The following is a 112860-nucleotide window of genomic DNA, read 5'->3' as shown; positions in this document are numbered from 1 at the left end:
GCTCGCGCGGCGTCGATGTCCTTGCCGGTCAGAACGAGCTCACGGAGATGCCCTTCTGAGAGGATCAGCGGAAGCCGGGCCAGGCTGCCGACGTCGGCGACGATCGCCAGCTTGGTCTCGCGTACCGAGAACTTCGCGTCGGCGCTGGCGTAGCGGATGTCCGCGGCGCTGATCAGGTCGACACCGCCGCCGATGCACCAACCGTGGATCGAGGCGACGGTGGGGGTCCGGGCATCCGCGACAGCGGTGATGGCCGCCTGCATCCGCTGCAGCTTCGTGTGGAATTCGGCGCGGGCCTTGGCGCCGGCATCCAGTCCGGGCAGGGTGGCGCCCATGGCCGGCAGATCAAGCCCGTAGCTGAAGTTCTTCCCGGACCCGGTCAGCACGATCGCGCGCACCTCGGGGTCGGCGTCCAATGTGCCGAACACCTCGGGCAACTCGTCCCAGAACGCCGGGCCCATGGCGTTGCCCTTGCCCGGCCCGATCAGCGTGACCCGCGCGACGTGGTCGGCGATATCGACGGTCACCGATTCGTAAGCAGTACCCATGTCGATGAGGCTAACCCGCTACGGGACCGGCCCTCCCATCAGCACCTCGTTGACGGTGCTGTCGGTCAGGAACTGACACATCGCGTCGGTCAGCGACTTGGCCATGTCGATGTTGTCGGGGCTTATCGTCGACTGGTCCTGCTGCAGGATCGCGTTGATCACGGCCTTCTGCGTGGCGGCGTCCAGGTCGTTGTAATCGCCGCAGGTCATCGTGAGCGCGTCCGGCGGCGCCGGCACCTCGGGCACGGTCGACCCGCGCGGCGTGCGGGTGCGCGTGGTGGACGGGGCCGAGGTGCTCGGTCTGGACTTGGTGGTCAGCGCCGGGCCCGGTTCGGTGGTCATCGCCACCGAACCGTCGGTGGTGCGTGCGCAACCGGCCAGCAGCACCAGCGCTGCCAGACCGGTTGCCGCCAGCGCCCGTTTCACGGTCAGACGCGTTCCAGATAGAAATACAGATATTTCGGGCCGTCCGCGGTGTGGTCGACGGCGCCCTTGCCGTTCATGATGCCCAGTACCGCCCGCTCGTCGATCACCTTGAAGTGATCGTGCACCGGCCGACCGTCGTAGACCATCGAGGCCGTCGCCTCACCGCGGAACTCCTCCAGCCACAGGCTGGCCTCGCCGTTCATGGCCTCGGTGTTGGAGAACTTGTTGCCGTCGGCGTCCAGGCAGACCAGCGGTTTGGCATCGTCGGCGGAGTGGAAGGTCTTGCCGAACCAGTTGAGTCGCTTCATGAATCCGTTGGCCCGGTGCCCGGTCTGGAACTCGCCGCCCTGCCATTCGCCGATCATGAACTCGATGCTGGCCGGCGGCAGGGTCGCCCAGAACTCGTCGAGTTCGGCCTCGTCGATCTGACCCTCGCGCTTCTTGAGCGTGTCGAAGACGTTGCGGTGGGTCACTTCTGTTCTCCTCGGGACGAGATCCACTCGCGGGCGAATGCCAGGAAGGCGTCGTTCTCATGCGGAGCGGCGACGGTGACCCGCACCCCGTCCTGCCCGTACGGGCGCACCACGATGCGGCTTTCGGCTGCGGCGTTGACGAATTCGTCGGTCTGACCGGGCAGCGGCAACCAGACGAAGTTGGCCTGTGAGGGCGCCACGTCGTAACCGGCGTCGCGCAATGCGGCGCTGACCCGAATCCGTTCGGCGACCACCTTGTCGGTGCGGGCCAGCAATTCGTCGGCGGCGTCCAGGCTGGCGATGGCGGCAGCCTGGGACACCGTCGTCGCGGTGAACGGCACGTACACCTTGCCCAGGGCGGTGACGATATCGGGATCGGCCACCGCATAGCCGACACGCAGTCCGGCCAGCCCGTACGCCTTGGAAAAGGTGCGCAGCACAACGACATTCGGGTGGTCTCTGACCAGTGCCAGGCTGTCGGGGAGCAGGCCGTCGCGGATGTACTCGACGTAGGCCTCGTCGATGACGATCAGGATGTCCGACGGCACCGCGGCGACGAACTCGGCCAGCTCGGCCGGGTCCACCACCGTGGAGGTGGGGTTGTTCGGGTTGCACACGAAGATCAGCCGGGTGCGCTCGGTGACCGCCGCCAGCATGGCGTCCAGATCGTGGGTGTGGTCCGTCAGGGGCACCGCGACCGGGGTGGCGCCCGCGGTGCGCACCTGCAGCGGGTAGATCTCGAAACTGCGCCAGCCGAACATCACCTCGTCGCCCACCGAAGCGGTGATCTGGATGAGCTGCTGGCACAGGCTCACCGAGCCGGCGCCCACCGCGATGTTCTCCGGGGCGAAGTTCACATGCTTGGCCAAACGCTCGCGCAGATCCTGGTAGCCGTTGTCCGGATACCTGTTGATGCCGGCGGCGGCGGTGGTGATGGCCTCGAGCACGCCGGGCAGCGGACCGTCCACGGTTTCGTTGCTGGCGATCTTGATGGCGCCGGGCACCGTACGGCCCGGCGTGTAGGCCGGAAGGTCGGCCATTTCGGGGCGCAGGCGGGCGGTCACCCAGCCATTCTAGGGGTGCGGCGACGGCCGCCCGATGTCGCGCTTTGCCTTCCGCGGTCCGGCCTGTGTAATCTGTGCGCTCGGCGGTTCCGGGGGTCCGGTACCCTCAGATCGTTCAGGAGGCGTGCCAGAGCGGCCGAATGGGACTCACTGCTAATGAGTTGTCCGCCTTAAAGCGGACCGGAGGTTCAAATCCTCTCGCCTCCGCCGAACAACTGAATAGTTCGACCAGTTTCATCAAGCGCCCGTAGCTCAACGGATAGAGCATCTGACTACGGATCAGAAGGTTAGGGGTTCGAATCCCTTCGGGCGCACCACGTTTTTTACCCACGGTCGGCATGCTGGCTCGCAAACACGACGAGCATCGGTCACGGTGTCGCCGCGTACGCGCCGGCCATGCCTTCGGACACCTGGTAAGCCCAGCTGGGACCCCTGTCCCGGGTCCGTTCGGCGGTGCCTAGCCGAGGTCCGTCACTCACCGCGATCGTCTCCAGCAACGTGCGCATCAGGGCCGGCGTTACGGTGGTGCCGTGCGCCTGCTCCTCATCGCGGATACCCACGTGCCCAAGCGTGCGAGAGACCTGCCCACCGCGGTCTGGGACGAGGTGGATGCCGCGGATGTGGTGATCCACGCCGGGGACTGGATCTCGCCGGCGTTGCTGGACCAGGTGGAGGCACGGTCACGCCGGCTGCTGGCCTGCTGGGGCAACAACGACGGTGAGGAACTGCGCACCCGGCTGCCCGAACGTGCCGACGTGACGCTGGAGGGGCTGCGGTTCACCGTCGTGCACGAGACCGGGGCCGCGGCCGGTCGCGACGAGCGGATGGCGCGCCAGTACCCGGATACCGATGTGCTGGTGTTCGGGCACAGCCACATCCCGTGGGACGCCACCGCCTCGACCGGTCTGCGCCTGCTGAATCCGGGCTCACCCACCGACCGGCGCCGCCAGCCGTTCTGTACCTATATGACTGCGACGGCGGCGAATAGGGCGCTCAAGGACGTCACACTGCACCGGTTGTAGTGGCAGGCTGTGGGCATGGAGCAGAAGCCGCCCACCGCTACCATCTCCGCCGCCAATCGCGCGCACCGCAGCAGTCTCCCGTTCGAGGACACCCGCGACTTCGAGAACGCCGATCGTGGGTTCATCGGGGCGCTGGAACCGTGTGTGGTGACCGCCGCCGACGGGCGAGTGGTCTGGAACAACGACTCCTACGGGTTCCTGGCGGCAGAGGCCCCCGACACCGTGCACCCGAGCCTGTGGCGGCAATCCCAGCTGTGCGCCAAACAGGGCCTCTACGAGGTGACCAAGGCCAGCGGAGCGACAGGGGAAGACGCGCCCGGTATCTATCAGGTGCGCGGTCTGGACCTGTCGAACATCAGCTTCATCGAAGGTGACACGGGCATCATCGTCATCGATCCGCTGATCTCCACCGAGACCGCGGCCGCCGCGCTCGGGCTGTACCGGGCCCACCGCGGGGACCGTCCCGTCGTCGCGGTCATCTACACCCACAGTCACGTGGACCACTTCGGCGGGGTGCTCGGGGTCACCTCACAGGATGAGGTGGACGCAGGCAAGGTGGCCATCCTGGCACCGGAGGGCTTCACCGAGCATGCCGTGCAGGAGAACGTCTATGCCGGCACCGCGATGGCGCGCCGGGCCGCGTACATGTACGGCGCGGTGTTGGACCGGGGCCTGCAGGGCCAGGTCGGGTGCGGTCTGGGACAGGTCGGCTCCACCGGTGAGGTCGCGTTGATCGTGCCGACCGTCGATGTGCGCAGCACGGGCGAGAAGCACACCATCGACGGTGTGGAGATCGAGTTCCAGATGGCGCCAGGTACCGAGGCGCCCGCCGAAATGCACTTCTACTTCCCGAAATTCAAGGCACTGTGCATGGCCGAGAATGCCACCCACAACCTGCACAACCTGTTGACCCTGCGGGGTGCGCTGGTCCGTGACCCGCATGGCTGGGCCGGCTACCTCACCGAGGCCATCGACACCTTCGCCGGCCGTGCGGACGTGGTGTTCGCCTCGCACCATTGGCCGACATGGGGCCAGGACAACATCGTCGAGTATCTGTCGGTGCAGCGGGACCTGTACGCCTATCTGCACGACCAGACGCTGCGTCAGCTCAACCAGGGATTCACCGGTATCGAGATCGCGGAGACGTTCCAGATGCCGCCGGCGTTGGAGAAGGCCTGGCACACCCATGGCTACTACGGATCGGTCAGCCACAACGTCAAGGCGGTCTACCAGCGCTATATGGGCTGGTTCGACGGCAACCCCGGCCGGCTCTGGCAGCATCCGCCCCAAGCCGCGGGCCCGCGCTACGTGGCGGCCATGGGCGGCCTCGACAAGGTCGTCGAACTGGCCCGGCAGGCCTTCGATGACGGCGATTTACGCTGGGCTGCAACCCTGTTGGATCACGCCATCTTCACCGACGAGAATCATGCGGGTGCCCGCGAGTTGTACGCCGACACACTGGAGCAATTGGCCTACGGTGCCGAGAACGCGGTGTGGCGCAACTTCTTCCTGTCCGGGGCCACCGAACTGCGTGAGGGTAATTTCGGCACCCCCACACAGACCACGTCCCCGTCGCTGATGAGCCAGCTCACCCCGGAGCAGATCTTCGACACGTTCGCCATCAACGTCAACGGTCCGCGGGCCTGGGAGCTGGACCTGGCGATCGACGTGACGTTCGCCGATGTCGCCACCAACTACCGACTATCGCTGCGCAACGGTGTATTGGTACACCGCAAGGTCCCCGCCGCGCCCGAAACCGCCACGGCAACTGTCACTCTGGCGAACAAGTTGCGGTTGTTGTCATTCGTGGCCGGGGATACGAGCTCGCCGGGCGTGGAGGTCAGCGGTGCTGCCGACGCGTTGTCCACGCTGCTGGGTGCCCTCGATCGTCCGGATCCGAATTTCGCCATCATCACGCCCTAGGGTCGAACGCGGCGAGGACCTCAGATCAAGGCAGACCCCCGTCGACCCGCAGGATCGATCCGGTGGTGAAGCTGGATGCGTTCGACATGAGAAACAGTGCCGCGCCGACGATTTCGGGCGGATCACCGGCGCGCTGCAGCGGAGAATGGGCGAACGGATTCCCCTCGCCGAATGACCACGCCTTGCTGACATCGGTGAGGAACGGGCCGGCCATCAGCGTATTGACCCGCACCGTCGGACCGAACGCCTTCGCGAAACCCTCGGTCAGCACGTTCAATCCGGCTTTCGCGGCGGCGTAGGGCAGCATGTGCGCATCCGGGCGCAGCGATCCCGACGAGCTCACGTTGACGATCGAGCCGCCGCCGTCGGCCACCATGCGCTCGCCTATCAGGGCGGTCAACCGGAACGGACCCTTGAAGTTCAGATTCACCACCGCGTCGAACAACTGCTCGCTCACCGAGGTCAGCGATTCATACAGCGGCGACATGCCCGCGTTGTTGACCAGTACGTCGACCTTGCCGAACCGCGCGTAGGCGGCCTCCACCAAAGGCTCCAACTGATCCCATCGCCCGACGTGCACCTGATGGGCCAGCGCGGCCCGGCCGGTGGTCGCGGTGATCTCTTCAGCGACGGCGACGCACGAGTCGAGGTTGCGGCTGGCGATCACCAGGTCGGCCCCGCATCGTGCGGCGGCGAACGCCATCTCCCGGCCCAGCCCGCGGCTGCCCCCGGTGATCAGCACCACCTTGCCGGTGAGATCGAAGAGTTCGTCGGCGTAACCCATCATCGCCTCCTGGCCGTATCGCGGATGACCTTGTGCACGAATCCGAGCTTCTCCACCACCGGCGCCGGAATCTCGAAGGGATACAACGGGTTCTTGCCCATCGCGGTGTTCACCCGGTTGAAGAACAGCGACATCCACTTCCAGTCGAACAACATCCGTTCGATCGGTTCGTCGTCGTAGCACTCCAGCGCCACGATGTCGCGCGGCGCATTGAACCGCACCCGGTCGGCGTGCAGCACCATGCCGGCTTCCCGTGCGGTGTCCATGGTGTCGGCGATGTGCAGGTAGTGCGCGAAGCACTCCGCGAAGTCCTCCCACGGGTGCATGGTGGCGTATTCGGAGATGAACGTCGCCTCCCAGCCCGCCGGGGCGCCCAGTGTGTAGTGCCGGTCGATCGCCTCGCTGTAGCCGGCCCGCTCATCGCCGAACAGCTGACGGCACTCCTCGAGGTAGGTGTCCGCACCGGTGCCGGTTTCGACGAGCACGTTCTGGTAGTAGTGGCCGACCTCATGCCGGAAATGGCCGAGCATGGTGCGGTACGGCTCACCCAGGCGCACCCGCAGCGATTCTCGATAGTCGTCCAGTGATTCGACCACGTCGATGGTGATCACCCCGCGGGCGTGGCCGATGGTCACCTTCTCGCCGGTGCTGCGACTGGACAACAGATCGAACGCGAGGCCGCCGTCGACGTGCCAGTACGGCTCCATGGGCAAGCCGATGTCCGCGAGCTGAAACACCAGCCGGCGCAACGCAACGGTGGTGGGGATCAGCTTCTCCCGCGCCAGGGTGTCATCGGCGGGAGGCTCGCGCCGGATCAGCGATCCGGCGAGGCAGCGGCCGCGGTGCCCGACCGGCGAACCTGGGTCCTGTGCCTCGGGGGTCAGCCAATTGCACGCCAGGGTCCGGTGCTGATTGCACCGGATCCATCGGCTGCCCGCGTGCAGTGCCACACCCTCGTCTAGGGCCAGCATGCTTCTCGATGGCAGGTGCAGCCCCAGCGCAGTCTGACATTCGGTGCAGTGGTCGGCCTCGAACGCGACGAAGCTGTCGCACACCGGGCAGGCGAAGGCACGCACGGGCCATATGGTGTCACGGTGCAACTGCTTCTGGTCCGACATGCGTTACCTCTGCGCAGCGAGCCCGGTCAGGGGTCCGATCCCGACCTGTCCGCCGAGGGCCTCGCCCAGGCTGCGCGCCTGCCCGAGGCCCTGGCCCGCTTCCCGATCACCCGCCTGGTGAGCAGCCCGCAGCGTCGGGCAGTGCAGACCGGTGGCCCGCTGGCCGAGGCCCTCGGCCTGCCCATCGACATCGATGATCGGCTCGCCGAATACGACCGGGACATGACGCACTATGTGCCGATCGAGCAGATCGCCAAGGAGAACCCGGAGGAACTGGCCAGGCTGATTTCTGGACATCTGCCCAGCAGCGTCGACGAAAGGGCATTCCTGGAGCGGGTGGTGGCCGCCGTGGACGATGTGGTGGCCGCCGCCGACCACGAGGACACCGTCGCGGTGTTCGGTCACGGCGGTGTCATCAACGTCCTGCTGCATCACATCCTCGGCACGGAGCGGCTGCTGTCGTTCCACGTGGACTACGCCTCGGTGACCCGGCTGCTGTCCTCGCGCAGCGGCAAGCTGGCCGTCGCCTCGGTGAACGGGACCGAACACGTATGGGATCTGCTGCCCCGAAACTTTGTCGACGAGCGCTCGCGCGAGGAGCCGTGAGGCGGGGTGGTAAACAGTTCCCGTGACCAACCTTGAAGGCCTCGACCTCGTCGCCCTGGATGCGCATCTGCGCACGGAGGGGATCGCCCGTTCCGGTGAACTGTGCGCCGAGCTGATTTCCGGCGGCCGCTCCAACCTGACCTTTCGGGTGTTCGACGAGGCATCGACCTGGGTGCTGCGCCGTCCGCCGCTGCACGGGCTGACGCCGTCGGCGCACGATATGGCGCGCGAGTACAAGGTGGTGGCGGCTTTGGCCGATACCCCGGTCCCGGTCGCCCGTGCGGTCACCATGCGCAATGACGACTCGGTGTTGGGCGCGCCGTTCCAGATGGTCGAGAACGTCGACGGCCGGGTGGTGCGTAGCGCTTCCGAGCTCGAGGAGCTGGGGGACGCCCAGGTGATCGAGGGTTGTGTCGACGCGCTGATCAAGGTGCTGGCCGACCTGCACGCCGTCGACCCGCAGGCTGTCGGACTGGGTGATTTCGGCAAGGCCGAGGGTTACCTGGAACGTCAGGTGCGGCGCTGGGGTTCGCAGTGGGACCTGGTCCGGCTGGCCGACGATGCCCGGGACACCGATGTGAAGCGGTTGCATTCGGCTCTGGCAGAAGGGATTCCGGCGGGCAGCCGGGCCGCCATAGTGCACGGCGACTACCGCATCGACAACACCATCCTGGACAATTCGGACCCGACGGTGGTGCGCGCGGTGCTGGACTGGGAGCTCTCCACACTGGGTGACCCGCTGTCCGACGCGGCGCTGATGTGCGTGTACCGCAATCCGAACTTCGACGGCGTCCTCGGCATGCAGGCGGCCTGGACCTCGCCGCTGCTGCCGTCGGCCGACGGTCTTGCCCAGCGTTACGCGCTGGCCAGCGGCCAGGAGCTGGACAACTGGAACTTCTACATGGCCCTGGCCTATTTCAAGCTGGCCATCATCGCCGCGGGTATCGACTTCCGGGCCCGTGAGGGCGGCGCACCGTCGCGCGTCGGCGAGGCCGTGGCCCCGCTGATCGCCGAGGGCCTCACGCTGCTCTAGGCGCGACGCTCAGACCTAGAGGCGCCTGGCCGCCTTCAGGTTCTTGCGCGCGGCGATGCGCAGTTGCACGATCCGGGCGGCGCCGACGAACACGGCGAGCAGCCCACCACACACCGCGGCCAGCAGCAGCGCCACCCCGAGCGGCAGCGTCCAGTTCCAGCCCAGGAAGTGGAACGTGCCGGAGTCGGTGTTCTGCGCGATGAAGATCAGCAACACGATCAGGATGAGAAATCCGGTGATCAGCGACGACCACAGGGCGGCGGCCCGGGTGAACTTGACCGCGTCCTCCGGTGGGGTCGGCGGGTCAGATCTCCCCGAAGACTCGAGCGGCTGCTCCGGGTCCGAGGGCAACGCATGCGGGTCAGTCGTCATGGCATTTATCTTGCCCCTTTCGGGGCGATTACAAACCCCCTCACGGTGAACTAAAGTCCGGCATGTCGCGGGCCGGCCCGTTACTGTCGAGGTAACAGCCACCTGGCCGAGGGGACGGTATGCGCTGCAGACGCACATTCTTGATCGTCATCACAGCGTTGCTCGCGCTTGTGAGCGCGGGATGTGGGAGTGCCAACCCGCTCGGCGGCGGCGAGGTGTCCGGTGACCTCAAATCGCTCACCATCGGCTCGGCGGATTTCACCGAGTCCAAGATCGTCGCCGAGATCTATGCGCAGGCGTTGGAGGCCAACGGTTTCGCCATCAAACGGCAGTTCGGCATCGGCAGCCGGGAAACCTATATCCCTGCCGTGCAGGATCATTCCATCGACCTGATGCCCGAGTACACCGGGAACCTCTTGCAGTACTTCGACAAAGAGGCCACGGCGACCACCTCTGACGCGGTGCTCCTGGCCCTGCTCAAGGCGGTCCCGGGCGACCTGTCCATCCTGTATCCGTCGCCCGCCGAGGACAAGGACACCCTCGCGGTGTCCGAAGCCGTCGCCAAGAAGTGGAATCTGAAATCCATCGCGGATCTGGCGGCGCACTCGGCGGAGGTGAAAGTCGGCGCACCGTCGGAGTTTCAGACACGGCAGACCGGTCTGGTGGGCCTACAGCAGAAGTACGGCCTGAACATCTCGCCGGCCAACTTCGTGGCGATCAGTGACGGTGGCGGCCCCGCGACGGTGCAGGCCCTCAACAGCGGCGCCGTCACCGCCGCGAACATCTTCAGCACCTCGCCGGCCATCGAGAAGGACAAGCTCGTCGTCCTCGACGACCCCAAGAGCGTCTTCCTTGCCGCAAACGTGGTGCCGCTGGTCGCTTCTGCGAAACTGTCCGCTCCGCTCAAGAGCGTGCTCGACGCCGTCAGCGCGAAACTGTCCACCGAGGCGCTGATCGCGCTCAACACCTCGGTCGAGGGGAATAAGGGCGTCGACCCCGAGGAAGCGGCCGGAAAGTGGATCAAGGACAACGGTTTCGACAAGCCCCTTCCCGGTAAGTGAGTAGCTGATGATCACGTTCACCAACGTCACCAAGACGTACCCGGATGGCACCGTCGCCGTCGACGACCTCACCCTCGACATCCCCGAGGGCACGCTCGCCGCGTTCGTCGGACCGTCGGGCTGCGGCAAGACCACGTCGATGCGGATGATCAACCGGATGATCGAACCCACGTCGGGCACGCTCACCGTCGACGGGAACGACGTGACGAAGGTCGATCCGGTCAAGCTGCGCCTCGGTATCGGCTACGTCATCCAGAGCGCCGGGTTGATGCCACATCAGCGGGTTATCGACAACGTCGCCACCGTACCCGTGCTCAAAGGCGAAACACGCCGTGCCGCAAGACGAACCGCACTCGAGGTGCTGGAACGGGTGGGGCTGGACCCCAAACTGGCCGGCCGCTATCCGGCGCAACTGTCGGGTGGTCAGCAGCAGCGCGTGGGTGTGGCCAGGGCGCTGGCGGCCGACCCGCCCATCCTGCTGATGGATGAGCCGTTCAGTGCCGTGGACCCGGTGGTGCGTGAAGAGTTGCAGATCGAAATCCTGCGGCTGCAAAGCGAATTGCGTAAGACCATCGTGTTCGTCACCCACGATATCGACGAGGCGGTCAAGCTCGGGGACAAGGTGGCGGTGTTCGGCCGGGGCGGGGTGCTGCAGCAGTACGCCGACCCGGCGTTCGTGCTGTCGAATCCGGCCAACGAGCTGGTAGCCGGTTTCGTCGGGGCCGACCGCGGTTACCGCGGCCTGCAGTTCTTCGCGGCGACCGGGCTGCCGCTACACGACATCCGCCAGGTCGCCGAATCCGAGATCGATGCTCAGCAGCTGGCACCCGATGAATGGGCACTGGTGATCCGCGCCGACGGCCGGCCCTTCGCGTGGATCAACGCCGAAGGTGTCGAGGTGCACCGCCGCGGAAGTGCGTTGTACGACAGCACGATCGGCGGCGGGTCCTTCTTCCGGCCGGACGGGTCTCTGCGGCTGGCGCTCGATGCCGCGCTGTCCTCCCCGTCGGGCCTGGGCGTGGCCGTCGACGACGAAGGGCGGCTGCTGGGCGGTATCGAGGCCGACGATGTGCTGGCGGCCCTCAAGCGTCAGCGTCGCGTGCCGAAGGTCGGGTAGCGGTATGAGCGAAGCCTGCGCAGCGAACGGACAGACGTGACGTATCTGCTGACCCATCTGGACAAGGCGTGGGCGCTCACGCTGATCCACCTGCGACTGTCGCTGGTGCCGATCGTGCTGGGATTGCTCATCGCGGTGCCGATCGGCGCGCTCGTGCAGCGCACCACGGTGCCGCGCCGGGTCATCACGGTGATCGCCAGCATCGTCTTCACCATCCCGTCACTGGCCCTTTTCGTCGCGCTGCCGCTGATCATCCCGACCCGCATCCTGGACGAGGCCAACGTCCTGGTCGCGCTCACGCTCTACACCACGGCGCTGCTGGTGCGGGCCGTGCCGGAGGCGCTGGACGCGGTACCGGCCGACGTGTTGGACGCGGCCACCGCCATCGGCTACCGGCCGTTCGTCCGCATCGTCAAAGTGGAACTGCCACTGGCGATCCCGGTGCTCATCGCCAGCCTCCGGGTGGTCGCGGTGACCAACATCTCGATGGTGTCCGTCGGTTCGGTGATCGGCATCGGCGGGCTGGGCACCTGGTTCACCGAGGGCTATCAAGCCAACAAGAGCGGGCAGATCATTGCGGGCATCATCGCGATCTTCGTGCTGGCGGTGGCGATCGACGCGCTGATCCTGTTGGCCGGCAGGGCAGTGACTCCGTGGGTCAAAGCTTCCAGCGCCAAGGCAGGTGCCCGGTGAACTTCCTGCAGCAGGCCCTGTCCTACATCTTCACCGCCGCGAACTGGTCCGGTCATGCCGGGCTGGGCATCCGGATCGCAGAACATCTGCAGTACACGGTGATCGCGGTGCTGTTCTCGGTGCTCGTCGCCGTGCCCGTCGGCCTGCTCATCGGGCATACCGGCCGGGGCACCTTCCTGGTCGTCACCGGCGTCAACGCGCTGCGCGCCCTGCCCACCCTCGGTGTGCTTCTGCTCGGTGTGCTGTTGTGGGGTCTCGGGTTGATCCCGCCCACGGTCGCGCTGATGCTGCTCGGCATTCCGCCGCTGCTGGCCGGCACCTACGCGGGTATCGCCAATGTGGACGCCAGCGTCGTCGACGCGGCCCGGTCGATGGGGATGACCGAACGCCAGGTGCTGTTGCGAGTCGAGGTACCCAACGCCCTGCCGCTGATCCTGAGCGGCCTGCGCACCGCCACCCTGCAGATCGTGGCCACCGCCACCGTCGCGGCGTACGCCAGCCTGGGCGGGCTGGGCCGGTATCTGATCGACGGCATCAAGGTGCGGCAGTTCCACATTGCCCTGGTGGGTGCCCTGATGGTCACCGCACTGGCGCTGATCCTCGACGCGGCGCTGGCCTTCGCGGTGTGGTTGTCGCAGCCCGGCGGTGACCGCTGGCGGCGTTTCCCGCAGCCGCTGATCGACGATGAGGCGGCTCTCGAAGTCAGGGGCAAGCGAAACGCCGGGGAAAAGTCGGTTTCTGGGGCGACTTCGGAACGCGGCTACGAAGCCGGGGGTCCGTCGCCTACGGTAGAGAGGTGACTGACGCAGCCCCTCAATCAGGCACCGAGACCGCTGAGACGCCGGACAGTGCATGGCCGGCCATCCTCACCTGGCGCGCCCACGACCTGCGCCGGATGGAGTCGGTGCGGGTTCAGTTGTCCGGGAACCGCATCAAGGCCTACGGCCGGATCGTCGCGGCCGCCACCGAGTCACATCCCGCGTTCAGCGCCTCCTATGACCTGGTCACCGACGAATCCGGGGCCACCAAGCGGCTGTCGGTGACCATGACCCTCGCCGAGCGGGAACGCCAGCTCTCCATCGCGCGCGACGAGGAGAACATGTGGCTGGTGCAGGACCACCAGAACCAGACCAGGCGGGCCGCCTTCGACGGGGCGTTGGATGTCGACGCCGTGTTCAGCCCGTTCTTCAATGCGTTGCCGATCCGCCGCACCGGCCTGCATCAGCGGGCCGAGACGCTGAGCCTGCCGGTGGTCTATGTCCGGCTGCCGGAGTTGTCGGTGGAACCGGAGACGATCAGCTACACCAGCGTGGCGGGCGGGATCAGCCTGAAGTCCCCGATCGCGGAGACCACCATCACGGTGGACTCCGACGGGTTCATCCTCGATTACCCCGGACTGGCAGAGCGGATCTGATCACTCCACCCGCCCGGCCTGCGGCGGCCAGTTCTTCCCGCCAGTTCTCGGCGCCGATGGTGACGTGCAGGATGTCGGGACGGCTGAAGCTGTCGTAGCGGATGCGCGCGGCATGCCCGTCATCGACCAGATCGGCCACCGAGGTGTGTGCCGCCAGATGGTCCCTGGCCTGGGTGAGCAGGCCGAGAGTGCGATCCAGCATGGCCAACAACTCCTCGGAGTTGGCCTCGCACATGGCGCGCACCAACTCGGGTGCCGTGGCCGCGACCCGGGTGCCGTCCCGGAAGGACCCTGCCGCCAGCGCGAAGGCCAGCGGCACGTCACCCGCGGTGACGGCCAACGCTTCGGCGAGCAGATGCGGTAGGTGCGAGATGGCGGCCGCCGCGGCGTCGTGTTCATCGGAGCGGGCCGGCACCACGAACGCCCGGCAGTCCAGGGCCAGGTTCACCACGTCGGCGAACACCAGCGCATCGACGTCGTCGTCGACGCTGACGACCCAGGCGGTGCCGGCGAAGAGTTCCTGGCTGCCCGCCGGCCAGCCGGAATGGGCGGTGCCGGTCATGGGGTGCCCGCCGACGAACCGGGATCGCAGCCCATGCGCGTCGACCTCACGCAGCACGGCACCCTTGACGCTGGTCACGTCGGTGAGCGCGCAGTCCGGGGCGACGCGACGGATGTGCTCCAGCATCACGGGCAGTGCGGGCATCGGGACGGCCAGGACGATCAACGCGTCGGTCTCGGCGGCGCGGGCCAATGCCTGATCCAGGGTGGCGGTGGCGTCGAAGCCGTCGAGCCGGGCCGCCGCCACGCCGTCGATGGATCGGTTGTAGCCGAAGACGTCCCTGCCGGCGGCCTGTGCGGCACGCATCAGGGAACCGCCGATCAAACCCAGTCCCAGCACGCACACCGGTGTGTCGGTCACCGCTCAAGGTTGGCATACGGACCGGGTGCCGGTCATTAGGTGGTCAAAGCCCCTGGTCTGCGACTAGCGTTAGGGCAATGGGAGCACAGCGTGCGCCGGCGCGGGAAGCTGCCGAGCACCCCGAGGGGTTCGGGGTTGCGGTCGTCCGTGAGGACGGCAAGTGGCGTTGTACGCCGATGCGGCGTGCGGCTCTGAGCAGCTTGTCCGCGGCAGAGACGGAGCTGCGTGAATTGCGGAGCGCGGGCGCTGTTTTCGGCCTGATCGACGTCGACGAAGAGTTCTTCGTCATCGTGCGGCCGGCGCCGGCCGGCACCAGGCTGTTGCTTTCGGACGCCACCGCGGCACTGGACTATGACATCGCTGCGGAAGTGCTGGACAAGTTGGACGCCGATATCGATGACGAGGACCTCGAGGACCAGGACCCGTTCGAAGAGGGCGATCTGGGCGTGCTGTCCGATATCGGGCTGCCCGAGGGCGTGCTCGGCGTGATCGTCGCCGATATCGACATGGAGATCGACGAGCAGATCAGCGCGATCGCCGAGCGGATGGGCTTCGACTCCGAGCTGTCCGCGGTGCTCGACAAAATCGGTCGGTGAGCTCCGATCAGTCCCTGATCCGGGAGGCGCTGGCCGCCGCACGGTTGGCTGGTCCGCGCGATGTGCCGATCGGCGCGGTGGTCTACGGACCGGACGGGACGGAGCTGGCCCGCGCGGCCAATGCCCGTGAGGAGCTCGGCGATCCCACGGCCCATGCCGAGATCCTGGCCCTGCGCGCAGCGGCGGCCCGGCTGGGGGACGGCTGGCGTCTGGAGAACTGCACGCTCGCGGTGACGGTCGAGCCCTGCACCATGTGCGCCGGCGCGATCGTGATGGCTCGGGTCGGCCTGCTGGTGTTCGGGGCGTGGGAACCTAAGACCGGGGCGGTCGGATCGTTGTGGGACGTGGTGCGGGATCGCCGGCTGACCCATCGGCCCCAGGTGCGTGGCGGGGTGCTGGCCGCCGAGTGCGCGGCGCCGCTGGAGGAGTTCTTCGCACGCCAGCGCTAGCCGCGCGATTAGGGGCAAACGCGCGCGGCCGGTAAGCTGCCTCCCGGTGGCGTGTCCGAGCGGCCTAAGGAGCACGCCTCGAAAGCGTGTGACGGGTAACCCCCGTCCGAGGGTTCAAATCCCTCCGCCACCGCCATAGCCCCTCACCTGCTCGCCCAGGTGGGGGGCTATTTTTATGTTTGCTGGCTGGAGTCTTGCCCACCCTGTGCCCACCTTTTGCCCACACTCCCGACTGAATACGACGTATGCAGAGTGACCGCAACCGCGTCGAGATCGGTGTCGAACAGGTCGGCGTAGGTGTCGAGCGTGACCTTCGCGGACTGGTGTCCGAGCATCCGTTGCAGGGCCAGGACGTTGACGCCGGCACTGATCGCCAAGCTGGCCGCGGTGTGCCGGAGATCGTGCGGGGTGATCTTCTGGACCTTGGCCCGCTTCGTCGCGCCCTCGAACCATCCGCGGGTCGACTTAGGGCGCGGGAGATACTTGCCGTCCGGCCCGGGGAACACCAGATCGCCGGGTTTCTTGTTGGCGCACAGCGGTGCGATCTCGTCGAGGACGAACGAGGGCACCGGCACCGACCTGATCGTGCGACCCTTCGTCTGTTCGACTGCGTGATCGCGCACGGTGGTCCTGCGCGTCAGCCCCGAGCCGGTCGGTCGTTGGTGCTTCCGCACCGGGCTCGGGGCACCCGGGGATGGTCTCTCAACCCCTCAGGCCCGCCACGGCCGGCATAGGCGCTTATCTCTCTCCGAACCTCTAAGCGAATCGCCCTACAGGAGTCTGAATGGGTAAGAAGCCCCCCGCGGCCCCCGCAGCGATGAAGGTTGCGGGTAGGCGTCTGTGGAATGCCTCGGTTGATGCTTTCGACTTCGATGAGCATGAGTTGGCGTTGCGGGAGGCGTGCCGGACCTTGGACTCGTTGGACGATTTGCAGGCCGCTGTGGATCGCGACGGGGTGGTGGTGGAGTCCCCGCAGGGGATGAAGGCTCATCCGGCGTTGGTGGAGGTCCGGCAGCAGCGAATTACATACGCCCGGTTGATCGCTCAGCTTGGTATCCCGGCGGGCGACGAGGACAAGGTCGGGAAGCCCGCGCGGCGGCCTGCGCGGGGTGTGTACGGGATTACGGGAGTGGCGGGGTGAGGCGTCGAAAGGTGCTTGATAACTCGGCGCCTCCCGAGGATCTGATGGTATTCGACGGTCACCGGTATCGGACCGTTGCTGACTGGTGCGCCGCGTACAGCCTTTGGGTCGATGCGCGGGAACTGTGGGCGATGGGTCGGGGGTTGTCGCCACTGGCGATGGAGCCGAGGGCGATCGACGGTGACTGCCCGTTCGACTATTCGCAGATCTGATGATCCCTGGCCCCAAGCTAAGAGCCGCTAGAGGCGAGGCACGCGCACGGACTTCGGAATCTGCGCGCGGTGGCGGACTTATGTGGTGAAATCGCTTCGTGCTCACACCGGGGACCGAGTTAAAACTAAAGAGCAAATCGTGGTACATCGTGGACCGGCTCGACGGCGATAGTGCGGGGTTTGGAACTCTCTACGTTGTTCGAGACGAATCTGGTCTGATAGCGGCCGCCAAACTGGTTCCAAAGAACCCGGGCGCTGAGCGGGAGGCATTGATCGGCGCGGCGAACAATGCCTCGAAGTTCTCGAACGTGATGCCCCTATGGGACGACGGAGAATTTCTGGATAGCTGGGTCCTGGTTATGCCACGGGCCGAGAAGTCCCTCGCCAGGCACCTGCGCGACAATCTCACATCCTTGGCTGTCACCGAGATCATCTCTGTGTTGACAGATATCGCGATAGCGCTCTCGGAGATCAACGGCTCTGTCGTGCATCGAGATCTGAAGCCCGAGAACGTGCTGCTTCTCGATGGCAAGTGGGTTCTGGCCGACTTCGGAATCGCACGCTACGCAGACGCTGCTACGGCGTCAGAGACACTCAAATATAAACTTTCTCGTCCATACGCAGCCCCTGAGCAGTGGCGAGGTGAGCACGCACTCGAATCTGCGGACATCTATGCGTTCGGAGCGATTGGTTACCAACTTCTCAGTGGCGCATTGCCTTTCGCGGGACCAGATTTCCGGCGCCAGCATCTTACCGAGCAGGCCCTTCCTCTGAACAACGGCCCGAGCGGTCTGCGCGATCTGATCGAGGAGTGCTTATTCAAGGCCGCAGAGGCTCGCCCAACACCCACCGCGATCTTGGCGCGCTTACGACGGCTCACGCCATCTGGTCCGCCGAGCGCCGGCCTCGCGAAGTTGGCAGCACTCAATACAGAGGAGGTCCGATTCCGTTCGGAAGCGGACGCGGTTCGTTCGGCTCTGCAAGAGCGGGTGGCTTGGCGACAGGAGTTGCACGATACGGCGGTCGGGTCGTTTCAGCGTGTGCGCGACACGTTGATTGAGGCGATCCAGATCTACGCGCCTGCAGCCAGTCTCCGCCTTCCCACGCCGAACGCGGCGACGTTCGATCATCAAACAGACGGAAAGCTATTCCTTGCTGAATTCCGGGGCGCGCACATTGGGCTGGATAGTCCAAAGTTAAGCGAGTCGAAGGACGACAGTCTTCCTTTCACGGTCGTATCGGAGTCGCAAATGACCGTGACCAAACCAGGTGCAAACGTCAGATGGGTCGGGCGCAGTCATTCGTTCTGGTTTTGCGACGCTGTTGAGGAGAATCATTTCACGTGGTGTGAAGTGACTTTCATGGAAACCGGTCCTCGGGTGGCGTCCGTAGAACCGTTCTCCATGTCTGCTCTTCATAACGGAGACGCATTCAATCCCAAGGTTATCGGGCTCGCTCAAGTAGCGCGTGACTTCGAGGAGCTCAATCGCTCGGACTTGTCTGGGTTCGTCGGCCGGTGGCTCGGATGGTTCGCCGAGGCCGCTACGGGTGAGTTGGACCGTCCTGACCCACTCCCGGAGGGAGTGATCCGGTCTGATCGATGGTGGTTGGAGAGCAAGTAAGTAGTTGACGCGAGCGGGTCCCCGTCGGTGCAAGGATGGCGCAGTGTCCAAACTCGAAGAGATCATCGACGCCGCGACTTCCGACGCTGTCCCCATCGCTTCGTTGCTCCGGATGCTGAAGGTTGTCGCTTCCCGTACGAAGGTGGTCCTGCTGGGCGACTGGGTCGACAATGAGCTCTCTGGTTACTCTCCAGCCGCTATTCTTCCTGACTACCGTGGGCCGTTCCCGGCTGAGGTCGTGAGCAAGTGGGTTGGGCCGTATCAAAGCAGCAGGTCGGGTGTGCCCCTTCCTCCGCTTTGGGCCCCCGAAGGACTCCGCGAGGCTGGTGCGTTCACGCTCCAGTTCCGTCAGTCGGTCCGCGAACTTGAGTTGCTCGCCGCCCGCGATGCTGTATTGGGTTCTGCTTGGGGAGCTGACCTGATTGCGCAATTAAATGGCGAGATCCAAAGGGGCGCAGTACATGCCATCGTACCGATGCATCTACTGGTCACTGCTCACCAACAGGTAACCCCTGCACACGTTGGGAGCGTGCTCGACAACGTCCGCACACGCGTGCTTGATTTTGCGCTGGAAGCTGAGCAGTTCGTTCCCGGTGCCGGTGAACCAGGCGTGGAGCCGGCCGACCAAGGCCAGATCAACTACCTGGTGGTCAACAACATCTATGGCAGCGCCAACGCAATCTCAGTGGGGCCGGGGTCGACACAGCAGCTCATTGCATCTGTAGAGATTGGCGATCGTGACAGCCTGAAGCGAGCGGTCGAGGCCGCGGGCCTTCCGGCCGACCAGATCGCCGAGCTCGAATCTGCAATTGATTCCGATGACGCAGAGCGGGAGCGGCATGGCCTCGGAACTCGGGTCAAAGAATTCCTCGGAAAGCTTGCACTTGGCACGGGGAAGGAAACCGGAAAGACAGCGATTAGCGCAGGAGGGGCAGTCATCGCCGACCTGGTGCGCCGCTACTACGGCGTCTAGAAACTCATCCCCGCAATGAGCTGAGCGGATGGTGCGCTCGCTGGTCCGCCCCCGGCTCAACTACGGGTCGACAAGTGCCGCAGGGGAATCAGGAGACGCGTCTTCGAGGGCAACTATGAACGGAAGGCGGAAGACTCGCTCACCGTCGACGACCAAATGGACCGTGTAAGTGCCAGGGCTCGCGGCATGTATTTGAACATTGATGGCGTAGATCGCTGGCGCCAGGTTGTCGCCATCTTGATGAATGGTCCAAGGCGCATATGTGGCGGTGGTGGAATCGAACGGTGCGGGTCCTCCATCTGGAAGAGTGCATTCGACCGTGATCGCGTGTTCGGCGCCTTGGTCCTCCTTGGCGAACTGGTATTCGCCTACGACCCAAAACGTTCCAGAGGCAGGGAAAGCCGGGGCTGCCAACCCCGTCATGAAGGCCTCCGTCAGGTTAAGACTGGACGGACCGGCCTTCTCAACGCTCCTGGCGAATAACGCGTACTTGAGAAATGCCACCTTTACTCTCCATCCGCTATGCGGGCGTCCTGATGCGATGAATTCATCGAAGTCTTGCTGATCCTAAGGTAACCACGACTTGCGAGTATTCCTCCGCGGGAGGAGGCATCCTCAGGGGTGTGGGGGTGGCCCCAAGCGCGACCCCACCCGCCACGGCCGGCATAGGCGTTGCGAGAGGGAGTTTCTTTTTTTCTGCAGCGTGGTCTCGGCGGCCGGACCGAGAGTCGGGTCGACCCGGCCGCGGACCCACTACCGGAGTCGCCTCGTTACCCAGTTCGACTCGCCTGAAGCGCTGGGGAACAGCAATGCGTCGCACTGCTCGCGGGTCGACCGCCCTTGGCAGATCGGGCAGTCGCAGTCACACGGGAGGTCGGCGTAGTTGATCACCACGGAAGTTGGTTTCCCTTCAAACACGGAGACCGTCAGTTGCGGTCCCTCTGCTATTCCTGGGACTCAGGGTCAAGTAGTTGCAGAGGCGCCCATCCGGGGGCGGGTTCTGATCAAGAAACGCGCGTTGATCGCCCCGACCCCGCCCCAGTCAAGCGTCGCGATGTGTACGGGTCTGGGGGTTCTGCACCGATCTGGGGCTTGAGCCCATCTCCAGTGTTTCGCCGCGTCAAGTGCGTCTCAAGGGCGTCTACCCCAGACTCAGGTCAAAACTCCCAGAGCCCGCACAACCAGAGAGTTCTGACTGGGCCGGGGTCAGGTTTCCGGTGCACGTCTGATGGGAAGACCACCCTCCACTCCAAGGCCTAGTGGCGGTTGTCCTGAGCAACGGGCTTATACGCCGGGCGCTCGACACAATCCAAAAACATGTGATCTAAATCACATTGCAACCCTCCGGGTTGCGCTTCCAGTCGGGGCACAGGCGGCCCTGACTGCCTCGCTAGGCGACTAAATTACACGAGTAGGGTTTTGGCGTAGGTCCCGGCGCCTGGTCTCTCGAGAGTCTAAATAGGAGCCACTAATCGGACGTCCCTGCTGGTGAGAGACGTGGAGTCGTTGACTCGCGGCTGCGATTTGCCTACCTTTGGACACATAAACACCGGCCCCGCTGTTAGCTTCGGCTATCAAGGGTCGGTTTTCATATGTAGGGGCTATGGCGGCATACAACAAACCACACCTGGCTTACGAAGACCAGGTGCAGGTGATGATCGGTCGAGGTCTCGTTTGCGCCGATGAAGCGGCTGCTGTGAAGCTACTGAAGCAGATCGGCTACTACCGCGTCTCTGCCTACGTGTATCCGTTCAGGGAGATGCTACCGCCGGACCAGGCGCGCATCTCTAGTCCAGCGCACTACCGATCAGATGTAATAGAAGCTGGCACCACATTTGAGCACGTTGAGGCGCTCTGGCGCTTCGATCGGAAGCTCCGCCTCAAATTTCTGGATGCCCTTGAGACCGTCGAAATTGGTTTGAGATCGCGTCTGGGCTACGTCCTGTCTGAGCACGATGTCTTTGGTCATCTTGACGTTGGTTCGCTCGACGGCACGACATGCTCGGAGCTATGTCCTGATGGTCGCACCGACTTGTTCGCCGACTGGATGGATAGGTACGAAAAGCTCAAGCTCTCTGCCAAGAACGAGGACTACATGAAGCACCACCTCGTGAAGTACGGAGATCCCGTACCAGTCTGGATTGCTGTGGAGTTCCTTGACTTTGGAGCGCTGTGCCGACTCTATCGCCTTCTGGAGAAGTCAGATCAGAATGCGATTGCTGCGCATTTGGGCGTGAAAGGCGGCCCTCTTCTCAGAAGGTGGTTGCGAGACCTGAACTACTTGAGAAATCTATGCGCCCACCACAGCAGATTATGGAACCGCGTCCTTACTTATCAGTCCGGTAAATTCAATCCGAAACAGGTGGAGGCCGATTTACAGCACGCGGCAGACTCGCCAGTCCGTGACAAGCTGTACGTTCTGGCGGCCAGCCTGGCTTATCTGGTCCGGCACGTCGATCCAGGCTCGACATGGCATCTCGACTTCAGAAGCCACGTTCGTAAATTTCCAGATGTGCCCGGTAAGTCACCGGAAGCGGATATGGGTTTCCCGAGCGGATGGGACCAACTTCCACTTTGGAAGACAGTTACTCAGTAGATTGCGTGCCTACGCCGTGCCCACATTCTGCCCACAGTCACACTTATCTTAATTGATCTGCGATGACGTAAAGGCGCAGCTAGACCGGTCGGTTGCAGGTCAGATCAACAGCGAATTATGTTTCAAATCCCTCCGCCACCGCCATAAACGCCCTCTGACCAGAGTCTGGTCAGAGGGCGTTTCGCATCTACACCGCTACTATCGCAGCGACCGCCGCCGTCCCGATCACCCGGCCGTGCGCCGTGCCTTTGGGGGTGTCGATGTCGATGACGGTCCCGGGCACCGGGACGGGGCCCTCGTCGGCGCCTGCGAACCACGCGTTCATCCAGTCGGTCATCAAGTCCTGCACCGCGGGCGGATTCTGGGGCTGCGGGAACCCGGCGAGTAACTGGGCCGCGAACTGGATGATCGGGTTGCCGCCCTGCATCGAGTCCATGTGCACGCCGCCGGAGAGGACCACCCCGTTGAACTGACCGGGCCTTGCGGCCGACAAGGTCTGATTTTCGGTACTAATGAAGTTGAACAGATTCGGCGGGGCGCCGATCACGCGGATGGGGATGTACTGGCCGCCGTTGGCCTGGTAGGTGTCGAGTTTCGTGAGCGCATCGCGCAGGGTGTTGCCGGTGGGGACCCCGTCCAGCAGGATCACCCCGACCAGGTCCTTCGCCGCGCCGTTCGTGGCCAGGTCGCCGGCCGCTCCGGAGACCAGGCCGCCGCCTGCCGAATGGCCCGCCAGTGCGAACTTCTGCGGCAGCGCCGCCGTGGCGGGATCCAGGCCGTACCGGGTGGCATACCCGGCGGCGATCGCGCTCTGGGTGAGTGCCTCGCGGTTCCCGGTGAACAGGTCGGCGATCTGTGCCGCCATCCCGGCGCCGCCCAGCCAGTGATCGTCGCCGGCGAAGAAGTTCGAGGACAGCGTCGGGGTGACCACGACGCTGTTGGTCCGCTCGGCGAGGTTGGCCGCGGTATAGCTGTACATCGGAGCGAGCGCGAAGAACCCATGCTGCAGCAGGATCATCTTCTCGGGCGGTGCCCCGGTGTCCGGGTCCGGCTCTGGGTAGTACCAATTGGCCTGTACGCGTTGCCCATTCGTCAACAGGATCGTGGAGGTACGGACCGTAACCGTGCTTCCCGCGGGCAGTATCGGCGGGCCGGTGACGAGTTTCTCCAGCGCCTGGACCGCGTTGATGATGGCGGACCCGACGCTGTTGACCAGGCCGGTGACGGCCCGGGCGATCACCTTGACCGGGTTGACCGCAGAGGGCGCGGTCTTGGCGGTGACAGGCGCCTGGGCAAGTCGCAAAGAAGAAGAGGTGTTCGTTGTCAGTGTTTCCGTGGTCGGTGCGACGGCCCTGATCGCAGCGGCGGCAGTGGGCTCGGCAGGCTTGGTCGCGGCGGATGCTTGCCCGGTCCCGGTCGACTCGGCTTTGGGCTCGGTCTCGGATCGCGTGGCTGAATTATCGGTGGCGGACGTGCCAGAGCCGGCGGAGGTCGATCTCTTCTTCTTTTTCTTCTTCGGGGGATCGTTCGCCTCGGAGGTCGTGCCGGCGTTCGAGGTGGGCTCGGTCTTGTCGGTCGATCCGGAGGTGGTGGCGCCGGGGGTGTCAGTCGCGGAGGTGCCGGTGCCGGTACCCGATCCCTCGGCACTGCCGGACGAGGATGTAGCGGACCCCGACGGCGCAGGTGAACCGCTATCCGCCGTCGCCACGCCCGCGCCTGTCAGCAAGCCGGCCAACACGCCCGCGGTCAACAGGCCGGCACTGACCCACCTCGATAATTGCTGCACGCCCGACTCTCCTTCTCATAGCCGCCTGACCCGATCGTGACAGGTGTCAAGTGGGCGCGGGGCGGTTTCCCACATTTGCATCGACGGGTACGTCAATTATCGTACGTAACGTGGGGGTGTCGACGGCGTCGAGCAACGTTAACCCGCGGTTCTCCTTTGTAGTGATATTTGTCAAATGCCGCGCGCGCCAATCGGATTGGCGGCATCTCGTATGCGACAGTGGAGGCATTATGGCCAACAGCGTGAAGAAGCCTGGAGCGTGGCGGGACCCATTGTCGTTGTCCTTCGAGGTGCACCGGCGGGTGTTGCTGGCCCGTTTGCGCCGGCATCAGCGCCGCACGCGTCCCTGATCGGTATCCGGCCCCGGCCGTCATCCTTCGGGTTTATGGTTGAGGCCATGAGGTCATTACGGGGATTCATGGTCGCGGGCGCGCTCGCCGCGGGCCTGGCGGGAGTGGCCGCTCCGGTGGCCCACGCCGACGCGGTCGCGTACCTGGTGAACGTGACGGTGCGGCCCGGCTACAACTTCGCCGGTCCTGATGCGGCCATCGCCTACGGCCAGACCATCTGCGACCGGGTGGCGGGCCTGATGCCCTACGGCCAACTCGTCGAACAGGTGAAGTCGGACTTCAACAGCTCGGATTACTACCAGGGCGCCTACCTGATCAATCAGGCCGTCAATGAGTTGTGCCCGGCGCAGATCTGGCAGTTGCGCCAGTCCGCCGGCGGTTACACCGTTCCCGCCTGAACACAGACGACAACGGCGGCGTCCCCACTCGGGACGCCGCCGTCGTCATATGTGCTCCCAGGTCAGTTGGGGCAGGTGACCTCGATCGTGAAGGGCTTGTTCACCGGGGTCATGGGGTTGGCCATGTCGATACCGGTGGCGGTGCCGCTGATCTTGTAGGTCTTGCCGTCCTTCTCGGCCTTCGCCTCACCCTGGCCGGCGCCGGACTGGTAGCCCAGGGTGACGCCGTTGACGTTGCCCAGGCCCACCGAGGTGACGGTCGGGGAGTCGCCGTCGCTGAGTACCGCGGCGATACCGGTGGCGGCCTCGCCGATCGCGATGTTGACGTTGCCGCCCATGGTGGCGCACACGACCGAGCCGTTCACAGCCTGATCGGCACCGTCGATGGTGACCTTGGTGGTGCCCGAGCCCGCGGCTGCGGTGGGTGACCCCGTTGCGGTCGCGGTGGCGGACGCCGACGAGGTGGACTTCTCCGAGCTGGATGAGCTGCTCGACTTCTTGTCATCCGAGGAACAGCCGGACAGCCCGGCGATGACGATTGCCGCACCACCCAGGGCGACCACGAGTTCACGCTTCACCACTGATCTCCTTCTGTTGTGCGATCCGGTTCAAGATCGCCTGATGATCCCAGAGAAGTATGGTGCTCAGCCGACGCATAGACACCGTTATGCGCGAAATACTTGACTGAGGATCACCTGCAGGTAAACCGCAGTTCAGCAGGCCACCTTCACGGTGAACCGGCTCGTGGCGGCGAAGCTGGCGTTGTCGGTGCGAAACCCCTGGGCCGTTCCGGAGATGTCATAGGTCTGTCCGGTCATGCTGACGGTGGCACCCGGTTCGCCGAGTCCGGCGTTATAGCTGCCGGTGAATCCGCCCACGTTGCGGAAGCTGACCGACTCCGCCTTGAGCTCGTCCTCGTTGGACACCATCGCGCTGACACCGGAGGAGTTGTCGCCGGTGGTGATGGTGGTGAGGAAACCGGCCGGCGAACAGCTGACGGCATGGGTGGTGCCTGCATCGCGGCCGTCGATCGTGATCTCGGCGGTGCCGGGCGCCAGCGCGCCCGGGGGCGGTGCGGCGGTCTGTGGGCCCGACGAGCATGCGGCCGAGGTGGCCGCGGCGGCCGCCAGTGCTGCGATGCTGGCCAGCGATCTCAACCTCATGTGATGAATCTACGACCGAGAGCGCCCGATCACGGGGACTTCGCGGTTGATTGAATGTTCGCGTGAGCGAGCAGTATTTCGAGGTGCGGGCAGAGCTGGCCGGGCGAGCGGGCCGGGTCGGCGTCATCCATACCCCGCACGGCGATATCCAGACCCCGGCGTTCATCGCCGTCGGCACGGCGGCCACCGTGAAGGCCGTGCTGCCCGAAGCTATGAAAGAGGTTGGAGCGCAGGCGATTCTGGCGAACGCCTATCATCTGTATTTGCAGCCGGGGCCCGATATCGTGGACGAGGCGGGTGGTTTGGGCTCGTTCATGAACTGGTCGGGCCCCACTTTCACCGACAGCGGCGGATTTCAGGTGCTCTCGCTCGGTGTCGGGTTCAAGAAGGTGCTCGCCATGGATGCGACACGGGTGCAGGCCGACGACATCATCGCCGAGGGCAAGGAGCGGCTGGCCCATGTCGACGAGGACGGCGTCACTTTCCGGTCGCACAAGGACGGCTCGACGCACCGGTTCACCCCTGAGGTGTCGATCGGTATCCAGCATCAACTCGGGGCTGACATCATCTTCGCCTTCGACGAACTGACCACCCTGGTCAACACCCGCGGGTACCAGGAGCAGTCGGTGCGACGCACGCATGACTGGGCGGCGCGCTGCCTGGCCGAGCATCGCAAGCTCACCATGGAACGCGCGGACAAGCCGCGCCAAGCGCTGTTCGGGGTGGTGCAAGGCGCGCAGTACGAGGATCTGCGGCGGGAGGCGACGCGCGGTCTGGTCTCCCTCCTCGACGAGGACGGTCGCGGATTCGACGGCTACGGCATCGGTGGCGCACTGGAGAAGCAGAACCTGGCCACGATCGTCGGATGGGTCACCAGTGAACTGCCCGATGACAAGCCCCGGCACCTGCTCGGGATCAGCGAGCCCGACGACCTGTTCGCCGCGGTCGCTGCGGGCGCGGACACCTTCGACTGCGTCTCCCCGTCGCGGGTGGCCCGCAACGCGGCGGTGTACTCGATGCACGGGCGGTACAACATCACCGGCGCGCGCTACCGCAGAGATTTCACCCCGATCGACGACGAGTGCGATTGCTACACCTGCGCGCACTACACCCGCGCCTACATCCACCACTTGTTCAAGGCCAAGGAGATGCTGGCCTCGACGCTGTGCACCATCCACAACGAGCGCTTCACCATCCGGCTGGTCGACCAGATCCGTGCCGCGATCACCGCCGGTGAGTTCGATGAGCTGCGCGAACACGTCCTCGGGCGGTACTACGGAACGGCCCGGCAGCCTTCTTAGACGCACGTACAATAAGGGCATGACGACAGGCGCAGCGACGGGAAATCAGACAGCAGCGCAGGCGCTGCTGGTCGAGATGCTCGACCCGGCGGTTCGCGCCGACCCGTATCCCGTGTTCGCGCGGATTCGCGAGCTGGGGCCCATGGTGCTGCCCGAGACCGGCATGGCCGTGTTCTCGGGGTTCGCGGATTGCGACGAGGTGCTGAGGCATCCGTCGTCGTGCAGCGACGGCATGAAATCGTCGGTGGTGCAGCGCCAGATCGCCGAAGGGATCACCCCGCAACGCACGGCCACACCGGGCTTCCTGTTCCTCGACCCGCCTGACCACACCCGGCTGCGCACCTTGGCGCAGCAGGCGTTCTCGCCCAAGGCGGTCCGGGCGTTGGAACCCGAGATCCGCGCGCTGGTCGGCGAACTGCTCGACGCGGTGGCCGCCCGTGGGACGGGGGAACGGACGCCCGGCGGCCCATTTGATGTGGTGTCAGACCTGGCCTATCCGCTGCCGGTCGCGGTGATCTGCCGGCTGCTCGGCGTACCCCTGACCGACGAGCCGCAGTTCAGCCGTGCCGCGGCGCTGTTGGCGCAGGGGCTCGACCCGATCATGACGCTGACCGGTCAGGCCTCCGCGAACGCCGACGAACGGCTGCGGGCCGACGAGTGGATGCGGGACTACCTCGGGCATCTTGTCGCGAAGCGCCGCGCCGAGCCGCGGGAGGACATGATCTCGGCGTTGATCGCGGCCGAGGAGGACGGGGACCAGCTCACCGTCGACGAGATCGTCGCGACCTGCGACCTGTTGCTGATCGCCGGCCACGAGACGACGGTCAATCTCATCGCCAATGCCGTGCTGGCGATGATGCGCGACCCGGCGCAGTGGGCAGCGCTGGCGGGCGACCCGGAGCGGGCGAACGTGGTCATCGAGGAGACGTTGCGCTACGACCCGCCGGTCCAATTGGTGATGCGGATCGCCGGCGCGGACATGCAGATCGGCGGGGTCGGCGGCGGGCAAGAGCGGAGCGACCGGGGGATTATTACAGTCCCCGAGGGCGACAGCATCCTGCTGTTGATCGCTGCCGCGAACCGCGACCCGGATGCCTTCGATCGACCGAATATCTTCGATCCTGACCGGGAAGGGTTGCGGCACTTGTCTTTCAGTAAGGGGCCACACTTCTGCCTCGGCGCACCGCTGGCTCGGCTGGAGGCACGTATCGCGCTGACCGAACTGGCGCGGCGATTCCCGCACGCGCGGCTGGCGGCCGAGCCCGTGTACAAGCCGAATGTCACGCTGCGGGGCCTGGCGTCACTTCGGCTCGGCTAGGGGTGGTGGACCATGCCGACCCAGCCGTTGAACTGGTGGGCCGGCGGGGCCTTGACTGTGGGCGTGGCGATGACCCGGATGTGACCGGTCGTCTGGCAGACGGTGGCACCCGCGCCGATGGGGTGGCACGGCGGTCCTGACGGCGCGGCCGTGGCGGTTGCGGCGCCGGCGAGCGCGGCGGTGGTCAGTCCGGCGGCGAGAAAGTACAGAACGTTGCGCATGAGGTGGTGTCCTTTCGGGGTGGCTGAACTCAGCCTCGCGATTTCTGCCACCGGACACAGCGGTGGTGGCCCCACACTTCGGTGGGGGTAAACCTCAGCCCGCACGGCTGCGGTTTTAGTTGTTCAATCAGTAATCAATGATGTTTTTCGTCGTAACTACCGCGAAATGACGATGAATCCGCACTAGCATGGCCCACATGCGGATTCTCCTGGTGGGCGCCGGCGGTGTCGGTTCGGCGTTCTGTTCGATCGCGGCGCGGCGGGACTTCTTCGATCGGATCGTCGTGTGCGACTACGACGAAGTTCAGGCCCGGCGGGTCGCGAACGAGATCGGCGACGACAGGTTCATCGGAACCCGCGTCGATGCGAGCTCCTCGGAGGCGATCGCGCATCTGGTCCGCGAGCACGGCATCACGCACGTGATGAACGCCGTCGACCCGCGGTTCGTCATGCCTATCTTCAACGGCGCCATCGCCGGTGGGGCTGACTATCTCGATATGGCGATGAGCCTGTCGCGGCGCCATCCGGAAAAACCTTACGAGTTGCCGGGGGTGAAACTCGGCGACGAGCAGTTCGCCGTCGAGGCCGACTGGCAGGCGGCGGGCCGGCTGGCATTGGTCGGCATCGGTGTGGAGCCGGGCCTGTCGGACGTGTTCGCCCGGTACGCGGCCGACCATCTGTTCTCCGAGATCGACGAGCTCGGCACGCGCGACGGTTCCAATCTCACCGTGCAGGGGTATGAGTTCGCGCCGTCGTTCTCGATCTGGACCACCATCGAGGAGTGCCTCAACCCGCCGGTCATCTGGGAGGCCGACCGCGGCTGGTTCACCACCGAACCCTTCAGCGAGCCAGAGGTTTTCGACTTTCCCGACGGTATCGGTCCGGTCGAGTGCGTCAATGTCGAGCATGAAGAGGTACTGCTCATGCCGCGCTGGGTCAAGTGCCGGCGGGCGACCTTCAAGTACGGACTCGGCGCCGAATTCATCGACGTGCTCAAGACGCTGCACAAGCTGGGACTCGACCGCACGGAGAAGGTGTCGGTCGGCGGTCAGATGGTCAGCCCCCGCGATGTCGTTACGGCATGTCTGCCCAACCCCGCCACCCTCGGCCCGCGGATGACGGGCAAGACGTGCGCCGGGCTGTGGGTCACCGGCACCGGCACGGACGGCGAGCCGCGCTCGACCTACCTGTATCACGTGGTGGACAACGAGTGGTCGATGGCCGAGTACGGACATCAGTGCGTGGTATGGCAGACGGCGATCAATCCCGTTGTCGCTCTGGAACTCCTGGCCGACGGCACGTGGTCGGGGTCCGGGGTGCTGGGGCCTGAGGCGTTCGACCCGGTGCCCTTCCTGGAGCTACTGACCGCCTACGGGTCGCCGTGGGGGATCAAGGAGCTCTGACGGTCTCCAGGTACCGTCGCCGGTCGTCCTCGGACAGGCCGCCCCAGGTGCCGAAGGCCTCCTGAAACGAGATCGAATACGCGCCGCACTCACGTGCGACGGGGCAGCCGGCGCAGACCTCGCGGGCCAGCTGCTGGCGGCGTTTACGCGCCCGGCCCCGTTCGCCGTCGGGATGGAAGAACAGGCTGGCGTCGCCGTTCCGGCATTTCGCGCGCAGCTGCCATTCCCGGTCGTGGAGCCGTGGGACGGCCTGCGATCCGGCCTCGGTGACGGCACCCATCGTCACCAGGCGCTGCCGCCGGTGAGGGCGACCGTGAGTCGCGGCGTGGTGCGTGAAAAGGACATCGGAGACTCCTGGATCGGTGCGTGCTGACGGTGCGGAGACGTGATCGCCATCACCATTGCGCCACCGACGGTAACCCCACTCCGGCGCACATGTCCAGACAAACATACAAAGATGTATGTCAGTTCCGGCGCTCGCCGAGACCGATGAGCTCGTCACCGAGCCGAGGGACCTGCCGCGTTGCACCTACCCCGCCGCGGCGTTCACAACGGGTTGAGGATGCGGTTGAGGAACTGCTTGGTCCGTTCCTCCTGAGGGTCACCGATCACCGCGGCAGGGGGCCCCTGCTCCAGGATGATGCCCTGGTCGGTGAACAGCACCTGGTCGGAAACCTGCTTGGCGAACTGGATCTCGTGCGTGACGATGACCAGCGTCCAGCCTTCGACCGCGAGATCCTTGATCACGCTGAGGACCTCGCCCACCAACTCCGGGTCCAGCGCCGACGTCGGCTCGTCGAACAACACCACCTTCGGCTTCAGCGCCAGTGCCCGGGCGATGCCCACCCGCTGCTGCTGCCCACCGGACAACTCGAACGGGTACTGATCCCGTTTGGCGGCCAGACCCACCTGCTCGAGCAGTGCGAGCGCGTCGGCCTCGGCTTCGGCCTTCGGCCGTTTCTGCACGATCACCGGCCCCTCGGTGATGTTCTCCAGGACGGTCTTGTGCGGAAACAGGTTGTGCCCCTGGAAGACGAATCCGCTCTGCGCCCGGTACGCGCGCAGCTTGTCCTTGGCGACCGGCTTGGCGAAGTCGATCTCCTGGTCACCGACCCGAATCACCCCCGCATCGGGAACATCGAGTGCGGCCAGAGCCCGTAACAGCGTGGTCTTGCCGGACCCGGACGGGCCGATGATGGTCGTCGCCGTGCCACGGGCCACCGAGAAGGAGACGCCTTTGAGGACCTTGTTCTCACCGAACGCTTTCTCGACGCCCTCGGCCTGCACGCGATAGTCGGTCACGTCTTCGGTCATCGCGCCACATACCTTTCCAAACGGCGTTCCAGCCGATTCTGGCCGGCGGACAGCACCAGGCAGATCACGTAGTAGTACACGGCGGCGGCGACATAGGTCGAGAAGAAGTCGAACGTCGGCGCACCGATCTCCTGTGCCTTGCGGAACAACTCGGTGACCAGGATGGCCGAGGCCAACGAGGTGTCCTTGACCAGCGAGATCAGTGTGTTGGACAGCGGCGGCACCGCCACCCGGGTGGCCTGCGGCAGGATGATCCGGCGTAGTGCGCCGGTGTAGGTCAGGCCGATGGTCTCCGCGGCCTCCCACTGACCCTTGGGAATGCTCTGGATCGCGGAACGGATGATCTCGGCGGCGTAGCCACCGACGTTGAGCGAGAACGCGATCACCGCGGCGGTGAAGGCGGGCAGGGTGACGCCGAACTTCGGCAGGCCGTAGAACACGATCACCAACTGCACCAGCAGCGGGGTGCCACGGATGATCGAGATGTAGAACCGGGCGATATTGCTCAGCACCACGTTCGACGACAACCGGGCCAGTGCCACCGCCAGCGCGATGACCAGGCCCACCGCGAAACTGATGACGGTCAGCGGAATGGTGGCGGTGAGCGCGGCCTTGGCCATCGGCCACAGGTTGTCCAGGACGAGCTGAAATCCGGAGCGGGCCTGCGGCGGCGCCCCCTGCTGGCCACCCGGAGCCGGCGCAGCGCCGCTGCCGGTTGCGTCGGCCTTGAGGTAGCGCTGCGAGATCTCGGCCAGCGTGCCGTCGGCGCGCAGTTCGTCGAGCGCGCCGTTGAGTTCGGGCAGCAGACCGCTGCCCTTGCGCGCCGCGAGACCCTGTTGGCTCTTCTCGCCGGTCTGGGCGGCGATCTTGACCGACTTGTCGCCGGTCTCGGCGAGGTAGGCGTAGACGGCGATGCTGTCGTTGACGGTGGCATCGATACGGCCCTGGTTGAGCAGGGTGATGGCCTGCGCGAAGCCTTCCACCGATTCCACGTTGGCGCCGGCGGCGCGGGCCACCTGGGCCCAGTTGCTGGTGCTGGACTGGGCGGTGGTCTTCCCCTTCAAGTCGGAAAGCGACGTGATCGAGTCGTCGTCGGCCCTGGTGACGATCACCCCCTCGCCGACCGCATAGGGCTGCGACAGATCGTATTTGACCTGTCGTTCCGGGGTGATGGTCACCTGGTTGGCCACCACGTCGAACCGTTTCGCCTCGAGCGCAGCGAAGATGGAATCCCATGGGGTTTCCACGAATTCGACCGGTACGCCCAGCTTCTGACCGATGGCCCGGGCGACGTCGACGTCATAGCCGGTGAGTTGGCCGGTTGCCGGATCGTGATAGCTGAACGGCGAGTACGTCCCTTCGGTCCCGACCCGTAATACGCCGGCGGCGCGGATCGGGGTGTCCGGCGGGGCGCCGGTGGCATCGGTCTTGAGGTAGCGCTGCGAGATCTTGGCCAGTGTGCCGTCGGCGCGCAGCTCGGTGAGCGCCTTGTTCAGCTCCGGCAGGTAGCCGCTGTCCTTGCGCGCGGCGAAGCCCTGCTCGCTCTTCTCGCCGACGGTGCCGGCGATCTTCACCGTCTTGTCGCCGGTCTCGGCGAGGTAGGCGTAGACGGCGATGCTGTCGTTGATCACCACGTCCACCCGGCCCTGGTTGAGCAGGGTGATGGCCTGGGCGAAGCCCTCGACACTCTCGACCTTGGCCCCGGCGTTGCGGGCCACCTCCGACCAGTTGCTGGTCGCGTTCTCGGCGGCGGTCTTGCCCTTGATATCGGCCAGTGAGGTGATCGAGTCATCCCCGGCCCGCGTGACGATGACGCCTTCGCCCACCGAATACGGCTGCGAAAGATCGTATTTGGCTTGGCGCTCCGGGTTGATGGTGACCTCGTTGGCCACCACGTCGAACCGGTCGGCCGCCAGCCCGGCGAAGATCGAATCCCACGGGGTCTCGACGAATTCGACCTTCACGCCCAGCTTGTCGCCGACGGCCTTGGCGACGTCGACGTCGTAACCGGTCAGTTCGCCGGTCTTGGGGTCGTGGTAGCTGAACGGGGAGTAGGTGCCCTCGGTGCCGATGCGCAGCACACCGGCCGACTTGATCGGGGTGTCACCGGTGCTCTTGGATCCGCAACCGGCGGCCAGCACACTGGCCAACATGACGAGGACCAGCAGCGCCGCACGCACCCGGCCGGGTCGTCGAAGGGGGAGGCTCACCGGCGCAACCTAGCAACGTGCTGGGAATATCCCAAGGGTTCTGCTCAACTCGGCTGATATATCCAGGGCCGGGTGGGTAGCGCAGCGGGGTCGAACTGGTCCAGCATGCCGTCCGGTGTGGTGGCCGTGTACCCCAGCGATACCGCGATCTCATGCAATACGCGCCCCACGCCGATGTCGGCGAGCGTGACCGCACCGTCGCGTTTGGCCAGCCGTTTGCCTTCGGCGTTGAGCACCAGTGGCACGTGCGCGTACATCGGTGCCGCAAAGCCGAGCAGCGCGGCCAGATACGCCTGCCGCGGCGACGAGGACAGCAGGTCGTCACCGCGCACCACCTGATCGACGCCCTGGGCGGCATCGTCGACCACCACGGCGAGGTTGTAGGCGGGCACCCCGTCTCCGCGGCGCAGCACGAAATCGTCTACCACTCCGGTGTATTCGCCATAAAGCAGGTCGGTGACGGTGTAGGAGGAGGTGTCGCTGCGCAGCCGCAGTGCGGGTGACCGGTCCGGATGTGTGCGGCGAGGCGCGTCCCGGCAGGTGCCCGGATATGCTCCTTCGGGTGCATGCGGGGCGCGCGGCGCCTGAAGGATATCCTTTCTGCTGCAATAACATTCGTACACCAGGCCACGCGCGGTCAGATCGGCGATGACGGCGTCGTAGCGGTCCTGGTGGGTTGTCTGATACTCCGGCGGCGCATCCCACGTCACGCCGATGGCCGCCAGGTCGGCAACCTGGCGGGCCGCCACATCGCTGAAGGTGCGGTCATCGAGATCCTCGATCCGCAGCAGGAAGCGCCGGCCGGTCGACCGGGCGAACAGCCAGGCCAGGATCGCCGTGCGGAGATTGCCGATGTGCAGGTCGGCGGACGGGCTGGGCGCAAACCGGCCGGCTCCTGTCATGAGCGCCAAACTAGATCACGCCACCCGTGCCAGCCGCTCCTGGGCCTGCTCGACGCATTCGGCCCAACGTCGCGCACCGGGCGCGTGCACCCCGGAACGGCCGGGGTATGCGCTGGTGATCACCAGGTCCGGGTGTAGACCGGCGAGCACCCGCAGGCTGCGTGACAGTGACTGTGCCTCGCTGAGCGCTGGGATATAGCCCGGTATCCAGCTGCCGTCGGCGTCCTGCACGATGGTGTCCCCGGTGAACAGATAACTCTGGCCGTAGGCGCCGGGCACCAGGTAGCAGGTACTGCCGGGCGAGTGTCCGGGCGTCGGGATCACCTCGATACCGTTGCGGTCGACATGCCGGCTGCCGACGGGGACATCGACATGAGCGTGCATGCCGATATCGAGCAGTTCGGCCGCCGGCGCGTGCAGCTGGGCCGCGTACCGCTCGCTGATCGAGCGCAGCATCGGGCCGGCCTCGCGGCGATGCGACAGGTACTGGTGTGCCACGCCGCCGAGGGCGTCGAACTCGCCGAAATCGTCGTCGGTATCGGTGCTGTAGAACAGCAGGTTGCCGGTGTCGCCCCCGGTACACAGGTAGGCGTGGGTGGAGATTCCGGGCATCGGGCGTTCGGTGCTGGTTTCCCACAGGTCGGCGCGGATCTGTCGCATGGGTGCCTCCTCACTGGAATGAGTACAGCTTTCAACATCAACCTCTGTTGAGGTCAAGTGATTTACTGTTCGGCGTATGACCTTGCCAGTGGTGCCGCCGATCAAGCCGATGCTGGCCAAAGCGGTCACCGCGATCCCGCCGGATGCGATCTACGAACCTAAGTGGGACGGTTTCCGATCGATCTGCTTCCGCGACGGCGACGACGTCGTATTCGGCAGCCGCAATGAGCGGCCGCTGACCCGGTACTTCCCGGAGCTCGTCGAGGCGGCCAGACGTGAACTACCGGACAATTGCGTGCTCGACGGAGAGATCGTCGTCGCCACGAAGGCTGGGCTCGATTTCGAAGCGCTACAACAACGTATCCATCCGGCGGACAGCCGGGTCCAGCTCCTGGCCGCCAAGACCAGGGCCTCGTTCATCGCGTTCGATCTGCTGGCGGTCGGTGCGGAGAACCTCATGGGGCACCCGTTCGGGGAACGTCGTGCGCGTCTGGAGAAACTGATGCGTCAGGCCGGCCCGCGCTTCCACCTCACCCCGGCGACCACCGATATGGCTACGGCGCAGCGGTGGTTCACGGAGTTCGAGGGCGCCGGGCTGGACGGGATCATCGCCAAACCGGCGTCGATCGGCTACCTCCCGGACAAGCGGGTGATGTTCAAGATCAAGCATCAGCGCACGGCCGATTGCGTGGTGGCCGGCTATCGTCTGCACAAATCCGGCACCGATGCCGTCGGCTCACTGCTGCTGGGTCTCTACAAGGCGGATGGGAGCCTGGCATCGGTCGGGGTGATCGGAGCCTTCCCGATGGCCACCAGGCGCCGGCTCCTGACCGAACTGCAGCCGCTGGTCACCACGTTCGATGGACATCCGTGGAATTGGGCGGCTCAGGTGGCGGCGGACCCGGAGCTCGCGCGCCGGCACGGGGGTGGCTCCAGGTGGAACGCGGGGGGCGGGGCCAAGGATCTGTCGTTCGTCCCGCTTCGGCCCGAGCGGGTGGTGGAGGTGCGCTACGACTATATGGAAGGCGAAAGATTCAGGCACACAGCTCAATTCAATCGATGGCGGCCGGATCGCGATCCCGGGTCCTGTACCTTCGCTCAGTTGGAGCAACCCACGGCAATCGACCTGCGGAGCATCATCTCCGGTTTGGACTAGCCGGATTGGACTAGCAGTTTCCCGCCGGATGCCAACCGCGCATGGCGGCGTCCATCTGCTCTTCCCCGAGAGCGTCGACGGCCAACTCCGGCCGACCCTCCCGGTGGCGCATCCCGTCCAGCAGCAGCGCCACGTAGCGGCGCCACAGCTGAGGCTCGACATGCCCTGCCCATTCACTGACGGTGCCCGCGAGCAGGCTGATGATCGGCATGTCGGTGGACTCGATATCGGGCCGCAGGTGTCCGTCCTTGCGGGCGCGCTCCACCAGCTTGGAGATCGGCGGGTCGAGTCGCAGCTTCGCGCACTCGACCCGGTAGCCGCCGTAGGCCTTGCTGTAGACCATCTCACGCAGGCCTCGGTCGGTGGCGGTCAGTTCACACAGATGCTCGACGAACCACACGAAGCCTTCCCATGAATTTTCATGGCGGAAGGCATCTTCGGCGAAACTGACGATCTGGTCGATGCTGTCCTCGAAGATCGCGTCGAGGAGATCCTCTTTGGTCGCGAATCTGCGGTAGACGGTGCCCACGCCCACGTGGGCGTAGTGGGCCACGTCGTTGAGGGTGGCTTCGAGTCCGCGCTCGGCGAACAGTTCGCGCGCCGCCTCAAGGACGCGCTGCCGATTACGCTCCGCGTCCTTGCGCAGCACCCGGCATGGTTTGTCAATCACGCGACCCACATTAGTGACGTGCCTTACGTATGCCAATAAGTGGATTGACTCTATCCACTTAGACACTTAGATTGCCTTCCTAGGTCATCCGTCGTCGCCTGACCTGCGGCTGTCATTCGTGGAAAGGCTTGACCTTGATTGCGGTACTCAAGCGCATCTGGCTGCCCGCTCTCATGGTGGTGGCCCTGGCGGTCGGCGTGCTGAGCGTTACCCACCTGCGATCGGTCTTCGGTTCTGATGGAGCGGTGGTGACTCCGGTGGGGTCGGATACCGCCGAGAAGTTCAACCCGAAGGTCGTCGTGTACGAGGTCTTCGGCACGGGAACCACGGCGACCATCAACTACACGGATCTCAAGGGGCTACCGCAGCGCGCCGAAGCGCCGCTGCCCTGGTCCATCCGGCTGGAGACGACCATCCCGTCCGTCCAGCCCAATCTCCTCGCCCAGGGCGACGGCAGTTCGATCGGCTGCCGCGTCACCGTCGACGGCGAGGTCAAAGACGAGAGGACGGCACAAGGCGTGAATGCCGCGACGTTCTGCCTGGTGAAGGCAGCATGACGACCTTTACCGACGACACCCCGACCGAGGCTCTCCCGCCTGCGCGGCACGCCGCCCGGCCCTGGTTGCCCCGGTTCATCCGGGCCTTCGCCATCCCGATCGTGCTGGGCTGGCTCGTCATCGTCGGGCTGCTGAACACCGTGGTGCCCCAGCTCGAAGAAGTCGGCAAGATGCGCGCGGTGTCGATGAGCCCCAACGACGCACCCGCGCTGATCGCCACCAAGCACGTCGGCAAGGTGTTCGACGAGTACGACACCAGCAGCTCGGTGATGATCGTCCTGGAAGGTCAGGACAAGTTGGGCGCCGACGCGCACACGTTCTACGACGAGATGGTTCGCAAACTCCGCGCGGACACCAAACACGTTCAGCACGTGCAGGATTTCTGGGGCGACACCCTGACCGCGGCCGGTGCGCAGAGCATCGATGGCAAAGCCGCCTACGTGCAGGTGTACATCGCGGGTGACCAGGGCGAGGCGCTGGCCAACGAATCCGTCGGCGCCGTCCGTGACATCGTCAACAACACCCCGGCACCCAACGGTGTCAAGGCTTACGTGACCGGGCCGGCCGCCACCACCACGGACCAGAACGCCGTCGGTGACGCCAGCATGGAGACGATCGAGATGCTGACGTTCGCCGTGATCACGGTCATGCTGTTGATCGTCTACCGCTCCATCGTCACGGTGCTCATCACGCTGTTCATGGTCGTGGTCGGGCTGTCCTCGGCGCGCGGAATCATCGCATTCCTGGGCTACCACAACGTGTTCGGACTCACCACCTTCGCCACCAACATGGTGGTGACGCTGGCGATCGCCGCGGCCACCGACTACGCCATCTTCCTGATAGGCCGATATCAGGAGGCGCGACGCGCCGGTGAGGACAAGGAATCGGCCTACTACACCATGTTTCACGGCACCGCCCATGTGGTGCTGGCGTCCGGCATGACCATCGCGGGCGCCATGCTGTGCCTGCATTTCACCCGGTTGCCGTACTTCCAGACCATGGGCATTCCGCTGTCCATCGGTATGGCGATCGTGGTCGCCGCCGCACTCACCATGGGTCCCGCGCTCATCTCGCTCGTCACCCGATTCGGGAAGGTGTTGGACCCCAAGCGGATGGACCGCGCTCGCGGCTGGCGCCGCATCGGTGCGGGCATCGTCCGGTGGCCCGGCGCGGTGCTGGTGATGGCCGTGGTGCTTGCCCTCGTCGGCCTCCTGACACTGCCCGGCTACCACACCACCTACAACGACCGGATCTTCCTGCCTGCCGATATCCCGGCGAATGTCGGTATGGCCGCGGCCACTCGGCACTTCTCCGAAGCGAAGATGAACCCGGAACTGGTGATGGTGGAGGCGGATCACGATCTGCGCAACCCTGCTGACTTCCTCATCATCGACAAGATCGCCAAGGCGATGGTGCGCGTACACGGTATCGCCCAGGTACAGACCATCACCCGACCGGACGGCAAGCCGATCGAGCATGCCTCCCTGGCGTACTCGATGAGCCAAAGCGGCACAAGCACTCTGATGAACAACGATTACCAGCAGACCGTGCTGGACAATACGTTGAAGCAGGCCAACGAGATGCAGACGAGCATCGACTCGCAGGAGCAGCTCTACCGCATCACGCTGCAGCTGGCCGAGGTGACCCGCAGGATGGCCGACAAGATGGGTACCACCTCGACCGATATCAACGATGTGCGTGACCATCTCGCCGACTTCGACGACTTCTTCCGTCCGATCCGCAACTACCTCTACTGGGAGCCGCACTGCTACGACATCCCGATGTGCTGGTCGGTCCGGTCGATCTTCGACGCGCTGGACGGCATCAACAAGATGTCGGACGACTTCCAGGACATCGTGCCCGATCTGAACCGGATGGCTGAGCTGACACCGCAGATGGCCGCCGTGATGCCCGCGATGATCCAGACGATGAAGAACCAGAAGCAGTACCTGCTCAACCAGTACCAGGCGCAGAAGGCCCAGCAGGATCAGAACATCGCCAACCAGAACAACCAGACGGCGATGGGACAGGCGTTCGACGCGTCGCGCAACGACGACAACTTCTATCTGCCGCCGGAGGCGTTCGGTACGGCCGACTTCCAGCGCGGTATCAAGCTGTTCATGTCACCCGACGGACATGCCGTGCGGTTCACCGTCTTTCATCAGGGTGATCCGCTGAGCGAGGAAGGCACCTCGCATATCGAACCGCTCAAGATCGCGGCCGCCGACGCCATCAAGGGCACCCCGCTGGAGGGCTCGACGGTCTACGTCGGAGGCACCGCTGCCATGTACAAGGACATGCAGACCGGCGCGGACTACGACCTGCTCATCGCGGCGGTCGCCTCCCTGATCCTGATCTTCCTGATCATGGTGGTGCTGACCCGCGCGGTCGCGGCCGCGGCCGTCATCGTCGGCACCGTGGTCCTGAGTCTCGGAGCATCGTTCGGACTCTCGGTGCTCATCTGGCAGCACCTGGTCGGTATCCCGTTGCACTGGATGGTGCTTCCGATGTCGGTCATCGTGCTGCTCGCCGTCGGGGCCGACTACAACCTGCTGTTGGTGTCCCGGATGAAGGAGGAGATCCACGCGGGTCTGCGCACCGGGATCATTCGGTCCATGGCCGGCACCGGATCGGTGGTCACCGCTGCGGGACTGGTGTTCGCCTTCACGATGATCTCGATGGCCGTCAGCGATCTGATCGTGATCGGACAGGTCGGCACCACCATCGGTCTGGGCTTGCTGTTCGACACCCTGGTGGTCCGCTCGTTGATGACCCCGTCGCTGGCCGCGTTGCTCGGCCGCTGGTTCTGGTGGCCGCTGCGGGTGCGCCCGCGCCCGGTGCCGGCGCCCTGGCCGACACCGCGGGAGACCTCACAGGATGCGGTCGTAGGGTAGCCGGCATGCGGGTGGTCACCGTCGAGGAACACTTCCACCATCCGGAGGCGATCGCCAGGGTGGGGGAACTGAGCGGTCCGCCACCCACCCCGCCGGATGCCGGCTTTGGGGAGTTCCTGCAACGGTTCTCGCCCGACCGGGAATCCGCGGAACGCCTCGATGGCCCCCGGCTCGAGCACATGGACCAGGTGGGCATCGATGTACAGGTGGTGTCGCACGGGGCGAACAGCCCGAGCGCTCTGGATCATCCGGAAGCGGTTGACCTGTGCCGCAAGGTGAATGACGATCTGGCCGAATAGATCTCGCGGCACCCGGATCGTTTTCGGGGGTTCGCCACCATCCCGCTCCACGATCCGGAGGCGGCCGCCGGCGAATTTCGGCGCTGCGTGACCGAACTCGGTTTCGTCGGCGCCCTGATCGCGGGAACGTGTGGCGGTAGGTTCCTCGACGATCCGCGGTTCGACCCGGTGCTCGCCGCGGCCGCAGAGGTCGACCTACCGATCTACATCCATCCCGGGATGCCGCCCAACGGGGTGACCCAGGCCTACTACGCCGGGGACTGGTCCACCGCGGCGCAATTCATGTTCGCGGGGCCGGCGTTCGGCTGGCACGCCGAGGCCGGTATCCATGTGTTGCGGCTGATTTTGTCCGGGGCCTTCGATCGACATCCCGGTCTCAAGGTGCTCAGCGGGCACTGGGCCGAGGTGCTGGGGTTCTGGCTGGACCGACTTGACGAGACGTTCGCCTGGGTGGGGAACCTCGTGCGCCCGGTCAGTGCCTACTACCGCGACCACGTGTGGGTGACCCCGTCGGGCATGTACAACCAGCACCAGCTGGACTTCGTCGTCGGAGCAGTCGGTGCCGACCGGATCATCCATTCCGAGGACTTCCCCTACGTCGTGCGTGACAACGTATCGACGTTCCTGCAGGAGGCGGACCTCACCGAAGACCAGCGTCACGCCATCGGGCACGGCAACGCGGAGGCCCTGCTGCGGATCTGAGCGGCCGGCGATGACATTGCCCGCGCTCGGCGGTCTGCACGAGTATGGGAACCGTGGATCTACCCGTGCTGCCGCCCGTCGAGCCGATGCTGGCCAAGGCGGCCGTGAACGTGCCCGACGAGGCCGGGGTCTGGTCCTATGAGCCGAAGTGGGATGGTTTCCGGGCGCTGGCCTTTCGAGACGGGGACGAGGTGGTCCTGCAGTCGCGTAGTGGGAAAGAACTCGGCCGGTACTTTCCCGAGCTGCTCGATGCGCTGCGCGACGAACTCGCCGACCGGTGCGTGCTGGACGGCGAAGTGGTCGTGCCCCGAGAGATCGACGGACGCGTGCGGTTGGACTGGGAGTCGTTGAGCCAGCGCATCCACCCGGCGGCCAGCCGGATCATGATGCTGGCCGAGCAGACCCCGGCGCATTTCATCGGTTTCGATGCGTTGGCTCTCGGTGACCGCTCGCTGCTCGCCGAGCCGTTTCGGGACCGTCGGGCGGCACTGCTGGCGGCGATCCCGGAGAAGGACGGGCAGAAGAAGTGGTGCCATGTCACCCGCACCACCGCCGATCCCGCCGTCGGCGCCGAGTGGCTGGACACCTTCGAAGGCGCCGGGCTGGACGGTGTGATCGCCAAGCGTCTGGAGGGGCCGTACCTGCCGGGCAAGCGCGAGATGGTGAAGATCAAACACCACCGTGATGCCGACTGCGTGGCGCTCGGGTACCGGATCCACAAGAGCGGCGCGGGCGTCGGCTCCATCCTGCTCGGGCTGTATCGCGATGACGGTGAACTGCTGATGGTCGGCGGTGCCGCCTCGTTCACCGCCAAGGATCGGCTGACGCTGCTGGCCGAGCTGGAGCCGCTGCGCGACGGCGATGCACGGGACGGTGACCCCAGCCGGTGGAACTCCGCGGCGGACAAACGCTGGATCCCCGTACGCCCCGAGCGGGTGTGCGAGGTGGCCTATGACCAGATGGAGGGCAGTGCCTCCCATGGGCAGCGATTCCGGCATGCGGTGAAATTCCTGCGCTGGCGGCCGGACCGCGAACCCTCGAGTTGCACCTTCGCGCAGTTGGACACCCCGCTGATCTACGACCTGCACGACGTCCTGGAGGACCGGGGCGAGCGAAGCGACGGGAGAATGGGTTGATGGCCACTCCCGCGGAAGAACTCGACGTCGACGGTGTTGCCGTCCGGCTGACCAGCCCCGACAAGGTGTACTTCCCCGAGCCGGGCTACACCAAGCGCGATGTCGTCGACCATTACCTGGCCGTGGCCGACCGGATGGTCGCGCTCTTGAGGGACCGGCCCACGCATCTGCAGCGTTTTCCCGACGGCATCGAGGGCGAGGAGATCTACCAGAAGCGCATCCCGCAGAAACATCCCGACTACCTGCAGACCTGCACAGTGACCTTCCCGTCCGGGCGGACCGCGGACGCCTTGAAGGTCACCCACCCGTCCGCGATCATCTGGGCCGCCCAGATGGGCACGGTGACGTTGCATCCGTGGCAGGTCCGGTGCCCGGACACCGAGCATCCCGACGAGCTACGGGTGGATCTCGATCCGCAGCCGGGCACCGACTTCGCCGATGCCCGCCGGATCGCCGTCGAGGTGCTCAAACCGGTCCTCGACGAGCTCGGCTACGTCGGGTATCCGAAGACCTCGGGCGGGCGGGGTGTACACGTGTTCATCCGGATCAAGCCCGACTGGGATTTCATCGCGGTGCGCCGGGCCGGTATTGCCTTGGCTCGGGAGGTGGAACGCCGCGCTCCCGACGCGGTGACCACCTCGTGGTGGAAAGAAGAGCGTGGCAAGCGGCTCTTCATCGATTACAACCAGAACGCCCGGGACCGCACCTTCGCTTCGGCCTATTCGGTACGCAAGACCCCGATCGCCACGGTGTCGATGCCGCTCACCTGGGCTGAGCTGGCCGACGCCGACCCCGACGACTACACCATCGCGACGGTTGCGGCCCTGGTGGCCCAGCGCGACGATCCCTGGGCGGATATCGACGACACGCCGCATTCGCTGCAGCCGCTGCTGGAGATGGTGCGTACCGACGAGGAACGTGGGCTGGCTGATCTGCCCTACCCACCGAGCTATCCGAAGATGCCGGGTGAACCTCCCCGTGTGCAGCCCAGTAAGAAGGTTGCTGCGCACTGGGACGCGGACGGGAACCCGGTCGGGGAGTAGGTCCCGCGGATACTCAGCGCAGCGGTACGACCGTCGCGCTCACCAGAAGGTGGGAACTGCCGTCGACGGATTCCACGTGCGAGGCCGCGCTCGAGGCGGCGGCGACCGAGCTGAACTCGACGGCGCCGAGGATCAGCAGCGGCCAGAGTGCTCCGGCTCCGGCGCTGAGCGCGAACTGGTGCGGCACCGGCTCGTACTTGGACCCCATATGCCGGCTGGCCATGTAGATGACCACTGCACTGAGTGCCCAGCCGATGAGGTAGGCCGCTATGACGGTTTGGACCACGATGTCTCCCCCTTGCCAGCGGGGCGGGCTGTTGCTTCATGCACAGCTGCGGACCGCAGGTCGTTAGTGCAAATGTAACGCCGAGTGGCGGCATGGGAAAGGCCTGCGCGGCGCCCTCAGACGCGACAATTACCAGGTCAGCGGCCTTCAGCGAACTTCCAGCAACGGGGTCGCCTGTTGCCCAGGCAACCACCTGGGCGCACGTGAGCGAGCTGGCCAAGCCTGCGGAGGCGTTTTGCGGGGCGGCCCGAGATGGACCCGGCTCCGCAGTCGGCGATGTCCCGGATGCACCCGTCCCGTCCGCCGGCCGGCCGGCCGGATCCACGTTCGTCCAACCCGCGGCGGCAGGCGGCGATCCGGTGAGGCCGACCCCGCGTGCCGGCGCGGGTGCGGACGAAAATTCGCGGGCTTGCGTGCACTCGGTTGCGAATCGGGCGGGTGAGGAATTCTGCCATGAGGCGGTGTTACCGCCAGTGTGCGGGACGTTCCGCGTTGTGGATGAAAGGTCCTATGGCAGTGCCGATTTCAAGATCACATCGGTTCGACTCGAGTGCATACGAGGATGACCCCGCCCGGCAGGCGCGGGGTCGCCGTAAGTGGTGTGATCCTGTGGGTCACGCCACTTCTTTGCTCGTAGCGATCCCCGGGTGTGCGAATCCGTGCGAGTCGCTCACCCGATGCGTCGGCTACCGGGCGAAGGGAGTGGTGAAGATCGACGAGTCGATTTTTGACGCTACCGACAACGATGTGGCGCGGACGGGTTCACAGTGCCACAGGAATCACGCCGAGGGCGAGAGCAATGGCAATTTTGACGAATACGTCACATTTTGTCGCCGATGCTTGCGCGAGCAACGCTGAACGCACTCAAATGACGCGTCCGAAAATTGCGTAAAGGTTTTTGGAAAATAGCTGTGGCTACACCTCGTGCGGGCGTGTCGCGGCGTCTCGGCGCTCAGTCGCCGGCAGTCAGCGTCGCTTTCCCGGTCTGGTGCTGACCCGCTCGGTCGATCCACGTCACTGTGATCACGTCGCCCGGATAGTGCCGGTCCAGCACAGCGGTCAGCTCGGTCGCCGAATCGAGCTGTGTGCCGTCCAGGGTCAGGATCACGTCACCGTTGACCAGTCCGGCCTGCTCGGCGGGTCCACCGCGCAACACCTCGTGCACGATCACGCCCGGAAACGCCTCATGTTGCTCGGCCGTGCTCACGCCAACCCCCAGCAGTGTCGGCGGTCCGATGTGCACGGTGTCCGACGGAGTGGCCGCGCGGATCTGGTTGGCGATCGCCAATGCGTCGTTGATCGGGATCGCGAACCCTTCGCCGCCGGGGCCCATCCTGAAGTTCACCGAGGCGGCCGTGGTGATGCCGACGACCTGTCCGGCGCCGTTGACCACCGGTCCACCCGAGTCCCCGGCCCGCACAGGGGCGGCGATCTCGAACAAGCCGGTCATCTGATTCGACGATCCTGTGAGCTCGTCCGCGGCGCTGATGGTCCGCCCGAAGGCACTGATGGTGCCGGTTTCCTGGGTCAGAGGTGCGCCCGTGCCGCGGGCATTGCCCAGGGCCACGACCGGGTCGCCGATGGACAGCTGGGCGGAATCACCCAGCGGCGTGACCGGCAGACCGCCCGCACCCCGCAACTGGATCACCGCGATATCCCGGCGGCGATCGAATCCGACGATATCGGCCGCAAAGGGCCGTCCGCCCACCATCGCATTGATGGTGTCCGCACCCTGGATCACGTGGTAGTTCGTCAGGACCTGCCCGTTCGGGTCGAGGACGATGCCGGTGCCGGTCCCCATCACATGCTGGTAGTCGACCGTGGTGTCGATGCGCACCACGGAGGGCTCGACCGCCGCGATCGCGCCGGACAGATCATTGGGGGCGGCGGCTGCGGGGGCGGCCGCCAGGAAGGCCAGCAGCGTGGCGACCAGGATCGCAAACCACCGGTGAAAGTGGAACCTGCGCATTCGCCGCCTTCCGGAGCGTCAGAGGTATTCCCTCAATATTGACGGTGCAACCGGAAACTGTCGATGCAGCGACACGCAGGCGCTCAGTCTTCGACGGCTATCCCGCCCCGCGTCCGGCCACGCCGTGCTTTCCCGGCAGGCCTGCGGTTGCGCAGCTTGCTGCCACTGGCCTCGGTTTCGGTATCGGTATCGTCGCCACCCGCGTTACCGGCGACGGAATCCGCAGCCGTCTCGTCGGAGTCCTGGGTGTCCGAGGTTTCTTCAGTGTCTTCGGCGGTCTCGGTGTCCTCGGACGCGCCGGCTTCGTCCGGTGTGGCCGAAATCTCCTCATCGGCACCGCCGCGGCTGCGCCTGTCCGCTTTGATCTTGACCGGCTTCGGCGGCGGCGGGGGCAGCTCGGCCACGAAAGCCAGGTAAAAGGAGAACGCGCCCAGCAGGGCGATCGCGGCCGCGGCGCCGTAGATGCCGAACAGCCACTGCCCTGCGGTGTCGAGACTCAGCCAGATCTCGCTGATGCCGGCGCCCGCGATGAGCAGGCCGGCCAGCACATGCGCCCCGATCGACCAGACCCGCAGCGACAGGGCCAGGGACGGCGTCCCCAGCTCCGGCTTACGGGTGCGCGACCAGGTGAGGGCGACCGGCAGTGCGCTGAGCGCCACCAGGACGCCGCACACGATGCGCATCACGGTGCCGAGGGTGTGCGGCCACTCGCCGGTCAGCTCAAACCAGCGGGGCAGGACGAAGAAGAAGTAGAGCGCCGCCGCAAGGATCAGAGACGATGCGTGCCACAGCACCGCGATCCCACGCCGCATGGTCCTCCTTGGGTCTGAGGGCCGGGGCGCGACCCGCTGATCATCTGGCGACAATCGCTGGTCGCGCCCCGGACCCGAGCGCGGAGGATAGGGGATTTGAACCCCTGAGGGCTATTAACCCAACCCGCGTTCCAGGCGAGCGCCATAGGCCACTAGGCGAATCCTCCGTCGGCCATGGTAGCCGACCAACCCGGGGCGCCCGACCAGCCCGGGTCGGTCAGGCCCCTGGAAGCCGATCCCCGGTCGCTCCGCTCCGCCCCAGGGCGGGGGACTACACTCGTTCTCCGGACCCCGCGCGGCGTCCATCCTGTGAACTCCCCCAGGGCCGGAAGGCAGCAAGGGTCAATGGGCTCTGGCGGGTGCGCGGGGTCCCCTTATGTTTGTGTGGATGTGTCTGCGTCGACATGTCTGTGTGGACTGTCCATCTAGGCAACCCTGTGTATGCACGGCTTTGAAAGGCCCACAGTGTCGTTTGAGTCCCTCGGCCGTGACGAACTGGTCGCCCAGCACGACTTGCAGCAGCAGAACTACTCCGCGCTGCGGGCCAAGGGGCTGGCGCTCGACCTGACCCGCGGTAAACCGGCGCCGGAGCAACTCGACCTGTCCAACGGCCTGCTGGCGTTGCCGGGACCCGATTCCTATCGGGATGCCGACGGGACGGACACCCGCAACTACGGCGGCCTGCACGGCCTGCCGGAACTGCGGGCCATCTTCGGCGAACTGCTCGGGATCGCGGTGCCGAACCTGATCGCGGGCAACAACGCCAGCCTGGAGTTCATGCACGACGCGGTGGTGTTCTCGCTGCTGCACGGCGGGGTGGACTCCCCGCGGCCCTGGATCGAGGACCGGGCGAGTACCGGTATCAAGTTCCTCTGCCCGGCGCCGGGCTACGACCGGCATTTCGCGATCACCGAGAGCTTCGGCATCGAGTTGGTCGCGGTGCCGATGCGCGAGGACGGCCCGGACGTCGACCTGATCGAAGAACTGGTCGCCGCCGATCCGGCGATCAAGGGCATGTGGTGTGTGCCCGTGTTCTCCAATCCGACCGGCGCCACCTACTCCTGGGAGGTCGTCCGGCGGCTGGTCCAGATGAAGACCGCGGCCCCGGATTTCCGGTTGTTCTGGGACAACGCCTACGCGGTGCACACCCTCACCGGGGAATTCACCCGGCAGGTCGATGTGCTCGGGTTGGCGGCCGCGGCCGGAAACCCCAATCGCCCGTTGGTGTTCGCCTCGACGTCGAAGATCACCTTCGCCGGGGCCGGGGTCAGCTTCTTCGCTGGTTCGCTGGGCAACATCGCCTGGTACCTGCAGCACGCGGGCAAGAAGACGATCGGCCCGGACAAGGTCAATCAGCTGCGCCACCTGAAGTTCTTCGGGGACGCCGACGGGGTCCGCCTGCACATGCAGCGCCACCGCGAACTGCTGGCACCGAAGTTCGCACTGGTCGCCGAGATCCTGGAGAACCGGCTCGGGGAGTCCAAGATCGCCTCCTGGACCGACCCCAAGGGCGGCTATTTCGTCAGCCTGGACGTATGGCCCGGCACGGCGAAGCGGACGGTCGCGCTGGCCAAGGACGCGGGCATCGCCGTCACCGCGGCGGGTGCGTCGTTCCCCTACGGAAAAGACCCCGAGGACAAGAACATTCGGATCGCCCCCACCTTTCCGGGCGAGTCGGATCTGCGCGAGGCGATCGATGGTTTGTCGACGTGTGCGCTGCTCGCGGCCACCGAGTCGCTGCTGGCTCGTGATTAGTCGCACCTTCTCGGTAGCCTGCTGACCGTGGCGCTCTACCGGAAGTACCGACCCGCAAGCTTCGCCGAGGTCGTCGGGCAGGAGCATGTCACCGCACCGTTGTCCACGGCACTGTCGGCCGGCCGTATCAACCACGCCTACCTGTTCTCGGGGCCGCGCGGCTGCGGCAAGACGTCGTCGGCGCGCATCCTGGCCCGCTCGCTCAACTGTGAGCACGGCCCGACACCGACACCGTGCGGGACGTGTGACTCCTGTGTGGCGCTGGCGCCGAACGGTCCGGGCAATGTCGACGTCGTCGAGCTCGACGCGGCCAGCCACGGCGGTGTCGATGACACCCGCGAACTGCGCGACCGTGCGTTCTACGCGCCGGCCCAGTCTCGCTACCGCATCTTCATCGTCGACGAAGCGCACATGGTCACCACCGCGGGGTTCAACGCGCTGCTCAAGATCGTCGAGGAGCCGCCGGATCACCTGATCTTCGTCTTCGCGACCACCGAGCCGGAGAAGGTGCTGCCGACCATCCGATCGCGCACCCACCACTATCCGTTCCGGCTGTTGGCCCCCAAGACCATGCGCGGCCTGCTGGAGCGGATTTGTCGGGACGAGGGCGTGACAGTCGATGACGCCGTGTACCCGTTGGTCATTCGTGCCGGGGGCGGCTCGCCCCGGGACAGCCTGTCGGTGCTCGACCAGTTGGTGGCCGGCGCCGACGGTAACCGGGTGGTCTACCAGCGGGCGTTGGCGCTGCTGGGTGCCACCGACGTCGCGCTGATCGACGACGCGGTCGACGCACTCACCGCGGGGGACGCCGCCGCATTGTTCGGTGCGGTGGAATCGGTCATCGACGCCGGACACGATCCGCGCCGCTTCGCCACCGACCTGCTGGAACGGTTCCGCGACCTGATCGTGCTGCAGGCGGTGCCCGATGCCGCCGACCGCGGAGTCGTCGACGCGCCGGCCGATGTGCTGGAGCGTATGCGGGAGCAGGCCGCCCGGCTGGGCTCGGCGACGCTCGCCCGCTACGCGGAGGTGGTGCACGCCGGGCTGGGCGAGATGCGCGGAGCGACGGCGCCCCGCCTGCTGCTCGAGGTGGTCTGTGCCCGGCTACTGCTGCCGTCGGCCAGCGATACCGAAGCGGCGCTGCTGCAACGTATCGAGCGCATCGAGACACGGTTGGACGTCTCGGTCCCCAGCAATGAACTGAACTCCGCGCCGGCTGCTCCGGCGACCCGGCAGTTCGTCCGCCCCAGTCGCACCGAGTCCGAGCCGCCCGCGCCCGAGCCCGCGCCACCCGCACCCGAGCCCGCCCCCGTGGCGCGACCGGTACCCGTCCCCGCACCGGCCCCCGAACCCGAACCTGCTCCGGAACCTGAGCCGGTGCGCGCGCCCGCGCCGCCACCCGCGCCGGCCCCATCACCCGCACCGACCCCGCCACCCGCACCGACCCCGGTTGCCCCGCAGACGGTGGCCGCCGCGGTCGGTCAGCCCGACGCGGCCGCCGTCCGCAGCATGTGGAACACGGTGCGGGAGAAGGTCAACGGCCGTAGTAAGGCGGTCAACGCCATGTTGGCCGATGCCATCGTGCGCACCGTCGACGGTGACACGCTGGTGCTCAGCCACCCGGCGCAGTCACTCGTGAAGCGCCTCGGGGAGACGAAGAACGCCGAGATCATCCGGGAATCGATCAAGGATGCGCTCGGTGTCGACTGGCAGATCCGGTGTGTGCCGGACACCGGTGAGACCGTGCCGGCCGCGGGCCCGGCGCCCGCCGCGCCCGATCCGCAGGCCGAAGAGGAACGCATGCTCGCCGAGGCGAACAGCGACACCTCCGAGGTGGTGCGCCGCGACCCGGAGGAAGTGGCGATCGAGCTGCTGCAGACCGAACTCGGCGCGCGCCGGATCGACAAGGGTTAGCCGACGCGAAACGAGTGGGAACTCAGGGAGTCCACCACGGACGCAGCGGCAGACCGTTGCCGCCCCGTTCATCCAATTTGACGGCCAGAACCTGGTGCAACTGAACAACGTTCGATTCGAAGCCCCAGCGTGACCCGGCCATGTACAGACCCCACACCTTCGCGGTGGGCAGCCCGACCTCGGCGACGGCCTCATCCCAGTGCTCGACCAGATTGCGGCACCAGTCGCGCAGCGTCATCGCGTAGTGCTCACGCAGGTTCTCCTCGTGGACCACTTCGAGGCCGACGTCCTGGGCTTCGGTGATGATGCGCCCCGACCCGGTGAGTTCGCCATCGGGGAAGACGTACCGGTCGATGAATCCGCCTGCGTGCGGACCCGTCCGGTTATCCGGCCGGGTGATGCAGTGGTTGAGCAGGAGCGCTCCGGGCCGCATCTTGGACTGCAGGAACCGGAAGTACGACTGGTAGTTGGCCACCCCGATGTGCTCGGTCAGCCCGATCGAGGACACCGCGTCGAAATTCGATTCGCGCACATCCCGGTAGTCGCCGTGCCGCACCTCGGCCAGGTCGGACAAGCCCTGCTCTTCGATGGCCTTCTGGGCCCAGGAAGCCTGTTCGGCCGACAAGGTGACACCGAGGGCTTTCACCCCGTGTTTGGCGGCGTAGCGGACCATCCCGCCCCAGCCGCAGCCCACGTCGAGCAGCCGGTCACCGGGCTGGAGGCGCAACTTCTCGAACACCAGCCGGTACTTGTTGTCCTGGGCTTGCTCCAGGGTGGCGTCGGCGTCCGGGTAGCACGCACACGTATAGGTCATCGACGGGCCGAGCACCCACTCGTAGAACGTGTTCGACACGTCATAGTGGTGGTGGATGGCCTCGGCATCTCGGGTCTTGCTGTGCCGCAACCCCTCTGCGAGCCGGCGCCAGCGCGGCAGTGCCTCCTGCGGGGGCGGGGCGATGGGCAGCAGATGTTCCACGCCGATCGAGGCGACGATATGGGCCAGCACGCGGGCCGGCGGCAGTTTGAAATCCGTCTTGCCGGCCATGGCCCTGAGCAGGTCGTACGGATCGCCGGGGTGCACGCCGAGCATGTCGAGGTCACCGGACACATAAGCCCGGGCCAGTCCGAGCTCGCCGGGTGAAGTGGCCAGGTAGGTGGTGCCCCGCGGCGTCTTGAGGTCCAGCCCGACGACGGCGTCCTCGGGACCGGCGGTGCTGCCGTCGTACGCGGTGAACTTCAGCGGGACATCACCTGCCGTGACGATTTCAAGGATTTCGGCCAGGGTGAACCGACCGGTGGGTGCCGCAGCGCGGTCTTTGTACGTGGTCACTTTCTTTGCACCGCCTTCGCATACAGATCGAGCAGCCGGGAATCGGGGTCATAGGTCAACTTCGCGGTCCGGTAGGCCTTGCCGCCGTAGAGTGCGTCGAACTCCTCCGGAGAGTAGAAAGCGTCCGAGTAGAGGGATTTATGCCCCTCCAGTTCGCTCACCTTGCGTTCGATGAGCCTGTTGGTCTCACCCTCGGTGGCGCCGGCCGGGACCGACGACCAGAAGCCCACGTTCACGTAGGTGTGGTGCGGGCGGATCGGGTACAGCGGCCACTCGTCATCACCGCGTAAACGCAATGGACACAACCAGATCGGTTCGATCGGCACATGCGCCAAGAACCAGTCCAGGTACTCGGCGCACCGTTCGAGGGGGACCTCGACATCCTGCACCACCCGCTCCCGCGGTGGCCTGCCGTGTCGCTTCTCGATGCGATCGGCGATGTCGAAGCGCTGGTCGTAACCGACCAGCTTCCAGTAGAAACTGCTGCGCCGGAAGCGGCGGGGCCACAGCCGGCGGGCAACGGGATGCTGGGCACCGAAAGCCCTTGAACACCAGAACCAGTCGGTGTCCCATCGCCACAGATAGTCGTGGATGGTCAGGCGGTCCTGTTGCTCGCCCTCGGGGTGCTGAATGGAGCGGTAGTAGATCTGCCGGCCGGTGTAGTCGCTGACCGGTCCCGGCGTCGCGGTCTGTACTCCGAGGCACAGGTAGCTCTCCTGCGCGCTGAACACCACCCCGTCCAGGTAGTCCACGGGTGCGCCGTCGTAACCACCGGTCTCGATGATGCGCTCCATGGCCGCGATCAGGTCCTCGATCGTGTGGAATCGCAGGTGGCGAAGGCTCACGAAGGGTTTCACGGGTTCGAGCTCGATATTGAGGCGTACCGAGTAGCCGAGCGTGCCATATGAATTCGGGAAGGCGTGAAACAGATCGGGGTACTGAGTTCGGCTCGCGGTGACGATATCCCCGGCCCCGGTCAGAATGTCGAGTTCGAGCACCGATTCGTGTGGCAGGCCGTTGCGGAACGACGCGGACTCGATACCCAGTCCGGTGACGGCGCCGCCGAGGGTGATGGTCTTGAGCTGCGGCACCACCAGCGGTGACAACCCGTGGGGCAGTGTGGCCGCCACCAGATCCTCGTACGTGCACATTCCGGCCACATCGGCGGTGCGGGCGTCGGGATCGACGCCGATGACACCGGTCAAACCTGAGGTGTCCAGACCTTTTGCGGTGCTTTTGGCGCGTGAGCGGAACAGGTTGGACGTGGGCTTGTTCAGGCGCACGGTGGCCGTCGCGGGGATGGCGCGGTAACTGTCAAGCAGCCGCTGCACCCCCGCGGCGTGGGTCCCCTGCGCGTCGGTTGCAACAACAGACACACATATACGCTAGTCCTCGGTCGCCGACGATGCGACCGCACACACGGGGGCACGCCCCATAGATGACACGGGAGTTTCTGAATGGGACAGGTCAGCGCATCCAACACGGTGTTGATCGACGCGACGCCGGAAGCAGTGCTCGCCGCAGTCGCCGACTACCAGACGGTGCGACCGAAGATCCTCTCCTCGCACTACAGCAATTACCAGGTGCTCGAGGGCGGGCAGGGCGCGGGCACCGTCGTGAGCTGGAAGCTACAGGCCACCGAGTCACGGGTGCGCGATATCAAAGCGACCGTCGACGTGGCGGGCAAGACCGTCATCGAGAAGGACGCCAACTCCACGTTGGTGACCAACTGGACCGTGGCCCCGGCCGGCACCGGATCGACCGTCACGGTCAAGACGTCGTGGAAAGGTGCCGGTGGCGTCAAGGGATTCTTCGAGAAGACGTTCGCGCCGTTGGGCCTGCGCAAGATCCAGGACGCGGTGCTGGCCAACCTGAAGAAGGAACTCGAAGCGGCGTAGCCCGCGACGTGGGTTAGCGCGCAGCCCCGGACGCCAGGTAGGCGACGATGCCCCGGACGATGGCGTCGGCGTACTTCTGGCGTCCGGAATCGGTCTCCATCAGTGCCGAGTCGGCCGGGTTCTTCATGTTGCCGCACTCGACGAGGATCGAGGGGTACTGCGCCAGGTTCAGCCCGGCGATATCCGAACGTGCGTCCAGCCCACCGGAGCCGATGTAGTTGGCCGGCGGGATTCCCGAACCCTGGATCTGGTCACGCATGACCTGCGCGAACTGGATCGCGGGGCCGGCCTGGGCGGTGTTCAGCGGCGGCGATGAGTACAGCACGTGGAAGCCGCGGCCGTTGGCCGGGCCGCCGTCGGCATGGATGCTCACGATGGCGTTCGGGCGGATCGCATTGGCCATGGCGGCGCGCTCGTCGACGCACGGACCCAGCGCGTCGTCGTTGCCCCGCGACATCGCGGTGCGCACGCCGAGTTGGGTGAGTGCTGCCCGTACCCGCAGGGTGGTGTCCCAGTTGAAGCTGTGTTCCGGATAGCCCGAGTTGCTGCTGGTACCGCTGGCCTGGCAGTCCTTGGTACCGCCGCGGCCGGTCGGTACCTGCCGGCTGATGGACGCATCGTTGGCGCCGTTGTGGCCGGGGTCGAGGAACACGATCATGCCGGCGATGTTCGCCGGAGCGGCGGCGGCGGGCGTAGACGACGTTACGGAAGACACGGTGGCGGCGATGAGCAGTGCCGTGGCGCCGACACGCAAGCTGTTGGGGACGTGCACGGCGCCACCGTAACCGGGGTGGAGACTAGTGTTGAAGGACAAACCGCGGTCGGCTCGCGAGCGAAACCAAGTCGAGACCAGGACGCAACCAACACGCAGTGTCAGATTCGAGTCGGACTCAAAAGGAACTCATCATGGAACCCGGCCCCCCCGATATGTCCGCACTGCTCGCCCAGGCTCAGCAGGTGCAGCAGGCGCTGATGGAGGCGCAGGAGGCGCTGGCCAACTCGGAAGTGCACGGCCAGGGCGGCGGTGGCCTGGTGCAGGTCACCATGAAGGGCAGCGGCGAGGTCACCGCGGTGGCCATCGACCCCAAGGTCATCGACCCGGCGGACCCCGAGACGTTGCAGGACCTCATCGTCGGCGCCATCGCCGACGCCTCCAAGCAGGTGACCATCCTGGCGCAGACCCGGCTGGGCCCGCTTGCCGGCGGGATGAGCGGCTTGCAGTTGCCGGGGTTCTGAGATGTGCCCACGTGTTTGAAGGCCCGGTCCAGGATCTGATCGACGAGCTCGGCAAGCTGCCCGGGATCGGGCCGAAGAGCGCCCAGCGCATCGCTTTCCACCTGTTGTCGGTCGAACCTCCGGATATCGACCGGCTGACCGCGGTGCTGGGCCGGATCCGCGACGGTGTCACGTTCTGCGCCGTGTGCGGCAACGTCTCAGACGATCAGCGCTGCCGCATCTGCAACGACTCGCGCCGTGACGCGTCGCTGGTGTGCGTGGTCGAGGAGCCCAAGGACATCCAGGCCGTCGAGCGCACCCGAGAATTCCGGGGGCGCTATCACGTCCTGGGTGGCGCGTTGGATCCGCTGTCCGGGGTGGGACCGGACCAACTGCGGATCCGTGAACTGCTCAACCGGATCGGCGAACGGGTCGACGGTGTCGACATCGCCGAGGTGATCATCGCCACCGACCCGAACACCGAGGGTGAGGCGACCGCCACCTACCTGATGCGCATGCTTCGCGATATCCCGGGCCTGACGGTGACGAGGATCGCGTCGGGCCTGCCGATGGGCGGGGATTTGGAGTTCGCCGACGAGCTGACCCTGGGCCGCGCCCTGGCCGGCCGCCGCGCGATGGTCTAGGAGGCCAGTAGTTCGGCCAACATCAGCTCGGCGACCGGGCTGCCGGCCAGCGGTTTGAGCACCACGTAGTCGGCGATACCGAGGCGCTGTACATCGGCGATCAGGCCGGCCAACCCGTGCGGCGTCCCGACATAGCGCAGTGCGCCGCCGGTGGATACGCCGTCGAGCGCGGCGAACGCCGAACGGGTGTCGCGGTCGATGAGCACCTCGAGATCGAGCAGCACCGGGGTGCCCGGCGTCGCGGCGCGCAGCTCGGCGGCGCGGCGCTGGGCATCCTGCAGATCGACGGCGTGCAGGCGCACTCCATCCTCGACGGTGGCGGTCATAATGACTCCTTACTGGAACGCGGGAACGACTTCCTTGACGAAAAGCTCTAGTGAGGCCCGCTTCTCGGCATGCGACATGCTGTTGTCGCACCAGAAGCTGAACTCGTCGACGCCGAGTTCCTGGTAGAAGCACAGCCGCTCGATCACCTCGGCGGGCGTGCCGATCATGGCGGTGCGGTGCAGGGACTCCAGTTCGAACTCCGGACGCTGCGCGAACTTCGATTCCGGGCTGGGCTCCAGGAATCCGTTGACGGGCGTGGTCGCATTGCCGAACCAGGCGTCGAAGGTGCGATAGAACTTCGAGATCGCCTCGGCGGCGGGACGCCATCCATCGGGATCCTCGGCGGCGTGAACATGGGTGTGCCGCAGCACCATCAAGTCCGGCCGGGGCACCTCGGGGTGGTTGGCGACGGCGGTGTCGAACTTGCGTTTGAGGTCGACGACCTCCTCGTCCCCCTTCATCAGCGGGGTGACCATCACATTGCAGCCCTGGGCCACCGCGAAATCGTGTGAATCGGGGTCGCGCGCGGCGATCCACATCGGTGGAGTCGGTTGCTGCATCGGCTTGGGCACACTGGTGGAGGTGGGGAACTGCCAGATCTCGCCGTCATGCGCGTAGTCGCCCTGCCACAGCTTGCGCACCGCAGGCACCAATTCGCGCAGGTACTTGCCGCCATCGGCGGCCGGGAGTCCAGGAATCATCCGGTCGAACTCGAACTGGTAGGCACCGCGGGCCAGGCCGACTTCCATGCGGCCGTTGCTGATCACGTCGAGCAGTGCGCACTCGCCGGCTGCCCGGATCGGATTCCAGAACGGCGCGATGATGGTGCCCGCACCGAGGCGGATGGTGCTTGTCTGACCGGCCAGGTAGGACAGCAGCGGCATCGGGCTGGGCGAGATGGTGTATTCCATGCTGTGGTGCTCGCCGATCCAGACCGTCGAGAAGCCGCCGGCCTCGGCCAGCAGCGTCAGTTCGGTGAGATTCTCGAAAAGCTCACGGTGGCTGACCGAATCGTCCCAGCGCTCCATGTGGACGAACAGTGAGAACCTCATGTCTGCTCCTTCATCTCGTTCATTTCGGCGATGGTGAGATCGCCGGTGGCCCAATGGGTCCGGGGGACTTCCCGGACGATCACGCGGATGTGTTCGGGGCGCGTGTCGACGGTCCGCAGCACCGCCTCATGCACTTCGTGCATCATGGTGCGGATCTGTTCGGCCGAGCGGCCCGCCGCGATGGTCACCTCGACGAGTGGCATGTCAGCTCCGCATCACGAACGGGTCCGGAACCGGGCCCTCGTCGGTGTTGATCCACACGCTCTTGAGGCGGGTGTATTCCTTCATGGTCTCGGTGCCGTGCTCGATACCGACACCACTGCTCTTGAAGCCCTGCCGCGGTGACATCGGCGACATCGCCCGGTAGGTGTTGACCCAGATGGTGCCGGCCTCCAGCCGCCCTGCCATCCGGTGGGCCCGCGCCAGATTCGTCGTCCACACCCCGGCGGCAAGGCCATAGTCGGTGTCATTGGCCAGGGCCACCACCTCGTCCTCGGTGTCGAACGGCATGATCGCCGCCACCGGGCCGAAGATCTCCTCGCGGACCACCCGCATCTGGTTGTCCACATCCACCAGAACTGTCGGTTCGTAGAAGAATCCGCCGAGGCCGCCGTCGGTGGCGCGACCACCGGTGAGTACTCGGGCGCCTTCGCTGCGTCCTAGTTCGACGTAGGAGGCCACCTTGTCGCGCTGGTCCTCGAAGGCCAGCGGGCCCAGTTCGGTGGCGTCGTCGAGCGGGTTGCCCATCCGGATGCTGCGAGCCCGGTCGGCGACCCGTTCCAGCAGTTCGTCGTAGACGGCGCGCTGGGCGAATACCCGGCTGCCCGCGATGCAGGTTTGGCCGGCGGCGGCGAAGATACCGGCCACCACACCGACTGCGGCATTGGCGATGTCGGCGTCATCGAAAACGATGTTGGGCGACTTTCCGCCCAATTCCAGCGTCGCCCCGATGAATCGACCGGCTGTCGCCGATGCGATACGGGAGCCGGTTGCGGTACTGCCGGTGAACGAGATCTTCGCCAGCCCAGGATGATCCACCAGCGGCTGGCCCGCTTCGACACCGAAACCGGTGACGACGTTGATCGCGCCCGGCGGGAAGCCGGCCTCGATGACCAACTCTGCGAGCTTCAGCACCGTCGCGGAGGTGTACTCGGACGGCTTGATCACCACGGTGTTGCCCGCGCACAACGCCGGCGCGAGCTTACTGGTGGTCAGGGTCAGCGGGGAGTTCCACGGGGTGATCGCTCCGACCACGCCCAGCGCTTCGCGCATCGTGTAGTTGAGCACCCGGCGATCCGAGGTCGGGATGACATCGCCCTGGATCTTGTCGGCCAATCCGGCGTAGTAGTAGTAATACTCGGGCAGCGTCGTCAGCTGACCGCGCATCTCGCGCAGGAGCTTTCCGTTGTCCAGGGATTCCGAACGTGCCAACTCCTCGGCGTGCTCGCCGATGAGGTCACCGAGACGGCGCAGCAGGTGCCCGCGCTTGGTTTGGCTCAGGTCACGCCAGCGCGGATCGTGGAAGGTATCGGTGGCCGATCGGACGGCCGCGTCGATATCGGTGGCGTTGCCGCGAGCCGCCTCGTAGAGCACCTCTCGGGTGGCGGGGTTGGTGCTCGGGAAATACTCGCCCGAGTCCGGCGCGGTGTGTTCGCCGCCGATGAAATGTTGCAGCTTGCGGGGTTCAGACACGAGCGTGGCCTCCAATGAATTTCTCGAAGAAGGAGCTGAGACAGTCGACCAGCTCTGCTGGGCACTGGACGGGCAACATATGACGCGCGCCGGGAATGATCGCGGCGACACAGCTGGGAATGGCAGCGGCGAGACGGTACGTCATCTCGGGGGTGGAGCCTGGGTCTTCGGCGCCGGTGACGGCCAGTGCCGGTACCGTAATCTGATCCAGCTGCGGGCCGATCTCGGCGTCCGCGGTGGCGAAAACCCGGTAGCAGTTGACGAAGCTGGCTGGATCGTTGGCCAGCAGCACCGACTCGGTGGCACGCACCTGCTCGGCGGACACACCGGTACCGTCGTACCAACGATGCAGTGACGCAGCAGAACTCGCCGCGATATTCGAGGTGGCGGTGTCCAGCCGGGTGAGTACCGCTGCTCGCTCGTCCGGGGTTCGACTGCACACCGAGCTGACCGACGTCAGCGATGCCACCAGCTCGGGCCGATGGATGGCCAGATACTGGGCCACCATCGCGCCGAGGGAGAAGCCGACCAGGTGCGAGCCGGCGGGGATCTCCGAAGCGACACCGTCGGCAAGATCGCGCAGACTCACGTCGGCCGGAACCGGCGGCCGCGCGCCGTGCCCGGGCAGATCCGGTGTGACCACCTGGAACCGGTCGGCGAGCAGTGCGGTGACCGGTTCCCACACGGTGTGGTCGAGACCAACGCCGTGAAGCAGGACGAGGGTCGGCGCGGACACGGCGGCCTACTGCTCCGTGCTCAGTGGGGCGAGACGCTGCTGTGGGCGGCCCTGGGCGGACGCGGCGAGCGCGATGACGATCTCGTCGGCGTGCGGGGCGTCGGCGATCCGGACCTCGACGGTCTGGTGGTGCGACCGGATGGTGGCGTCGGTGATGTGCTTGAGCGGGATGTCGAACAGCACGCCGGCCGGCCCGCGCTTCTCCACCGCGGGCAGCAGGGTGGTGGCGCTGGCGGCCTTGCGGAAGTGGTCACCGAACTTCAGGGTGTGGATCAGGCCCGAGCCGTGTTCGATCTCGCCGTCGAGCCCCACGATGGCCGCCTTACCGTAGGCCTCGGCGGGCGCTTGCAGCGCTTCGAGCACCTGCGGTGCCAGCAGGGCCCCCAGATCGGAGGCGTTGGCATCGATGCCGGGATTCAGATCCTCGACGAAACCCTGTGCAGACCAAGGGTTTTCGATCACGGCGGCGACGATCGCGACCCGCGCCGGCGGGTTGACCGCGCGGCCACCCTCGGTGTGGATCTCCTCGACAATGGTGACGATCTTGCGGAGCTTCATGACAGGACACTCTCCAGATTCTTGACGGTAACAGCGGGGTCGGTGGTGCGGTCGCCGATGCGGTGATGCGGCCGTGGGCCGGTGGATCCCGCGGCGATGACGACGATCTCATCGGCGCGTGGTGCGTCTGACACCCGGGCGCTGATGGTCTGGTAATGGCTGCGCGTTGCGGCGTGCGTCTTGTGCCAGAGCGGAACCACCAGTGTCTCGCCGGCTGCGGCGCGCGCGTCGGCAAAACAGATGATCGACTCACCGTCGAGGAATTCCCGCATGAGGTTGCCGAAGAACGGCGTGTGGATCAGGGCGCCGCCGTGTTCGATCTCTCCGGCGCTGCCGACGATGGCTGCCTTGCCGAAGGCCTCGACATCAGCGACTCCGCCGAGCGCCGCGATCAGGCGGTCGGTGAGCAGCTGGGCGAGCACCGGAGCGATCAAGGTGGTTTCCGGGGACAGATCGCGGTCGGTTCCGGTGCCGATCCAGGGGTTGGCAATGACGGCCGCGACGCTGGCCTGCATCGCGGGGTGCGCCGGGCGCGCACCGGCCTCGGTCACCACCGCCTCGCGGTAGATGGTCACTTTACGTAGACCGATCGTGTCAACGGACTGTCGCAGTTCTTCATCTGGTTTGCCGCAGGCATGAACTTTCCGATCATCGTGTTGGGGTTCCTGGCCGTGAGCTACGGACTGTCCCTGACGGCCTCGGTGACTGCGATCGTCGCGGGCTCCCTGGTCGGGTCGATCGTCATGGGGGTGCTGTCGCGGATGGGCGGCCGCCTCGGCGTCGCGCAACAGATTCAGGCTCGCGGACCACTGGGTTTCTTCGGGAACTTCCTGCCCGTGGCCTACGTCAACGTCTTCGCCGGGATCGGCTGGGCTGCGGTTACCGTGATCCTCGGCGGTCAGGCGCTACACGCCCTGGCCCCGGCGATTCCCTACTGGCTGGGCACCCTGGTGCTCGTTGTCGTCCAGTTGGTCGTCGCGGTGTACGGCTACAACATGATCCACTTCCTCGAACGAATCCTGGCGGTGGTGCTGTTCCTCGGCTTCCTGATGATCACCGTCGTCTCGGTGAGCCGCGGCTGGCAGGGCGGGTTCGAGACCAATCCCGCTGCGCCGTACTGGGTCGGCAGCGTCGGTGGGTGGATCACGTTCGCCGGATTCTTCCTCTCCTTCCTCATCGCCTGGTGGCCCTTCGCCTCGGACTACTCGCGCTACCTGCCCGATGAGGATCACGTCAACCGCGCTACCGGCTTCTGGACCTTCGCCGGCAACTTCGTCTCGCTGTCCTGGCTCGGTATCGCCGGCGCCCTGCTGGGCAGCTCCGCAGCCTCGGGCGAAAGCGCCATCGACGCCCTGTTCCGGCTGACCGGCCCGTTTCACGTGGCGGCGTTACTGGTCGTGTTGATCTCGTCCTTCTCACAGAACTTCCTGAACGTCTACGGCGGCGCGATATCGGTACAGACCCTGCGGATTCCGGTCAGCCGGCGCACCGCGGTGATCATCATCTGCGCCGCGGCCTACCTCATCAGCCTGTGGGCCGACGAGAATTTCGAGGCGAAGTTCAAGACCTTCCTGTTCCTCGGTGCCTACCTCATCGCCCCGTTCGGCGCAGTGCTGTTGCTCGACTACGTGCTGGGACACCGCCACGACCGGGCGCGTATCGCAGAATTGTTCGACTCGCGACGCATCCTGGAATGGGGATTCGTGGCGTGGGTCATCGGAGCGGCCGCGTCTGCGCTGTTCTGGAATCTCTCCTTCTTTGTGGGGCCGATAGCCAAGACCCATCCGGAATGGGGAGACCTGTCCTACTTCGTCGGATTCGGAGTCGCGGCGGTGGCCTACCTCGCCACGTACCGGTTGCCGCCGCTGTGGCACCGGGCCACCCCGGTCTTCGCCGATGATCACGATCCTGCCGAAGGGGTGACGCATGTCTGACGGACTCGATACGCAGGGCGCCCAGACCGCGCTCGCAGAACCGGCGGCCGCGCCACCGTCGCACGCCGTTCCGGCCGGCCCGCTCGGGTCGGTGTTCTGGACCTCGGTCGGCATCTCGGCGGTGTTCGTCGCCTGGGCGGTGCTGTTCACCGATAATCTCAACAAGGTCACCACGGCATCCCTGAACTGGGTGACGGGCAGCTTCGGCTGGCTCTATCTGGTTGTGACGCTGGGCATCCTGGTGTTCCTGGTCTTCTTGGCGTTCAGTCCGTACGGCGACATCAGGCTCGGTAAGGACAGCGATCGCCCGGAGTTCACGACCGTCACCTGGCTGGCGATGATCCTCAGCGCGGTGATGGGTATCGGTCTGGTGTCCTACGGTGTGGCGGAACCGATCTCGCATCTCGCGTCGCCGCCGCACGGACTGGCCGAGCCCGGCACGCCGCAGGCGGCGGTGCGGGCCATGCAGTACTCCTATTTCGACTGGGGCCTGCATGCGTGGGCGATCTTCGCGGTCTTCGGCCTGGCCATCGCCTATTCCACCTACCGGATGGGCCGGCGCATCCTGGTCAGCCAGCTGCTGGTGCCGTTGCTGGGGGATCGGGTCAACGGACCCATCGGCACGCTCATCGACGTATTCGCGGTTTTCGCCACGCTTTTCGGTACGACAACCTCGTTGGGCCTGGGCGCGCTGCAGGTCAACAACGGACTCTTCTCGTTGTTCGGCATTCCGGTCACCAATACCAGTCAGGTGATCATCATCGCAGCGGTGACCGCCGTGTTCACCATGTCGGCGGTGACCGGCGTGAGCAAGGGCATCAAGTTCCTCAGTCAGGGCAGCACCGTTATGGCGGCGTCGCTGTTCGTCTTCATGCTGATCGTCGGCCCCACCGTCTTCATCGCCAATCTTTACATCGAGTCCCTGGGCACCTGGGCCACCGACTTCCTCCGGATGAGCTTGCAGGGCACCGCCTTCGGCGGCCTGGAATGGATGCAGTGGTGGACCTACTTCATGCTCGCCTGGTGGGTGTCCTGGGGAGCCTTCGTCGGGGTGTTCCTGGCCAGGATCTCCAAGGGGCGTACCATCCGCGGGTTCATCGTCGGTGTGCTGGTGGTACCCAGTGCGGTGTTCTTCACCTGGTTCACCGTCTTCGGCGGCTCAGCCATCCACGTCGACATGTTCGAAGGCGGACAGATCGCCACCCAGGCCGCTGCCGATATCAACAGCGCCTTCTTCGCCACCCTGGCGCATTTCCCGTTCGCCACGGTGACATCGGTGGTCGCGATCCTGCTGGTGCTGCTCTTCTTCATCTCCGGAGCCGACGCCAACACCTTCGTGCTGGCCATGATGACCAGTGACGGCACCCTCACACCGCGACGTGGTGTGCTGATCCTGTGGGGTGTGCTCACCGGTGTGACCGCCGTGGTGCTGATGTTCGCCGGCGGGTTGAACGCCTTGCAGAACACCGTGATCGTCGCTTCGCTGCCGTTCCTGGTGATCATCGCTGTCCTGGCCGTCTCGTTCTGGAAGGACTTGATCGCCGACAACCGGCGCGTCGAACCCCAGACTCCGCTCGTCGAACTCATCGACGGGCAGGTCGAGCAGTAGAAAGGAAAAGCCATGTCCGAGAAGGATTCCGCTTCCGAAGCGCGTCGAGAGAAGATTCGGGTCGCCTGGGAGGCGGCGTGGGACCGCGGTGAGGTCGACGAGCTCGACGGGCTGCTGTCACCCGACTACCGGCGGATCAGTGCCACCGGAACCAGCCAGGGCCGCGAGGAATTCAAGGCCTCCATCACCGCCACCCGCTCAGCGTTCCCCGACCTGCTGACGATCATCGACGAGATCGTCGTGGAAGGCGATCGGGTGGCCGTGCGCTGGCACAGTACCGGCAATCACGAGCATTCATTCCTGGGCGTGCCCGCCACCAAACGGCGGGTCGAAGTCAGCGGCGCCACATTCGCCCGGTTCGACGGCGAACAGATCGTCGAGGAGCACATCACCTGGGATCCGCGCACGCTGCTCACTGCATTGGGAATAATCGCGGTGGGGCAGGACCGATGACGGCACCGGCGGGCCCCGACCTCGACCTGATGAAACAGGTCAACCGTAGGTTCGTCACCGGCGTCACCGTGGTCACGGCGTTGGACGGTGGCACACCCCGCGGATTGGCCGTCAACGCCTTTGCCAGCATCTCCCTGGATCCGCCGACCGTCATGGTGGCGGTGCAACACACCTCGTCGACGCATGAGTGTCTTTTCCGGGCAACGTATCTGGCGATCAACATCCTGTCCACGGATCAACTCGACGTGGTGACCCGGTTCGCGGGGAAGTCCGAGGACAAATTCGCCGGTCTGCAGTGGCAGCCCGGACCGTTCGGAAGTCCCGTGATCGACCGCAGCGCGGCCGCGATGGAGACGAGGATACTGGAGCGACTGCAGGCCAGCACCCATACCGTCTTCATCTGCCGGGTGGTGCATGCCGAGGTGAATGACCGACACCCGATGGTCTACGGCGCAGGTAAGTTCTTCGACGGCGGTAACCTGGCCGTATTGGCGTAAGGGGGTGTCGCAGTGAGCGAGAAGAATCGTTCGGGTAACGGCTCTATCCAGGGCCGGCTGATCGAGGAGATCCGGCGCCGCATCATCACCGGCTACATCCCCGCCGGGGTCAACATCTCCGAGCTGGCCATCGCCGAGGAGTTCGGGGTCTCCCGCACACCGGTGCGGGAGACGTTCAAACAACTGCAGACCGAGGGCCTGGTGGAGATCCGGCCGCGGGTCGGCACCTTCGTCACCACGCCGTCACGACGTGAGATCACCGAACTGTTCGAGATGAAGGAACTGCTCGAGGGCGCTGCCGCCCGGCTGCTCGCGCAGCGTGGCCGGGTACCCGAGGTCGACAAGCTCGAGGAGAATCTTCGGCAGGCCGACGAGGCCGTGGCACGCGACGACCGGGAGCGTTACGCAGAACTGGTGCAGGAATTCCATGATCTGCTGATCGTCGGTGCCGACAACAACAAGCTCGAGGCGCATTACCGCACACTGATGAACCAGCTCGCCTACGCGCGATTGGTCAACACCTCACTGAGTCAGCCCGGGCGTGCTCTGCAATCCGATCGTGAGCATCACGTGGTACTCGATCTGATCCTGGCCAAGGACGGCGACAGCGCCGAACGCGTCATGCGCGAGCACGTACGGGCCAGCAGGCAGGCACTGCTGGCAGGCCTGGGGACCTCGATCTGACCGCTACACCCGACGCGGTGCGGCCAGGCGTTCGGTGCGCAGCTGTGTCACCTCGGACAGGTCCAGCGGCGGTAGATCCCCGACAACGCGGCTGAGCAGGTGGTCGGCCAGCTGCGGATTGCGGGCCAGGCACGGGCCGTGCAGATAGGTCGCCACCACGCTGCCCTGTACCGCGCCGTCATACCCGTCGCTGAGGCGGTTCCCCGCACCCTTGGTGACCCGGGCCAATGGCTGCGACGAGGAGCCCAGAGTCGTTCCGCCACGGTGATTCTCGAACCCGGTCAACGGTTCGTCGAGCCCGTCGACCAGCGGGGTCGACGTCACCTCGCCGATGGTCCTGGCCTCCTGGGGCGAGGTGGTGACGTCCAGCATGCCGACGCCGTCGACCCGTTCGCCTGCCGAGGTCTCGTACCAGTGCCCGAGAACCTGGATGGCAGCGCAGATTGCCAGCACCGGCGCGCCGTTGGCCGCGGCACGCTGCAGCCCGGGGTGTCGGATCAGATGGCGGGTGGCCAGTCGCTGCGCGTAATCCTCTGCGCCACCGAGGGTGTAGAGATCCAGCGAGTCCGGTACCGGGTCGTCGAGCGTGATCTCCACGATTTCGGCATCGATCCCGCGTAGCCGCAGGCGCTGCCGCAGCACCACCGCGTTGCCGCTGTCGCCGTAGGTGCCCATCACATCGGGCAGTACCAGCCCGATCCGTACGGTCGATTCAGGCATGGCGCTCCAGAGCCCGGCTCAGTTGCAGGAAAGCCGTGTAGTTGGCGATCACCTCGACATGCCCTGGCGGACAAGATGCGATCGCCGCGACGGTGTCGTGCACCAGTGCGTGCTGCACCCCCGCGTAGCCCAGCCGCACGGCGAGGTCCGTTCCGCGCTCACCGGCGGCCACCACGGTCGTATCGTCGAAATGCTCGAACCGCACATCCCACAGCCAGGACAGATCCTCGCCGTCGGGCACCTGGCCGTTGACCGAGATCACCACGCCCGCAGCGTGTTTGTCGACCATCGACAATGCTTCCTGCCAGCCGGCGGGATTCTTGGCCAGCAGCAAGCGCGCGGTGTGACTGCCCACCCGCACCGTCCGGTACCGGCCGGCCACCTCGTCGACGGTGGACACCGCCGCTACCGCCCGAGCCGGGTCGGCGCCGAGCGCCACCGCGGCGGCGACCGCCTGGGTGGCGTTGCCGCGGTTCACCACGCCTGGCAGTGCCAGCTGCATGGGCTGTGAAAAGCCTTCCGGACCATAGATATTCGTGTCGTCGTACCACCATTGCGGGGTGGGACGCTTGAAATCGGTTCCGGTCGAATACCAGTCGGCGCCGTCGCGCACGATGACCTCGCCGGATCGTGGGCAACTCACCGAGTCGCCGGCCCACCCGCCCCCGGCGGCCACCCACACCACGTTCGGGTTGTCGTAGGCCGCCGACGCCATCAGCACGTCGTCACAATTGGCCACGATCACGGCGTCGGGATGCCGGGCCAGTCCCGAACGCAGCGTGCGCTCGATGTGGTTGATCTCGCCGACCCGGTCCAGCTGATCGCGCGAGAGATTCAGCAGCACGATCACCGCGGGCGCCACCGCATCGGCGACGTGCGGCACGTGCATCTCGTCGACTTCCAGTGCAGCCAATTCGGCGTGCCGGGCACCGGCCAACGCGGCCACCAGACCGGCATCCATGTTGGCGCCCTCGGAATTGCTGGCCACCGGTCCAAGCGTGGCCAGCGCGGCCGCCGTCATCCGGGTGGTGGTGGATTTGCCGTTCGTCCCGGTGACCACCACCGAGCGGCGACCCGCACCGAGCTGACCCAGGATGGAGCGATCCAGTGTCATCGCCACCAGGCCGCCGATCATCGCACCGGCGCCGCGGCCGGTCACCCGTGACGCCCAGCGCGCGGCGGCGCCGGCGCCCAGGGCCACTTTCCCGCGAGTAGAGACAGCCATCAGCTGAATTTTAGGGGTCCGACACGCGCGCCTGCGATCGGTGTGTTGTCGGACCGCCGTGCCATCCTCGATTCATGAGCCAGACCTGGGGACGACCGGCGGTCGAGCCGGGCACCGGCTGGGCCGTCGTCGACGTCGAGACCACGGGTTTCCGGCCCGGGCAGGCCCGGGTGGTCAGTGTGGCCGCGCTCGCAGTCGGCGATGACGGCAACGTCGAACACAGTGTGTCCAGCCTGCTCAATCCAGGCGTGGACCCCGGTCCCACCCATGTGCACGGCCTGACCGCGGAGATGCTCGACGGCCAGCCCACGTTCGCCGATGTCGCGCCCCGGTTGATGGAGATCCTGCGCGGGCGCACGCTGGTCGCCCACAACGTGGCATTCGACTACGCCTTCCTGGCCGCGGAGGCCGAGTTGGTCGGTGCGGCGCTGCCGGTGGAGTCGGTGATGTGCACCGTCGAACTGTCCCGCCGGTTGCAGCTGGGCACCGAGAACCTGCGCCTGGAGACGCTCGCCGCGCACTGGGGCGTCACCCAGATGCGCCCGCACGATGCCCTCGACGATGCTCTTGTGCTGGCCCAGATCCTCAAGCCGGCGCTGGTGGCGGCACGCGAGCGCCGATCGTGGCTGCCGATCAGGTCGGTATCGCGCAAGACCTGGCCCAACGGCCAGGTCACCCACGAGGAGCTGCGGCCGCTGAAAACCCTGGCCGCCCGTCGCCCGTGCCCGTTCCAGAACCCTGGACCGTTCGTGACCGGCCGCCCGCTGGTGCAGGGCATGCGGGTGGCGCTGTCGGCGGAGATGGCGCACACCCATGAAGAGGTGATCGAGCGGATCCTCGACGCCGGACTGGCGTACACCGAGAACGTCGACCAGCAGACCTCGGTGGTGGTGTGCAACGACACGGCGCCGGAACAGGGCAAGGGCTACCAAGCGGCCGAACTGGGCGTCCCCTTGATCGCGGACACCGAGTTCATGGCGCTCATCGAACAGGCCGTCGGTGGCCGTGATGTCGAGCAGTTCGTCGACACCACCGGAGACGGCGACCAGTACGCGTTGTTCTGAGCCCCCGGCCGGTGGACGTCAGTCAGGTTTGACGAAGGTGTAGACCCGGTACTGGAGAAGGCTGAGTTTGGAAAGCCATTTCATCCATCGGGTCCCGACGAGCATGGTGCTCTGGGCGTCCTCGGATGCCTGCTCGCGGAAGAACCTCAGCAGGAACGGATACGTCGGCATGGTGTTCTTCCGGATGTTGCGATTTGCGACGAGCTGCAGCCCGGCGCGCCTCCCCATGGACCGGTAACCCCGCAGGGGGACATCGCCGAGCGTTCCATAGGACTTCGCGATTCTGGGGCGGATCGCCATCCAGATCGGCGTCTTGCCGAAGAACATCATGGTCGGGACGAAATCGGACACCGCCAGGTAGCCGCCCGGTTTGAGCACCCTGGCAGCTTCGGCGAGGAACTTCTGTCGCGAGGGGAAGTGAAAAATGCACTCTACTGCCAGGATTCGGTCGAACGAGTTGTCTTCGAACGGCAGCTCGCACGCGTCGCCTTCGACCCAGCGAAGGGTGTTGCCATAGGTGGGCGTGATCTGGGCGTCGGCAGCGGCGAGCTGGCGTGGGTCGATGTTCAGGCCGGTGAGATCCATATCGGAATAGGCACCGTTGATCTGTTGGAGCGTCCCGCCGAAACCACAACCCACATCGAGCAGCTTCTGGCCGTCGGTGAGCTTTCCGGCGTGGAACAGCACGCCGTTCATCGCCTCCATGGCGGCGGTGTAGTCGGCCCGGGTGCCCTCGGCGGCCTTGGGGTCCTCCCAGTACCCCCAGTGCACTTGATTCTCCCAGAGCTGGCCGGTTTCACCGCCCTCCTGGCGTTCCTCCATCAGCAGGTCGAAGTACGGCAGGGCGGGTCTGGAGATGTGTTGCGCCGACATCGTTTTCATATCAGTTGCCTCCGCGGATTCGGTGGACGAGAGAGTCATCTGTTGCCTTTCACGTAGGTTCGAGGTCGCCATGTTCGTTGCCCTCGGTCATGGCGTGGGCATCCATTCGGCAAGAGCAAGGATCATGAACACCACCAGAGCGAGGCCGATCAACCCGCCGGCGGGAATCATGGCGACGCAGACCACCACCCAGACCAGGAATCGCGACCACTCGAATGGCTGGTTGCCCACCACGCGGCCGTATCGTGCCCGCAGCGTGTGGTAGGTCGCCCAGACGCCTGCACCGGCGACGGCGACGGTGATGATGCGCAATCCGTCCGGGGTGGCCAACAGGGCCACGCCCGCCATGAGTATCGCTGCGGCACACCGTCCCCACACCGTTCCTCGACAGTCCGTCGTGAGTGTGGTCGCCGGACTGCGATCGGGCTCGCCGCGATACCGGGGCAGGCGCCCGTCGATTCCCAGCAGCCGCCAGATCCAGCGCGACCACACCGGGCGCAGACCGAGGTCGGCGGCGGCACGCCGGACGTCGGCCGCCGACTCGGCCAACAGTCGACGTGAGTGGGCACTTCGCCAGTACGCGGGCTTGAAAACCTGCCGGGGGATCCCGAACTGCCGAACGAATGCGCGCGGCGGCGTGAGCATCTCACCGATCAGCCAGCGCAGAAAGAACGGGAAGGTGAGGGCGTACAACGCCCGTCGTAATCGCCCGGCGCTCCCGATCTGCTGCGCCAGGTGGATGTCGGCAAACGTGATGTGGCGTGCTTCCTCCGCCAGATGGATCGAGGTGATGCGATTGAGCAGCGGGGGTACCTGGGTGGCGCCGCGATGCTGCAGCGTCTGCTGGAAGTGCAGTGGCTGTTCGCCACACAAGACCCCGATGAAGAGAAAGATATTGGCGTAGCCGCCGATGAAGGCGATGATCGGACCGATGATGCGGGAGGCACGGCGCATTCCGGGGACGTCTTCACGGGTGCGGTTGACGAATTCCTGGAACATCTGGATGTGATGACACTCGTCGGACAGTTCGTTGAGCAGATACCGGAAGACCTCGGCGCCGTTGGGCAGACTGCCCGCGTAGTGCACGACGCCGCGCACGAGCATCATCTCGAACTGAAGGGTGACCTTGAGCATGTTCGCGGTCATCCAGCGGCCCATGTCGATACGCCGCTGCAGCGACTGTTCGCCATACCACTGCGTTGCCGCCAGCGGGGCGGCGTCCGGATCCAATTGCCAGCGCGGATCGTCCTCGGTCAAGACGTTCTCCGTTGCGTCCCAATCGATATCACGATAGGGGTCGAACGCCAGACGGGTCATTGCCTCGGTGAGCGCCGTGACCTCGTCCGAATATTCGGCCGCGGACGTGTCGTCGGTGCGACTGAGCGTCGTCATCAGATGACGCGTTCTGCCATGGCGAACGGGATGACGCAGACCGGCGCCGAGGTCTCGGCGCACTCTGCCGGCGGGCAATCCCATTGCATACCGATCTCCATCCGCTGTCGCTAACGCAATTGCTATCACCTGCGTGATCGCTGTGTACGCATGTGCGCCAAGTCGTTACGCTTTGCGCGCCGACCCGTTACGAGCGAGAGCTAGACGGTAACTGGGGGAGACGGTTTGGCCGATTGGGCGGATTGACACCAAATCGAAATCTCTTGTAGTGCAGTCGGGCACCGAGATCGGGTGCAGTCGGCGGGACAATCGCAGGGATCAGCGATCAGTTTGCGCTCGTACCGCCCCGCCAACGCCGCGGCGGTACGCCGTGCTGGCGGTGGAACAGTCGGGCGAAGTAACCCGGGTCGCCGACACCGACACGGCGGGCGATCTCGGCGACGGGCAGGTCCGTCCCGGCGAGCAGGGCGCGGGCCTCGGTCATCCGCCGTTCGATGATCCACTCTTGTACCGTGCGCCCGGTCCTGAGGCGCACCACGGTGGTCAGATGCCCGGGGGTCAGTCCGAGTTCGGCGGCCACGTCGCTCAGTGACAGGGGTTCACCGATACGCCGTTCGATGACGGCGAAGACATCGGCGATCAAGGGCTCACCGCTGCGGCGCAGATCGGCCACCACGTCACCGGTCATGCGGGCCAGGTCGATCAGCAGCAGGGTGAGGTGGGCCAGGACTGCTTGCCGGTAACCCTCGCCGCGGACCGTGAGTTCTGCATCCATCGAGTCGATGGTGTTGTCCCAGAATGCCTTCCGATCCGGCGGAAGCTGGAGGTGCAGGATTCCGCCGGCATCGCCGTGCAGGAACGGGAACAGCAGGGGATGTCCGCGCCAGGACGGCCACGGCGAACGGGTGCTGTCACCGAGTGCGGCGGCGTCGAAGAACACCACGGTCACGTCGGGTGTATTCCGGATCCACACCGGGTCGATCGGTTCGCCCGCTGCGACGACGTACACGGAACTGCTCTCCGCGACATAGGTCAGGAGCGGAAAATCGTGGATATGGCGGCTCTTCTGCAGAACGTTGTCGGGCAGAGATCGGATCACCACGACCGGGTCCTGGTGGGTCGCCGGGGAGTACTCGTAGACCGGCACACCGTTGACGTGCCGAGCGGGTCGGACAGCCGAGGTCATGACATGAAGATAGTCCTGATTTGGTCGAAGATCGCACAACATCCGAGTTCACGACTGGTGCAACATGGAAGCCATGAGCAATGATCATCCGAATTCTGTTGCCAAGACGCGGGGCAACCGACACGACTACCTGCCCGCCGCCGGGCACGATCTGCTGTTACCCGCCTATGACCTGCTCACCCGTGTCCTCGGCATGCCGCCCGCCTACGACATGTTGGTGGCCCAAGCCGAACTGTTCGCAGGTGCTCGCGTACTCGACATCGGTTGCGGTACGGGAAATCTCACCATCAGGGCGAGACGGGCCGAGTCGGCCGTGCAGATCACCGGTATCGATCCGGATCCCCGCGCGCTGGAAAAGGCGCGGAAGAAGGCTCCGGGTGTCACCTTCGAGCGTGGTTATGCACAGGAACTACCGTTTGCCGATGGGTCGTTCGATCGGGTGCTGTCGTCGATGATGTTGCACCACCTGGATCCCGAGATGCGCAGGGCCGCGCTGGGCGAGGCGTACCGGGTGCTGCGGCCCGGAGGCAGTGTTCACATCGTCGATGTGGTGGGCCGGCACCTCTCGGTGGCCCATGCCGATGGCGAACTGCCCGGTCTGCTGCGCGAGGCCGGTTTCGACTGCGCTGATCTGGGTTCCCGGCGGCTGCGCCTGGTGGGTCCGGTCGCCTTCTTTCGGGGTACTCGGGCATAGATTGTCACCACTACTTCCGTAGTGGTAACCTACGCACCATGAATACCACTACAGATGTAGTGCAACTGTCGCGGTGGAAGACGTACCGCCGCCACGGGTATTACTTCCGCGAGGCCGCGATGCTCACCATCCTGATCGGGTTCGGCATGCATCTCTGCCGCGTCCTGTTCGGCGACGAGGCCGCGCTGCGCTACGTCGTCACGCCCGTCGGTGACCTGCTGCTGTTGGTACCGATGGCCTACGCCGCCGTCACCGGAATCGTCGGTTACCGCCGGATGGCGTTCGTCAACCGGCCCCACCGCATCGCGCTGACGGCGGCGATCGGCTACATCGCGGTCAGCGTCCCGCTGCACCTGTATGTGCTGTTCGTGCTGGGCGATGTCAGCTTTTATGTCCACCTGGCCGGCTACTGGTTCAGCTACCTGCTGCTCTGCCTGGTCTACCCGGTGTTCCTGGTCATGCTGGCTCGGGTGCGGTACCGGGACTAATGCCGCCGAATCCGCACCGCCGCGCCGTGCTGCTCGACGCCGCGATCGACATCCTGGGCGAGATGGGCGCCGGAGGGCTCACCCACCGCGCGGTCGACGAGCGCGCGGGACAGCCCGCCGGCACGACCTCGAACTACTTCAGGACCAGGATGGCCCTGCTGGAGGCCACGGCCGCGCGCCTCGTGGAACTGCAGTGGCAGCACGTCGGCCTGCTGCAGAACGGGTTGGGAACGCTGAACCGGGAGACGCTGGCCACGATGATGACGGCGATGGTCACCGATCTCGGCGGCCCGAACGGGCGACGGCAACTAGCGCGGTACGAACTGTTCAACGAGGGCGTGCGGCGGCCCGAGCTGCGGCCGTTGTTGGGTGAGATGCAGTCGGCGGCATTGAAGTCGGCATCGCTACTGCTGGCCGCCGCGGGGCTGGCGGTGACCGACGAGCAGGTGGGCGAACTCGCCCGGTTGCTCAACGGGTTGGCCTACAGCAACCTGACGTTCATCGCCGGCCAGCCCGGCGCGTCCGATCTTGCCGGGCTGGTCGAGCGGATGCTGACTGCCGTACTCGGGCAGTCTGAGCGAAACTAGCTGAGCGCCTTGGTCTTCAGTGCGTCGAACTCGCTCTGGCTGATGGTGCCGGCGTCCAGCAGTTCTTTGGCGTGCGCGATCTCTTCGGCCGGGGAGCGGCCCGCGGCTTCCCGGATGTAGTCGTCGGTCTGCTTCTTGGCGGCCGCGGCGGCTTCGCGGGCCCGTTCGGCCATGCCGTTGCCGCGGGCGATGAGGTACACCAGTGCCGTCAGCCACGGGAAGACGATCAGCAGGATCACCCAGATCGCCTTGGCGAAACCGGATGTCTTGTGGTCACGCCAGAACAGGTCCGTGAGGATCTGGAACAGCACGAGCAGGTAGGCGATCCAGGCGAAGATGATCAGGAAGTGCCACAGGAAATCCCATGTCGAACCCCAGTCCATAGCTACTCCTCGTAGGCGACGGTGCGTTATTTACGCATACGTCAGTCAATCACGCGCGGCACGGTTCACGGCGGATACCACCGCCCGCAGTGACGCAGTTGTGATCGACGTCGCGATACCGACACCCCAGACGGTCTTGCCGCCGATGGACGCCTCGACATAAGCGGCGGCCTGGGCCTCTTCACCCGAGGACATGGCGTGCTCGGAGTAGTCCAGCACGTTCACGTCGTAGCCGATCGCGCCCAGGGCGTCGCAGAACGCGGCCAGCGGACCGTTGCCGGCGCCGACGATCTCGCGTTCGACCCCGTCGACCTTGACCACCGCGGTGATGGTGTCGGTGCCGCCGTCGACCTCGGCGGCGTCCACCTTCTGACGCATGCGCTCCAGCGGTGTGATCGGCGCCAGGTACTCGTCGGCGAAGACATCCCAGATGGCCTTGGGTGAGACCTCGCCACCTTCACCGTCGGTGATCGCCTGGATGGCCTTGGAGAATTCGATCTGCAGCCGCCGGGGCAGCACCAAACCGTGGTCGGCCTTCATGATGTAGGCCACCCCGCCCTTGCCGGACTGCGAGTTCACCCGGATGACGGCCTCGTAGGTGCGTCCGACGTCCTTGGGGTCGATGGGCAGATAGGGCACCTGCCAAAGGATGTCGTCGATATCTGAGTCGATATCGTCCGCATCGACCTTCATCTGATCCAGGCCCTTGTTGATGGCGTCCTGGTGGCTGCCGGAGAAGGCGGTGTACACCAGATCTCCGCCGTAGGGATGCCGTTCGTGCACCGGCAGTTGGTTGCAGTACTCCACGGTGCGGCGGATCTCGTCGATGTTGGAGAAGTCGATCTGCGGATCCACCCCGCGGGAGAACAGGTTCAGCCCCAGGGTCACCAGGCAGACGTTGCCGGTCCGTTCACCGTTGCCGAACAGGCAGCCCTCGATCCGGTCCGCACCGGCCTGATAGCCCAATTCCGCTGCGGCGACACCGGTCCCGCGGTCATTGTGCGGGTGCAGGCTCAGGATGATCGACTCCCGCGGCGACAGGTGACGGCTCATCCACTCGATCGAATCGGCGTAGACGTTCGGGGTCGCCATCTCGACGGTGGCGGGCAGGTTGATGATCAGTGGCCACTCGGGGGTGGGCTTGACGACCTCGGCCACCGCGTTGCAGACGTCGACGGCGTACTCCAGCTCGGTGCCGGTGTAGGACTCCGGGGAGTACTCGAAGCGCCACCGCGTCTGCGGGTACTTCTCGGCCTCTTCGACGCACATGCGGGCGCCGTCCGTGGCGATCTTCTTCACCGCTTCCCGGTCGGCGCGGAACACCACCCGGCGCTGCAGGATCGAGGTCGAGTTGTAGAAGTGCACGATCGCCTGCGGGGCGCCCGCGCAGGCTTCGAAGGTCTTGGCGATCAGCTCCGGGCGGCACTGGGTCAGCACCTGAATGGTGACATCGTCGGGGATGGCGCCCTGCTCGATGATCTCGCGGACGAAGTCGAAGTCGGTCTGGCTGGCCGACGGGAAACCGACCTCGATCTCCTTGTAACCCATCCGCACCAGCAGGTCGAACATCCGGCGCTTGCGCGCCGGGCTCATCGGGTCGATCAGGGCCTGATTGCCGTCGCGCAGGTCCACGGCGCACCAACCGGGGGCGTGGGTGACGACGGTGTCGGGCCAGGTGCGGTCGAAGGGGGCTGCGGGCTGTCCACCTGGGACTTCAGCGGCGAAGCTGCGGTACCGGTTGACCGGCATCGCGGACGTGCGCTGGGTGTTCCAGGCGGGCTGGCCGGCGCGGCGCGGGCCGGCGGGCGTGGTGATGGTGCGGGCAGAGGTGTAGGCGTCTGGGCTGTTCATGGTGTTCGCTCCGGAGTCTTGGGATCAATCCCGTGGATTTCAGACCGGCGCATCGCCAAACACCCGCGACGGGTAGCCGGTCTGGTCAGACCCCGTCGCGGCGTCCGAGAAGGAGCACCCGCTGCACGTGCGTTACTCTACTCCGCATCGCTGTGGCGCCAAAACCCCGCTCTGTGCAGTCCGTGCTGGTCCTGTTACTCGTCACGGTGCTCGGCCTCGCGGGATGTGCCCGGTTCATCCCCGCCGCACCGCGCGCCGCGGCCCCCGATCCCGGGTACTTCTTCGCCGGGCCCGTGTCCACCTACGGGGTGCCGGTGAGCCCCGCGCAACGGGATCGGCTGGCGTATCTGCGCGCACTTCGCCGCCTCGACCCGTGTGGCCTGCTGACCCGTGAAACGCTCGCGAAAATCGGTGAGATCGGTTCTGTCGGAACGATGTTCGCCTTCGACGAATGCGATGTGGACATCAAGGTGGCCGGCGAAAGCGCCCGCCGCTACGTGAGCGTGTGGGTGGGGCTGGACACCCTGGAGCCGTCGCCGTGTGAATTCGTGGGGACGCTGCCGCTGGCACGCCTGCCCGGCGCCCCACCACTGTCCGGGCCGGTGGAACCGGTGGTCCGGATCACCCCGATCACCGAACAGTCGTGCGGATTCGCCGACGTCATCGGGCGGTCGGCGGCGCCGATACTCGACGCGACGCGGCCCCCGATCCGCGATGGTGCGGCGGCCTACCCTGTCGTGCTCGCCGAGCGCGATCCCTGCGAGATCGTGCCGGTGGTGCCCGCGGCGCGGTGGGATATCGGCGCCACCCGGCCGCACATGTGTGCCGTGACGCTGGCCGATCGCACCGCCGTGCGGCTCACGTTGCAGCCTCAACTGTTCGAACCGGGCACCGACAACCGGTCGCGGCTCAGTCGCGACGGTGTCGTGGTGTTCCTCGATACCCAACTCTGTACGGCAAGTGTGTTCCTCGGTGCTCCGATGCGCCGCAAACTGCTCGGCGGCGACTATCTGCGCCCTTCGGACGTGGTGATCCGCCCCTCGGTCTCGGTGGAGAGCACCCCGCCGCGGTGCGAGGCGGTCACCGATATCGCGGTCTCGGCGGCCAAACTCTTCGGCTGAATCCGGAGCGCCTTCCCCTGATCGGGGGACACCGGGTTCATCCCGGATATCCACCACTCGCCCGACAGACCGTGGCCCTGCGCCCGGGCATCGTTGAGTCAACAGCGCACTCACGCAAAGGAACTCACGACATGATCAACTTCGTCAAAGCCATCGGTGCCCCGATCCTGGCCGCCGGCGTCCTCGGCGCTGCGGCACTCGGACTGTTCGGCGCGACCGGCGCCGTCACCGGTCTGGAAACGGCTGCGACCGCGCAGTCGGCCACCGGAACCGCGTTCCACCACCAGTAGTCAGACCTGGGTGTCCGGGAACGCGATCACCGAGAGGAACCGGATCGGTAGCGCCACCAGATCCACCGGGCCGTGCGCTCCCTCGCCGTCCATCTGCAGGGAGTCACCCGGGTGCAACCGGTACACCGATCGGCTGTGGCTGTAATCCATGACCCCCTCGAGCATGAAGATGAACTCCGTGCCCGGATGCTGGAACAGCGGATAGGTCCGGCTCTTCTCGCTCAGCGTGACGTGCAGGCACTCCAGCCGTTTGTGCTCGCCACGCAGCGAGCTCAGCAGCTGGTACTCATGCCCCTCCTTGGTGCCGTTGCGCACGATGCGCGCCCCGGTGCCCGACTTCACGAAAGCGGCCGGGCGTTCGACGTCGGCCCCGCGGAACAGGCTGGTCACCGGCACGTCGAGACCCTTGGCCAGCAGCGCAAGCGTGGACAGGCTGCACGAGGTCTGGGCGTTCTCGATCTTGGACAGCATCGCCTTGGAGATGCCCACCCGGGCCGCCATCTCCGCGACGGTCAGCCCTTGGGCCAACCGCAGCTGGCGCACATTGCGCCCGATGGCGGCCTCGAACTCGAGGTCGTCGGGCGGCGCCTGCGGATCCCGGTCCCGGGCGATGCCGGAATTGCGGAGCAGTGGGACGTCACTCATGGTTCGACTCTGCTCTCCTGCCTAGCGCATCTCGCCCGCGCCGACGTAGGGGTAGGGGCTTCTGAGTAGATCCTCCTCGGCAAACCGGGACAACCGGAAATCGGTCTCCGGGATGCGCGGGTCGGTACTGCGACCGTCGACGACGAGATCGGCGACCAGCCGCCCCACGGCCGGGGCGATCTTGAAGCCATGCCCGCTGAATCCGGCGGCCACGATGAGTCCGTCGATTCCGGTGCGTGAGATGACCGGATTCCAGTCCGGGGTGACGTCGTAACAGCCCGCGTAGCTGCTGGCGATGGCGGCGTCGGCGAGACGGGGGAACCGGGTGCTGATCTTGTCGACGGTCAGGTCGACGAAGGCGTCATCGGCGCGGTTGGAATACGCGTCGGGATCGGCGATGTCCAGTGCCACCAGATCGGAGTTCCCGAACAGCAGCTCCCCGTTGGGTTCCGGGCGGATGTACTGCAGGGAGACCAGATCGGAGAACACCGGGACCTGCCCGAGATCGACGCCGGGTTTGATCATCATGATCTGTTCCCGGTGCACCTCGATGGGTACGTCGATCCCGTAGGGCGCGAGGAGCGGACGGGTCCACACCCCGGTCGCGATGACGACGGTGCCGGCGGACACCTCGGTGCCGTCGGCCAGGCGCACTCCGGTGACCTTGTCGCCGTCGGTGAGTAACGCGGTGACCTCGGTGCCCTGCCGGACCCGCACACCCGCGGCGCGTGCGGATACCGAGAAGGCCTGCGCGGTCTGGTAGGCGTCACCGTAGCCGCCCCGGGCTTCCCAGCCGAACGCGGCGAACGGCTCCAGGTCGGCCCACGGCCACATCGCCGCGACGTCCGCGGCGTCGATCTCCTCGGTCTGTACGCCCACCTCACGTTGGGCGGCCAGGCTTTTGCGCAGGTTCTCGACGTTCGGTGCGCCGACCCCGACGACATAGCCGGTCTGCCGGAACCCGATGTCGAGTGCGTGATCCCCCAAGAAATGTTGAGGGTTCTCGAACACCTCCAGGCCGACGGTGGCCATCGCGGCCAGCGAACTGACCCCGTAGTGGCAGCGCACGATGCCGCTGGACTTGCCGGTCATCCCCGAGCCGACGGTATTGCGTTCGGCCACAAAGACATCGGTGACCCCGCGTTGGCTCAACGCCCACGCCGCGGCGGCCCCCTCCAGTCCGCCGCCGACGATGACGACATCTGCGGTCTCGCTCATGAGCCGGGAATCCAGTTCGTACCGGCCAGCGGTACCCGTGCCATGGCGGCGGCCTCGATGGTGACGGCCACCAGGTCCTCGGGTTCCAGATGGGTGACATGCGCCTTGCCGCAGGCCCGCGCGATGGTCTGGGCCTCCATGGTCAACACCCGCAGGTAGTTGGCCAGCCGCCGGCCACCCTCGACCGGGTCGAAACGTGCGGCCAGTTCGGGGTCCTGGGTGCTGATCCCGGCGGGGTCGCGGCCGTCCTGGAAGTCGTCGTAGAAACCGGCTGCGCTGCCCAGCTTTTCGTACTCGGCGCCGTAGCGGGGATGGTTGTCGCCGAGCGCGATCAGCGCCGCGGTGCCGATGGCCACCGCGTCGGCGCCCAGGGCCAGCGCTTTGGCCACGTCGGCGCCGGACCGGATGCCGCCACTGACGATCAACTGCACTTTTCTATGGACATCGAGTTCCTGCAGGGCCTGCACCGCCTGCGGGACCGCGGCCAGGGTGGGGATGCCGACGTGTTCGATGAACACCTCCTGGGTGGCGGCGGTGCCGCCCTGCATCCCGTCGACCACCACCACGTCGGCGCCGGCGTGCACCGCGAGCTTGACGTCGTAGTAGGTGCGGGTGGCCCCGACCTTGACGTAGATGGGCTTCTCCCAGTCGGTGATCTCGCGCAGCTCGTTGATCTTGATGGTCAGATCATCGGGCCCGGTCCAGTCCGGATGCCGGCAGGCACTGCGCTGGTCGATCCCCTCGGGCAGCGTGCGCATCCCGGCCACCCGCGGTGAGATCTTCTGCCCCAACAACATTCCACCGCCACCGGGTTTGGCCCCCTGGCCCAGCACCACCTCGATGGCATCGGCCTTGCGCAGGTCGTCGGGGTTCATCCCGTAGCGCGACGGAAGGTACTGGTAGACCAAGTTCTTGCTCTGGCCGCGTTCCTCGGGCGTCATCCCACCGTCGCCGGTGGTGGTGGAGGTGCCCGCTTCGCTGGCGCCGCGACCCAATGCCTCCTTGGCCGGCCCGGACAGCGCCCCGAAGCTCATACCCGCGATGGTGACCGGGATGTCCAGGTGCAGTGGGTGTTTGGCATGACGGTCGCCGAGCACCACATCAGTGCCGCAGCGCTCCCGGTAACCCTCCAGGGGGTAACGCGACATCGACGCACCCAGGAACAGCAGGTCGTCGAAATGGGGAAGCGGCCTCTTGGCGCCCCAGCCCCGGATGTCGTAGATCCCCGTCTCGGCGGCCCGCTGGATGGCGGCGATGGTGGGGCGGTCGAAGGTGGCGGACTCGCGCAGGCCCAGCCGGGCCCGGTCATCAACTGAAGTCATTTAGTAGCTCGCAGAGTTGTCGACGTGGAAGTGGTAGAGGTTGCGTGCCGATCCGTACCGGGTGTACTCCGCGGTGTCGTCGGCGTAGCCGGCTGCGGCGAGTAGCTCGGCCAGTTCGGCATGGTGTTCGGTACGCATGGGTTTGGCGATGCAGTCCGCGCCCAGCGAGGCGACCTTGCCCCGCACGTAGATCCGGGCCTCGTAGATCGAATCCCCCAGGGCCTCACCGGCATCACCGCGTACCACCAGTCGCCCCGCCTGGGCCATGAAGGCGCTCATGTGGCCGATGTTGCCGCCCACCACGATATCGACGCCTTTCATCGAGATACCGCAGCGGGCCGCCGCGTCACCTTCGATCACCAGCAGGCCGCCGTGCGCGGTGGCCCCGGCGGACTGCGACGCGTTGCCGGTGACCCGCACCGTGCCGCTCATCATGTTCTCGGCCACCCCGGTGCCGGCGTTACCGGCGATGGTGATGTCAGCGAGCTGGTTCATCCCCGCGGCGTAGTAGCCGACATGTCCCTCGATGCGCACCCGCACCGGTGCGTTGAGTCCGACGGCGACATTGTGGGCGCCGTCGGGGTGGGCGATGAGGAAATCACCTTCGATTCCCGGCTGGTGCAGCACCGAGTGGACCTCGCGCAACGGTGAGGTGCGCAGATCGAAAGACTCAACCGATAGCGTGGCCCCTACTTTTTCCATGCGTACACAACCTCCGGTTCCGGTTCCCAGATCTTGGCTTCTTCGACACCGGGCAGGCCGGCCAGCGCGCGGTATTCACTGGCCATCGCCACCCAGTCGGGTGTCTCGGCGATGACTGCCGGCTTGCAGGCGATGGCGTCACGGACCACCGCGAACGAGTCGCGGTCGGACACCAGCAGCGTGTAGAAACCGTCGAAGGTGGCGCACAGTTCCTTCAGCGCGCCTTCCACGTCCCGCCCGTCGGCCAGCGCTTTGGCGACGAATCGGGCGCCGACCTCGGTGTCGTTCTCGCTGTCGAATTCGACTCCGGCCCTGCGTAGTTCGCGCCTGATGGTGGCGTGGTTGGCGAACGATCCGTTGTGCACCAGGCACTGCTGCGGGCCGACGGTGTAGGGATGGCAGCCCGACGGGGTGACGGCCGACTCGGTGGCCATCCGGGTGTGTCCGACACCCTGCCAGCCCTGGGCCTTGGCCAGCCCCCAGCCCTCGGTCAGGGTACGTGGATTGCCGACACCCTTGAGCACGGCCAGATCGGCTCCGAACCCTGCGATCAACGCGTCCGGGTAGGCCGCCCGTACCCGGGTGAGCAGTTCCTCCGACGGCTCGTCGGCGGTCAGGATATAGGTCGAATCAACCTGTACCACTGCAACATCGGGGCCCAGGTCGGGGGCCTTCTCGATATCGGTCACCGATACGCACCCCCGGCCCGGCGGTGACCACGCCGGGTCGCCGTAGACGGCCACCCCGGCCGAATCCGACCCGCGGTCCGACATTTCACACAGCATTCCGGTGAGCAGTTCGCCCAGCCGGGGATAGAGCTCCGGCGTGCGTAGGTGTAACCCCACGATCCCGCACATATGTTGTCTCCCTTGAAAGTTTCAGAACGCGGTCAGATAGGAATCGACTTCCCACGGCGCCACGGTGCCGTGGTAGGCGAAGAACTCGTCACGTTTGAGGCCGGCGAAGTAGGACGCGACGCCCTCTCCGGCGGCGTCGAGTACCCCGGTGATCACCGGGTCGGCCTCCAGTTCGTCGATGGCGTGCAGCAAGGTGGGCGGCAACGTCGACGGGCCCTGCGCGCCCACGGCACCGGGGTCGAGGCTGCGCTTGATGCCGTCGATGCCGGCGCCGAGCGACGCCGCGATCGCCAGGTACGGGTTGGCCGAGCCGTCGCCGCCCCGCAATTCGACGCGCTGGTTGTCGGGCACCCGGATGTAGTGGGTGCGGTCGTTGCCGCCGTAGCTGGGCTTGCGCGGTGCCCACGATGCCCCCGACGACGTGGTGGTGGCACCGGTTCGTTTGTAGGAGTTGACGGTGGGGGCCACCACGGCCTGCAGTGCGCAGGCGTGGTCCAGGATGCCGCCGATGAACCCGTATGCGGTGTCGGACAGACCCAGGCCCCGCGGGTCCTCCTGGGCCGGGAACACTGGGACACCCGCGCTGGTGAGCGACATGTGTAGGTGCAGTCCGTTGCCGGTGCGATCGGCGAACGGCTTGGGCATGAACGTGGCGACCATGCCGCGCTCGGCGGCGATCATCGACAACAGGTAGCGCAGCGTGATCACCCGGTCGGCCGTGGTCAGCGCGTCGGCGAACTCGAAGTTCTGCTCGAACTGACCGTTGCCGTCCTCGTGGTCGTTGGCGTAGTTGGACCAGCCCAGTGCGTTCATCGCGGTGGAGATCGAGGTCAGGTGGTCGTACATCCGCGTGACACCCCGTGCGTCGTAACAGGGTTGGGCCGCGGTATCGGCGGTGTCGGCGGTGACCAGGCTGCCGTCGGCGTCGCGGCGCAGCAGGAAGTACTCCACCTCCGCGCCCACCCAGGGCTCGAAACCGGCGTCGGCGGCCCGCTGGATCAAGCCCTTGAGGATGACCCGCGGTGCGTACGGCCACGGCTTGCCCTCCACGTGCGGATCGCAGTGCACCAGCGCCAGACCCTCTTTGATGAACGGGATCGGGGTGAACGACGCCGGGTCGGGAATGGCCATCAGATCGGGGTCCTTGGGCTCCTGGCCCATGGCGCCCACGGCGTACCCGGCGAATCCCACTCCCTCGGTGGCCAGCTGGTCGACGGCCTCGACGGGAACCAGTTTGGCGCAGGGCTTTCCGCGTAGGTCGACGAACAGCGCGAGGATGAATCGGGTGCCGGATTGCTCGGCCTGGGTGGCAAGATCGGGCGGCATAACTGTCTCCTAATAAGAACCAATGTATCGTACGGTGAAACTCGAATGGGCCAAAGAAACCCCGGTGACCAGCCGGCGCAGGAGTGCTGCGCCGGCTGGAGCCGGGTTGGGATCTAGGCGGGTGCGAGCTCGTAGGCCGCGTCCCGGTGGACGTGAGTGTCGATGCCCTTTTCTTCTTCTTCGGGCGAGATGCGGATGCCGATCGTCTTCTTGATGGCGAAGGCGATGACGAACGCGATGACGAAGGAGTAGGCCATCACCGCGCCTGCCGCGAGGGCCTGCTTCCAGAGCTGACCGAATCCGCCGCCGTAGAACAGGCCGTTGGTGGCATTCGGCATGGAATCACTGGCCAGGAAGCCGATCATCAGGGTGCCGATGACACCGCCGACGAGGTGCACGCCGACCACGTCCAGCGAGTCATCGTAGCCGAACTTCTCCTTGAGCCCCACCGCGAACGGGCAGATGGCTCCGGCGACCAGGCCGAGGACGATGGCGCCGACCGGGGTGACCGCACCGCAGGCGGGGGTGATGGCGACCAGACCGGTGATCGCGCCGGCCGCGGCACCGACGCCGGTGACATGACCGTCCTTGAACTTCTCGACGGCCAGCCAGGCCAGGGTGGCGGCGCAGGTCGCGACGAACGTGGTGACCATGACGATGGCGGCCGAGTTACCGGCGGCAAGGGCCGAACCACCGTTGAATGCGTACCAACCGGCCCACAGCAGGCCCGCGCCCAGCAGGGTCAGCGGGACGTTGTGCGGCTTGCGCAGCTGACCCCAGTTGGCGGCCTTGCCGAGCACGATGGCGACGGCCAGCGCCGCCGCGCCGGCGTTGATGTGCACCGCGGTGCCGCCGGCGAAGTCGATCGCCTTGAGGCTGTTGGCGATCCAGCCACCGACCGAGTCCTTGGTGACCACACCGTCGAAGGCGAACACCCAGTGCGCGACGGGGAAGTACACCAGCACGGCCCACACCGTGGCGAACAGCATCCAGGCGCCGAACTTCATCCGGTCGGCTGCCGCACCGGAGATGAGCGCCACCGTGATGGCCGCGAACAGTGCCTGGAACAACGCGAACAGGCTGACCGGCAGACCGCTGATGGTCGTCTGCGATTCCAGAAGATCCTTCATACCGGCGAACTCGGTGAAGCTGCCGACCAGTCCGGAGCCGCCGATCGAGGTGCCGAAGGTCATCGAGAAGCCGAACAACACCCAGAGCACACCGACGATCGCGACCGCGCCGAAGGTCATCATCATCATGTTGGTCGAGCTCTTGACGGAGACCATGCCTCCGTAGAAGAGCGCAAGGCCGGGGATCATCATCGTGAGGCCGATGATGCAACAGAGCATGAACGCGGTGGTACCGGTATCCATATACGTCTCCTGAGGGGGTGCGGCCGCCAGGCCGATCACTGGCAGTAGACGATGTTTCTGTTACGTGGACTGTTGTGTGGTGTTGCGGGCGAGTTACGGCTCACACGGCCAGTTGAGCACGAGCCGGTCCAGGGGCAGCCGTTCCCGGGGCCGGCTGTCGCGCTCGACGACGGCGGCGTCGGCCTGTGCGTAGTCGCCGAGGGAGCCCACGGCGATCACCGCGAGCGGACGGAGCCCGGCCGGGAGATCGAATGCCCCCCGCGCGCCGTCGGTGTCGAACCCGGCCATCGGATGCGCGATCAGACCGCGCGACACCGCCTCGATGCTCAGTGCGGCGATCGCCGCACCGGCGTCGACGGCGGCATAGCGCGCGGTGCGCTCGTCCTCGCCGTCGTCGGCGCACACCAGGATCAGCGCACCCGCCGCACGGGCGTAGCTGTTACCCCTCTTGAGCAGGCCCGCCAGAGTGGTGAATGTCTCATCCCCGCGTATCCCGACGACGTAGCGCACCGGTTCGCGGTGCCCCCAGGTGGCCGACCAGCGCGCCGCCTCCACCAACGCCGTCAGGTCGTGGCGGCTGACCACCGAGGACGGGTCGAAAGCGCGCGGGCTCCAGCGGGCCGCGATGGGCGGATGGATCGGCACGCTGGTGCGCGCCAGGCGGTCGCTCATGCCCACCGAAGCTACCGGGAAGCTACCGGCAGGTGGAGGAGTAAAAACCGGTGTCCGGACCCCTTATCCTTGTGGGGACATCCCGGCGGTTGAGAGGTTCTACAGTGGCGCTCGTCGTGCAGAAATACGGCGGATCATCGGTGGCGGACGCCGATCGGATTCGGCGCGTCGCCGAGCGCATCGTGGAAACCAAGAAGGCCGGCCATGACGTGGTCGTCGTCGTCTCCGCGATGGGTGACACCACCGATGACCTGCTGGATCTGGCTCGCCAGGTATCCCCGGCGCCGCCCGCGCGCGAGATGGACATGCTGCTCACCGCCGGTGAGCGCATCTCCAACGCGCTGGTCGCGATGGCCATCGAGTCGCTCGGCGCGCAAGCCCGTTCGTTCACCGGTTCACAGGCCGGCGTCGTCACCACCGGCACGCACGGCAACGCCAAGATCATCGACGTCACCCCGACCCGCCTGCGGGAAGCCCTCGATGCGGGCCAGATCGTCCTGGTTGCCGGATTCCAGGGCGTCAGCCAGGACAGCAAGGACGTCACCACGCTGGGCCGCGGCGGTTCGGACACCACGGCCGTCGCCCTGGCCGCCGCCCTGCACGCCGATGTCTGCGAGATCTACACCGACGTCGACGGCATCTTCACCGCCGACCCGCGCATCGTGCCCAACGCCAAGCACCTGGACACCGTCTCCTTCGAGGAGATGCTGGAGATGGCCGCCTGCGGCGCCAAGGTGCTGATGCTGCGCTGCGTCGAATACGCCCGCCGATACAACGTGCCGATTCACGTCCGTTCGTCGTACTCGGACAAGCCCGGAACCATTGTCAAAGGATCGATCGAGGACATCCCCATGGAAGACGCCATCCTCACCGGAGTCGCGCACGACCGCAGCGAGGCCAAGGTCACCGTCGTGGCATTGCCCGACGTCCCCGGCTACGCCGCCAAGGTGTTCCGCGCCGTCGCCGACGCCGACGTGAACATCGACATGGTGTTGCAGAACATCTCGAAGGTGGAGGACGGCAAGACCGACATCACCTTCACCTGCTCGAGGGAGAACGGACCGAGTGCGGTGGAGAAGCTGACCGCTCTCAAGGACGAGATCGGGTTCTCCCAGGTGCTCTACGACGATCACATCGGCAAGGTGTCGCTGATCGGCGCGGGGATGCGCAGCCATCCCGGGGTGACGGCGACCTTCTGCGAGGCGCTGGCCGACGCCGGCATCAACATCGACCTGATCTCCACCTCCGAGATCCGGATCTCGGTGCTGATCAAGGACACCGAGCTGGACAAGGCGGTGGCCACGCTGCATGAGGCCTTCGGCCTCGGGGGCGATGAGGAAGCCGTCGTGTACGCAGGGAGCGGGATCTAGCGATGTGGGGCGAGCGAAGCGACGGGGTCAAATAATGGTTTCCATCGGTGTGGTGGGCGCGACCGGTCAGGTCGGCCAGGTGATGCGGGCACTGCTGGAGGAACGGGACTTCCCGGCCACGTCGGTGCGGTTCTTCGCCTCGCCCCGTTCGGAGGGCAAGAAGCTCACCTTCCGCGGCCAGGAGATCGAGGTCGAGAACGCCGAGACCGCCGACCCGTCCGGTCTGGACATCGCGCTGTTCTCCGCGGGCGCCACCATGTCGCGGGTGCAGGCACCCCGATTCGCCGCCGCCGGGGCCGTCGTCGTCGACAACTCGTCGGCGTGGCGCAAGGACCCCGACGTGCCGCTAGTGGTCAGCGAGGTCAACTTCGCGCGAGATGCCGCCAACCGTCCGAAAGGCATCATCGCCAATCCGAACTGCACCACCATGGCCGCGATGCCCGTGCTCAAGCCGCTGCACGACGCCGCCGGCCTGACCCGGCTGATCGTGTCGAGCTACCAGGCGGTTTCGGGCACCGGCCTGGCCGGTGTCGAGGAACTGGCCACCCAGGCGCGCGCGGTGATCGACGGTGTCGAGGGACTGGTGCACGACGGACGTGCGGTGGACTTCCCGGCTCCGGTGAAATACGTTGCGCCCATTGCCTTCAACGTGGTCCCGCTGGCCGGTGCGCTGGTCGACGACGGTTCCGGTGAGACCGACGAGGATCAGAAGCTGCGCAACGAGAGCCGCAAGATCCTCGGTATCCCCGACCTGCTGGTATCCGGCACCTGTGTGCGGGTGCCGGTGTTCACCGGCCACTCGCTGTCGATCAATGCCGAGTTCGCCGAACCCCTTTCGCCCGCACAGGCGCGCGAGCTGCTGGCCGGTGCGCCGGGGGTGAAGCTGGTGGACGTCCCCACACCGTTGGCCGCCGCAGGTGTGGACGAGTCGCTGGTCGGCCGGATCCGTCAGGATCCCGGAGCGCCGGACGGGCGTGGACTGGCGCTGTTCGTCTCCGGTGACAACCTGCGTAAGGGTGCCGCACTGAACACCATCCAGATCGCCGAACTGCTGGCTCAGGGCTAATTTGCGCCGAGGTGCACATTTGGGCGCGAAAGTACGAGTGGTGTGCGCCATTTCGTCGGTCTCGGCGCTGGTGTTCGCGGTGCCGGCCCAGGCCGACCTCGGCTTGGCACCCGGCCAGGTGATGCGCCTGGGCCCGGTGGCCGGAACGGGCACCGATACCGGCGACTACGGTGTCGGCGCGACGGACCTGTGTGAGTTCATGGAGTTCCCCAGCCGGATGCTGCAGGTGTGCGGCGACAGCTTCGCGGGCCAGGGCGTCGGATTCGGCAACTGGTATTCGCCCGTGGCCTTGCACGTCGATCCGGACTCGATCGCCGACCGCGTGCGGGTCACCGGGGTCACCGGGGTGACGACGCCGCTGCTGGCCGACCGGCCGCCGGTGGGTGCGTCGCAACTGCCGGCCGGGATCGTGTCGATCAACCGGGCGAACTACATGCTCGTCACCACCACCCACGATCTCAAACCCGATTCCTCGCGCCTGGTGAAAGCCGATGCGGCACAGCCGAACTGGCCCACCGTACCCAAGTCTCGGCGCGACGCCTCCTATGCCGGCGGTGCGCAGTCGCAGATCAGCGGATACTACGACCCGATTCCGGCCCGCGACTCGCCGAGCGGCTGGGTGTATATCGTGGCCGACAACTTCGACCGCACCAGCCCGGTGTTCCTGTACCGGGTGCCGCCGGCCGATTTCACCGACCGCAGTCGCTGGCAGGGCTGGTCGGCGGCGCGGGGCTGGGGCCACCCGCCCACCGCGCTGTGGAGCGATCGGGCCGGCGAGCTGAGCGCGCGCCAGATCGACGGTAAGACGGTGCTGTCCTATTTCAATGCCACCACGGGCAACATGGAGGTGCGCGTCGCCGACGATCCGACCCGGCTCGGTACCGCACCGGTCACCACGGTGGTGGTCGCCTCGCCGTGGCCGGACGCGCCCGAGGATCTGCCCGATCCGCGCGATAACAGCCTGGCCCAACCGTACGGCGGCTATATCTCGCCGGCGTCGACGCTCGACGAGTTGAGGGTGTTCATCAGCCAGTGGCACACCGCACCCGCCGACAATGCCCCGTACCGGGTGATCCAGTTCGCGGTGAATCCGTTGAAGCCTTGGGAGGCAACGGGTTAGCACAAACGCCCGGCCTCCCATGGTGTTCGCGTAGCATCGAGTCGGCGCTGTGCCCTCGCGTGTACAGGTCCCACGATGTTTGCGCGGAGCGGCACGTGGCAATACTGCCCCTCGGGGTAGCGCCGTCGTGGCACGTGAGGGAGGAGACAGATGTCGTCGCAGGCAGCTGGACCACCGGACCCCGCGGTGGACGGTCAGTCCAACGAGCCTGCCGAGATCACCTTCGACGAGCATCTGCATCCGGCTCGCCCCAAGACGTTGCGCTCCCGGCCGCGGGTGCGCACCCCGTTCGTGCGGCGGTCGCTGGCTCAGGACGGGCCGCCGACCGGCGCGAACCCCGCGTACGTCTCGTGGCTGCTGTCGCAGTCGATGCTGGCCGACGCCAACGAGATCAGCCAGCAGTTCTCCGGGCAGGGCTCGATGTGGCAGAACCCGTTCGCGCGGCCGAACCCGCGCGCGGCCGTCGACACCGCATCGGTGTGGTTCACCGCTTACCCGCTGTCGCTGATCACTCGGCCCGACGAATCGTTCCTCAAGGCGATGGCCGACGAGGAGATGTGGAAAGCGTTCGCGGAGATCGGTATTCAAGCGGTGCACACCGGCCCGGTGAAACGGGCGGGCGGCATCTCGGGCTGGCAGTTGACGCCGAGCGTGGATGGCCACTTCGATCGGATCAGCACCCAGATAGACCCCGCTTTCGGAACCGAGGACGAGTTCCGGCAGATGTGCGGCACGGCCAACTGGTACGGCGGCACCATCATCGACGACATCGTGCCCGGCCACACCGGCAAGGGTGCCGATTTCCGGCTGGCGGAGATGAAATACGCCGACTACCCGGGTATCTACCACATGGTCGACATCGATCCCCGGGACTGGGAGCACCTGCCGGAGGTCCCGGCCGGTGTCGATTCGGTGAACGTCGATTCCGCGACCGAGGATTGGCTGGACAAGGCCGGGTACATCATCGGCCGGCTGCAGCGGGTCATCTTCTACGCCGAGGGCATCAAGGAAACCAACTGGAGTGTGACCCGGCCGATCGTCGGTGTCGACGGTGTCGAGCGACGCTGGGTGTATCTGCACTACTTCAAGGACGGGCAACCCTCGATCAACTGGCTCGATCCCAGCTTCGCCGGTATGCGACTGGTGATCGGCGACGCACTGCACTCGCTGAGCGACCTGGGATCGGGTGGCCTGCGCCTGGATGCCAACGGGTTCCTCGGCGCGGAGAAATCGGCCGAGGATGACGTCGGCTGGTCGGAAGGCCACCCGCTGTCACAGGCGGCGAACCAGTTCATCGGAAGCATGGTGCGCAAGCTCGGAGGGTTCACCTTCCAGGAGCTGAACCTGACCATCGACGACATCCGGGACAACAGCATCGCCGGACCCGATCTGTCCTACGACTTCATCAACCGGCCCGCCTACCAGCATGCGCTGGCGACGGGGGACACCGAGTTCCTGCGCCTCACCCTGCGCACCACGCTGGAGACGGAGGTCGACCCGGCCTCGCTGGTACACGCCCTGCAGAACCACGACGAGCTGACCTATGAGCTGGTGCACTGGTCCGCCGGGCACCGCGACGATATCTACACCTACAAGGGTCACGAGGTCACCGGCGAAGAACTCGGGCAGACCATCCGCACCGATCTCACCGATGCACTCACCGGCCCGCACGCGCCGTACAACCTGGTCTTCACCACCAACGGCATCGCCTGCACCACCGCCACGGTCATCGCCGCAACCCTCGGTGTCAGCGATCTCGACGAGATCACCGATATCGACCGCATCCGGCGGGCGCATCTGCTGCTGGCCATGTTCAACGCGCTGCAGCCGGGGGTGTTCGCCCTGTCCGGCTGGGATCTCTGCGGGATGCTGACGCTACCGGCCGCGGAGATCTGCGAGCTCCTGCGCGGGGGCGACACCCGCTGGATCCACCGTGCCGCGCACGATCTGATGGGCGTCAACCCCGAGGCCAGTCACTCGGGTGCCGGCATGCCGCGTGGTACCAGCCTGTACGGATCCATACCGGAACAGCTCGCCGACGACACCAGTTTCCTGCGTCAGCTCCAGGCCATCCTGCGGGTCAGGACGCATTTCGGGGTGGCGACCAGCCGCCAGATCGACATCCCCGACGTCTCCCACCACGGCATGCTGGTCATGGTCCACCAGCTCGACGACCCGAACCAGATGCAGCTGACGGTGCTGAACTTCGCCAACGAGGACATCGCGGGCACCGTTCGCTCCGAGTACCTGCCCCCCGGTGCGGCGGTGTCGGACATGTTCAGCGGCAAGGTGATCGGCCATGTCGACGATCTGCACAGTTTTGCCGTCGAGATGTCGGTCCACCACGGGATGTCGCTGCTCGTGGAAGTGCCGCCCGCCGAGGGCGTGGCCGCGTCTCACAGCTGATTCATATTGCCCATCTAACCGGCACATTGCCCCGCGTCGGCATCATGGGAAGCATGAGCGATGAAGCCGAGACACCCACCACCCCGGTGGCCCCAGTGGCCACAGTGAACCCCGCGACCCCCGCCCCGCCGCAGCCGGTGGTCGTGGAGCCCAAGCGTCCGAACAAACTGTTCCAGGCCGTCGCCTGGGTGGGGATCGCCGCCGGCGCCACCTTCATCGTCGCGGTGGTGTTCTTCTCCGGGTTCTACCTGGGCAAGAATTCCGACGGCGGACACCGCGGCGGCCCGCATCGCGAGTCGGGCATGTTCCACCGGGAGGGGCCGCCGATGGGCCCGCCGCATATGTTCTTCCCGGGCGGTCCCGGTGACCGCGACGGCTTCCCGGGTGGCCCCGGTGGACCGGGTGGTCCCGGTGGGCAGCAGGGCCCGGCCGGGCCGGGTGGTCCGAACGTCATGCCGCGGCCCTAGACATTGATCGGCCATGGGGACATTAATCGGCCCTGGGGACATTAATCGGCGCTAGAGACATTAAGAGGACGGTCACGGGGGTCTGAGAATCCCCGTGACCTCTTGGCAGCAGCGGGTGACTCGTGAGAGTCTCGCTAACCATGACACGCCGACCGTCGCCTACCGTGCTGATGGTCGGTGTTGTGGTATTGGCGGCCATTCTGTCCTCGTGTGGATTCCGGGCCCAGTCCGCCGATGTGGCGACGTCGAGGATCTTCACCGTGGGCGACTGTGTGCAGATCCCCTCTGCGACTCCGGAAGCGCCCGCCCGCGCCGCCAAGTCCGCGTGCACGGCCGATCCGAGCTACACCGTCGGTGCCACCGCGGACGCGAACGGCAACTGCCCGAGCAACGAATACCAGCACCTGTCCACCCAATTGGCGGAGCCGGGCACGGCGCGACTCTGCCTGGTCCCCAATCTCGTGGCCCAGCACTGCTACACGATGGAGATGCCGATCGGTGTGGTGCAGAAGGCCGATTGCGCCGAACGGGGCTCGGAGCTGATCGTCCAGATCACCCAGCGGCTCGACGTGCGTGATCAGTCCGCATGCCCCGCTGTCGCCGGTTCCTACGCATGGCCGTATCCCGCCCCGGCCCGGACCTATTGCACCCAGACGCTTTTCTGACCGCGACACCGGTCCTGGCATGATCGATGCCATGCGCCTGACAGCAGTCGTGGCAGGTATGTGTCTGGCGGTCACGCCGACCGCCACCGCCTGGGCCAAACCGTCCGATCCCGGGGTGGTGAACTACGCGGTGCTGCCGAAGGGGTCGGTGGCCAATATCGTCGGTGCACCGCTGGGGTGGGGAACCGCGTCCACCGACCCGATCCAGACCTTCTCCGTCGACAACCCGGTCTGCAACAACTGGGCCGATATCGGCCTGCCCGAGGTCTACGACGACCCCGACCTGGCCTCGTTCAACAGCGCCCGGGCGCAGACCTCGGCCACCGACACCACGCACCTGATCAAGCAGGCGGTGGGCGTCTTTGCCACCGACGATGCGGCCACCCGGGCCTTCCACCGGATCACCGACCGCACCGTCGGCTGCGCCGGGCAGGCGACGGCGATGCACCTGGACGGCTTCGTCACGCAGGTGTGGACCTTCACCGGCGGTCCCGCCATGCCCGCCGACGCGGTGTGGATCAAGCAGGAAGCCGGGACCGACCGGCGTTGCTTCACCCAGACCCGGCTGCGCGAAAATGTTTTGCTACAAGCCAAGGTCTGTCAATCTGGGAACGGCGGACCTGCGGTCAACGTGCTCGCCGGTGCCATGCAGAACTCTCTGGGGCAGTAGCTGTGAGCAAAAGCCTTGGGAATATGTCGGACCCTTCTGGAAGATAAAGGGTAGTCAGAGAGAACGCCCCTCAGCGTCCAGACCCCCGGGGGAAGGAATGGCACGCATGACCACCGCCGCGTGGGATGTCGATTGCGCCTCCGGGGCCATGGCTGCGCGTATCGCCGAGGGCTGTCTGCGCGACGGTCCAGTCGGCGCGGTCGGGCTGGAGCTCGAAGCCCACTGTTACGACACCGAGGACCCGTCCCGCAGGCCGGGCTGGGCCGAGCTCGCCGATGTCATCGCCTCGGTGCCCACGCTGCCCGGCGGTAGCGCCATCACCGTCGAGCCGGGAGGGGCCGTCGAATTGTCCGGCCCACCCGCAGAGGGGGCGTGCGCCGCGATCGCGACGATCGCTGCCGATCGCACAGCGCTGAGCGCGGCGTTCGCCGCCCGTGGACTGGGTCTGGTGTTGCTGGGCACCGACCCGCTGCGCCCTGCCGAGCGAGTCCACCCCGGCCCCCGGTACCGGGCCATGGAGCGCTTCTTCGCCCGGTCGGGTACCGCCGGCGCGGCGATGATGACGTCGACCGCGTCGATGCAGGTGAACATCGAAGCCGGCCCGCGTGAGAGCTGGGCTGATCGGGTGCGGCTGGCGCACGCCCTGGGACCGACGATGATCGCCCTGTCGGCCAACTCCCCGTTGCTCGGTGGCCAGTTCACCGGCTGGCGCAGCACCAGGCAGCGGGTCTGGGGGCAGATCGACGCCGCGCGTTGCGGGCCCGTGCTCGGCCAGAACAGCGACGACCCCAGGGTGGACTGGGCGCGCTACGCGCTGCGGGCGCCGGTGATGCTGGTGCGCGCGACCGACGCCGACGCCCACACCGAGGCGGTGGCGGACTGGGTGACGTTCGCAGACTGGGCCGACGGCCGCGCGGCCCTCGGCGGCCGGCTGCCCACCGACGAAGATCTCGACTACCACCTGACGACGCTCTTCCCGCCGGTGCGTCCGCGGCAGTGGCTGGAGATCCGCTATCTGGACAGCATGCCCGACCATGTCTGGCCGGCTGTGGTGTTCACCCTGGTCACGTTGATGGACGACCCCGCCGCCGCGCAGATCGCGGCCGAGGCGACCGAACCTGTTGCCGCCGAATGGGATCTGGCGGCCAGGGTGGGACTGGGCGATCCGCGGTTGCAGGACGCGGCGGTGCGGTGCGTGACCGCCGCCGCCGAACGCGCGCCCGCCGAGCTGGCCGAGCCGATGGACCTCCTGCTGCGCAATGCGTCGGCCGGCCGCAGCCCGGCCGACGACCTTTCCGATCGGGTGCTCGCGGACGGGATTCCTTCCGTACTCGGACAATTGGCGAAGGGTGGGTCGTGACGTCACCAGAGGTGCTGGCCCGCGAACTCATCCGGGCCAGGGAACGTACCTTGGCGCTGGTCGATTTCGACGATGCCGAACTGCACCGCCAGTACGACCCGTTGATGAGCCCACTGGTGTGGGATCTGGCCCATATCGGGCAGCAGGAGGAACTCTGGCTGCTGCGTGACGGCAACCCGGACAGGCCGGGCATGCTGACACCGGATGTCGAACGGCTCTACGACGCGTTCGTGCATTCCCGCGCCAGTCGGGTCGAGCTGCCGCTGCTGCCCCCGACGGATGCCCGGGCGTATTGCCGCACCGTGCGTGACCGCGCCCTCGATGCCCTGGGAGCGGCGCGCACCGAGGACGAGCTGTTCCGGTTCGGTTTGGTGATCTCGCACGAGAACCAGCACGACGAGACGATGCTGCAGGCGCTGAACCTGCGCTCCGGCGCACCCATTCTCGGTACCGGCGCCCCCCTGCCCGCCGGCCGGCCCGGTGTCGCGGGTACCGCCGTGCCGGTGCCGGCGGGGCCGTTCACGCTGGGCGTCAACGCATCCGACGAGCCGTACTCGCTGGACAACGAACGACCCGCCCACACGGTGCACGTCGACGCCTTCCGGATCGGCCGGGTTCCGGTCACCAACGCGGAGTGGCGCGGATTCATCGAGGATGGTGGCTACCGTGAACCCCGCTGGTGGTCGGTGCGCGGGTGGGAACACCGGGAACAGGCGGGTCTGGTGGCACCGCAGTTCTGGAACGACGGAGCCTTGGCGGGCACCCGCACCAGGTTCGGGCATGTCGAGGAGATCCCGGCCGACGAGCCCGTACAGCACGTCACCTTCTTCGAGGCGCAGGCGTACGCCGCGTGGGCGGGAGCCCGGCTGCCGACCGAGATCGAATGGGAGAAGGCCTGCGCATGGAATCCCGCACTCCGGGAGCGGCGCAGATTCCCTTGGGGCAGTGCACCACCGACACCGGAGGTGGTCAACCTCGGCGGCGAGGCCATGCGCCCGGCCCCGGTGGGTGCCTATCCGGCCGGTGCGTCCGCGTACGGGGCCGAACAGATGCTGGGCGACGTGTGGGAGTGGACCACCTCGGCGCTGCGGCCCTGGCCGGGATTCCGGCCGATGATCTACGACCGGTACAGCGAACCGTTCTTCGAAGGCTCCGGGACCGGCGACTACCGGGTGCTGCGCGGCGGCTCGTGGGCGGTGGCCGCCTCCATCGTGCGGCCCAGCTTCCGTAACTGGGACCATCCGATCCGGCGGCAGATCTTCTCGGGCGTCCGGTTGGCGTGGGATGTGTAGGCATCTCGGGTGGCTGGGCGCTCCGGTGTCGGTATCGTCGCTGGTGCTTGAACCTCCAGAAGGCCTTGTGGTGCAGTCATATTCGCCACGACGGCAGAAGCACGGCCTGGTGAACGCCGACGGCTGGGGAGTGGGCTTCTTCTCTGCGCAGGGCGTACACCGCTGGCGCAGCGACAAACCGCTGTGGGGTGACGCTTCTTTCGCCTCGGTGGCGCCGGCGCTGCGCAGCGGCTGCGTGGTGGCTGCCGTCCGGTCGGCCACCATCGGGATGCCCATCGAACCGTCGGCGTCGGCCCCGTTCACCGACGGCACCTGGCTGTTGTCGCACAACGGCGTCGTCGACCGCGCGGTGTTGCCACCGTCCCGAGATGCCGAATCCACTGTCGACAGCGCCGTGCTGGCCGCGCACATCTTCGAGCGCGGGCTCGACGCGGTCGGCGATACCGTCGCCGCGGTGGGCGCCGCCGATCCCGGTGCGCGGCTGAACATCCTGGCCGGTAACGGCACCCGGCTGCTGGCCACCACCTGGGGCGACACCCTGTCGATCCTGGAACGCGCCGACGGTGTGGTGCTGGCCAGCGAACCCTACGATGATGACCCGGCCTGGCGCGACATTCCCGACCGTCACCTCGTGGCGGTGGTGCCCGGGGAGATCACCCTCACCCCTCTGGAAGGATCGGCATGACCACCGGCTTGCGCACGGATCTGGCCAAATCGCTGCGACGTGATGTGTTCGACGGCCTGCAGCAGACTCCGAAGACATTGCCGCCCAAATGGTTCTACGATGCCAAGGGCAGTGATCTGTTCGACCGCATCACCCGGTTGCCGGAGTACTACCCGACCCGCACCGAGGCGTCGATCCTGCGGGAGCGCGCCACCGAGATCGCCGCCGCCTCCGGGGCGGACACTCTGGTGGAGCTGGGTAGCGGCACCTCAGAGAAGACCCGGTTACTGCTCGATGCCTGGCGTGACAGCGGCGCGCTGCGCAGGTTCATCCCGTTCGACGTCGACCGCAGCGTGCTCCACGATGCCGCCGTCGCCCTTCGCTCCGAATACCCCGGCGTCGAGATCGACACCGTGTGTGGCGATTTCGAACGGGATCTCGGTGAGATCCCGTGGGTGGGCCGGCGGCTGGTGATCTTCCTCGGTTCCACCATCGGTAATTTCAACGCCGTACCGCGCGCGAAGTTCCTTGCCGCGCTGGCGGATACGCTGCGCCCGGGCGATGCGCTGCTGCTCGGCACCGATCTGGTCAAGGACACCGACCGCCTGGTACGGGCCTACGATGACAGCGCGGGTGTCACCGCCGCCTTCAACCGCAATGTGCTGGCCGTGGTCAACCGGGAGTTGGATGCCGACTTCGACCTCGACGCCTTCGAACATGTCGCCAAGTGGAACGGCGAACTGGAACGTATCGAGATGTGGTTGAGATCCGTTCCCGCCCAACGTGTTCACATCGGGGCCCTGGGCCTGACCGTGCACTTCGCGGCGGGAGAGGAGATGCTGACCGAAGTGTCCTGTAAGTTCCGGTCCGAGGGCGTGACCGCCGAACTGGAGGCGGCCGGGCTGCGCCGCACCCACTGGTGGACCGACCCGGCCGGTGACTTCGGACTCTCGCTGGCCGTCAAATGACACTCGCCGAGCAGTGGCGGGCCGCCCGGGTCGCCACCGCGGGTCTGCACCTGGACAGCGCCGCCTGCTCGCGGCAGAGCAACACCGTGATCGACGCCGCGGCCACACATGCCCGCCACGAGGCCGAGGTCGGTGGCTATGTCTCCGCCGAGGCCGCCACCCCGGTCCTGGACGCAGGCCGGGAAGCGGTGCGGGTGCTGGCCGGGATCGCGGACGCCGACGTGGTGTTCACGACGGGTTCCAATCATGCGTTGGATCTGCTGCTGAGCAGCTGGGCCGGCCCGCGAACGTTGGCATGCCCGCCGGGTGAGTACGGGCCCAACCTGGCGATCATGGCGGCCAACGACTTTCAGGTGCGTCCGTTGCCCGTCGACCCACTGGGCCGCCTGCTCGTGGATGAGGCCGAAGCGGTGCTGCGCGCCGATCCACCGGCGTTGGTGCACCTGACCGCGCTGGGCAGCCACCGCGGTGTCGCGCAGCCGCTGGCCGAACTGGCTCCGGTGTGCCGGGACCTCGGGCTGCCGCTGGTGATCGACGCGGCGCAGGCCCTCGGCCACCTCGACTGCGCAGTGGGAGCGGATGTGCTGTACTCCTCGTCGCGCAAGTGGCTGGCCGGCCCGCGCGGTGTCGGTGTGCTGGCCCTGGCACCGCAATTCGCGGGCGGGCTCGCCCCGCGGCTACCACCGCTGGAAAGCGGTGAGGCCAATATCGCCGCCCGGGTCGGCTATTCGCTCGCCGTCGGGGAGCACCTAGCCGCCGGACCGTCCGCGCTGCGGACGCGGCTCGCCGAAGTGGGGCGCTGGACACGGACCGCGCTGTCCGCCGTCCCGGGCTGGCGCGTCATCGAACCCGCCGACGAACCCACGGCATTGACCACGCTGGAACCCACCGGTGACGCCCTCCCGGCGCGAGTCCGGTCCCGGCTGATCGCCGAACACCGCATCGTGACCACCGCATGCGAACTGGTGCGCGCCCCTTACGAACTGATGCGACCCGTGCTGCGGGTGTCACCGCACGTCGATGTCACCGAAGCCGAGTTGGAACAGTTCGCCGAAGCGCTGGTGGCCTGTAGCTAGGGTGAGCGCGTGACCGCACTCAATCAGCTCAGTGAGGAAGAGGCGTTTCTGGTCCAGACGGTGCGGGCTTTTGTTGATCGTGAGGTCAAGCCCACTGTGCAGGAGGTGGAGCACGCGAATAGTTATCCCGAGCGGTGGATCGAGCAGATGAAGCAGATCGGGATTTTCGGGTTGGCGGTGCCGGAGGCTTTTGGTGGCAGTCCGGTGTCGATGCCGTGTTATGCGCAGGTGACTCAGGAGTTGGCGCGGGGGTGGATGAGTCTGGCCGGGGCGATGGGCGGGCACACCGTGGTGGCCAAACTGCTCACGTTGTTCGGTACCGAGGAGCAGAAGCAGGCGTATCTGCCGAGGATGGCGTCCGGGGAGGTACGCGCGACGATGGCGTTGACCGAGCCCGGTGGGGGTTCGGATCTGCAGGCGATGAGCACCGTGGCGAAAGCTGATGGTGAGGATCTGGTGATTTCGGGGGCCAAGACGTGGATTTCGAATGCGCGGCGTTCGGATCTGATCGCGTTGTTGTGTAAGACCGATCCGTCCGCGTCCCCGAAGCATCGGGGTATCTCGATTGTGTTGGTGGAGCATGGGCCGGGTTTGACGGTGTCGCGGGATCTGCCCAAGTTGGGGTACAAGGGGGTGGAGTCCTGTGAGTTGGCTTTTGATGGGTACCGGATCAGCTCATCGGCGATTCTGGGTGGTGCACCGGGTCGGGGTTTTGCGCAGATGATGAAGGGGTTGGAGACCGGGCGGATCCAGGTGGCGTCGCGGGCGTTGGGGGTGGCCACGGCGGCGTTGGAGGATTCGTTGGCTTATGCCCAGGCGCGGGAGAGTTTCGGTCAGCCGATCTGGAAGCATCAGTCGATCGGGAATTATCTGGCGGATATGGCCACCAAGTTGACTGCGGCGCGGCAGCTGACCTGGTATGCCGCGCGCATGTATGACAGTGGGCAGCGCTGCGATATGGAGGCCGGGATGGCGAAGCTGTTCGCGTCCGAGGTGGCGATGGAGATCGCGTTGAACGCGGTGCGCATTCATGGTGGGTACGGGTATTCCACCGAGTACGACGTCGAACGCTATTTCCGTGATGCCCCGTTGATGATCGTCGGGGAAGGCACCAACGAGATCCAACGCAACGTCATCGCCGCACAACTGGTCGCCCGCGGCGGACTCTGAGCGCTATTTGTGTGCGGTGAGCAGGAACGCGGGGAACTTCATCCGGCCCTTCTCGTCGGTGGCGTGCGGTGGCATCTCGAACGGTGCGTCGGGCATCGCGATGGTGTTGGCGTGGATGAACGCCGGGCGGATCTCGTCGACCGTCCAGTACTTCGACACCGCGGCCCGGAGTTCGTCCTCGGTGACCTCATGTGGCTTCTGCTCCAGTTCGGCCGGGAACGCACCCTTGGCGAACACCAGCACGAAGAACGACGCACCCGGGGCCGACGCGCGATGCACCGCCTGCAGATAGCCGTCGCGCCCTTCGACCGGTAGCGAATGGAACAGCGTCGAGTCGATGACGGTGTTGAACCGGCCGTCGTACCCGGTGAACGACGTGATGTCGGCCTGAGCGAACGCGGCAGTACTCAGATTACGTTCCTGGGCTGCACGATTCGCCGCGGCGATGGCGGTGGGCGAAATATCCAGGCCGACGGTGGTGTAACCCTGCGCCGCCAGCGACAGGGACAATTCAGCGTGTCCACAGCCCGCGTCGAGCACGTCACTGCGGATCTTGCCGGCGGCGATGAGCGCGGCGAGTTCGGGCTGCGGCTCGCCGATATTCCATGGCGGTGGACCCTCGAAGGTGCCGTCCTGCCGGTATGCGCCGTCCCAGTCCAAGACCTCAGATGTCATGGCATCCAACGTACGCCGCGTCACGATTGCGGTGTCTCCCACGTGTGCACGGGGGCGTTGCTGTGCATACCCTCGCAGTACAGTCGCAGCATCTCGGCCAGTGCCTGGGGTCGGGCCAGTCCGCGCTCCTGCAAGGCGTGCACGGTGGCGGTCTGCCATGCGGCCCCGTTAAGCCCGGTCTTCGCCCGGCCCTCGATGACACCGAGATACCGGTCGCGTACCTCGGCGGCCACACTCCATCGGCGCAAGCCCTCGTCGGCCAGGGGGAGCAACTCGCGCAGGACCAATTCGTCGGGTGTCACCTCACCCAGGCCCGGCCAGTACAGTCTGGCCTCCATGCCGCGCCGCGCCGCGGCGGTGAAATTATGTTGTGCTGCAGCAAAACTCATCTTGGTCCAGAGGGGGCGGTCCTCCTCCGAGAGGGTACGCAGCAGGCCGTAATAGAACGCCGAGTTGGCCAGCATGTCGACCACGGTCGGGCCGGCCGGTAGGACACGGTTCTCCACCCGTAGATGCGGTCGGCCGGCAGCGCCTTCTCCGACGACGTCGTAGACCGGGCGGTTCCACCGGTAGATGGTGCCGTTGTGCAGCCGCAGCTCGGCCAGTTGCGGGGAGCGCCCGGCGGCCAGTTCGGCCGCCGGATCCTCGTCGGATAATTCGGGCAGCAGCGACGGGAAGTAGCGGACGTTCTCCTCGAAGAGATCGAAAATCGAGGTGATCCAGCGTTCGCCGAACCACACCCGCGGCCGCACGCCCTGGGTCTTGAGTTCGTCGGCGCGGGTGTCGGTGGCCTGGGTGAACAGCTCGATCCGGGTCTCGGCCCACAGTTCGTGCCCGAAGAAATACGGTGAGTTGGCGCCGAGTGCCAGCTGCGGACCGGCCAGCACCTGGGCGGCGTTCCAGTTCTTGGCGAAATCGGCGGGAGACACCTGGAGATGCAATTGCACACTGGTGCAGGCTGATTCGGGTGCGATATCGGCCGACTGCACCGCCAGCCGTTCCGGCCCGGCGATGTCGATGTCGATGTCCTCACCCCTGGCGGTGAAGATCGAATCGTTGAGGGCCTGATAGCGCGTCGAGGGACTCATCCAGTCCGCGGTCAGATGTTCCGGCATCAAGGTCGGCAGGATGCCGATCATCACGATATGCGCACCATGCTCGGCGGCCCTGCTCTCGGCCGCGTTCAGGCTGGCCCGCACTTCGTCTTCCAGGTCCAGGGCGGCGCGGCCGGGAAGCGGACGCGGTGGGACGTTGAATTCGATGTTGTAAGCGCCCAATTCGGTTTGATACGCCGGATCGGCGATGGCTTCGAGCACCTCGGCGTTGCGCAGCGCCGGCTGATATGCGCCGTCGACCAGATTGCACTCGATCTCCATACCCGTCAGCGGCCTGTCGAACTCGAAGCTCGACTGCGACAGCATGGTTTCGAAGACATCGAGGCACAGTTGCACCTTGCGCCGGTACTCGCGACGCTCGGCTCTGCTGAAGTCGGTCTGCGTGACATCGTCACCCATGGGCCGAGCCTACGGGGCTATCGCCGGGTGGCCACCGTTATCTGCGGACTCATCAGGCCGGTGCGCACGTCCACGTCCACGCCGGCGTGCGCCGCCAGGGCACGCATGGCCGACGGGCTGTAGCAGCGCAGTGAGCTGATCACGCCGTCGTGAACGAACGGGATGAAGGGCGCCAGCGGCAGCATCGTCGCCAGCCGCAGCAGATGCAGTGCCGACGGCGGCCGTGGCAGGTCGATGATGAGCAGCTTGTCGGCGACCCGGGTGCCCTCGGCGAGTACCTTCGCCGCGAGCGCGGGTGGCAGATGGTGGAACGACAGCGCGAAGACCGCCAGGGCGAATTCGCCGTCGGCGGCGTCGATCGCGGTGGCGTCCATCGTGCGCAGCAGGGCACGCGGGTGACGGCCGAGATCTCCCGCGGTCATCGCGGCCACCGATTCCGGTGCGATATCGGTGACGGTCAGCCGTGCGGTGGGGTGCTGGGCGAGCAGGGTCGCCGAGAGCGCGCCGTGCCCGGCGCCGAGTTCCAGGATCCTGGGATCCGGCACGTCGGCCACCTCGTCCAGGACGATCCGGGCGAATTGGTCGTGGTTGCCGAAAACCCGCCCGGTCCAGTCCAGCGCGGCGATCACGCTGCGCTTGACGGCCGGATCGACGTCCTCGCGATCGAGGTATTCGGGCCGGTCGGTTTCCAGTAGTCGGTCCACACAGGAGGCGTCCGGGCCGCCGCGCGGCATCCGATCGATATCTGAGATCTGCCCCGGCATGTGGTCCATCATGTAACAAGGCCCGCCGAGATCCGCACCGTGGACCGGATCACCATGTCGTATCCGGCCGAAATGCCTAGATGTTCTGGCACTTTCGCAGCAGCACCCGCAGCGTGTCGTAGAACCGTGCGCCGAGCAGCGCGTGCGTGCCGGTATCGCCGATCTGCACCGTGGCGGTGATCTGGTCGGCGAGGTCGGCCAGATCCTTGGACCGGTCGGCGACCTCGCCCTTTTCGGTGACCTGAGCCGCTGCGTCATGCAGATCGCGGGACCACTTCTGGAAGTCGCCCGACGTCGGGCCCTGGTTGGCGAACGAGGGCAGCACGAACGCCGACTGCGCCATCCCGGTGGTGATCAGTCCCTGGGCCTGCCGGCAGGCCTTGCCCGAGATGTAGCTGTAGGTCACCGAAGAGACGATCACGATGACGGCCAAGACCACCGCGGCGAGCGCGATGTGCACATTGCGCTGGGGCGCGTCGAAGACGACCCGGCGCCACAGCAGGTGGGCGCCGATCGCGACGGCCGACGCGACGATGGCCATCACGGTGGCTGCCAGCGGCCGGCCGAAACCGGAGGCCGAGTTGATCGCCGCGGAGGTGGCGATCGCGGTCAGCAGGACCAGCATGTAGAGCCACATGCCGCGCCGGCGTTCGGTGGCGTCGGCATCGCGGAAGCTCACACCGAGTACAGCGCCGAGTCCGGTGAGGATGGCGACGATGACGGGGATCGCATAGTCGGTGAGATTGTCGATGTTCATTGCTGGTTCAGTCACCCATCCCGTCGCTGCGCTCATCCAGGATGCTATCGAGGCGGCTTTTGACGTCGGCGGGCAACTCGATCTCGGCGACCGCCAGGTTCTGCTCCAGGTGGGCCACCGAGGAGGTGCCCGGGATCAGCAGCACGTGCGGGGACACCGTCAACGTCCACGACAGCACGACCTGCGCCGGGGTGCGACCCAGATCGGCGGCGGTGCGGGTGACGGTGTCGTTGTTCAGCACGGGATTGCCCGGGAGGAATCCCGAACCCAGCGGGAAGAAGGGCACGAACGCGATACCGTGTCCGGCGCAGAGCTCGAGCACGGGCGTAGCGGACCGGTCCAGAAGGTTGAAAGCATTCTGCACACAGGCGATCTCGGTGCGTTCCAACGCGAACGACAGGTGGTCGGCCCCGATGTTGGACAGCCCGATTCCCGATATCAGGCCCTCGTCGCGCGCGGTGATCATCGCGTCGAGCTGCGCGCCGAAAAGCTCGGGATCCAACGGTGCGATCTCATCGGGGGCCTCGCGGGGTGGCATGATCCGCAGGTTCACCGCGGCCAGCCGGTCGATGTCGAGGGCACGCAGGTTGTCCTCGATGCCCTGGCGGAGTTCGTCGGGCCGGTCGAACGGCAACCAGCCGCCTTGTGCGTCGCGGCGGGCGCCGACCTTGCTCACCAGGGCCAGGTCGGCAGGGTAGGGGTGCAGTGCTTCCCGGATGAGTTCATTGGCCACGTCGGGGCCGTAGTACTGGGAGGTGTCGATGTGGTTGACGCCCAAGGCGACGGCGCGATCAAGGACGGCGAGCGCCTGATCACGATCCCGGGGTGGCCCGAAGACACCGGGTCCGGGCAATTGCATTGCTCCGAACCCGATGCGGGCGACGTCGAACGGACCGAGCGGGTGGGTCTGCATACCCCCAGGCTATGCAGACCCACCGCCGGGGTCACTCTTCGCCGAGGATCTGGTAGACCTCGCGGCGGGCGTTGTTGACGATCTCGAGGATGCGCTGTTGCTGCTCATCGCCGGTGGTGTGCACCGCCTGGGCGACGGCACCGAACAGCTGTCCGAGTGCGGCGCGCAGGTTGACGGCGTTGGGATCGGCGTCTTCGGTGATGGCGTCCCACGGCGCGGTCTCGACCTTCTCGGCCGCGGCGCGGCCCTCGTCGGTCAGCTCGAAAGTCTTCTTGCTGCCTTCGCTTTCGGTGGGGACGATCAGGCCCTCGTCGACCAGCAGCTGAAGCGTGGGGTAGACCGAGCCGGGGCTGGGCTTCCACAGATCGTTGCTGCGGGTGGCGATCTCCTGGGTCATCTCGTAGCCGTGCATGGGTCGTTCGGCGAGCAGTGTCAGGATCGCGGCACGCACGTCGCCGCGCTTACCGCGACTGCCGCCGCGTCCGCCACGACCACCGCGGCCGCGACCACGGGGACCGCCCGGTCCGAATCCCGGACCGAAACCGCCGCGGCCGAAACCGGGTCCGAACCCGGGGCCGAAACCACCGGGACCGAAGCCGCCGGGGCCGAACGGGCCCTGCGGTCCGGCGCCGTGTTCGCGCAGATTCTCACGGAATTCTCGCCGGGCCTGACGGCGCTGCTCGTGTAGCGCACGCCGGTCACCGGGGCCGAAGCCGCCAGGGCCGAAGCCGGGGCCGAATCCGAAGGGTTGATGGGGAGGTGTGAATGGGGTGTTCATGTCTGTGTCTCTCATTTCGACGGGAAGCACGGTGTGCGCTTCCGATGCGTCGACGATATATCGGAAACTATCGCGATGCAACCATGAAATATCAAGATCGCTCGTTTATCGCTTTGACCAGCCACTCGGCCCACTCGACCTGCATGGCGTGATAGCGCAGTCCCTGCTCGAGGGCGGCGTACCCGTAGAACGATTCGTCGGAGTCGTCCCAGTGCAGCTGTGCGCGCAGCGTCTCCAGCCGGTCGATTTCTGCGCGGGCGTGGTCGGCCAGTGCCTGCACGTGCCCGGCGGCGCCGGCCCGGGGCAGTTCGCCGAGCAGGAAGATGCGCAGCTGTCCGGGGCTGCGATAAGGCGGGTCATCCTGCGGGCTGATCAGCCAGCGCAGCAGTTCATCGCGCCCGGAATCGGTGGCGCGGTACACCTTTCGTCCGCGCGGACCGGTATCGGCGACCTCGATGAGGCCTGCCGCCGCCAGCTTGTTGAGCTCCCCGTAGAGCTGGCTCTGGGTGGCCGGCCACACGTTGGCCATCGACTTCTCGAATCGCTTCATCAGGTCGTATCCACTGCCGGGGTGTTGGGCGAGCAGGCCCAGTGCGGCGATTCGTAAACTCATGAACGGATCCTACATTCCACTATTGACATGTCATTAGTGGAATGTCAGGGTGAACTGCATGACTCAGCCCTCACTTTCCACGGGACTGCCCACCACGGGTGACTTCTTCCGCCGGGGGAACTACGCGCCCGTCGCCGACGAGCTCACCGAATACGATCTGCCCGTCGACGGTGCGATCCCGCCCGAACTGGACGGTTGGTATCTGCGCAACGGGCCCAATCCGCGCCAGGAATCGGCGCACTGGTTCCTCGGTGACGGGATGATCCACGGCGTCCGCGTCGAACACGGCGCAGCCAAGTGGTACCGCAACCGCTGGGTGCGCACGGACAGTTTTGTCGAGGACTTTCCGCTGTACAACAGCGACGGCAGCCGGAACCTGCGCGCCGCCACCTCAAACACGCACGTCGTCAACCACGCGGGCAAGACACTGGCCCTGGTCGAATCCTCACTCCCCTACGAGATCACCAATGAGCTGGAAACCGTCGGCGCCTACGATTTCGGCGGAAAGCTCGCCGACGCGATGACCGCGCACCCCAAGATCTGCCCGACCACCGGGGAACTGCACTTCTTCGGATACGGCAGCATCTTCGCCCCGCACGTCACCTATCACCGCGCCGACGCCAATGGCCAGCTCATCGTCAACCGGCCCGTCGAGGTGAAGGCGCTGACGATGATGCACGACTTCGCGATGACCGCCGAGCACATCGTCTTCCTGGACCTGCCCATCGTCTTCGACATGAATATCGCGGTCGGTGCCGAACGCGATATGCCCTACCGCTGGAGCGACTCCTACGGGGCCCGGTTGGGGGTGTTGCGCCGCAGCGACCCGTTCGGTGACATCCGTTGGTTCGAGATCGACCCGTGCTACGTCTTCCATGTCGCCAACGCCCACGACGAGGGTGATTCGATTGTGCTGCAAGCAGTCCGGTATCCGGAACTGTGGCGGCGCGCCGGCGATTTCGACGTCGACGGTGTGCTGTGGGAATGGCGGATCGATCTGGCGGCCGGCGCCGTGCGCGAACGTCAGCTCGACGACAGCGGTGTGGAGTTCCCTCGTATCGACGACCGGCTCGCCGGGCTGCCCGCCCGGTACACGGTGGCGGTCGGCGAGAACAGCTGGCTGCGTTACGACCTGAGCGGCGGGACGACGGTGCGCCACGACCTCGGGACCGGCGGAGCGGGGGAGGCGGTGTTCGTGCCGGGCCAGGGCAATGCCGACGAAAGCAACGGCTGGTACCTCGGTTACGTCTACGACCCGGAGCGCGACGGCAGTGACCTGGTGATCGTGGACGCCGCCGATTTCGGGGGTGACCCGGTCGCGACCATCCACCTCCCGCGCCGAGTTCCCTATGGCTTTCACGGGAACTGGATCAGCGCCTGATTTCCCAGTAGGTTGCCAGTCCATCGGGACTAGGGTGTCCGAATGGGTGTGAAGTGGCTGGATGAGCCGGAAGAGCACGACTACGACGCTGCGGCGGACTACCTGAGCATGCTTGCCGAAGCGGCGGTGGTGACGTCGACGGTGGATGCGCTGAGGAACGCGAAACCCTTGCAGCGCAAGGCGAAAGACATTCTGCGTGCGGCGCGGCTTGTCCTGCTTCCGGAGAGCAATTCCCACGTCCGCAACGATCTGGCGAAGATCAGCGACGGTAAGCGGCTGTCGCCGATCCTGTTGGTCCGGGGCCAGTACGCGCTGAGCGTGCCGATGGAGGTGGCCGACGGGTACCACCGGGTGTGCGCGAGCTACCTCACCGACGAGAACACCCCGATCCCGTGCCGGCTGGTGTCGTGGCAGGACGCCAGGGCGAGCGGAGCGACGGGGAATGGCACCGGGGCGAGCGGAGCGACGGGGAATGGCGTGACCTCCTGAGATGACGGGTTTCGGACTCGACACCCTGGCCCTGGTGGCGGTCATCGGGCTGGCCGGGCCGGCACTGGCCGCCATCCCGGGGCTGCGCGTGCCGGTGGTGGTCGGCGAGCTGGTGGCCGGGATCGTCGTCGGCAGAACAGGGTTCGGCATCGTCGATGCCACCAACCCGACCTTTCAACTGCTGGCCAGTATCGGCTTCGCATTGGTGATGTTCGTCGTCGGCACACACGTGCCGGTTCGCGATACCTCACTTCGTGGCGCGCTGGGTAAAGCGGCACTGCGGGCGATCGCGGTCGGAGCGGTCGCCGCGGTACTGGGGGTGATGATCGCGTCGGCCTTCGGCACCGGACACGCGCTCCTATACGCCGTTCTGCTGGCGTCGTCTTCGGCGGCACTCGCCCTGCCGGTGATCGACTCGTTGGGACTGACCGGGCCGCCGGTGTTGGCGGTCACCGCGCAGATCGCGATCGCCGATGCCGCGTCGATTATCCTGCTGCCCTTGGTGATCGACCCCGGTCGGGCGCCGCGTGCGGCGCTCGGCGCACTGGCGATCGCCGCGGCGGCCGTGGTGCTGTTCATCGTGTTGCGCCATGTCGAACGCAGCGGCACCCGGAAACGGCTACACCACTACTCCGAGGTCCACCGGCTGGCGCTGGAGCTGCGGGGCAGCCTGATCCTGTTGTTCTGCCTTTCTGCGCTGGCGATCGCCACGCATGTGTCGATCATGCTGGCGGGTTTCGCTCTGGGACTGGTGATCTCGGCGATCGGGGAGCCGCGCCGGTTGGCCCGCCAGCTGTTCGGTATCACCGAAGGCTTCTTCGCGCCGCTGTTCTTCGTGTGGCTCGGTGCGTCGCTACAAGTGCGGGAACTCGCCGACCACCCCCAATTCATCGGTCTCGGTGTGGCATTGGGGGTGGGCGCCATCGCCGCCCACACGGTCGGGCGACTTTTCGGGCAGCCACTGGCACTGTGCGTGCTGGCCGCGGCCCAGCTCGGGGTACCGGTGGCGGCGGCCACGCTGGGCACCGAGCAGGGGCTGCTGGCGCCGGGTGAACCGTCGGCGCTCATCCTCGGCGCACTGATCGCGATCGCCGCGACATCGGCGGCCGGTGCGGTCGCCAAACGGCGTCAGGCCGGTGCTGCGCCGGCCACCTGACCGGTGCGGTAGGCGGCGGGACTCATCCCGTAGGCCCGTTTGAACGCGGTGCTGAGGGCGAACGGTGTGCCGTACCCGACCTGATCGGCGACTGCGGCGATGGTGCGGTCGCTGGACCGGAGTAGATCGGCGGCCAGTGCCAGGCGCCAGCCGGTGAGGAAGGCGATGGGCGGCTCGCCGACCAGATCTGTGAACCGGCGCGCGAGCACGGCACGCGAGGTGCCTATTGCGTTCGCGAGATTCGCGACCGTCCAGGGATGTCGCGGATTGTGATGGATCAACCGCAGGGCTGCACCGACGATGGCGTCTTCGCCGGCGCGCCACCACGGTGGGGCAACGCCGTCGCCGTCGAACCAGGTGCGCAGGGTGTCGATGAGCATCAAGTCGAGCAAGCGGTCGAGGTACACCTCCTGCCCGGCGCGCTCACATCCGGCCTCGGTGATGAGCAGCTCGGTGAGCGGCGCCGTCTCCCCGGCCTGCACCACCAGCACCGGCGGCAGGGACCGGAGCAGCCGGGCGCTGACTTCACTGCGACCCTCGTAGGCGCCGATGACGACCCGGTCCGTGCCCGTCGCGCTGTTGCCCCAGGTGCGGACCCCCACGGTCAGTGCGAAGCGCATGTCCTCGCCTGCGAGGGTGGTACACCGCTGGCCCGGATGGATCACCAGCTGCGGCGCGACCCCGGCGGCGCAGGTGAACAGGTAGTGGCAAGCGCCGCTGGCCAATGCGATATCCCCAGCGGTCAAAGGGAATTCGTCGCCGCTGTCGGTGATGACCACCGAGTTCCCCGCGGTCTGGCAGATCAGTGTCAGCGCGTCGTCCTGGATACGCATCGACCACGGCGGGTCCAGTGACAGTCGGAGCACGAAGGCCCCGCGTGCGCGGACTCCGTCGAGCAGTCCCGCGAGCGCATCCATACCGGCGGACCCTACTGCCGCGATGCGCGGTATCTCAACATGTGGACAGCGTCGGTACGTGGCGTGTCCGCAACCGTGCCGATCGCGGCTACGTATGCCGCGCAGCCGACATTTCATTGCTGATTGTCGAGATCCTGGACATATCAGGGACAGATGATCGAACGACAGTCGCTGTGCGACGGACCACTACTTTCCGTGAATGTGCGCTGGCTCACCTGCGTCGTTCGCTTTCCGTGTGGAGCTGTGACCGGCCGGCGCCGAGTCGTACGCGAGGCTAATGACTTTACTGAGCACTTCCTTTGCCAGTTTAATTGCGACCAGAAGTAGGGGCATCTACCAGCAAACGCAGTGATTCGCAGAGTGGCAGTCTGTGAAAATTGACAGCGTCTGCAACTTTGCTCAAACGCCTGGGTGACAACTTACCGGCCAGTAGGTTCTGTTCGGCTGGGGGGAACAAAAGATCCGATGAAGGGATGACAGAAGGAATGTCTATGCAATCGGCGATGCGCCCTTATGTGACCGCGGGCGTCGCGCTCGTCGGCGCCAGCGTCATCGCGGTGACACCGATCGCCGCGCACCCCAACCTGCCCCAGACGCACATGCCGCAGGTGCAGCTGACCGCGTCGTCGATCGACAACCCGATCAACGTGTTCAAGCCGGTACTCGAAGATGCCGGTTCCTGGCTGAATCAGACCGTCCACACGGTGCTGGCCGACCCGCTGCCGATTCTGCGGCAGATCGTGAACAACCAGCTCTACACGGCGCGGCAGGTCCTCGAAGCGGCGAAGGCAGCGGGGTCGGCGCTCGGTCAGCTCGGCGCGGGGCTGCCCGCGACGCTGAAGGCGGCCGGGAAGATTCTGGCCACCGGCGACGTGAACGGCGCCATCGACGCCGTCATCAATGCCGGCCTGATGCCCATCCTGGCTCTGCTCGGTAACCCGTGGGCGGCGCTGCAGCCGGCGCTGGAACGGCCGTTCAAGGTTGGTCAGGCAATGGTGTCGGCGCTGTACAACGCCGGGCTGAGCATGCTGGTGGGTGTCGTCGCCTCGACAATCGGCCTGGGCTTCAACGCCGGCGGCACGCCGCCGCTGCTTCAGCAGATCGTCACCAGCACACAGAAGGTGCTGGACTCACTCAAGACGCTGAACCCGGTGAACGTCATCAACGCCGTGCAGCACGGCATCGCCGACGTACTACACAACGCCGTGGAGCAGGCGAAGCAGTTCACCACGGGCACCTTGCCGTACATCGGGAGCACTATCCTCGCGGCGCTGCGGGCCGGCTTGCCCACGACCACGGCGGGCGCGACAACGGCCGCGGCGCTCCCCACCGCGTCGGCCGCCACCACGGTGACGCTGGCAGTCGACGCCACGGGTGAGGCACCCGCCGCGAGCGCTGAAAAGGTCACGGCAGCAACCGCAACCGCGTCCGCAACGACGGGTGCCGACACGGCCGCGGCCGGCGCCGAGAGCACGGCAACCCCGGCGACGGATACCAAGACGACCCCCGCGGAAGCCGACACCACGGTGACCAAGGAGGCCGAACCGGCCACCGCGGTCAAGACCGCCGAGAACGCCACCGGCAGCGCTACCGCCGAATCCGGCTCGACCGCAACGAAAGACGCCGATACCGACTCGTCGACCACCACCAAGGATGCGACCACCAAGGACGCGACCACCAAGGACTCCACCAGCACCAAGGGTGCGAAGGGCGCCAAAGGTGCGAAGGGTGCCAAGGGGTCGGTGACGCGCGATAGCGTCAAGGCGGAGCCGGGCACGGGCACTAAGTCGGGCGGTACTAACGCGTCGTCCGGTTCGACTGGCGCATCGGAGTCGGGTTCGGCAGAGTCGGCCAAGGCCGGCGCGGGCGCGAAGTCCTCGGGTGACTCGGGGTCCAGCAGCGCGGGCGAGTAGAGGTGATGCGTGCGGCCCCGCGGGATCGTCCGCGGGGCCGCACTGCGTCGACTTCCGGTGATCCGAACTTGTCGGACCCCTCTGCGACAATTGGGTTTATGTCAGGTACCGCAACATCTTTGGCCGCCGGACAGCGGCTGGAGGTGTTGTTCGAGGAGATCGCCGAGTTGTGCGGGCAGCGCAATGCGATCGATGGGCGCCTGGTGCAGATCGTGGCCGAGTTGGAGCGCGAGGAGCTCGCCGGTTTGACCGGCGTGCGTTCGATGTCGGCGTTGGTGGCGTGGAAGACCGGGGTCGCCCCGCGTAATGCCGAGACTGTGGTGGCGGTGGCTCGGCGGTTGCAGGAGTTTCCGCGTTGCACCGAAGCCCTGTGCGAGGGGCGGCTGTCGTTGGATCAGGTCGGGGTGATCGCCGAACGCGCCGCCGCCGGCTCCGATGCGCATTACGCCGAACTCGCTGCGGTGGCCACGGTCAGCCAGTTGCGCACCGCGGTCACGATGGAACCGCGACCCGATCCCGAGACACCGCCCGAATCAGGACCGGAGGTCACGAAAACCTCCACCGGGGAGCGGTACACGACTTATCGGATTCGGCTGCCGCGGCTGGAGGCTGCGAAGTTCGATGCCGCGCTGCAGTCTCATCACGATGCGCTGATCGCCGAAGCCAAGGGCGACGCCGGTGAAGCGTTCCCGACGCGGGTGGATGCGTTGATGAGCCTGGTTGAGGCCGGCTGGGATTCCGACGTGGCCCGCCGCCCGCACGGCCAGCACACCACCGTGGTGGTGCATCTCGATATCGACATGCCCGCCGCCGCACTGCACCTGGGCCCGGTCCTCTCCGAGGGCGAACGCCGCTACTTGCTCTGTGATGCCACCTGCGAAGTCTGGTTCGAACGCCACGGCCAACCGATCGGCGCCGGCCGGACCACCCGCACCATCAGCCGCCGACTGCGCCGGGCACTGGAGCACCGCGACCGCTGCTGCGTCGTGCCGGGCTGCGCCGCCACCCGCGGACTGCACACCCACCACCTCCAGCATTGGGAAGACGGCGGCCCCACCAACCTCGACAACCTGGTCTTGCTGAGGGTGTCGCACGAATTGGTGGTGTGAGGTGCTTTTGTTCGTGTCATTTCGGGTGAAAGTTACTGCTGCGTGCGATGATTCGAGGTGTCTGTCAATGTGCGTGCCGGCGATGTCGATCAGTTGTTGATGATGCCGCCCTCGGTGCGGGAGTGGCTTCCTGAGGATCATCTGGCGTTTTTCGTCCTCGACGTCGTCGCTGAGCTGGATCTGAGCGCGTTTTATGCGGCGTATCGCGTCGATGGTAGGGGCGGGTCGGTGTATGACCCGGCGATGATGCTGTCGGTCCTGTTGTATGCCTATTGCACCGGGGAACGGTCTTCGCGTCGGATTGAGCGCCGACTGGTCGAGGATGTCGCTGTGCGGGTTGTCGCGGCCAATCAGCGGCCTGATCACGCCACGTTGGCGCGGTTCCGCCGGCGCCACCAGGACGCTATAGCGGCTCTGTTCGGGCAGGTCCTGGGCCTGTGCGTGGACGCTGGTCTCGTCGATGCCGGCGTGGTGGCGATCGACGGGACGAAGATCGCTGCCAATGCCTCGTTCTTGGCCAATCGTGATCAGGACGCTCTCACCGCCGAACTTGGCGGATCTGTGGCGCAGGACGCT

The 112860-nt window shown here is 66.3% G+C and carries 116 protein-coding genes, 4 tRNA genes, 1 other RNA gene and 4 pseudogenes (2 of these 125 cut by a window edge); 66 read left to right on the top strand and 59 right to left on the bottom strand.

Annotated features, from left to right (window positions below; translation table 11 throughout):
- The 4 genes in view from QN239_RS01140 to hisC are tightly spaced (at most 18 nt apart) and all read right to left on the bottom strand, a layout consistent with a single transcriptional unit that may run on beyond the window.
- Positions 1–548 carry the 5' portion of a crotonase/enoyl-CoA hydratase family protein gene (locus QN239_RS01140; protein ID WP_090361834.1) on the bottom strand. It extends 268 nt beyond the left edge of the window, so only the first 548 of its 816 coding nucleotides appear in the window; the start codon lies at positions 546–548; its stop codon lies beyond the left edge, outside the window.
- 18 nt (positions 549–566) lie between these two features.
- Positions 567–974, bottom strand: a complete 408-nt coding sequence (locus tag QN239_RS01135) for a hypothetical protein (protein WP_499007751.1) — start codon at positions 972–974, stop codon at positions 567–569.
- 2 nt (positions 975–976) lie between these two features.
- Positions 977–1447 carry a DUF4334 domain-containing protein gene (locus QN239_RS01130; protein WP_499007749.1) on the bottom strand — a complete coding sequence of 157 codons (471 nt, stop codon included), beginning with the start codon at positions 1445–1447 and terminating at the stop codon, positions 977–979.
- Positions 1444–2511 (bottom strand): histidinol-phosphate transaminase, encoded by a 1068-nt coding sequence (gene hisC, locus QN239_RS01125; protein WP_499007747.1) that lies wholly within the window; start codon positions 2509–2511, stop codon positions 1444–1446. The genes QN239_RS01130 and hisC overlap by 4 nt, the downstream gene beginning before the upstream one ends.
- Positions 2512–2629: 118 nt before the next feature.
- Between hisC and QN239_RS01120 the strand changes: the two genes are divergently transcribed.
- Both QN239_RS01120 and QN239_RS01115 read left to right on the top strand, forming a co-directional pair.
- Positions 2630–2718: transfer RNA gene (locus QN239_RS01120), tRNA-Ser, on the top strand.
- A gap of 34 nt (positions 2719–2752) precedes the next feature.
- Positions 2753–2828: transfer RNA gene (locus tag QN239_RS01115), tRNA-Arg, on the top strand.
- Between the two features lie 51 nt (positions 2829–2879).
- Here QN239_RS01115 and QN239_RS01110 read toward each other — a convergent pair.
- Complete coding sequence (locus QN239_RS01110) at positions 2880–3071, bottom strand: hypothetical protein (protein ID WP_499007746.1); 192 nt, start codon at positions 3069–3071, stop codon at positions 2880–2882.
- Here QN239_RS01110 and QN239_RS01105 point away from each other — a divergent pair.
- On the top strand, positions 3042–3533 hold the full coding sequence (locus tag QN239_RS01105; protein WP_499007744.1) for a metallophosphoesterase family protein: 492 nt from the start codon (positions 3042–3044) through the stop codon (positions 3531–3533). The two genes, QN239_RS01110 and QN239_RS01105, sit on opposite strands and share 30 nt — an antisense overlap.
- A 15-nt stretch (positions 3534–3548) precedes the next feature.
- Complete coding sequence (locus tag QN239_RS01100) at positions 3549–5456, top strand: alkyl/aryl-sulfatase (protein WP_499007743.1); 1908 nt, start codon at positions 3549–3551, stop codon at positions 5454–5456.
- Between the two features lie 25 nt (positions 5457–5481).
- Here the strand turns inward: QN239_RS01100 and QN239_RS01095 are convergent, their stop codons facing one another.
- Both QN239_RS01095 and QN239_RS01090 read right to left on the bottom strand, forming a co-directional pair.
- Complete coding sequence (locus QN239_RS01095; RefSeq protein WP_499007741.1) at positions 5482–6240, bottom strand: SDR family NAD(P)-dependent oxidoreductase; 759 nt, start codon at positions 6238–6240, stop codon at positions 5482–5484.
- The gene (locus QN239_RS01090) at positions 6240–7316 is read right to left on the bottom strand and encodes a zinc-binding metallopeptidase family protein (RefSeq protein WP_499007740.1); all 1077 of its coding nucleotides are present in this window, start codon (positions 7314–7316) and stop codon (positions 6240–6242) included. Before QN239_RS01090 ends, QN239_RS01095 begins: the two co-directional genes overlap by 1 nt.
- An 18-nt stretch (positions 7317–7334) precedes the next feature.
- On the opposite strand from QN239_RS01090, the gene QN239_RS01085 reads away from it, so the two are divergent.
- Both QN239_RS01085 and QN239_RS01080 read left to right on the top strand, forming a co-directional pair.
- Positions 7335–7964 carry a histidine phosphatase family protein gene (locus QN239_RS01085; RefSeq protein ID WP_499007739.1) on the top strand — a complete coding sequence of 210 codons (630 nt, stop codon included), beginning with the start codon at positions 7335–7337 and terminating at the stop codon, positions 7962–7964.
- A 22-nt stretch (positions 7965–7986) separates the two neighbouring features.
- Positions 7987–8997 carry a phosphotransferase family protein gene (locus QN239_RS01080; protein ID WP_499007738.1) on the top strand — a complete coding sequence of 337 codons (1011 nt, stop codon included), beginning with the start codon at positions 7987–7989 and terminating at the stop codon, positions 8995–8997.
- A 15-nt stretch (positions 8998–9012) separates the two neighbouring features.
- On the opposite strand, the gene QN239_RS01075 is transcribed toward QN239_RS01080, so the two are convergent.
- Positions 9013–9369 (bottom strand): LapA family protein, encoded by a 357-nt coding sequence (locus QN239_RS01075; protein ID WP_499007737.1) that lies wholly within the window; start codon positions 9367–9369, stop codon positions 9013–9015.
- Positions 9370–9488: 119 nt separating this feature from the next.
- On the opposite strand from QN239_RS01075, the gene QN239_RS01070 reads away from it, so the two are divergent.
- The 5 genes from QN239_RS01070 to QN239_RS01050 are packed head-to-tail and all read left to right on the top strand — an operon-like array spanning position 9489 to position 13654.
- On the top strand, positions 9489–10430 hold the full coding sequence (locus tag QN239_RS01070; RefSeq protein ID WP_499007736.1) for an ABC transporter substrate-binding protein: 942 nt from the start codon (positions 9489–9491) through the stop codon (positions 10428–10430).
- Between the two features lie 7 nt (positions 10431–10437).
- Positions 10438–11547, top strand: a complete 1110-nt coding sequence (locus QN239_RS01065) for an ABC transporter ATP-binding protein (protein ID WP_499007735.1) — start codon at positions 10438–10440, stop codon at positions 11545–11547.
- Between the two features lie 36 nt (positions 11548–11583).
- A complete protein-coding gene (locus QN239_RS01060; protein WP_499007734.1) occupies positions 11584–12240 on the top strand; it encodes an ABC transporter permease in 657 nt (218 codons plus the stop codon).
- A complete protein-coding gene (locus tag QN239_RS01055; RefSeq protein ID WP_499007733.1) occupies positions 12237–13040 on the top strand; it encodes an ABC transporter permease in 804 nt (267 codons plus the stop codon). The genes QN239_RS01060 and QN239_RS01055 overlap by 4 nt, the downstream gene beginning before the upstream one ends.
- A complete protein-coding gene (locus QN239_RS01050; protein ID WP_499007731.1) occupies positions 13037–13654 on the top strand; it encodes a putative glycolipid-binding domain-containing protein in 618 nt (205 codons plus the stop codon). The genes QN239_RS01055 and QN239_RS01050 overlap by 4 nt, the downstream gene beginning before the upstream one ends.
- On the opposite strand, the gene QN239_RS01045 is transcribed toward QN239_RS01050, so the two are convergent.
- On the bottom strand, positions 13617–14561 hold the full coding sequence (locus QN239_RS01045) for a prephenate dehydrogenase (RefSeq protein ID WP_499016481.1): 945 nt from the start codon (positions 14559–14561) through the stop codon (positions 13617–13619). The genes QN239_RS01050 and QN239_RS01045 overlap by 38 nt on opposite strands.
- Before the next feature lie 92 nt (positions 14562–14653).
- Here QN239_RS01045 and QN239_RS01040 point away from each other — a divergent pair, with 92 nt between their 5' ends.
- The 3 genes from QN239_RS01040 (at position 14654) to QN239_RS01030 (ending at position 15757) form a co-directional block, all read left to right on the top strand.
- On the top strand, positions 14654–15172 hold the full coding sequence (locus tag QN239_RS01040; RefSeq protein WP_499007730.1) for a tRNA adenosine deaminase-associated protein: 519 nt from the start codon (positions 14654–14656) through the stop codon (positions 15170–15172).
- The gene (locus QN239_RS01035; protein WP_090361791.1) at positions 15169–15621 is read left to right on the top strand and encodes a nucleoside deaminase; all 453 of its coding nucleotides are present in this window, start codon (positions 15169–15171) and stop codon (positions 15619–15621) included. Before QN239_RS01040 ends, QN239_RS01035 begins: the two co-directional genes overlap by 4 nt.
- A 45-nt stretch (positions 15622–15666) precedes the next feature.
- Positions 15667–15757: transfer RNA gene (locus QN239_RS01030), tRNA-Ser, on the top strand.
- Positions 15758–15794: 37 nt separating this feature from the next.
- On the opposite strand, the pseudogene QN239_RS01025 reads toward QN239_RS01030, so the two are convergent.
- Positions 15795–16238 (bottom strand): annotated as a pseudogene (locus tag QN239_RS01025) (tyrosine-type recombinase/integrase); the annotation flags it as partial.
- A gap of 167 nt (positions 16239–16405) precedes the next feature.
- On the opposite strand from QN239_RS01025, the gene QN239_RS01020 reads away from it, so the two are divergent.
- From QN239_RS01020 to QN239_RS01010, 3 genes are all read left to right on the top strand, one after another.
- Entirely contained in the window at positions 16406–16762 is a 357-nt protein-coding gene (locus QN239_RS01020; RefSeq protein WP_499007729.1) for a terminase, read from the top strand.
- Between the two features lie 310 nt (positions 16763–17072).
- Positions 17073–18596, top strand: coding sequence for a serine/threonine-protein kinase (locus tag QN239_RS01015; RefSeq protein WP_499007728.1), 1524 nt, complete (start codon positions 17073–17075; stop codon positions 18594–18596).
- A gap of 43 nt (positions 18597–18639) precedes the next feature.
- Positions 18640–19569, top strand: coding sequence for an AbiTii domain-containing protein (locus tag QN239_RS01010; RefSeq protein WP_499007727.1), 930 nt, complete (start codon positions 18640–18642; stop codon positions 19567–19569).
- A 60-nt stretch (positions 19570–19629) separates the two neighbouring features.
- Here QN239_RS01010 and QN239_RS01005 read toward each other — a convergent pair whose 3' ends face one another.
- Positions 19630–20073 carry a DUF6941 family protein gene (locus tag QN239_RS01005; RefSeq protein WP_499007726.1) on the bottom strand — a complete coding sequence of 148 codons (444 nt, stop codon included), beginning with the start codon at positions 20071–20073 and terminating at the stop codon, positions 19630–19632.
- Between the two features lie 1099 nt (positions 20074–21172).
- Here QN239_RS01005 and QN239_RS01000 point away from each other — a divergent pair.
- Complete coding sequence (locus QN239_RS01000; protein ID WP_499007724.1) at positions 21173–22165, top strand: Abi family protein; 993 nt, start codon at positions 21173–21175, stop codon at positions 22163–22165.
- A 187-nt stretch (positions 22166–22352) separates the two neighbouring features.
- Here the strand turns inward: QN239_RS01000 and QN239_RS00995 are convergent, their stop codons facing one another.
- Positions 22353–23468, bottom strand: coding sequence for an alpha/beta hydrolase family protein (locus QN239_RS00995; RefSeq protein WP_499007722.1), 1116 nt, complete (start codon positions 23466–23468; stop codon positions 22353–22355).
- Between QN239_RS00995 and QN239_RS00990 the strand changes: the two genes are divergently transcribed.
- Positions 23443–23991 carry a hypothetical protein gene (locus tag QN239_RS00990; protein WP_499007721.1) on the top strand — a complete coding sequence of 183 codons (549 nt, stop codon included), beginning with the start codon at positions 23443–23445 and terminating at the stop codon, positions 23989–23991. The genes QN239_RS00995 and QN239_RS00990 overlap by 26 nt on opposite strands.
- Before the next feature lie 357 nt (positions 23992–24348).
- On the top strand, positions 24349–24699 hold the full coding sequence (locus QN239_RS00985; RefSeq protein WP_499007719.1) for a DUF732 domain-containing protein: 351 nt from the start codon (positions 24349–24351) through the stop codon (positions 24697–24699).
- Between the two features lie 62 nt (positions 24700–24761).
- Here QN239_RS00985 and QN239_RS00980 read toward each other — a convergent pair whose 3' ends face one another.
- Together QN239_RS00980 and QN239_RS00975 are read right to left on the bottom strand one after the other, a co-directional pair.
- Positions 24762–25277, bottom strand: coding sequence for a lipoprotein LpqH (locus tag QN239_RS00980; protein WP_499007717.1), 516 nt, complete (start codon positions 25275–25277; stop codon positions 24762–24764).
- A 135-nt stretch (positions 25278–25412) separates the two neighbouring features.
- Positions 25413–25862, bottom strand: coding sequence for a lipoprotein LpqH (locus QN239_RS00975; RefSeq protein WP_499007715.1), 450 nt, complete (start codon positions 25860–25862; stop codon positions 25413–25415).
- Between the two features lie 83 nt (positions 25863–25945).
- Between QN239_RS00975 and tgt the strand changes: the two genes are divergently transcribed.
- Together tgt and QN239_RS00965 are read left to right on the top strand one after the other, a co-directional pair.
- Positions 25946–27163: a tRNA guanosine(34) transglycosylase Tgt gene (gene tgt, locus QN239_RS00970; RefSeq protein WP_499016479.1), complete on the top strand. Its 1218-nt coding sequence runs from the start codon at positions 25946–25948 to the stop codon at positions 27161–27163.
- Between the two features lie 19 nt (positions 27164–27182).
- Positions 27183–28481, top strand: a complete 1299-nt coding sequence (locus QN239_RS00965; protein WP_499007713.1) for a cytochrome P450 — start codon at positions 27183–27185, stop codon at positions 28479–28481.
- Here the strand turns inward: QN239_RS00965 and QN239_RS00960 are convergent.
- The gene (locus QN239_RS00960; RefSeq protein ID WP_499007711.1) at positions 28478–28702 is read right to left on the bottom strand and encodes a hypothetical protein; all 225 of its coding nucleotides are present in this window, start codon (positions 28700–28702) and stop codon (positions 28478–28480) included. The two genes, QN239_RS00965 and QN239_RS00960, sit on opposite strands and share 4 nt — an antisense overlap.
- Before the next feature lie 197 nt (positions 28703–28899).
- Between QN239_RS00960 and QN239_RS00955 the strand changes: the two genes are divergently transcribed.
- A complete protein-coding gene (locus tag QN239_RS00955; RefSeq protein ID WP_499007709.1) occupies positions 28900–30105 on the top strand; it encodes a saccharopine dehydrogenase family protein in 1206 nt (401 codons plus the stop codon).
- Here the strand turns inward: QN239_RS00955 and QN239_RS00950 are convergent.
- The 6 genes and pseudogenes from QN239_RS00950 to QN239_RS00925 all read right to left on the bottom strand — a co-directional run bounded on the left by QN239_RS00950 (position 30092) and on the right by QN239_RS00925 (position 35191).
- Positions 30092–30385 (bottom strand): WhiB family transcriptional regulator, encoded by a 294-nt coding sequence (locus tag QN239_RS00950; protein ID WP_499016476.1) that lies wholly within the window; start codon positions 30383–30385, stop codon positions 30092–30094. The two genes, QN239_RS00955 and QN239_RS00950, sit on opposite strands and share 14 nt — an antisense overlap.
- A gap of 266 nt (positions 30386–30651) precedes the next feature.
- The gene (locus QN239_RS00945; protein WP_499016474.1) at positions 30652–31407 is read right to left on the bottom strand and encodes an amino acid ABC transporter ATP-binding protein; all 756 of its coding nucleotides are present in this window, start codon (positions 31405–31407) and stop codon (positions 30652–30654) included.
- An 8-nt stretch (positions 31408–31415) separates the two neighbouring features.
- A complete protein-coding gene (locus tag QN239_RS00940; RefSeq protein WP_499016473.1) occupies positions 31416–32813 on the bottom strand; it encodes an ABC transporter permease subunit in 1398 nt (465 codons plus the stop codon).
- A 501-nt stretch (positions 32814–33314) separates the two neighbouring features.
- Positions 33315–33572: pseudogene (locus tag QN239_RS00935) on the bottom strand (transporter substrate-binding domain-containing protein); the annotation flags it as partial.
- Positions 33573–33673: 101 nt separating this feature from the next.
- On the bottom strand, positions 33674–34531 hold the full coding sequence (gene gluQRS, locus QN239_RS00930) for a tRNA glutamyl-Q(34) synthetase GluQRS (protein ID WP_499007707.1): 858 nt from the start codon (positions 34529–34531) through the stop codon (positions 33674–33676).
- A gap of 15 nt (positions 34532–34546) precedes the next feature.
- Positions 34547–35191 (bottom strand): MBL fold metallo-hydrolase, encoded by a 645-nt coding sequence (locus tag QN239_RS00925; RefSeq protein WP_499007706.1) that lies wholly within the window; start codon positions 35189–35191, stop codon positions 34547–34549.
- Between the two features lie 76 nt (positions 35192–35267).
- Between QN239_RS00925 and QN239_RS00920 the strand changes: the two genes are divergently transcribed.
- Positions 35268–36347 carry an ATP-dependent DNA ligase gene (locus tag QN239_RS00920; RefSeq protein WP_499007704.1) on the top strand — a complete coding sequence of 360 codons (1080 nt, stop codon included), beginning with the start codon at positions 35268–35270 and terminating at the stop codon, positions 36345–36347.
- 10 nt (positions 36348–36357) lie between these two features.
- On the opposite strand, the gene QN239_RS00915 is transcribed toward QN239_RS00920, so the two are convergent.
- A complete protein-coding gene (locus QN239_RS00915; protein ID WP_499007703.1) occupies positions 36358–37017 on the bottom strand; it encodes a TetR/AcrR family transcriptional regulator in 660 nt (219 codons plus the stop codon).
- 134 nt (positions 37018–37151) lie between these two features.
- Here QN239_RS00915 and QN239_RS00910 point away from each other — a divergent pair, with 134 nt between their 5' ends.
- Genes QN239_RS00910 through ligD form a run of 6 tightly spaced genes read left to right on the top strand, consistent with a single transcriptional unit; the run spans position 37152 to position 43648 of the window.
- Positions 37152–37574, top strand: coding sequence for an MmpS family transport accessory protein (locus QN239_RS00910; protein WP_499016472.1), 423 nt, complete (start codon positions 37152–37154; stop codon positions 37572–37574).
- Positions 37571–40468 (top strand): MMPL/RND family transporter, encoded by a 2898-nt coding sequence (locus tag QN239_RS00905; RefSeq protein ID WP_499007701.1) that lies wholly within the window; start codon positions 37571–37573, stop codon positions 40466–40468. The genes QN239_RS00910 and QN239_RS00905 overlap by 4 nt, the downstream gene beginning before the upstream one ends.
- Positions 40469–40473: 5 nt before the next feature.
- A complete protein-coding gene (locus QN239_RS00900; RefSeq protein ID WP_499007700.1) occupies positions 40474–40767 on the top strand; it encodes a hypothetical protein in 294 nt (97 codons plus the stop codon).
- Positions 40768–41469 carry an amidohydrolase family protein gene (locus QN239_RS00895; protein WP_499016470.1) on the top strand — a complete coding sequence of 234 codons (702 nt, stop codon included), beginning with the start codon at positions 40768–40770 and terminating at the stop codon, positions 41467–41469. It begins immediately after the preceding gene.
- A 44-nt stretch (positions 41470–41513) separates the two neighbouring features.
- Complete coding sequence (locus QN239_RS00890) at positions 41514–42605, top strand: ATP-dependent DNA ligase (RefSeq protein ID WP_499007699.1); 1092 nt, start codon at positions 41514–41516, stop codon at positions 42603–42605.
- A complete protein-coding gene (ligD, locus tag QN239_RS00885) occupies positions 42605–43648 on the top strand; it encodes a non-homologous end-joining DNA ligase (RefSeq protein WP_499007697.1) in 1044 nt (347 codons plus the stop codon). Before QN239_RS00890 ends, ligD begins: the two co-directional genes overlap by 1 nt.
- Positions 43649–43661: 13 nt before the next feature.
- On the opposite strand, the gene QN239_RS00880 is transcribed toward ligD, so the two are convergent.
- The 4 genes from QN239_RS00880 to QN239_RS00865 all read right to left on the bottom strand — a co-directional run bounded on the left by QN239_RS00880 (position 43662) and on the right by QN239_RS00865 (position 46882).
- Positions 43662–43934 (bottom strand): hypothetical protein, encoded by a 273-nt coding sequence (locus QN239_RS00880; protein ID WP_139170117.1) that lies wholly within the window; start codon positions 43932–43934, stop codon positions 43662–43664.
- Positions 43935–44886: 952 nt separating this feature from the next.
- Positions 44887–45903 carry a S1C family serine protease gene (locus QN239_RS00875; RefSeq protein WP_499007695.1) on the bottom strand — a complete coding sequence of 339 codons (1017 nt, stop codon included), beginning with the start codon at positions 45901–45903 and terminating at the stop codon, positions 44887–44889.
- Positions 45904–45986: 83 nt separating this feature from the next.
- Complete coding sequence (gene lucA, locus QN239_RS00870) at positions 45987–46715, bottom strand: lipid uptake coordinator LucA (RefSeq protein ID WP_499007693.1); 729 nt, start codon at positions 46713–46715, stop codon at positions 45987–45989.
- Positions 46716–46796: 81 nt separating this feature from the next.
- Positions 46797–46882, bottom strand: a tRNA-Ser gene (locus QN239_RS00865).
- A 116-nt stretch (positions 46883–46998) separates the two neighbouring features.
- Between QN239_RS00865 and ffs the strand changes: the two genes are divergently transcribed.
- The 3 genes from ffs to QN239_RS00850 all read left to right on the top strand — a co-directional run bounded on the left by ffs (position 46999) and on the right by QN239_RS00850 (position 50384).
- Positions 46999–47093, top strand: an RNA gene (gene ffs, locus QN239_RS00860) — signal recognition particle sRNA small type.
- Positions 47094–47180: 87 nt separating this feature from the next.
- Complete coding sequence (locus tag QN239_RS00855) at positions 47181–48470, top strand: aspartate aminotransferase type Ic (RefSeq protein ID WP_499007692.1); 1290 nt, start codon at positions 47181–47183, stop codon at positions 48468–48470.
- A 27-nt stretch (positions 48471–48497) separates the two neighbouring features.
- Positions 48498–50384, top strand: a complete 1887-nt coding sequence (locus QN239_RS00850; RefSeq protein ID WP_499007691.1) for a DNA polymerase III subunits gamma/tau — start codon at positions 48498–48500, stop codon at positions 50382–50384.
- 22 nt (positions 50385–50406) lie between these two features.
- On the opposite strand, the gene QN239_RS00845 is transcribed toward QN239_RS00850, so the two are convergent.
- Complete coding sequence (locus QN239_RS00845) at positions 50407–51714, bottom strand: class I SAM-dependent methyltransferase (protein WP_499007690.1); 1308 nt, start codon at positions 51712–51714, stop codon at positions 50407–50409.
- Positions 51711–53090 (bottom strand): FAD-binding oxidoreductase, encoded by a 1380-nt coding sequence (locus QN239_RS00840; RefSeq protein ID WP_499007688.1) that lies wholly within the window; start codon positions 53088–53090, stop codon positions 51711–51713. The genes QN239_RS00845 and QN239_RS00840 overlap by 4 nt, the downstream gene beginning before the upstream one ends.
- A gap of 81 nt (positions 53091–53171) precedes the next feature.
- Between QN239_RS00840 and QN239_RS00835 the strand changes: the two genes are divergently transcribed.
- Positions 53172–53612, top strand: a complete 441-nt coding sequence (locus tag QN239_RS00835; RefSeq protein WP_090361719.1) for an SRPBCC family protein — start codon at positions 53172–53174, stop codon at positions 53610–53612.
- Positions 53613–53625: 13 nt separating this feature from the next.
- Here QN239_RS00835 and QN239_RS00830 read toward each other — a convergent pair whose 3' ends face one another.
- Entirely contained in the window at positions 53626–54384 is a 759-nt protein-coding gene (locus QN239_RS00830; protein WP_499007687.1) for an Rv3717 family N-acetylmuramoyl-L-alanine amidase, read from the bottom strand.
- Between the two features lie 134 nt (positions 54385–54518).
- Between QN239_RS00830 and QN239_RS00825 the strand changes: the two genes are divergently transcribed.
- Together QN239_RS00825 and recR are read left to right on the top strand one after the other, a co-directional pair.
- The gene (locus QN239_RS00825) at positions 54519–54848 is read left to right on the top strand and encodes a YbaB/EbfC family nucleoid-associated protein (protein WP_167163527.1); all 330 of its coding nucleotides are present in this window, start codon (positions 54519–54521) and stop codon (positions 54846–54848) included.
- Between the two features lie 11 nt (positions 54849–54859).
- Positions 54860–55471, top strand: coding sequence for a recombination mediator RecR (gene recR, locus QN239_RS00820; RefSeq protein WP_090361714.1), 612 nt, complete (start codon positions 54860–54862; stop codon positions 55469–55471).
- Here recR and QN239_RS00815 read toward each other — a convergent pair.
- Genes QN239_RS00815 through QN239_RS00785 form a run of 7 tightly spaced genes read right to left on the bottom strand, consistent with a single transcriptional unit; the run spans position 55468 to position 60411 of the window.
- Positions 55468–55797 carry a hypothetical protein gene (locus tag QN239_RS00815; RefSeq protein WP_499007686.1) on the bottom strand — a complete coding sequence of 110 codons (330 nt, stop codon included), beginning with the start codon at positions 55795–55797 and terminating at the stop codon, positions 55468–55470. The genes recR and QN239_RS00815 overlap by 4 nt on opposite strands.
- Positions 55798–55806: 9 nt before the next feature.
- Entirely contained in the window at positions 55807–56850 is a 1044-nt protein-coding gene (locus QN239_RS00810; RefSeq protein WP_499007685.1) for an LLM class flavin-dependent oxidoreductase, read from the bottom strand.
- Positions 56847–57053: a tautomerase family protein gene (locus tag QN239_RS00805; protein ID WP_187097246.1), complete on the bottom strand. Its 207-nt coding sequence runs from the start codon at positions 57051–57053 to the stop codon at positions 56847–56849. The genes QN239_RS00810 and QN239_RS00805 overlap by 4 nt, the downstream gene beginning before the upstream one ends.
- A gap of 1 nt (position 57054) precedes the next feature.
- Complete coding sequence (locus tag QN239_RS00800; RefSeq protein WP_499007683.1) at positions 57055–58542, bottom strand: aldehyde dehydrogenase; 1488 nt, start codon at positions 58540–58542, stop codon at positions 57055–57057.
- Positions 58535–59278, bottom strand: coding sequence for an alpha/beta fold hydrolase (locus QN239_RS00795; RefSeq protein ID WP_499007682.1), 744 nt, complete (start codon positions 59276–59278; stop codon positions 58535–58537). The genes QN239_RS00800 and QN239_RS00795 overlap by 8 nt, the downstream gene beginning before the upstream one ends.
- 6 nt (positions 59279–59284) lie before the next feature.
- Positions 59285–59836 carry an amino acid synthesis family protein gene (locus tag QN239_RS00790; protein ID WP_499007680.1) on the bottom strand — a complete coding sequence of 184 codons (552 nt, stop codon included), beginning with the start codon at positions 59834–59836 and terminating at the stop codon, positions 59285–59287.
- Positions 59833–60411: an amino acid synthesis family protein gene (locus QN239_RS00785; protein WP_499007679.1), complete on the bottom strand. Its 579-nt coding sequence runs from the start codon at positions 60409–60411 to the stop codon at positions 59833–59835. The genes QN239_RS00790 and QN239_RS00785 overlap by 4 nt, the downstream gene beginning before the upstream one ends.
- Positions 60412–60438: 27 nt before the next feature.
- On the opposite strand from QN239_RS00785, the gene QN239_RS00780 reads away from it, so the two are divergent.
- From QN239_RS00780 to QN239_RS00760, 5 genes are read left to right on the top strand one after another with little or no spacing between them, the layout of a single operon-like run.
- Positions 60439–61770, top strand: a complete 1332-nt coding sequence (locus QN239_RS00780; RefSeq protein ID WP_499016468.1) for a purine-cytosine permease family protein — start codon at positions 60439–60441, stop codon at positions 61768–61770.
- On the top strand, positions 61763–63379 hold the full coding sequence (locus QN239_RS00775) for a BCCT family transporter (protein ID WP_499007678.1): 1617 nt from the start codon (positions 61763–61765) through the stop codon (positions 63377–63379). The genes QN239_RS00780 and QN239_RS00775 overlap by 8 nt, the downstream gene beginning before the upstream one ends.
- Positions 63380–63391: 12 nt before the next feature.
- Complete coding sequence (locus QN239_RS00770) at positions 63392–63832, top strand: ester cyclase (protein WP_499007676.1); 441 nt, start codon at positions 63392–63394, stop codon at positions 63830–63832.
- The gene (locus tag QN239_RS00765; RefSeq protein ID WP_499007674.1) at positions 63829–64329 is read left to right on the top strand and encodes a flavin reductase family protein; all 501 of its coding nucleotides are present in this window, start codon (positions 63829–63831) and stop codon (positions 64327–64329) included. The genes QN239_RS00770 and QN239_RS00765 overlap by 4 nt, the downstream gene beginning before the upstream one ends.
- A gap of 12 nt (positions 64330–64341) precedes the next feature.
- Positions 64342–65013 (top strand): GntR family transcriptional regulator, encoded by a 672-nt coding sequence (locus QN239_RS00760; protein ID WP_499007673.1) that lies wholly within the window; start codon positions 64342–64344, stop codon positions 65011–65013.
- Between the two features lie 3 nt (positions 65014–65016).
- Here the strand turns inward: QN239_RS00760 and QN239_RS00755 are convergent, their stop codons facing one another.
- Positions 65017–65733 carry a type 1 glutamine amidotransferase gene (locus tag QN239_RS00755; RefSeq protein ID WP_499007671.1) on the bottom strand — a complete coding sequence of 239 codons (717 nt, stop codon included), beginning with the start codon at positions 65731–65733 and terminating at the stop codon, positions 65017–65019.
- A complete protein-coding gene (locus QN239_RS00750; protein WP_499007669.1) occupies positions 65726–66958 on the bottom strand; it encodes a Mur ligase family protein in 1233 nt (410 codons plus the stop codon). The genes QN239_RS00755 and QN239_RS00750 overlap by 8 nt, the downstream gene beginning before the upstream one ends.
- 74 nt (positions 66959–67032) lie before the next feature.
- Here QN239_RS00750 and QN239_RS00745 point away from each other — a divergent pair, with 74 nt between their 5' ends.
- Positions 67033–68022 (top strand): DEDDh family exonuclease, encoded by a 990-nt coding sequence (locus QN239_RS00745; protein ID WP_090361703.1) that lies wholly within the window; start codon positions 67033–67035, stop codon positions 68020–68022.
- Positions 68023–68040: 18 nt separating this feature from the next.
- Here the strand turns inward: QN239_RS00745 and QN239_RS00740 are convergent, their stop codons facing one another.
- From QN239_RS00740 to QN239_RS00730, 3 genes are all read right to left on the bottom strand, one after another.
- Entirely contained in the window at positions 68041–68904 is an 864-nt protein-coding gene (locus QN239_RS00740) for a class I SAM-dependent methyltransferase (RefSeq protein ID WP_499007668.1), read from the bottom strand.
- A gap of 87 nt (positions 68905–68991) precedes the next feature.
- Positions 68992–70296 (bottom strand): AurF N-oxygenase family protein, encoded by a 1305-nt coding sequence (locus QN239_RS00735; RefSeq protein WP_499007666.1) that lies wholly within the window; start codon positions 70294–70296, stop codon positions 68992–68994.
- Between the two features lie 325 nt (positions 70297–70621).
- Positions 70622–71482, bottom strand: coding sequence for a helix-turn-helix domain-containing protein (locus QN239_RS00730; protein ID WP_499007665.1), 861 nt, complete (start codon positions 71480–71482; stop codon positions 70622–70624).
- A 73-nt stretch (positions 71483–71555) separates the two neighbouring features.
- Here QN239_RS00730 and QN239_RS00725 point away from each other — a divergent pair, with 73 nt between their 5' ends.
- The 3 genes from QN239_RS00725 to QN239_RS00715 are packed head-to-tail and all read left to right on the top strand — an operon-like array spanning position 71556 to position 73251.
- A complete protein-coding gene (locus tag QN239_RS00725) occupies positions 71556–72176 on the top strand; it encodes a class I SAM-dependent methyltransferase (RefSeq protein WP_499007663.1) in 621 nt (206 codons plus the stop codon).
- Between the two features lie 38 nt (positions 72177–72214).
- Entirely contained in the window at positions 72215–72664 is a 450-nt protein-coding gene (locus QN239_RS00720) for a hypothetical protein (protein ID WP_499007662.1), read from the top strand.
- The gene (locus tag QN239_RS00715; protein ID WP_499007660.1) at positions 72664–73251 is read left to right on the top strand and encodes a TetR/AcrR family transcriptional regulator; all 588 of its coding nucleotides are present in this window, start codon (positions 72664–72666) and stop codon (positions 73249–73251) included. Before QN239_RS00720 ends, QN239_RS00715 begins: the two co-directional genes overlap by 1 nt.
- Here QN239_RS00715 and QN239_RS00710 read toward each other — a convergent pair.
- Both QN239_RS00710 and leuA read right to left on the bottom strand, forming a co-directional pair.
- Positions 73248–73634, bottom strand: coding sequence for an SHOCT domain-containing protein (locus QN239_RS00710; RefSeq protein WP_090361689.1), 387 nt, complete (start codon positions 73632–73634; stop codon positions 73248–73250). The two genes, QN239_RS00715 and QN239_RS00710, sit on opposite strands and share 4 nt — an antisense overlap.
- Positions 73635–73679: 45 nt before the next feature.
- Positions 73680–75485 carry a 2-isopropylmalate synthase gene (leuA, locus tag QN239_RS00705; protein WP_499007658.1) on the bottom strand — a complete coding sequence of 602 codons (1806 nt, stop codon included), beginning with the start codon at positions 75483–75485 and terminating at the stop codon, positions 73680–73682.
- Between the two features lie 182 nt (positions 75486–75667).
- On the opposite strand from leuA, the gene QN239_RS00700 reads away from it, so the two are divergent.
- Both QN239_RS00700 and QN239_RS00695 read left to right on the top strand, forming a co-directional pair.
- On the top strand, positions 75668–76606 hold the full coding sequence (locus QN239_RS00700) for a hypothetical protein (protein ID WP_499007657.1): 939 nt from the start codon (positions 75668–75670) through the stop codon (positions 76604–76606).
- 131 nt (positions 76607–76737) lie between these two features.
- A complete protein-coding gene (locus QN239_RS00695) occupies positions 76738–76896 on the top strand; it encodes a hypothetical protein (protein WP_499007656.1) in 159 nt (52 codons plus the stop codon).
- Here QN239_RS00695 and QN239_RS00690 read toward each other — a convergent pair whose 3' ends face one another.
- The 8 genes from QN239_RS00690 to QN239_RS00655 all read right to left on the bottom strand — a co-directional run bounded on the left by QN239_RS00690 (position 76897) and on the right by QN239_RS00655 (position 85011).
- Positions 76897–77541, bottom strand: coding sequence for a type II toxin-antitoxin system RelB family anti-toxin (locus QN239_RS00690; RefSeq protein ID WP_090361680.1), 645 nt, complete (start codon positions 77539–77541; stop codon positions 76897–76899).
- 21 nt (positions 77542–77562) lie between these two features.
- A complete protein-coding gene (locus QN239_RS00685) occupies positions 77563–78759 on the bottom strand; it encodes an NAD(P)/FAD-dependent oxidoreductase (RefSeq protein WP_499007654.1) in 1197 nt (398 codons plus the stop codon).
- A complete protein-coding gene (locus tag QN239_RS00680) occupies positions 78756–80081 on the bottom strand; it encodes an FMN-binding glutamate synthase family protein (RefSeq protein WP_499007652.1) in 1326 nt (441 codons plus the stop codon). Before QN239_RS00680 ends, QN239_RS00685 begins: the two co-directional genes overlap by 4 nt.
- On the bottom strand, positions 80082–80783 hold the full coding sequence (locus tag QN239_RS00675; RefSeq protein WP_499007651.1) for a protein glxC: 702 nt from the start codon (positions 80781–80783) through the stop codon (positions 80082–80084). It abuts the gene before it with no gap.
- Positions 80771–81640, bottom strand: a complete 870-nt coding sequence (locus QN239_RS00670) for a class II glutamine amidotransferase domain-containing protein (RefSeq protein ID WP_499007649.1) — start codon at positions 81638–81640, stop codon at positions 80771–80773. The genes QN239_RS00675 and QN239_RS00670 overlap by 13 nt, the downstream gene beginning before the upstream one ends.
- 21 nt (positions 81641–81661) lie before the next feature.
- A complete protein-coding gene (gene glnT / locus QN239_RS00665; protein WP_499007647.1) occupies positions 81662–82966 on the bottom strand; it encodes a type III glutamate--ammonia ligase in 1305 nt (434 codons plus the stop codon).
- A 113-nt stretch (positions 82967–83079) separates the two neighbouring features.
- Positions 83080–84339: an ammonium transporter gene (locus tag QN239_RS00660; RefSeq protein WP_499007646.1), complete on the bottom strand. Its 1260-nt coding sequence runs from the start codon at positions 84337–84339 to the stop codon at positions 83080–83082.
- Between the two features lie 93 nt (positions 84340–84432).
- A complete protein-coding gene (locus QN239_RS00655) occupies positions 84433–85011 on the bottom strand; it encodes a nitroreductase family protein (protein ID WP_499007644.1) in 579 nt (192 codons plus the stop codon).
- Between the two features lie 104 nt (positions 85012–85115).
- On the opposite strand from QN239_RS00655, the gene QN239_RS00650 reads away from it, so the two are divergent.
- The 13 genes from QN239_RS00650 (at position 85116) to QN239_RS00590 (ending at position 99305) form a co-directional block, all read left to right on the top strand.
- Entirely contained in the window at positions 85116–86381 is a 1266-nt protein-coding gene (locus QN239_RS00650) for an aspartate kinase (RefSeq protein WP_499007643.1), read from the top strand.
- Positions 86382–86415: 34 nt separating this feature from the next.
- Complete coding sequence (locus tag QN239_RS00645) at positions 86416–87447, top strand: aspartate-semialdehyde dehydrogenase (protein ID WP_187097231.1); 1032 nt, start codon at positions 86416–86418, stop codon at positions 87445–87447.
- A gap of 49 nt (positions 87448–87496) precedes the next feature.
- Entirely contained in the window at positions 87497–88567 is a 1071-nt protein-coding gene (locus QN239_RS00640; RefSeq protein ID WP_499016466.1) for a DUF4185 domain-containing protein, read from the top strand.
- Between the two features lie 150 nt (positions 88568–88717).
- A complete protein-coding gene (gene treS / locus QN239_RS00635; RefSeq protein WP_499007641.1) occupies positions 88718–90973 on the top strand; it encodes a maltose alpha-D-glucosyltransferase in 2256 nt (751 codons plus the stop codon).
- A gap of 53 nt (positions 90974–91026) precedes the next feature.
- Positions 91027–91440, top strand: a complete 414-nt coding sequence (locus QN239_RS00630) for a hypothetical protein (protein ID WP_499007639.1) — start codon at positions 91027–91029, stop codon at positions 91438–91440.
- 140 nt (positions 91441–91580) lie between these two features.
- Positions 91581–92105: a hypothetical protein gene (locus tag QN239_RS00625; protein ID WP_499007638.1), complete on the top strand. Its 525-nt coding sequence runs from the start codon at positions 91581–91583 to the stop codon at positions 92103–92105.
- A gap of 31 nt (positions 92106–92136) precedes the next feature.
- Positions 92137–92775, top strand: a complete 639-nt coding sequence (locus tag QN239_RS00620) for a sensor domain-containing protein (protein ID WP_499007636.1) — start codon at positions 92137–92139, stop codon at positions 92773–92775.
- 106 nt (positions 92776–92881) lie between these two features.
- Positions 92882–94135 carry an ergothioneine biosynthesis glutamate--cysteine ligase EgtA gene (gene egtA, locus QN239_RS00615; RefSeq protein WP_499007635.1) on the top strand — a complete coding sequence of 418 codons (1254 nt, stop codon included), beginning with the start codon at positions 92882–92884 and terminating at the stop codon, positions 94133–94135.
- Positions 94132–95427 carry an ergothioneine biosynthesis protein EgtB gene (gene egtB / locus QN239_RS00610; protein WP_499007634.1) on the top strand — a complete coding sequence of 432 codons (1296 nt, stop codon included), beginning with the start codon at positions 94132–94134 and terminating at the stop codon, positions 95425–95427. The genes egtA and egtB overlap by 4 nt, the downstream gene beginning before the upstream one ends.
- Positions 95420–96112: an ergothioneine biosynthesis protein EgtC gene (gene egtC, locus QN239_RS00605; protein WP_499007633.1), complete on the top strand. Its 693-nt coding sequence runs from the start codon at positions 95420–95422 to the stop codon at positions 96110–96112. The genes egtB and egtC overlap by 8 nt, the downstream gene beginning before the upstream one ends.
- Positions 96109–97059 carry an L-histidine N(alpha)-methyltransferase gene (gene egtD, locus QN239_RS00600; protein ID WP_499007632.1) on the top strand — a complete coding sequence of 317 codons (951 nt, stop codon included), beginning with the start codon at positions 96109–96111 and terminating at the stop codon, positions 97057–97059. The genes egtC and egtD overlap by 4 nt, the downstream gene beginning before the upstream one ends.
- Positions 97056–98135, top strand: a complete 1080-nt coding sequence (gene egtE, locus QN239_RS00595; protein WP_499007630.1) for an ergothioneine biosynthesis PLP-dependent enzyme EgtE — start codon at positions 97056–97058, stop codon at positions 98133–98135. Before egtD ends, egtE begins: the two co-directional genes overlap by 4 nt.
- Before the next feature lie 9 nt (positions 98136–98144).
- Complete coding sequence (locus QN239_RS00590) at positions 98145–99305, top strand: acyl-CoA dehydrogenase family protein (protein WP_499007629.1); 1161 nt, start codon at positions 98145–98147, stop codon at positions 99303–99305.
- Between the two features lie 3 nt (positions 99306–99308).
- On the opposite strand, the gene QN239_RS00585 is transcribed toward QN239_RS00590, so the two are convergent.
- The 7 genes from QN239_RS00585 to QN239_RS00555 all read right to left on the bottom strand — a co-directional run bounded on the left by QN239_RS00585 (position 99309) and on the right by QN239_RS00555 (position 105319).
- Positions 99309–99980 (bottom strand): class I SAM-dependent methyltransferase, encoded by a 672-nt coding sequence (locus tag QN239_RS00585; RefSeq protein ID WP_499007627.1) that lies wholly within the window; start codon positions 99978–99980, stop codon positions 99309–99311.
- Between the two features lie 20 nt (positions 99981–100000).
- Positions 100001–101494, bottom strand: coding sequence for a glutamate-cysteine ligase family protein (locus QN239_RS00580; protein WP_499007626.1), 1494 nt, complete (start codon positions 101492–101494; stop codon positions 100001–100003).
- Positions 101495–101511: 17 nt separating this feature from the next.
- On the bottom strand, positions 101512–102267 hold the full coding sequence (locus QN239_RS00575) for a class I SAM-dependent methyltransferase (RefSeq protein ID WP_499016463.1): 756 nt from the start codon (positions 102265–102267) through the stop codon (positions 101512–101514).
- A 67-nt stretch (positions 102268–102334) separates the two neighbouring features.
- On the bottom strand, positions 102335–103030 hold the full coding sequence (locus QN239_RS00570; RefSeq protein WP_499007624.1) for a hypothetical protein: 696 nt from the start codon (positions 103028–103030) through the stop codon (positions 102335–102337).
- Entirely contained in the window at positions 103023–103928 is a 906-nt protein-coding gene (locus QN239_RS00565; RefSeq protein WP_499007622.1) for an oxidoreductase, read from the bottom strand. The genes QN239_RS00570 and QN239_RS00565 overlap by 8 nt, the downstream gene beginning before the upstream one ends.
- A gap of 31 nt (positions 103929–103959) precedes the next feature.
- On the bottom strand, positions 103960–104706 hold the full coding sequence (locus tag QN239_RS00560; RefSeq protein WP_090364947.1) for a PadR family transcriptional regulator: 747 nt from the start codon (positions 104704–104706) through the stop codon (positions 103960–103962).
- 91 nt (positions 104707–104797) lie between these two features.
- The gene (locus QN239_RS00555) at positions 104798–105319 is read right to left on the bottom strand and encodes a PadR family transcriptional regulator (RefSeq protein ID WP_499007620.1); all 522 of its coding nucleotides are present in this window, start codon (positions 105317–105319) and stop codon (positions 104798–104800) included.
- 58 nt (positions 105320–105377) lie between these two features.
- Here QN239_RS00555 and QN239_RS00550 point away from each other — a divergent pair, with 58 nt between their 5' ends.
- The 3 genes and pseudogenes from QN239_RS00550 (at position 105378) to QN239_RS00540 (ending at position 108345) form a co-directional block, all read left to right on the top strand.
- On the top strand, positions 105378–106700 hold the full coding sequence (locus QN239_RS00550) for a carotenoid oxygenase family protein (protein WP_499007619.1): 1323 nt from the start codon (positions 105378–105380) through the stop codon (positions 106698–106700).
- Between the two features lie 42 nt (positions 106701–106742).
- Positions 106743–107114: pseudogene (locus QN239_RS00545) on the top strand (hypothetical protein); the annotation flags it as partial.
- Between the two features lie 76 nt (positions 107115–107190).
- Entirely contained in the window at positions 107191–108345 is a 1155-nt protein-coding gene (locus tag QN239_RS00540) for a cation:proton antiporter (RefSeq protein WP_499007617.1), read from the top strand.
- On the opposite strand, the gene QN239_RS00535 is transcribed toward QN239_RS00540, so the two are convergent.
- The gene (locus QN239_RS00535; RefSeq protein WP_499007616.1) at positions 108318–109262 is read right to left on the bottom strand and encodes an AraC family transcriptional regulator; all 945 of its coding nucleotides are present in this window, start codon (positions 109260–109262) and stop codon (positions 108318–108320) included. The two genes, QN239_RS00540 and QN239_RS00535, sit on opposite strands and share 28 nt — an antisense overlap.
- 491 nt (positions 109263–109753) lie before the next feature.
- Here QN239_RS00535 and QN239_RS00530 point away from each other — a divergent pair, with 491 nt between their 5' ends.
- The 3 genes and pseudogenes from QN239_RS00530 to QN239_RS00520 form a co-directional block, all read left to right on the top strand.
- Complete coding sequence (locus QN239_RS00530; RefSeq protein WP_499007615.1) at positions 109754–111175, top strand: hypothetical protein; 1422 nt, start codon at positions 109754–109756, stop codon at positions 111173–111175.
- A 98-nt stretch (positions 111176–111273) separates the two neighbouring features.
- A pseudogene (locus QN239_RS00525) lies at positions 111274–112269 on the top strand (HNH endonuclease signature motif containing protein); the annotation flags it as partial.
- A 72-nt stretch (positions 112270–112341) separates the two neighbouring features.
- On the top strand, positions 112342–112860 hold the start of the coding sequence (locus tag QN239_RS00520; RefSeq protein ID WP_499007613.1) for a transposase. Its footprint extends 1137 nt past the window's final position; only the first 519 of its 1656 coding nucleotides appear in the window; its start codon is at positions 112342–112344; its stop codon lies off the right edge, out of view.

The sequence above is a fragment of the Mycolicibacterium sp. Y3 genome (assembly GCF_051188035.1).
Classification (GTDB): domain Bacteria; phylum Actinomycetota; class Actinomycetes; order Mycobacteriales; family Mycobacteriaceae; genus Mycobacterium; species Mycobacterium fluoranthenivorans.
This window is presented reverse-complemented; position numbering and strand designations above follow the sequence as displayed.

What these genes read in the sequence shown, in the direction of transcription:
- QN239_RS01100 (WP_499007743.1), top strand. Translation starts at nt 3,549, where the DNA reads ATGGAGCAGAAGCCGCCCACCGCTACCATCTCCGCCGCCAATCGCGCG.
- QN239_RS01095 (WP_499007741.1), bottom strand. Translation starts at nt 6,240, where the DNA reads ATGGGTTACGCCGACGAACTCTTCGATCTCACCGGCAAGGTGGTGCTG.
- QN239_RS01075 (WP_499007737.1), bottom strand. Translation starts at nt 9,369, where the DNA reads ATGACGACTGACCCGCATGCGTTGCCCTCGGACCCGGAGCAGCCGCTC.
- QN239_RS01070 (WP_499007736.1), top strand. Translation starts at nt 9,489, where the DNA reads ATGCGCTGCAGACGCACATTCTTGATCGTCATCACAGCGTTGCTCGCG.
- QN239_RS01065 (WP_499007735.1), top strand. Translation starts at nt 10,438, where the DNA reads ATGATCACGTTCACCAACGTCACCAAGACGTACCCGGATGGCACCGTC.
- QN239_RS01040 (WP_499007730.1), top strand. Translation starts at nt 14,654, where the DNA reads ATGGGAGCACAGCGTGCGCCGGCGCGGGAAGCTGCCGAGCACCCCGAG.
- QN239_RS01020 (WP_499007729.1), top strand. Translation starts at nt 16,406, where the DNA reads ATGGGTAAGAAGCCCCCCGCGGCCCCCGCAGCGATGAAGGTTGCGGGT.
- QN239_RS01000 (WP_499007724.1), top strand. Translation starts at nt 21,173, where the DNA reads ATGGCGGCATACAACAAACCACACCTGGCTTACGAAGACCAGGTGCAG.
- QN239_RS00985 (WP_499007719.1), top strand. Translation starts at nt 24,349, where the DNA reads ATGAGGTCATTACGGGGATTCATGGTCGCGGGCGCGCTCGCCGCGGGC.
- QN239_RS00975 (WP_499007715.1), bottom strand. Translation starts at nt 25,862, where the DNA reads ATGAGGTTGAGATCGCTGGCCAGCATCGCAGCACTGGCGGCCGCCGCG.
- QN239_RS00965 (WP_499007713.1), top strand. Translation starts at nt 27,183, where the DNA reads ATGACGACAGGCGCAGCGACGGGAAATCAGACAGCAGCGCAGGCGCTG.
- QN239_RS00960 (WP_499007711.1), bottom strand. Translation starts at nt 28,702, where the DNA reads ATGCGCAACGTTCTGTACTTTCTCGCCGCCGGACTGACCACCGCCGCG.
- QN239_RS00955 (WP_499007709.1), top strand. Translation starts at nt 28,900, where the DNA reads ATGCGGATTCTCCTGGTGGGCGCCGGCGGTGTCGGTTCGGCGTTCTGT.
- QN239_RS00950 (WP_499016476.1), bottom strand. Translation starts at nt 30,385, where the DNA reads ATGGGTGCCGTCACCGAGGCCGGATCGCAGGCCGTCCCACGGCTCCAC.
- gluQRS (WP_499007707.1), bottom strand. Translation starts at nt 34,531, where the DNA reads ATGACAGGAGCCGGCCGGTTTGCGCCCAGCCCGTCCGCCGACCTGCAC.
- QN239_RS00925 (WP_499007706.1), bottom strand. Translation starts at nt 35,191, where the DNA reads ATGCGACAGATCCGCGCCGACCTGTGGGAAACCAGCACCGAACGCCCG.
- QN239_RS00920 (WP_499007704.1), top strand. Translation starts at nt 35,268, where the DNA reads ATGACCTTGCCAGTGGTGCCGCCGATCAAGCCGATGCTGGCCAAAGCG.
- QN239_RS00905 (WP_499007701.1), top strand. Translation starts at nt 37,571, where the DNA reads ATGACGACCTTTACCGACGACACCCCGACCGAGGCTCTCCCGCCTGCG.
- QN239_RS00900 (WP_499007700.1), top strand. Translation starts at nt 40,474, where the DNA reads ATGCGGGTGGTCACCGTCGAGGAACACTTCCACCATCCGGAGGCGATC.
- QN239_RS00890 (WP_499007699.1), top strand. Translation starts at nt 41,514, where the DNA reads ATGGGAACCGTGGATCTACCCGTGCTGCCGCCCGTCGAGCCGATGCTG.
- ligD (WP_499007697.1), top strand. Translation starts at nt 42,605, where the DNA reads ATGGCCACTCCCGCGGAAGAACTCGACGTCGACGGTGTTGCCGTCCGG.
- QN239_RS00875 (WP_499007695.1), bottom strand. Translation starts at nt 45,903, where the DNA reads ATGCGCAGGTTCCACTTTCACCGGTGGTTTGCGATCCTGGTCGCCACG.
- lucA (WP_499007693.1), bottom strand. Translation starts at nt 46,715, where the DNA reads ATGCGGCGTGGGATCGCGGTGCTGTGGCACGCATCGTCTCTGATCCTT.
- QN239_RS00835 (WP_090361719.1), top strand. Translation starts at nt 53,172, where the DNA reads ATGGGACAGGTCAGCGCATCCAACACGGTGTTGATCGACGCGACGCCG.
- QN239_RS00825 (WP_167163527.1), top strand. Translation starts at nt 54,519, where the DNA reads ATGGAACCCGGCCCCCCCGATATGTCCGCACTGCTCGCCCAGGCTCAG.
- QN239_RS00815 (WP_499007686.1), bottom strand. Translation starts at nt 55,797, where the DNA reads ATGACCGCCACCGTCGAGGATGGAGTGCGCCTGCACGCCGTCGATCTG.
- QN239_RS00810 (WP_499007685.1), bottom strand. Translation starts at nt 56,850, where the DNA reads ATGAGGTTCTCACTGTTCGTCCACATGGAGCGCTGGGACGATTCGGTC.
- QN239_RS00805 (WP_187097246.1), bottom strand. Translation starts at nt 57,053, where the DNA reads ATGCCACTCGTCGAGGTGACCATCGCGGCGGGCCGCTCGGCCGAACAG.
- QN239_RS00790 (WP_499007680.1), bottom strand. Translation starts at nt 59,836, where the DNA reads ATGAAGCTCCGCAAGATCGTCACCATTGTCGAGGAGATCCACACCGAG.
- QN239_RS00775 (WP_499007678.1), top strand. Translation starts at nt 61,763, where the DNA reads ATGTCTGACGGACTCGATACGCAGGGCGCCCAGACCGCGCTCGCAGAA.
- QN239_RS00770 (WP_499007676.1), top strand. Translation starts at nt 63,392, where the DNA reads ATGTCCGAGAAGGATTCCGCTTCCGAAGCGCGTCGAGAGAAGATTCGG.
- QN239_RS00765 (WP_499007674.1), top strand. Translation starts at nt 63,829, where the DNA reads ATGACGGCACCGGCGGGCCCCGACCTCGACCTGATGAAACAGGTCAAC.
- QN239_RS00755 (WP_499007671.1), bottom strand. Translation starts at nt 65,733, where the DNA reads ATGCCTGAATCGACCGTACGGATCGGGCTGGTACTGCCCGATGTGATG.
- QN239_RS00750 (WP_499007669.1), bottom strand. Translation starts at nt 66,958, where the DNA reads ATGGCTGTCTCTACTCGCGGGAAAGTGGCCCTGGGCGCCGGCGCCGCC.
- QN239_RS00745 (WP_090361703.1), top strand. Translation starts at nt 67,033, where the DNA reads ATGAGCCAGACCTGGGGACGACCGGCGGTCGAGCCGGGCACCGGCTGG.
- QN239_RS00740 (WP_499007668.1), bottom strand. Translation starts at nt 68,904, where the DNA reads ATGAAAACGATGTCGGCGCAACACATCTCCAGACCCGCCCTGCCGTAC.
- QN239_RS00735 (WP_499007666.1), bottom strand. Translation starts at nt 70,296, where the DNA reads ATGACGACGCTCAGTCGCACCGACGACACGTCCGCGGCCGAATATTCG.
- QN239_RS00730 (WP_499007665.1), bottom strand. Translation starts at nt 71,482, where the DNA reads ATGACCTCGGCTGTCCGACCCGCTCGGCACGTCAACGGTGTGCCGGTC.
- QN239_RS00725 (WP_499007663.1), top strand. Translation starts at nt 71,556, where the DNA reads ATGAGCAATGATCATCCGAATTCTGTTGCCAAGACGCGGGGCAACCGA.
- QN239_RS00720 (WP_499007662.1), top strand. Translation starts at nt 72,215, where the DNA reads ATGAATACCACTACAGATGTAGTGCAACTGTCGCGGTGGAAGACGTAC.
- QN239_RS00715 (WP_499007660.1), top strand. Translation starts at nt 72,664, where the DNA reads ATGCCGCCGAATCCGCACCGCCGCGCCGTGCTGCTCGACGCCGCGATC.
- QN239_RS00710 (WP_090361689.1), bottom strand. Translation starts at nt 73,634, where the DNA reads ATGGACTGGGGTTCGACATGGGATTTCCTGTGGCACTTCCTGATCATC.
- leuA (WP_499007658.1), bottom strand. Translation starts at nt 75,485, where the DNA reads ATGAACAGCCCAGACGCCTACACCTCTGCCCGCACCATCACCACGCCC.
- QN239_RS00695 (WP_499007656.1), top strand. Translation starts at nt 76,738, where the DNA reads ATGATCAACTTCGTCAAAGCCATCGGTGCCCCGATCCTGGCCGCCGGC.
- QN239_RS00690 (WP_090361680.1), bottom strand. Translation starts at nt 77,541, where the DNA reads ATGAGTGACGTCCCACTGCTCCGCAATTCCGGCATCGCCCGGGACCGG.
- QN239_RS00685 (WP_499007654.1), bottom strand. Translation starts at nt 78,759, where the DNA reads ATGAGCGAGACCGCAGATGTCGTCATCGTCGGCGGCGGACTGGAGGGG.
- QN239_RS00680 (WP_499007652.1), bottom strand. Translation starts at nt 80,081, where the DNA reads ATGACTTCAGTTGATGACCGGGCCCGGCTGGGCCTGCGCGAGTCCGCC.
- QN239_RS00675 (WP_499007651.1), bottom strand. Translation starts at nt 80,783, where the DNA reads ATGGAAAAAGTAGGGGCCACGCTATCGGTTGAGTCTTTCGATCTGCGC.
- QN239_RS00670 (WP_499007649.1), bottom strand. Translation starts at nt 81,640, where the DNA reads ATGTGCGGGATCGTGGGGTTACACCTACGCACGCCGGAGCTCTATCCC.
- glnT (WP_499007647.1), bottom strand. Translation starts at nt 82,966, where the DNA reads ATGCCGCCCGATCTTGCCACCCAGGCCGAGCAATCCGGCACCCGATTC.
- QN239_RS00660 (WP_499007646.1), bottom strand. Translation starts at nt 84,339, where the DNA reads ATGGATACCGGTACCACCGCGTTCATGCTCTGTTGCATCATCGGCCTC.
- QN239_RS00655 (WP_499007644.1), bottom strand. Translation starts at nt 85,011, where the DNA reads ATGAGCGACCGCCTGGCGCGCACCAGCGTGCCGATCCATCCGCCCATC.
- QN239_RS00645 (WP_187097231.1), top strand. Translation starts at nt 86,416, where the DNA reads ATGGTTTCCATCGGTGTGGTGGGCGCGACCGGTCAGGTCGGCCAGGTG.
- treS (WP_499007641.1), top strand. Translation starts at nt 88,718, where the DNA reads ATGTCGTCGCAGGCAGCTGGACCACCGGACCCCGCGGTGGACGGTCAG.
- QN239_RS00630 (WP_499007639.1), top strand. Translation starts at nt 91,027, where the DNA reads ATGAGCGATGAAGCCGAGACACCCACCACCCCGGTGGCCCCAGTGGCC.
- QN239_RS00625 (WP_499007638.1), top strand. Translation starts at nt 91,581, where the DNA reads ATGACACGCCGACCGTCGCCTACCGTGCTGATGGTCGGTGTTGTGGTA.
- QN239_RS00620 (WP_499007636.1), top strand. Translation starts at nt 92,137, where the DNA reads ATGCGCCTGACAGCAGTCGTGGCAGGTATGTGTCTGGCGGTCACGCCG.
- egtA (WP_499007635.1), top strand. Translation starts at nt 92,882, where the DNA reads ATGACCACCGCCGCGTGGGATGTCGATTGCGCCTCCGGGGCCATGGCT.
- egtC (WP_499007633.1), top strand. Translation starts at nt 95,420, where the DNA reads ATGTGTAGGCATCTCGGGTGGCTGGGCGCTCCGGTGTCGGTATCGTCG.
- egtD (WP_499007632.1), top strand. Translation starts at nt 96,109, where the DNA reads ATGACCACCGGCTTGCGCACGGATCTGGCCAAATCGCTGCGACGTGAT.
- egtE (WP_499007630.1), top strand. Translation starts at nt 97,056, where the DNA reads ATGACACTCGCCGAGCAGTGGCGGGCCGCCCGGGTCGCCACCGCGGGT.
- QN239_RS00585 (WP_499007627.1), bottom strand. Translation starts at nt 99,980, where the DNA reads ATGACATCTGAGGTCTTGGACTGGGACGGCGCATACCGGCAGGACGGC.
- QN239_RS00580 (WP_499007626.1), bottom strand. Translation starts at nt 101,494, where the DNA reads ATGGGTGACGATGTCACGCAGACCGACTTCAGCAGAGCCGAGCGTCGC.
- QN239_RS00575 (WP_499016463.1), bottom strand. Translation starts at nt 102,267, where the DNA reads ATGGACCACATGCCGGGGCAGATCTCAGATATCGATCGGATGCCGCGC.
- QN239_RS00565 (WP_499007622.1), bottom strand. Translation starts at nt 103,928, where the DNA reads ATGCAGACCCACCCGCTCGGTCCGTTCGACGTCGCCCGCATCGGGTTC.
- QN239_RS00560 (WP_090364947.1), bottom strand. Translation starts at nt 104,706, where the DNA reads ATGAACACCCCATTCACACCTCCCCATCAACCCTTCGGATTCGGCCCC.
- QN239_RS00555 (WP_499007620.1), bottom strand. Translation starts at nt 105,319, where the DNA reads ATGAGTTTACGAATCGCCGCACTGGGCCTGCTCGCCCAACACCCCGGC.
- QN239_RS00550 (WP_499007619.1), top strand. Translation starts at nt 105,378, where the DNA reads ATGACTCAGCCCTCACTTTCCACGGGACTGCCCACCACGGGTGACTTC.
- QN239_RS00540 (WP_499007617.1), top strand. Translation starts at nt 107,191, where the DNA reads ATGACGGGTTTCGGACTCGACACCCTGGCCCTGGTGGCGGTCATCGGG.
- QN239_RS00535 (WP_499007616.1), bottom strand. Translation starts at nt 109,262, where the DNA reads ATGGATGCGCTCGCGGGACTGCTCGACGGAGTCCGCGCACGCGGGGCC.
- QN239_RS00530 (WP_499007615.1), top strand. Translation starts at nt 109,754, where the DNA reads ATGCAATCGGCGATGCGCCCTTATGTGACCGCGGGCGTCGCGCTCGTC.